This window comes from Jeotgalicoccus sp. FSL K6-3177 (assembly GCF_038050175.1).
Lineage (GTDB): Bacteria > Bacillota > Bacilli > Staphylococcales > Salinicoccaceae > Jeotgalicoccus > Jeotgalicoccus nanhaiensis.
Genome location: NZ_JBBOSK010000001.1, coordinates 1,095,761 through 1,211,103, shown reverse-complemented (window position 1 = coordinate 1,211,103; position 115,343 = coordinate 1,095,761). Strand labels below are relative to the sequence as shown.

Below are 115,343 nucleotides of genomic sequence, written 5' to 3'. Positions count from 1 at the left end.
TATATATCGGTAAAAAAGATCACCCCGAACCGGAAGGCGCTGTCGGTGTCGCACCGGATCACGTTCACTTAATCGAAACTCCAGAAGATGTTGCGGCTCTGCCGGACTATCTTTCAGACAAGAAATTAATCGTGACGAACCAGACGACGATGAGCCAGTGGGATGTCAGCCATCTTATGGATGATCTTAAAGTCAGATATCCGCACATTGAAGTGCACAAGGAAATCTGTCTTGCAACACAGGTCAGACAGGAAGCTGTTGCCGAGCAGGCCGGAGAAGCTGATTTACTCATCGTAGTTGGAGATCCAAAGAGTAATAACTCCAACCGTCTTGCTCAGGTTTCTAAAGAAATTGCGCACACTAACGCCTACCGCATCAGTTCATTAAATGAACTTAAAAACGAATGGCTGGAAGGTGTGGAGAAAGTTGCAATTACAGCAGGCGCCTCTACTCCGACACCGATTGTAAAAGAAGTCATCGACTATATTAAAAATTATAATATTGAAGCTCAGGCTGCACCGCAATCAGCAGTGCCGATGACTAAGATTTTACCAAAAATCAAAAAACCAACACCTGTTAAAGTGATGGAATAAAAGATAAAAAGCTGCGGAATCTGAATATCCAGATTCCGCAGCTTTTTTCATCATTTATTCAAATGGGTTTGTTGATACTTTTGAAGCCTGTACCGGCACATCAATCTGCTCATCGATCAGCGCAGCAAGATATTTAGTCATTAAAACTTCAATATAATGGCCGGCATCGATAATATTCTGACCGCGGTCTTTTGCATCATAAGCTTCATGATACTTAACGTCGCCGGTGATCAGCACATCTGCCCCGCTGTGAAATACAGCCTCGCTGTAACTCATCCCTGCTCCGCCGATTACAGCGACGGTATTGATAATCCCGTCGTCTGCTTTCACGATATTAACCGGCTTAAGGCCGGTTTTGTTTTCTATCAGCTTGACGAGAGCTTCAAGCGTATCTCCGTACTTAAATTTAACGCCGAGTCCGGTATCGGCCTTTCTGTCGAGACTGTATATATCATACGCAGGTTCTTCATACGGATGATATTTTCTGACTGCATCAATAACAGCTCCCTGTTCCCTGCCGTCAAAAATGCATTCTATAACATACTCATCCACATGTTCCAGTTTCCCTGCTTCCCCGATGGTTGGATTGGCCCGGTCTTCAGGTCTGAACTGGCCGTGAACCCTATATTCATAACTGACTTCCGTATAATCGCCCATATCACCCACCGGTGCATTTTTTAAGAGATTTTCTTTGAATTCTTCTTTATTTTCCGTGTTGATATTCACCCTGAGTTTTTTAAAGTTACCTTTTTGAGGCAGAAGAATTTCTGTTTCAGGATAACCGAGTTCCAACGCTATCATATGACTGACGCCATTTTTCTGATGGTCGAGGTTTGTGTGCATCGCAATCAGATTAATATCATTTTTAATTAATTTACGGATAACAGCACCGGGTCCTTCGTTCACCACTTTTGAAATCTCAGGGAAAATTAAAGGATGGTGGCTGATAATAACATTGGCATTCTGCATAACAGCTTCATCCACAGTACCGGCGCTGCAGTCGAGCGCAGTAATAATACCTGTAACGGTATCGTCCTCGTTACCTACCAGCAACCCAGTATTATCCCAGTCTTCACTATCTGAAAATGGGGCAATTTCATCCAGCTTTTTTAAAAGATCACTTATCTTTAACATTCTCCAGCACCTCATCGACATATTTAAGATTAGATTCAAGTCTCACAACTTTATCTATATTCTTTTCCCTATCGTTGATACCATTTAATATTTTTTCTATATGACTCTTTTCACGTTCCAGCTGTGCGATAAACACCGGTTCCCGTTTTTCAATATTTACAGGACCAAAACGCAGTTCCGCTTCACTGTATTCAACAGTTTTTTTGGCATAATCAAAGACAATAATATCGTAAAAATGAGGACCGTCTTTTAATTGCAGCTCGTCTGTAATTTTATAATTATGTTCAGCCATTATTTTTCGAATCGGATATGGATAAGTATTTGCTTGCACAATAAAGCGGGGTGTACCCTGGACGAACTTCATCCCTGTTTCAATTATACTCGCTATTAACGGCCCGCCCATGCCGCAAATTGTAATGGTATCTGCATCATCCATGCTGCGGAGTACAGATAAACCATCTCCAAGGCGTATTTTTATTACATCGGATAATTGATTCTGCTGGACATTTTTAACAGAAGAATCATAAGGTCCTCTCGCGATTTCTCCGCATATGGCTGTCTTAATAATCTTTTCGTTTACAGCATATATCGGTAAGTATGCATGATCCGATCCGATATCAACAAGTGCATCTCCAACGATATAATCCGATACTGTCTTAAGTCTTCGATTTAACATATACTCACTCCTGTATTAAAAAAAAGACCCCCAGCATTGAGAGTCTTTTTTATAAAAAATTATTGTTCAGAGAAAAACTGGTATAAAGCTGTAAGTTCTTCATCTGCAATCTGATCAGCTGAGAATGCAGGCATAGAACCTTGACCTTCACGTACAGTTATCGTGAAATCTTCCTCAGCAAGACTAGTTCCAGCTAATGCAGGTCCCATTCCGCCGCTGAAGTCCTGACCGTGACATGAAGCACAGTTATCACGAGCGATACCTTCTGCATCTACGTCACCGCTTGAAGCTTCATCTCCGCCTGATTCCTCAGAACCTTCAGATCCTTCTTCTGTTGCAACGTCTTCCTCGCCATCATCAGTTGAACCTAATCCAGAAAGTAAGAATACAAGTCCGATCCCTAAGAAAATAATCAATAAGAATGGAACTATAGGATTTTTATTCATAATGTTACCCCCTCATCTGTTATTCATGTTATCTCATATATAATTGTATCTCAAATTGTGTCAAAGTCAAAACAATTTTGAGAAAATTTTACACTGTTAATCCATAAAGTCTTTTAATTTCTTGCTTCTCGATGGATGTCTCAGTTTACGAAGGGCTTTCGCTTCAATCTGTCTGATGCGTTCGCGGGTAACACCGAATACTTTCCCAACTTCTTCCAGTGTGCGTGTACGGCCGTCGTCGAGACCAAAACGGAGACGGAGAACATTTTCTTCACGATCCGTTAAAGTATCGAGCACATCTTCAAGCTGTTCTTTTAACAGCTCATAAGCTGCGTGATCCGACGGACTCTGTGCTTCCTGGTCTTCGATAAAGTCCCCGAGGTGGCTGTCATCTTCTTCACCGATAGGTGTTTCAAGTGATACAGGCTCCTGGGCAATTTTAAGAATTTCACGTACTTTTTCAGCAGGCAGATCCATTTCCTCGCCGATTTCTTCCGGAATCGGTTCGCGGCCTAAGTCCTGCAGCAGCTGACGCTGTATGCGAATCAGTTTGTTAATCGTTTCGACCATGTGCACAGGAATACGGATTGTTCTCGCCTGGTCGGCAATAGCGCGTGTAATCGCCTGACGAATCCACCATGTTGCGTAAGTCGAGAATTTAAAACCTTTAGTAAAGTCGAATTTTTCTACCGCTTTAATCAGACCCATATTACCTTCCTGAATTAAATCGAGGAAGAGCATACCGCGCCCGACATAACGTTTTGCAATACTTACAACAAGACGGAGGTTCGCTTCTGCCAGACGGCTTCTCGCGATGTCATCGCCCTGTTCGATGCGTTTAGCCAGTTCGACCTCTTCAGCAGCTGTCAGTAAATCAACGCGCCCAATCTCTTTAAGATACATACGGACAGGGTCGTTAATTTTAACACCCGGAGGTGCACTCATATCTGAGAGGTCGAGTTTTTCATCTGTATCAGCCGAATCTTTTTCATTAATCATCTGAATTTCATTTTCGTTCAATTCTTCGAAAAATTCGTCCATCGCATCAGAATCCAATTCAAAGTTCGCTAATTTATCGGCAACTTCCTCATGGGACAGCTGGCCATCTTTTTTACCTTTTTCAAGCAGGTATGCCTTTGCCTGTTCGACAGTTGTGAAATCAATTTCTTTAGTGTCAGCTGTAATTGCTTTTTTCTTCGCCATACTGTGCCTCCTAGTTATCAAAAAACTACATTTTGTAAATCCGGTTAAGCTCAATCAGTTCTTGAGTCAGCTTAATTTGCAGTTCTATATCGTTTTCCCGTTCCGCAATTTCAAGCCTGCGGTTTAATTCCTGCTTTTCGTTTTCACTATTTCTTATACCACTTAAATCTTCCAGATAATCATTTATTTCACTATGTGAGACATCTTCATGAATCGACATGCCGTCGAGTTCTATCAGTGTGTCCGTCAGTGCAGGATCAAGATAATTAAGGGCAAGAGAAAGATCGAAAACTGTATGCACCTCAAAATAAGCACAAAGTCCTCTTATTATATCATAATAAGGCCCGTAAGTTAAGACATTCTCATCGAGTGTGTCCCTGTATTCCAGCAGGAATTCGCGGTTTGTCATCATAATTCTCGTGACGTAACGCTCTTTTTTCTGGCGCAGCGATAATTGCTGTTCTACAGGTCCGGGTACGGCGTAATCGGACTTTTGCCGGACTGGCGCCGGAATTTGTCCGGACAGCGCATGCTTATCCACACCGAAAATGGAGCTGATTGCTGCAACCAGCCGTTCTGCTGTTAAAGAATCTGTGATATATTTCATATCATTTGCCAGAAGAGTTAAATTCTGCGTAAATTTCATATCGTTTTCTTTCGCTTCATGGCGCAGAACTTCTGCTTTAAAGTGCAGATAATGCTGCTGCTCATCTGCGATAAACTGCTCAAACTTTTCTTTTCCGTACGTTTCTATATATTCATCAGGGTCCATTTTCTTAGGAATTTTCTGTACGTAAACATTCATACCCCGCTTGAGAAGCGTGTCGCCGACTTTCAGAGTGGCGTTCTGTCCCGCAGAATCGCCGTCAAACATAATTGTGACATTCGAGGAGAGCCGTTCCAGCAGATTTAAATTTTCCTGGCTGAGCTCTGTTCCCATAGTCGCAACAATATGCTGCACTTTAGTCATTTTAACTTTCAGAACATCGAGATGGCCTTCCATTAAAATGATATTATCGAGCTTCCTGATATGTTTTCTGGCATCATTTAAGTTAAAGAACAGTTCCCTTTTTTTAAATATTTCAGTTTCAGGCGTATTTAAATATTTTGGCTCACTGCCGTCGATGCTTCTCGCTGTGTAGCCGACACGGTGACCCTGATGGTTCTTTATCGGAATCATAATCCGGCCGACAAAACGGTCGTAATACGAAAAGTTTTCTTCGTTTCTCGACAGCAGGCCTGCCTGATATGCCGTTTCTTCGTTATAGCCCTGTTCAAGGAGGGCATTTTTTGCAAAGTATGACATATTCGGCGCAAACCCTATTTTTTCAGAGCGGATAAGTTCCGTGCTGAAGCCGCGGTCGAGCAAATACTGCAGCGGTTTTTCACCTTCGCTCGTGTTCATAAGCAGGTGATGGTAAAGATCTGTCATATAGTCATGCATACGGATCAGCGTCATGTCACTTTCTTTTACGCTGCTCGTTTCCGTATCTATTTTTATATTCAGCGGTTCTCCGAGTTTTGCAGCCGCTTCAGCGAATGACATATTCTCAATTTCCATCAGAAACTGGAATACGTTCCCTCCTTTTTTACAGCCGAAACAATGTGCAATCTGCTTGTCCGGACTGACGGAAAAGGACGGTGTTTTTTCATCGTGGAACGGACAGAGACCAACATAGTTGCGCCCTCGCCGTTCAAGTTTAATATAACTTGCAACTAACTCGGTAATGTCGGTCTCATCTTTTATTTTCGCTATGGTTTCCTCGGGTATTCTCAAATTATCACCCTCTAATATTACTCTCGCTGTCCACATACTTCATAATGGCATTCGCAGTTTCCTCGATTGCCTTATCCGAAACATCTATAACCGGACAGCCTATTTTGCCAATAATTTCATCAAAATAAACCAGTTCATCCTCAATGCGTGTGCTGTTTGCATACATCGCAGTATCTTTTAAGCCGAGCTGGCTTAAGCGCTCTTTGCGGATTTTATATAAAGTTTCCGGATTAATTCTGAGTGCGACACATTTCTTTGGATCGACATCGAACAATTCAGCCGGCGGCTTTACTTCCGGTACCAGCGGCACATTCATTACTTTGTATTTTTTCAATGCTAAAAATTGCGACAGCGGTGTTTTTGATGTTCTCGAAACACCAAGCAGAACGATATCCGCCTTGTCAAGACCGCTTGTGTCTTTGCCGTCATCGTATTTTACAGCAAATTCTATCGCTTCGATTTTTTTGAAATAATCTTCGTCGAGGCGGTGCACTCTGCCGGGCTCATTGTACGGCTCGAGTCCTGTAGCCTTCGCTATTTCATCCATCAGCGGGCCCATCACATCGATATAGGAAATATTTTCTTTATCGAGTTCCGCGGCCATGTATTTTCTTAAGTCAGGTGTAATTAAAGTATAGACGACTAAAGCATTTTTGCTTTTTGCTAAATCTATTACATCGTCGACGTCGTCCGGGCTGTCTACGTACGGATAACGGTCGATAACATTATCGGGCGCGTCGATTTTAAATTGTGACAGGGATGCTTTCGTAACGAGTTCGCCTGTTTCTCCGACCGAGTCTGATGCAACAATTATTTTAAAATTCGACATTGATTATTCACTCCATTAAATTTACAAATACTTTTGTAATATTGGTTTTTGTAATTCTGCCTATCACTTCAATTCTGCCGTTAACTTCTTTAACAACGGGCAGAGAATCAATCTGTCTGTCGATAATTTGTTTGGCCACATATAAAAGAAGATCATCCGGATAACACATCGTAATGTTGGGTCTCCGGGTCATCACTGCACTGACCGGCGTGTTTTCTGTATCTTTGAAACTCATCGTCCCTTTTAACAGATCTTTTCTTGAAATAACACCGGCAAGCGATTGTTCATCATCGATCACGTACAGCGTGCCCACATCTTCCAGGAACATCTTGACGATGGCATCATAAATACTGGTTCCGGTCGTAATTAAAATCGGCAGACTCTGAACATCGCGGACTAATATATTATTTACTTTAAGCGCGATAACATCATTCGTTTCTTTGCCGGTATAAAAATATCCGACACGGGGTCTTGCATCGAGAAAGCCGGACATCGTCAATATAGCCAGATCCGGACGTAAAGTTGCACGGGTCAGGGAGAGCTGTGCTGCAATTTTACTGCCCGTAATCGGCCCGTGCTGTTTAACTATGCTTAATATTTTTTCTTGGCGTTCATTCAGTTCCACGTTCTCACTCCCAACATATAATATTATATAATATTTGCCGGGATAAAGAAATATCATCGTACTTGCATTCATTCTGTTCTGATTATATAATAGCCGTAAGCGAGTTAAGGACGGTGTGAGCTTAACAATTTAAATGGCGCAATCATTAACTGACAAAAACAATTAATTTTATATATAAAAGCGAGTTTTCTTACTAAATTGGGTGGAACCGCGGGCAACGCTCGTCCCTGGATAGCATATTTCTGCTGTCCAGGGACTTTTTATATATAAATTAATAATAAAAAAGGAGCTGCATTAATAATGAACATGGACACAATTGTAAACCTGGCAAAAACAAGAGGTTTTGTTTTTCCGGGCAGTGAAATTTACGGCGGTCTTGCCAACACTTGGGATTACGGTCCGCTTGGTATTGAGCTGAAGAACAACGTTAAAGCGGCATGGTGGAAAAAATTCATCCAGGAGTCACCTTACAACGTGGGACTTGATGCTGCAATCTTAATGAACCCGAAAACCTGGGAAGCTTCAGGTCACTTAAATAACTTTAACGACCCGATGATTGACTGCAAACAGTGTAAATCGCGTCACCGTGCCGACAAACTGATTGAAGATGTTATGCAGAAAGAAGATGACACTTTCGTTGCGGACGGTTTATCATTTGAAGCAATGAAAGAAATCATCGATGATAAAAACATCGACTGCCCGACTTGCGGCGCTCACGACTATACTGATATCCGTCAGTTCAACTTAATGTTTAAAACATTCCAGGGTGTAACAGAAGGTTCGACTAACGAATTATTCCTTCGTCCTGAAACTGCACAGGGTATTTTTGTTAACTACAAAAATGTTCAGCGCACAATGCGTAAAAAACTGCCATTTGGTATCGGCCAGATTGGTAAATCATTCCGTAACGAAATCACACCGGGTAACTTTACCTTCAGAACACGTGAATTCGACCAGATGGAACTCGAGTTCTTCTGCAAACCGGGAACTGAAATGGAATGGCAGAGCTACTGGAAAGATTTCGCTGTTAACTGGCTGAAAGATTTAAACTTAAGCGAAGAAAGAACGCGTCTTAGAGAGCATGATGAAGATGAATTATCACACTACTCTAATGCAACAACTGATATTGAGTATAAATTCCCGTTCGGCTGGGGTGAACTCTGGGGTATTGCAAGCCGGACAGATTATGATCTCCGTCAGCACATGGAACATTCGAACGAAGATTTCAGATATCACGACCCTGAAACTAACGAGAAATATATTCCATACTGCATTGAGCCGTCACTCGGTCTTGACCGTATGACACTTGCCTTCCTTACAGATGCTTATGATGAAGAAGAACTTGAATCAGGCGACTCACGCACAGTACTGCGTCTACACCCTGCTCTTGCACCGTTTAAAGCGGCTGTCCTGCCTTTATCGAAAAAATTAAGCGCTGATGCTATGGAAGTCTACAGTCTTCTGGCAGCAGACTTTAATATTGAATTTGACGAGTCGCAGTCAATCGGTAAACGCTACCGCCGTCAGGATGAAATCGGTACGCCGTACTGTATTACATTCGACTTTGACTCAGCTGAAGATAATAAAGTAACTGTAAGAGACCGCGATACGATGGAGCAGTCGCGTATTGCAATTGACGAACTTCACGATTTCCTGTCATCAAGAATCAAGTTTTAACTGTTGCGGTGCCTCAATTTATTGGGGCACCCTTTTATACATATATTAAATTTTAAAGGAGAATCCTTATGTTCAGAACTACTCTGCTGCTTTCACTGGTGCTGATACTTGCTGCATGCGGCAGCGATGAAGTTGAGCCGATGTCCTACTATGGCAATACGCTCGAGGATTTTGAAGCTGTGAACCAGAATAATGAAACATTTACATCTGAAGATATGGACGGGAAAATCTGGCTCGCCAACCTTATTTTTACCGAGTGCGTCACAGTGTGCCCGCCGATGACACAAAATATGACCGAACTGACACAGGAACTTGCTGAAGAAAATATTGAAGATGTCGGCATCATCAGTTTTTCCGTAGACCCTGACACGGATACACCGGAAGTGCTGAGCGAATATATGAGCTGGTATAATCCTGCTGACAATATCGAGTGGCAGCTGCTTACAGGATATGACTTTGAATACCTGCGGGATTATGCCCTTAACAATTTCAAATCGATTGTAAAACTGCCTCAGGATGGCTCCAATCAGGTATTACACGGGACAGCAATATATTTAGTCGATGAAACCGGCAAGCTGATTAAAGACTACACAGGCGTTGATGCAGGAGATAATACATTCGAGACAGAAGAAATTGTCGAAGATGTTAAAACGTTGACTGGTAATTTAGATTAATAGTTTATTTTAAAAAGCACTTGATTTTGTAGTGCTTTTTATTTTGCGTATACATGAGACCTCGTCATGACTATGCAAGTTGCTATTCGTATACATGATACCTCGTCATGACTACGCAAATTGCTATTCGTATACATGAGTCAATCTCATGTATACGTATTTATCTTTACTGCGGATCTATTAATTTCCTGCTTCTGAAATATACACCGCTGTATTCATCGTACAGCATTTCTATAAACTTAAGCAGCTGTCTGCCGATGTCTTTAGATATTTGAATGCTGTTAACATCATCGAGTTTCACCGATTTCAAATACAGGGCAAAATACAACACTCTGTTGCTGACAGGTATGGCGCGTTCCAGCGTTTCTTCGGTCAGACAGTCATGACAGATAACATTGTGATATTTAAAAGAATAGTGGCTGTATTTTTTATAATCACTTCTGCCGCATACTGCACAGCTGTCTAAATTCAGCTGGCCGCCGTAGGCAGGCAGCATTTTTATCAGCACAAGAGACGTTACTCCAAAGCTTTCATTGTCGTCATCCAGCAGTTTGAACCCTTTTTTCAGCAGCCTGTAAAAACCGGGTTCTGCTCTGTCGTCTTCCAGCGCTCTCGTAATTACTTCCAGTATATAACTTGCGTGTGTATATAGATCAAAATTACCGTTCACATTCTTATACCGCTCGGTCACATCGACATCGTTCAGTGTGCCCATGCCCTTAAAGCGGTTATAGGTAAAGAGCGCTTCAAGGTAGCCCTGCCGCAGCGTAATAAACTGATTCTTAGGTTTGTTAAAGCCCCGTGCCATCAGCGGAACCTGTTCTCCGCTTTCAGTCAGTATAGTAATAATCCGGCTGGACTCGCTGTAGCTTGTCTGCCGGATCATCATACCAGTCTGTTGATAGATCATTATCTCACCCAGTTTTAATATTCTTCGTCTTTATACCCGAGAGATCTTATAAAGGTCGGTTTATTGCGCCAATCTTTCTGTACTTTTACCCAAAGCTCGAGATACACTTTGCTGCCGAGCAGATTTTCGATATCCATACGCGCTTCGCGTCCGATTTCTTTCAGCATCTTGCCGCCTTTACCGATAACCATTCCTTTTTGCGACTCGCGTTCAACGTAAATGAGCGCTTCGACTTTTACTTTGCCGCCTTCATCGTCGCCTTTCATTTTCAACACTTCAACCCCAATTGCGTGAGGCAGTTCCTGGCTCAGCTTATGCAGAGCCTTTTCACGAATCAGTTCGCTCACGATAAAATGCTCGGGATGGTCAGTGATCCGGTCTTCCGGATAATACATCGGTCCTTCAGGAAGATGCGATTCGATAACCGACAAGAGACGGTCAATATTATTGCCCTGCAGCGCTGAAATCGGCACAACATCACTGAAGTCCAGCTTGTCTTTGTAGACCTCAATCTGTTTGATTAAATCATCCGGATGAATTAAATCGATTTTATTTAGCACTAAGATAATCGGTGTCTTCGTGTTTTTAAGCATATCGATAATAAATTCATCGCCGCGTCCGATTTCTTCAGCAGCGTTAATTATAAACAGGATAACTTCTGTTTCACGAAGTGTATTCCGCGCGACTTTCATCATATGCTCCCCGAGCTGGTGTTTCGGCTTGTGTATCCCCGGTGTATCGATAAAAATCATCTGGGCATTGTCTTTCGTATATACCCCTTGTATTTTATTTCTTGTTGTCTGCGGTTTATCCGACATAATTGCGACCTTCTGACCAAGAACCTTGTTCATAAATGTAGATTTACCTACATTCGGCCGTCCAATGATGCTGACGAAACCTGATTTAAAACCGTTAAAATCCATTAATCCATATCCTTCCCGCTAAAACCGAGCGGCAGCAGATCATCTACCGTCCGTTTTATTACTTCACCGGATTTGCTCGTTAAGTAAACCGGCATCTCATCATGGCATAATTCTTTCATTACCTGCCTGCAGACACCGCAAGGGCTCGCAGGTTCAGGTGCGTCTGTAACGATTACAATCGCTTTGAACTTTCTCTTATTATTAGCATATGCGCTGACAAGCGCAGTGCGTTCTGCACAGATCGAGGCAGGATACGCAGCATTTTCAATATTCGCTCCATAAATGTACTCATCATCTTCAGTAATCAAAAGAGCACCTACGTTAAACTCAGAATAAGGTGTGTATGCCCGCGATTGCGCTTTTTGCACTTCAGCCAGCCATTCTTCTTTAAATAATCTGTCATTCATCTGACGTCCTCCTTATTAATAAAAATACGGTATGAGGATAACCATACCGACGATTACAGCATATACACTTGCAAGCAGCACTGCCGCTGCTGCAATATCTTTCGCATAGCGGGCAAGTATATGGTAATCGCCGGTAACTAAATCCACCGTGTATTCAATTGCACTGTTTATTGTTTCTGTAATCAATACTAAAAAAACAGCAGTTATTATAAACAGCCATTCCACTGCAGTGATATTGACTGCAGCACAAATACAAATGGCCGCAGCTGCAAAAATCAGATGCAGTAAAAACTTTCTATCCTTTTTAAACAGCTGAAAAAGTCCCTGGAGAGGATGCTTAAACCGGTCCGGATTAATCGCGTGTCACACCGAATGCATTTAGTATTTCTTCTTGTTTACCGTTCATTACAGCTTCGTCATCGCTCTCCATATGATCGTAGCCTAAAAGGTGCAGGAACCCGTGTAGTGCGAGGAAAAGAAGTTCACGGCGATAGCTGTGACCGTAATCTTCCGCTTGTTCTTTTGCACGGTCTGTACTGATTACAATATCTCCGAGAGTACGAGGCGCCTCGGCATGAATAATATTCATGTCATCTTCCTCAAGAGCAAAAGAAATTACATCTGTTACGCTGTCTTTATCCCGGTAATCCCTGTTGATATTTTGAATTTCTTCATTTGAAACGAAAGAAACAGATACTTCTGCATCGCCTTCTTCTTCAAGATGGCCGTAGGCGAAGGTTAACAATTCCGATACTTCTTTAAGCTCAGCATCATTGACAAAATTATCATCGTTAATAAAATCTATATTAATCATAGCTGTGTATCCTTTTCATACGCAAGAATTATTTTAGAAACAAGCGGATGTCTGACAACATCTGTTTCATCCATGCGTTTAATAGCGATTCCTTTAATATTCTCAAGCCGTTTTACAGATTCAACCAGCCCGCTTTTCGTGGAGCCCGGCAGATCAATCTGTGTTTCATCGCCGGTAACAATCATCTTCGAGCCGAAACCGAGACGGGTTAAAAACATTTTCATCTGCATTTCAGTCGTGTTCTGCGCTTCATCGAGAATAACAAAAGCTTCATTCAGCGTACGTCCACGCATATAGGCGAGCGGAGCAACTTCTATTACGCCGCGCTCAATTAAGCGGTCAGTCGTTTCGACACCGAGAACTGCGTGAAGACCATCGTACAGCGGTCTCAGATAAGGATCCACTTTTTCTTTTAAATCACCCGGCAGAAACCCGAGATTCTCGCCTGCTTCTACTGCAGGACGCGTCAGCACGATGCGCTTAACCTGGTTTTCACGAAGCATCTGACAGGCGATTACAACAGCTAAAAAAGTTTTCCCTGTACCTGCGGGCCCGATACCGAAAGTTAAGTCATGCTTTCTTATACTGTCGACATACTGGCGCTGTCCTGTTGTTTTAGCTTTAATGCTTTTACCTTTAACATCTTTAGCAATTTCCTCGTTATAAAGATCTTGTAAATATTCGATGGTATCATTCTTCGCCATCATCGCAGCAGACTGTACATCTCTTAAAGAAATCGACATACCCCGCTGGATTATTTTTAATAAATGAAGCAGCACATCTTCAGCGAGTTCGACATTCTCTTCATCATCGCCGCTGACAGTAATTTCATTGCCGAGCGTATGAATTTTAACATCGAATTCCTCCTCCAGGTAGGTGATGTGTGCATCATTTGCACCTATTAAAGCCTGAGCTTCGTCAAGGCTGTCTATATTAATAATATTAGGCATTTACAAACCCCTTTATAATAAACTTGTCTATTTAAATTTACCACTATCAATAGCGGACTGCAATTATTTCAGACACATATGAGTGACGGGAGCTGGGATACATATGAAACTCTGTCATGCCAATCCTAGAGCGCTTGGACACACATGAAATCCTGTCATACTAACCCAAAAGAGCCCGGGTACATATGAAATCCTGTCATATCAACCCCAGAGCGCTGGGATACACATGAAACTCTGTCATGCCAACCCCAGAGCGCTTGGATACATATGAAACTCTATCATGCCAACCCCAAAGATCCCGGATACACATGAAAACCTGTCATACCAATCCCAGAGCGCCCGGATACGCATGACACCCAATCATGCCAACCCGCAGTCTCAAAATACAAAACAGTTCCTGCCGCCAAGAAAATCAGCTGTAAAAATTAAAAACCGGACGGGGAATCCCCATCCGGTCAGCGCTGTGTTTATAATCATCAGCCAAGCTTCTTGTTCGTTTTCTGTTTAGATTTCGGTTTTCCGAGAATCTCCGACATAATAATACCGTTAACAAATGATTTTGAATCAAAGGATAGATCATCAGATGTTATTGAAGTATCGGAGGCACTCTGCCTGCCGCGTTTATGCATCTGAGTGGCGTCATCATCATATGAATAGCGTACTTCATCTGCAATATCACGTCCGAGGCCTGCTGTTTTTTCAGCACGCTTGTCGTAACCTTTAGTATACACACTTTCTTTTGCTTCCGAAGCACGTTTTGCATGCTTCGAACGGTCTGTAATACGTTTTTCAATGTCAGAAATATTCTGCGATGAATTCGCGCGTTCGCGCGCGGTCTGAATTGTTTCTCGCACCGGCCGTTCTGAAGCCTGTCTTTCCGGACGACTGTTTGGAGCCGTTTCGCGGCTTCTGGACGGTTCTCTCGGCGAGGGTTTAGATTCTGTGCGTGTCTGTTGTTCCGAGTTGTTGAATTCTTCATCAAATGCCTCTTGCAGCGTCTGGAAGAATCCTTTTTGTTCATTTGTTGTCGTCTCACGGTCAGGCTGCCTGCTGCGCGGCGCAGTGTTTTGTCTTCTATCCAGTTTAGAAGTATCAATATTGCGGTCGCCTTCTTTGTCTTTGTTGTTTTTACTGCCGATGATTGAAGAGACTATACCGAGGACGATAATTAGTAGTGGAATAAGTTCCATACTATATCACACCCTATTCTTCTTCGTTAAATTGTGTAGGGTTTGTCATTTTATTTATTGAATCTCTCATGCTGGTATCTGCTTCAACATTCTTCAGATCGTAATAATCAGTTGCTGAAATATTTCCGTCTTCTAATGCTTTAGCAAATGCAAGAGGTACTCTGGATTCTGCTTCTACTACTTTCGCTCTCATTTCCTGTACGCGGGCTTTCATTTCCTGTTCCTGCGCTACAGCCATTGCACGGCGTTCTTCCGCTTTAGCTTGTGCAATATTTTTATCTGCAACAGCCTGTTCAGTCTGAAGATCCGCACCAATGTTTTTACCGATATCCACATCTGCAATATCGATTGAAAGAATTTCAAATGCAGTACCTGCATCTAAACCTTTCGATAAAACAGTTTGTGAAATACGTTCCGGATTTTCCAGCACTTCCGCGTGCTTGTTGGAAGAACCGATAGTTGAGATTACCCCTTCACCGACCCGGGCGATGATCGTTTCTTCACCGGCACCACCGACAAGGCGTTCGATGTTTGCTCTCACTGTAATTCTTGCCTTAGCTTTAACTTCGATACCATCAACAGCAACACCTGCGATGAATGGTGTTTCGATAACTTTCGGGTTTACACTCATCTGTACTGCTTCAAGCACGTCACGGCCTGCAAGGTCGATTGCAGCACAGCGTTCAAATGTTAAGTTAATATCCGCACGCTGAGCAGCGATTAAGGCATCGACAACGCGGTCGACGTTACCACCGGCTAAAAAGTGAGATTCAAGCTGGTTCGTCGACAGCTGAATACCCGCTTTGTGCGCTTTAATCATCGGCTCGATAACACGTTTAGGCTTAACACGTCTTAAACGCATACCCACCAATGTAAAGATTCCTACTTTAACACCTGCAGCAACTGCTGAAATCCATAAACCGATTGGAACAAATGACAGGATAAATGCAGCAACGATAATAATTACTACGAAAATCAGTAATGTTACGAGTGCACCGCCTGTAATAAATGCTAAATTCATTCTCCACTCTCCTTGTTTTTAATCTTCCGTTGGTCTGACAACAATTCTCGTACCTTCCACAAAAATAATTTTAACCTTTACATCACTCGGAATATACGATCCTTCGGCAACAGCATCGATTCTTTCATCACCGAGACGGATTGTCCCGGAGGGTCTTAAAACCGTATGTGTCACCGCGATTTCACCGACTAAATGCGAGCGGTCATCAAATGATGTATATCCCGATTCCTTGTCCGTTGCATCATTTAAAATCAAACGATTCAGGAAAGGAATTTTACGTTTCTTATGTTTCACAAATATCACCCACTCTATTATCACCATAATTAAAATTACGGCTAAGAAAATACTGTATAGAACTGCATTGCCGCTGACTGTTAATATACTTACTCCAAATACGATAATTCCGATAAGCCCGAGCAGTGTTCCAATAACAAAAAATTCAATTAGAATAAGAAAACCGCTGAGCAGAATCAGGATTAATGTCAGCATATTGCCGCCGCCAGTAAGAAGGTGACCCGAGAAAAAGATAAATATCGACAGAACAGCAAGAATGCCGATAATATTCACTCTCTGCGAGAAGAGCTGATAGACCACACCAAGGAAGAATATTGATAATAATAGAAATGCAACAACGGGTGAAGTTACAACATCTATATAAAATTGAATTGAGTCTTTAATCATATATAAATACGAACCGCCCATGTACATCCCTCCTGATTCCGATTATACATTAACTGCGGGTAAATGAGAAATGGAGATACAAAAAAACAGCGTACAAAATGTACGCTGTTTTTATAATATATCACTTATCAGAGGGAAGAGTGATATTACTTGAACTTACGCTTACGCGCAGCTTCAGATTTCTTCTTGCGTTTTACGCTTGGTTTTTCGTAAAACTCTCTTTTACGTGCTTCTTGAATCGTACCGTTTTTAGATACTGTACGTTTGAAACGACGAAGAGCATCTTCAATTGGTTCGTTTTGCTTAACAACTGTTTTTGACATTTGTTTTCCCTCCCTCCGATAATGCAAAAGGCTAATTCACATAGACTATACTATGTACTTTAATATTATAATATACTACATTTGTTTCAGTCAACTGTAATTTAATAATCGCTCTCTGAAACTTCTCCATTAACAATTGCGATTCCGCTTGAAGCGCCGATTCTTGTAGCTCCGACTTCAATCATCTTTTTGGCATCCTCATAAGAGCGTACGCCGCCGCTTGCTTTAACGCCCATGTCTTCGCCTACTGTCAGGCGCATAAGCGCAACAGCTTCCACACTGGCTCCGCCGCCATTAAAGCCGGTAGATGTTTTAACGAAATCCGCACCTGCTTCTTGTGCTAATCTTGAAGCAGTCACAACCTCATCTTCTGTAAGCAGTGACGATTCAATAATAACTTTAACAAGCGCTTCTTTATTAGCAGCATCTACGACGCTTTTAATGTCTTCTTTTACGTAATCGAGATTGCCTGCTTTAAGCTGGCCGATATTAATTACCATATCCACTTCATCTGCACCGTTTGAAATAGCATCTTTAGTTTCAAATGCTTTAACTTCTGATGTAGTTGCACCGTGAGGAAAACCGATTACTGTGCATACTTTAACTTCGCTCTCAGCAAGCTTTTCTGCGGCAGTTTTAACCCAAGACGGCTGGATGCAGACGCTGAAGAAACCATGTTCATGCGCCTCGTCACACAGTACTGAAATCTCTTTATCAGTAACTTCCGGTTTTAATAATGTATGGTCGATATACTTTGCTGCGTTCATTTTAATGACACTCCCAATAATTTATATTCCTCGTAATGATACCACAAACGAGTTATTCATAGTAGCTTCCAATTACAGAAAGTGCATAGAGCGGCGCTGTTTCCGCTCTTAAAATTCTGCGTCCGAGTGCGATATTCTCATAAGTTTTAAAAATATCAGCTTCTGTTTCGGTAAAACCGCCTTCGGGCCCAAAAACAACAGCAATCGTCTTTACACTGGTGCGCGCGAGAATATCTTTTATTGAACTGCCGGTAAGATTGTTATCCTCATAAGCAAATAAAACAAGATCATATTGCGTGAAATCAATAGTTTTCAGTGCTCCGGCAAATGAAATGCTCGGTATTTTAGTGCGTCTGCTTTGTTCGGAAGCTTCTCTCGCAATCTTTTCATAGCGCAAAAGCCTGCTCTTTTCTTTTTTAGCATCCAGTTTAACGACGCTGCGTTCAGCTTTATACAAGATAAAGTCATGAACCCCGAGCTCGGTCGACTTCTGAATCACAAGATCCATCTTGTCTCCCTTTAAGAAGGGTGAATACAGTGTAATATCTACCGGAAGCTCAACTTCACTCTCTATTTTTTCTATCGCTTCATATGATACCGGTTCAAGATCAGTCAGCCGAACGAGATAAGCATTGCCCTCCCCGTCGACTACATTAAACTTATCTCCGGCCTTGGCGCGCATTACATTTCTAATATGATGCACATGCTCATCGTCCATAACAAACGTTTCATTAAGCGAGACTGTTCCTTTGATAAAATACCGCTGCATTATGCCACCTTCAGAGCCGATATTGCGACCCAGCCTTCTTCTTCAAGAACATCAGTAATTGAGAAACCTGCCTGTTTCATATGCGCGATAATATCATCTCGTTTTTCAACGATAATGCCAGACGCGAGAAAACGTCCGTTATTATTCAGCAGTTTGTAAGCATCATCAATCATATCATCTATAATATGAGCAAGAATATTTGCTACGATAACATCATAATTTTCGGTTTCATCTTTTAACAAATCGGCAGGCATGACCGCAATGTCTTCACCGCAGTCATTTAAAGCAAAGTTCTCTTTTGAAACCTGCAGTGACAATTCATCTATATCGGTCGCTTTAATATTTCTTGCACCGAGCAAATAAGCACCGATTGATAAAATCCCGGAACCCGTACCGACATCGATTACTTTGTCCGCTGGATTTATTACATCTTCAAGAAAAGTCAGACACATGCTCGTCGTGGCATGATCGCCAGTTCCGAATGCCATGCCGGGATCAATTTTAATCACTTTATCGCTGTCGGCAATTTCAACATCAGCATACTCCCATGAAGGAACGATTAAGAAGTTTCTGCCGACTTTGAAATTATGAAAATATTTCTTCCACTCATTTTCCCAGTCCATCTCATCTATGATGCCGGTATTAATTTCAATTTCTTCTTTTTCTGCTAAAGGAGTTTCCTCGATAAATTTTTTGATTTTATCCAGCTGCTCATCGATATTATATGTTTCATCAAAATAAACGAGTATACGTATGTCGCTGTCCGGATAGTCTTTCGGATTCAGCCGGAATTTCTCATCAAAATCCTCAGTTTTAGCTTTTAATATATCAACGGAATGTTCGATTGAAACACCTTTTGCGATTGTATTTAAGAATATTGAAAACTGTTCTTCGTTCTCTTCTTTAGTGCTGATACTGACTTCATGCCATTTCATAGTTTACTCACCTTTAAAGAATCGTTTTGTTTTATCAAAAATATTTTCTTGCTGCTCGCTGATATTCTCACCGTTTATATCTGCAAGTTTCTTAAATACTTCCCGTTCCTGTTCAGACAGTCGTGTAGGCGTAACAACAGTCACTGTTACATACTGGTCGCCGTAGCCGAAGCCCTGGACGTTTTTCACACCTTTTTCTTTCAGTCTGAAGCGTCTTCCGGACTGCGTGCCGGCAGGTATGGTCAGCATGACTGACGAATTGATTGTCGGAACTTTCAATTCATCACCGAGAGCGGCCTGGGCGAATGAAATTTTAAGCTCATAATGGATATCATCGCCGTCACGAGTAAATTTAGCATCCTGCTTAACTCTGAATACGATATACAGATCTCCTGCAGGTCCGCCGTTAATACCAGGTTCACCTTGACCCGACAGACGTATCTGCTGGCCGTTGTCAATACCTTCAGGCACTTTCACTTCGATATCAACATTTTTCTGAACTGTGCCGTGACCTTTACACTTATCACACGGGTGTTCGATTTCCTGGCCTGTGCCTCCGCATGTAGGACATGTGCGCTGTGTCTGTACACGGCCGAATGGTGTATTTTGTTCTACTGAGACGTTACCTGCACCTGAACATGTTTTACATGTAGATTTTGACGTGCCGGGTTTAGTACCTTCACCGTCACAGACGTCGCAGACTACATCTTTTTTAATCGTGACTGTTTTAGTCGCGCCGAAGACAGCCTCATCAAAAGTAACCGTCATCGTATACTGGAGATCGTCACCTTTTCTAGGAGCATTCGGATCTCTCTGGCCGCCGCCGCCGAAAAACGAACTGAAGATATCTTCAAAACCGCCAAAGCCGCCGGCACCGCCAAATCCTCCACCGCCGCCGAAGCCGCCCTGGGAATTCATACCCTCATGTCCGAAACGGTCGTACTGCGCACGCTTATTGTCGTCAGACAGCACTTCATACGCTTCAGCTACTTCTTTAAATTTTTCATCAGACCCGTCTTTCATGTCCGGGTGATATTTCTTTGATAATTTACGATATGCTTTCTTTATTTCATCTTGTGTTGCGTTTTTATCTAAACCGAGTATTTCATAAAAGTCTCTTTTAGCCACAATTTTTCCCTCCAACAGTCAATATAATACCATTTAAAAAAGTCAAAGCCAATGCGTTTGGCTTTGACTTAAGTGTTGAAGATTTTATTTTTTATCTTCTTCGTCATCTACTTCTTTATAATCCGCATCGATTACATCGTCATCAGCATTATCTGCTTCTGCACCTGCATCCGCTGCGCCTTGCTGCTCTTCGGCCATTTGTTCATAAAGTTTAGTTGTAACTCCTTGAACTGCCTGCTCAAGCGCTTCTTTTTTCGCTTTGATTTCATCTAAGTCAGTACCTTCAAGAGCTGTTTTCAGTTCTTCTTTAGCACTGTCGATTTGTTCTTTTTCTGATGCTTCAACTTTGTCGCCGAGATCTTCGACAGCTTTGTCAGCAGAGAAGATTAACTGGTCAGCTTCGTTACGGAGCTCAGCTTCTTCTTTTTTCGCTTTGTCAGCATCGGCATTTTCTTCAGCTTCCTTAACCATTCTGTCGATATCATCATCAGTCAGGTTAGAGCTTGATTCGATAGTAATCTTCTGTTCTTTGCCTGTACCTTTATCAGTAGCAGTAACGTTTACAATACCGTTTTTGTCGATGTCAAAAGTAACTTCGATTTGCGGTACACCTTTTGGTGCTGGCGGAAGATCTGTTAATTGGAAGCGTCCTAAAGTTTTGTTGTCGCTTGCCATCGGTCTTTCACCTTGTACAACGTGAATGTCTACTGCCGGCTGGTTATCAGCTGCCGTAGAGAACACTTGTGACTTGCTTGTAGGAATTGTCGTATTTCTTTCGATAAGAACTGTAGATACATTCCCCATCGTTTCAATACCTAGTGATAATGGTGTAACGTCTAGAAGAACTACGTCCTGAACATCTCCAGTAAGCACACCGCCCTGAACTGCTGCACCCATCGCTACTACTTCGTCAGGGTTCACACTGCGGTTAGGTTCTTTGCTCAGTTCTTTCGTAATTGCATCCTGAACTGCAGGAATACGAGTTGAACCGCCGACTAAAATAATTTCATCAATGTCAGATTTGCTGACACCAGCATCTTTAAGCGCCTGGCGTACAGGTCCCATAGTTCTTTCAACAAGTCCGTGAGTCAGTTCTTCGAACTTCGCACGTGACAGAGTAGTTTCAAGGTGCAATGGTCCTGCTTCACCCGCTGAGATGAATGGTAATGAGATTTGTGTAGATGATACACCTGATAAATCTTTTTTAGCTTTTTCAGCTGCATCTTTCAGACGCTGCATTGCCATTTTGTCTTTGGATAAGTCAATGCCGTTTTCAGCTTTGAAAGTGTCGACCAGGAAATCGATAACTAAATCATCAAAGTCGTCACCGCCGAGACGGTTGTCACCTGCAGTTGCAAGTACATCGAATACGCCGTCGCCAAGTTCCAAAATAGAAACGTCAAACGTACCGCCGCCAAGGTCAAATACTAAAATGTTTTCTTCTTTATCCTGTTTATCGAGACCGTATGCAAGTGCTGCTGCAGTCGGCTCGTTAATAATACGTTCCACTTCAAGTCCTGCAATACGGCCAGCGTCTTTTGTCGCCTGGCGTTCTGAGTCATTGAAGTATGCCGGAACTGTAACGACAGCTTTCGTTACTTTTTCGCCTAAATAGCTTTCAGCAGTTTCTTTTAAGTTTTGTAAAATCATCGCTGAAATTTCCTGCGGTGTATACTCTTTATCTTCCACTTTTTCAACGTGGTCTGTACCCATATGTCTTTTAACTGACATAATCGTGTTCGGGTTTGTAATTGCCTGGCGTTTAGCTACTTCGCCGACCTGGCGCTCACCGTTTTTAAATGATACTACAGAAGGCGTTGTACGGTTACCTTCAGCATTTTGAATTACTTTAGGTTCTCCGCCTTCTAAAATTGATACTACTGAGTTAGTTGTTCCTAAGTCTATACCGATTACTTTACTCATTTATATATTCCTCCAATTAATTTAATATTATTCGCTTACTTTGACCATTGTCGGTCTGATGACACGGTCTTTTAATATATAACCTTTTTGGAATTCTTCAATCACAATATCGCTCTCTGTATCAGATTCTTCGGTCATCACTGCCTGATGGAAGTTCGGATCGAATGGCTGATCGAGGGCTTCAATTGCTTTAATCTCATGTTTTTCAAGTGTTTCAACAAGATTGTTGTACACCATTTCAACACCTTTGTGGAGGGCGTTGAAACTTTCATCTGTTCCTTTAATAGCGAGCGCACGTTCCAGGTTATCGATTACCGGCAGCAAGTCTTCTGCAAACTTCTGGTCTTTGTACTTATTGTTCAGTTCAGTTTCCTGGCGGTTGCGGCGTTTAAAGTTTTCAAACTCAGCATAGAGTTTCAAATACTTGTTCTCGCTTTCTTCAAGCTGCTCTTTCATAGAAAGAAGCTCGTCTTCTGCTGATGGTTCAGAGTTTTCTTCAGAAGTTTCTTCTGCTGATGTTTCTTTTGCAGTATCCTCTGTTTTTGTGTTCTCTGTTTCAGATTCTTCCTGCTTTTTTGTTTCTTCAGCAGCAGTTTCAGCAGTTTCGTCAACTTTTTCTTTTTCTTCTTCGTTAGTCAATGCCTACACTCCTTTTTTAAATGAGTGAAGTAATTTAATAACATGTTTGTAGCCCATCAGTTCCGGGCCAACAACAATTAAATTACCACTCAGTCCAGCGTGGTCAAAATTAGTTGTAATGACTGAAAGTGATTTATAACTTTCATCCAGTTCATCACCGAAGTAAATATTCACATCGTTTGATGCAAGCTGTTCAACAGATTTATACAGCGCTTCCGATTCGATATCGCCGTATAAATGCTCGAGCGTTTCTACTTCGTTTCTCATGTCCTGCAGTAAATAATTAAAACCCGCATGACCAATCGTTCGTTTCTGCACTTCAACTGATGCCATAATCTGTGCAGTCACCTGGTCGTACAGATCTTTTATACCCGGCGGGACGTGAGGATTGTTCTTTAAGATGACACGGGTGTCGCCGAGATTTTTATCGAGCAGCAGCTCGTTAAAAATATTGCTCAGTTTCTGGAAATCATCTATCGTTACATCACGGCTCGTTTTAACAGGCATCTGCCTGACGGTTCCGCTGTTTAAAACGATAATGGCAATGCTTGCAGTATCGGTGAGCGGTGTTATATAAAGCCCTTTAACAGTTTCATTATCTGCTGTGAGCGACACCTGAGTTAAATACTTCGTCCTGTCGCTGATTGTCAGTGCAAGTTCATCGGTTAAATTCTCCAGATTGTCCGTGTCAGAAAAAAGCTCAAAGGACTTTGCCGGTGATTGTTCAATATTCAGTTTAAGTTCTTCGATGTAGAATTTCAGTGCTTTTCTCGACGGCACACGTCCGGATGACGTATGCGTCTTAATTAAAAAGCCTTCTTTTTCAAGTGCAGCCATTTCATTTCTGATCGTCGCGCTTGAAACATCGAAATTATATTTGTCCAGTAAATATTTAGAACTGATAGGTGTCATTACATTTAAGAAATCATCTACGATAAATGTAAGTATGATTTCCTGCCTTTCTGTCAGCAAAGAATCACCTCTTTAGCACTCTTTCGTCCCAAGTGCTAATTCTAATTTATCAAATAGGTCAAAGAATGTCAACAATTAAACCCGCTTTCTTTTTTACAGTAAAAATTCTGCGAAAACATCGTTGCCAATCATACGTCCCGCTTCGGTTAAGGATATATAACCGCTTCGTCTGTCCAGCAGTTTGCGTTCTAATAGATTCTCAAGTACTTTGCCGTATACCGCATCGACCGGGAGGCCGTATTTTTCTTTAAAGCGGGCTTCCGAGACACCCTTGTTCAAACGCAGTCCCAAAAACATTTCCTCTTCAAACTTATCATTTTGAGTCAGTTTTAACTGTTCTTTAATGACAGAACCGTGCTCGTTCATATTATTAATATAATGATTCACCGGTTTTATATTGTAGTATCTGGATTCCCCTGTGTAGCCGTGACTGCCGGCGCCGGCACCGATATAGGGCTCGTTCAGCCAGTAAGTTTTATTATGCATCGACTCGAATTCATTCTTTGAAAAGTTCGATATTTCATACTGAGGATAGCCGAGTGCATCAAGACCTCCGATGACTTTATCGTACTTCTCACCTTCTTCAAGACTTCCTGCAATACTCATCTTTCCCTGGTTAATCTTGTTGTAGAAAACAGTATGGGGCTCGATAATCAGCGAGTACCATGAAATATGTTTCGGCTTCAGCTCGCTGATATATTTCAGACTCATATCTATATCATCAAACGTTTCTCCCGGGAGATTATACATCAGATCGAGCGAGTAATTTGTCAGACCGATTTTCTCCAAGTGATTAATACTGTTAAAGATATCATCGAAATTATGAGTCCTGCCGAGAACTTTTAAGAGATCGTTATTAAATGTCTGCACGCCTAAGCTTACCCGGTTCACTCCGTAGTTATGCAGGACATCGAGTTTTTCTGATGTCAGTTCGTCGGGATTCGCCTCAAAAGTAAATTCATCCGTTACAGTAAAATGTTCAGTCATAAATTTTAAGAGACGGTCAAGCTGGCTGACAGTCAGCGCAGTCGGTGTCCCGCCGCCGACGTATATCGTTTTAAGCGTCTGTTTCTCGTAAGAACCGAGCTCAGTGATGAGTGCCGTAATATATTCATCTACCGGCTGGTTTTTAATCAGCACCTTATTGAAGTCGCAATAAGTGCAGATTCGGTTGCAGAATGGGATATGGACATACATACTATCCATTAAATTCCTCCTAAAATTAGAGGAGAAATCAAATGATTTCTCCTCTTGGTGTTGTTAATCTTCATCCATTTTTAAGACGGCGAGGAAAGCTTCCTGCGGTATTTCAACGTTCCCTACCGCTTTCATCTTCTTCTTACCTTCTTTTTGTTTCTCTAATAATTTCTTCTTACGCGATATATCTCCGCCGTAACATTTCGACAGTACGTTTTTACCCATCGATTTAATGTTTGTTCTCGACACAATTTTTTGTCCGATTGCTGCCTGAATAGGTACTTCGAACTGCTGTCTCGGGATGATATTTTTCAGTTTTTCAACGATTGCTTTGCCGCGCTCATAAGCAAAATCCCTGTGCACGATAAAGCTCAGTGCATCCACTTTTTCTGCGTTCAAGAGAATATCCATCTTCACCAGTTTCGATTCCTTGTAGCCGATAAAGTCGTAATCTAAGGATGCGTAACCTTTTGTGTGAGATTTAAGCTGATCGAAGAAATCGAAGACAATTTCCGATAAAGGAATTTCATAGATGATATTCACACGCACATCATCGAGGTAATCCATTGTTAAAAAGTTGCCGCGTTTTTTCTGGCACAATTCCATAACAGCACCGACGTAATCGTTCGGCACCATAATCTGCGCTTTAACGTAAGGTTCCTGGATGCGTTCAGTCTTTTGCGGATCCGGCATCTGCGCCGGGTTGTCAACACTGACCGTTGTGCCGTCGGTTAACTCGACGCTGTATATCACGGAAGGTGCTGTCGCAATCAGATCAATACCGAATTCTCTTTCGATACGCTCCTGGACAATTTCCATATGAAGCAGTCCGAGGAAACCTGTACGGAAACCGAAGCCTAGTGCCTGGGATGTCTCCGGTTCATACTGCAGCGAAGAGTCATTCAGTTCAAGCTTTTCAAGTGCTTCGCGCAAATCGTTATATTTTGAAGAGTCGATCGGATACATTCCGCAGAAAACCATCGGATTCATTTTCTTATAACCCTGCAGCGGTTCTGACGCCGGATTTTCCGCTCCGGTAATTGTATCTCCGACCATTGAATCTCCAACTTTTTTTATCGATGCAGATATGTAGCCTACATCTCCGACTGTCAGTTCATCCACCGAGAGCTGTTTCGGCGTGTTGATGCCGACTTCGTTTACTTCGAATTCTTTGCCGGAAGACATCATGCGGATTTTGTCGCCCGCCTTAACAGTGCCGTCAACAATTCTTATTGACGAAATAACACCGCGGTAGGGATCAAAGACAGAGTCAAAAATCAAAGCTTTCAGAGGTGCTTCCGGATCGCCGTCGGGTGCCGGAACGTCTTTTACTATACGTTCAAGAATTTCTTCAATACCGATATTTGCTTTTGCAGAAGCATAAATTGAATCTTCCGCGGGAAGTCCTACTACATCTTCTATTTCTGCTGCGACTCTGTCCGGATCTGCAGCAGGCAAATCGATTTTATTAACGACCGGAATCAATTCCAAATCATTGTCCAGGGCAAGGTAAACGTTTGCCAGCGTCTGAGCTTCAATACCCTGGGCTGCATCGACAACTAGTATTGCCCCTTCACAGGCTGCAAGCGAGCGCGATACTTCATAAGTGAAGTCGACGTGCCCCGGTGTGTCTATCAGGTGGAAGGTATACTCTTCCCCGTCTTCAGCTGTGTACTTTAAACGGACAGCATTCAGCTTTATCGTAATACCGCGTTCTCTTTCAAGATCCATCGAATCTAAAAGCTGCGCTTTCATATCGCGGCCTTCTACCGAGCGCGTGTTTTCCAGTAACCTATCAGCCAAAGATGACTTGCCGTGATCTATATGAGCAATGATAGAGAAGTTCCTTATATTTTCCTGCCTTTTCAAACGTTCCATATTGTTCATTTAAAATCCAACTCTCTTCATGTTTACAATGTTATAATTATATCAATGCAGAGCACTAACTTCAATTCATTTCGGATTGATTATTGCATAATAAGCTTATATTTGATAAAATATCTGTTGTTGCAATAAAAGTTGTACAACTTTATGTCGGAGGTGACATTATGCCTAATATTAAATCATCGATTAAACGTGTTAGAACTAACAAATCTGCTCAGAATCTTAATATTGCTCAGAAAAACGCTATGCGTACAGCAGTTAAACAAGCTGAAACTGCTAAGAGTGAAAATGCTGAGAACCAAGCTGAGTTAGTTTCTAAAGCTGTCAAACTTGTTGACAAAGCTTCTAAACGCAATCAAATTCATGCTAACAAAGCAAGCCGTCTTAAATCAAAATTAATGGCTAACTAATAAAAAAACCTTCTTTACGAAGGTTTTTTTATTTTTGTTTTTTTAACTTTATATTTCCAGTATAAATAACTCAAACAGTGCATTCCGATCCAAATAACTCGATTTAAACTTGTAATCAATATCGCGGCAGACAATCATTTTTTTTAAGAGTGCATCTAGCGGATACTTTCTAGTATGTCTGAGTGCGAGTTTAACACGGTAGGGGTGGACTTTCAGCGCTCTTGCTATATTATCTTCCTGATACCCTTCCCCGTTTAAAATTTTCACCTGATACAACAACCTGAACTGTCCGATGACAAGATGGAGCAGTTTCATAGGTTCTTCCTTTTGCAGAATCAGCTCCCGGGCAAGTTGGACAGCTTTCTGTTTTTCATTTTTTAAAATAAAATCCGTGAGCAGAAAAACGTTCTGTTCCAGTGAAACACTAACAACTTCTTCAACATCCTCAGCAGTAATATTCCCTTCTGCATACAGCACCAGTTTCGTCACTTCATTATGTACAGCTTCATATTTATAACTTGTTTTTTCAAGCAGCATATTCAAGGCTTCCGTGGATATCTCGAGACCGTTCTGGTCGAAAACCGAGCGGACATAGTTCGTAAGCTCACTCTCATTCATTTCGTTAATTTCAATCAGTTTGCCGCGCTCAGTGATTAATTTCGTCACCTTTTTTCTTTTATCCAGCTTTTCTGAAAGCACTGTAAATATAATGAGCGTGTCATCACTTTTATTTTTAAGGTAATCAATCAAAAGATCGATATTGTGGCTCACTGAGGTGCCTGATTTCTGAGCGGTAAAAAGAATCGCCTCTTCGACGACAATCACTTTTCTGTCAGCGAGAAAAGGAAGTGTCTGGGCCTCCTCTATAATTTGTTCAACCGGTGTTTCTTTAAAATTAAGTTTTGTATAGTTAAAATCGTCGAGAGCTCCGACATACTCTTTAGCAATACTTTTGATTTTATCTTCTATGCGGATAATATTAGTGCCATACAGAAGTTGCAGCAATTCCATAAATGATGCTCCTTAAAGTTTATAAATCTATTATAGCTTTTTAATTAAATTTAGCCTATACTGTAAGTAAGTGTTTAGGGGGTAATTACATGAATAAGTTTGAGAAAAATGTTCAGTCAAAAAATAATGACGTTATCGATGCTGGTCTTGCTTTTATAGTTGGATTTGTGGCACTTACTGTAATTTATGTTATTCCACAAGTATTCGCTATCGTTGCAGGATAATCGATCGTTTCATTCGGGCCGGCCTTCCGGCTCTTTTTTTGTGTCTTTTTTCAGGCACTGTTCGCTGTCCCCAAATTTTGCACGGATACATATTGTATCATGATTTATACTAAACTCCACCATTCCCTTATCTTTCGTACTGATAATTCTGCTCGCGGCTAAATTTTCTATCACGCTCGCATGCGGATGTCCGTAACGGTTATTTACCCCCGCTGAAATCAAAGCAATTTCCGGTTCTACAGCATTGATAAATTCCTCTCCGCTCGATGTATCACTGCCGTGGTGACCCACTTTTAAAATATCACTTTCCAGATTATAGAGAGCTGTAAGTTCTGCTTCAGTCACAAGACCGATGTCACCTGTAAACAAAATGCTGAAGCTGTTCAAGTGCGCTTTTAAGACGACGGACTGTTCATTGGAGTCAGGGGCAGCACCTGGCACAATCAGGTGGTCAAAATGAATATTCCCGACAGAAAAGCCCTCCATATCCCCGCTGTTTCTAATTAGCCCCCGGTGTTCATAACTTACTGTTTTCAGCCAGTCATCGAATTTAACATCTCCTGTATTCATTATTATATTCCCCACATTCTTTTTACTGAGTATATTCAGAACTTCCCCGCTGTGATCGAGATCCAGATGGCTGATGATAATTACATCGATAAAATCGACACCCTGTTCTTTTAAATAAGGCAGGAGTGTTTTATCGCTTAAATTAATCCGGTTCTCATCATGCTGGTATGTTCCGCCCGTATCGAGCAGCACCGTTTTCTTATTTTTGTGGTCCTGAATCACAAAGGCATCTCCCTGGCCGACATCGACCATGGTCAGCGTAAAACCCCTGTTTAAATGCTGCTGGCTCAAAAAGAGAACGAGCAGAAATACCAAAATACAGCTGATAATTTTTTTGAGTTTGAATGCAAGAACATGTACAGACAGACGATATGTCAGAAACAGCATTATAATAATACTCACATCCGGCAGATTTTTTACCGGAAACCGGTGTTTAAACGCTCCGGCAAGATAATATATACTGTCTTTCATCAAGGTGTAAAGAAAGTGGTACAGCATATCGATTGCAGGAGGTACATGGAAAAACAAAAGAATGTTATAAACTATCACACTCGGAAAAATTATAAATGAAAACAAGGGCACGAAAAATATGTTCAATATAAGGCCGCTGATGCTTATTTCATTAAAATTTATAAGAACGATAACTAAAGTCGACAGCTCGCTGATTACTGTAATAAGAATCAGCTGAACCAGATTGGCACAGTTCATAAATAAGGGACGGGCCAGCAGAATAAAATAGGTAGTGACATACGACAGCTGAAAACCGGCATGGTAAATGACATAGGGATTAATTATAAGCTGAATCAGAGCACTTAATGAAATGATAGCAAGATAAGGTTTTTGTTTGAAAAATGAACAGATAAGAAGCAACACTCCCATAAATACAGCACGGAGCACGCTCGGCGAGAAGAAATTCAAAAATAGAAAAAAGATCAGAGAAATTATAATAATGACTTTAATAATATTTACAGGCAGCCGGAAAAACTTTAGAATCCCAAATATTACAGCACTTAAAAAAGCGACATGCGTTCCGGAAATGATATACAGATGATAAATCCCGAGCTTCTGCAGTGCATCAAAAAATTCCGGGCTGATATAGTTTTTATTGCCGACTGAAAGTGTCAGTATGTCGAATTTATAATCGTGTAAAGAAGAATCCAGCACTTTTGACATATACTTGTAGCGGATTAAAGAAAATTTTTGCGAGAAAGTCAGACTGCCGGATTCGCACTTTAAAATAGCTGCATCATTCAAATATATCCTGCCGGAGAGTTCATTAATTCTCAATGTCTGCTGTCCGTCATTTTTAATAAAGTTACGCTGTTCCTGAGGCAGTGATACGGGCAGACTGCCTGTGCAGATGTCCCCTATTCGAAGCGCAACACTTCCCGCTTCGTCATACATCTCGTAAGTCCTGTCATCACTGGTTACGATGTAATGCAGACTGTCAGTGTAATATTTATAATCTTCTATCACAATATGAGACAGCGTACTCGGAGAAAAGTCCGGAGCTTCTCCTGAATAAATAAACGCAGCAGCTGCCGCGCTAAGAGATAAACTGATTTTAAACCACAGACTCCGCCCTTTTAAATAACTACTGTACAGTAAAATCGCATAAAAAAATAAGCCCGTCAAGGGGCTTATAATTATCGTGCATCCAGTAATAATCGATATCAAAAAATAAAATAAAGTCATTATATTGACTCGAAATACATATTCACTTTTTTACTGTCGAGTTCGACCAGTTCATAGTGTACATTATTTTTATCCAACAATTCAAGCGCATACGGATGATTTTTATAATCGGCCCGATAATATATATTTTTAATACCTGCCTGAATCAGTGATTTTGTACAATGCACACACGGAAAGTGAGTGACATAGACCGAAGCGCCTTCTGTCGACACACCGAACTTCGAGCATTGGAGCAGTCCGTTAATCTCTGCGTGGATAGTTCTGATGCAGTGACCGTCCTCTACGTAGCATCCTTCATCCACACAATGCACCTCGCCGGATACAGAGCCGTTGTAGCCTCCTGCGATAATCCGGTTATCTTTAACGATGGTCGCGCCGACGCTGAGACGTTCACATGTCGACCGGAGCGACAGCAGCATTGCTTGCGCCATAAAATATTCATGCCAGTTGATTCGCATAGTGCCACCTCAGTTTATAGTAATATACGGTTTTAGATTTTCGAACGTTTTGTCGCCGATGCCGGGTATATTTTTTAAGTCCTCAAGAGTACTGAACAGCCCCTGTTCTTCCCGGTAAGTAATAATCGCCTGGGCTTTTTTCTCGCCGATGCCGTTTAAGGTTGTCAGTTCTGCAATGCCCGCAGTATTAATATTAACGAGTTCACTCCCGGTGTCTGATACTCCGCTTCCTGAAAATAAATCTGCCGTCGTCTCATCTGTTTCCCCTTCAAAGGGAACGTAGATTACCATTTCATCGGCAAGTTTGGCAGACTGATTTACCGTCGCAAGATCTGCCTTATCAGCAAGACCGGTAATATCAAGAACATTTTTAACCCTCGCATCGATAGGCAGTTCGTACACGCCTGGAAGTTTAACTGCACCTTTTACTTCAACAAACAGCGTCGAAGAAAGTACTGCTGTTTCTTCTTTAGACTCTTCTGCCGTCGGTTCTTCGTCAGCTGAGTGCTCAAAACTAAAAGTTTCCTCGGGTGCTGCAAAGCTCGTGACTGCAAAGTAAACAATAATTGCGAGTCCTATAAGTATACCCGCTGCGTAAAACTTGTACTGTTCAAAAAAGGATTTGATATCCATCATTTTCCCCTCCATATAAATAACCTCTCATACTATATATAGGGAAAAACGGCGCTTTATTTTTTTTTCGTACAAGTTAATTTATAAACCTGTAAAACTTTAAAAGTTATTTCTTCAGTATATAAAAATTTCTTTCAGCCACTTCAGTAATAACATTAGTAATATCAAAGTCGCTGAATGATTTATCGATTATAAAGCCTGCTTCATTAATCATTTTTAAAATTTCACTGTGTTTATAAGTCTGCTGATAATGAGTTTCTTCGTACTTTTTATATAAGTCTCCGGAATTCCGAATGAAAAATGTCAATTCATGCCAAACACTGAGCTCTTCTTCACCGGGTACTGTCTGCCATGTGTAAAAAATATCATCCGTACTGTCGGAATATAATTCATAATTAAAATCATTCTGCATTTTATGTTCAGTATGGACATCAAAAATAAAGACGCCGCCCGCTGATAAATGATTATATACATTTTTTAAAACTGCAGCAAAAGATTCTCTGGAAGGTGCATAATTCAGCACATCGGCTGTAGCTGTAATGAGCTCAAATGTTTCATCCAGCTCCATCGTAACCATATCCTGCACCCTGTATTCGCTCACCGGATCATTTTCTCTCGCAATTTTAATCATTTCCTCCGAGTTATCAATGCCGAGCTTTCTTTTTGCCCGCAGCATTTTTAAAATCTCTCCGGTGCCTGCGCCGATATCAAGTATGGAGGCGGCATCACCTTTAACTTCATTAATTATGTCAAGCCACAAATTATACGGCATATCATAATTCAGGATATCGTATACTTCGGCGAATGTTTTGTATTCGCTAGCCTCCAATAGTATCACCGGAATCTTTAAATAAACGCTCTAAATTATAATATTCGCGTTCTGTTTTTAAGAATATATGAACGATAACATCACCGACGTCACAGAGAATCCATTTGCCGGCTTTCTGTCCTTCAATACTAATATCGAGGCCGTTTTTATGAGCGACTTCCCGCACTTCGTCGCTGATTGCCTGCGCTTGGCGTTCTGAATTCCCGTGACATATAACAAAGTAGTCTGTCACCGGGCTCGTTTCTTTTACATCATATACTTTTATATCTGCAGCACGTTTATCGTCACATGCCTGCACCATTAATTCCAATACTTCTTTACTTTGCATCCTGTCACTCCCTGGCCATATTATAATAATTAAGACATTCTAATGTCTTGTGGTAAATCGTAGAATCTTTATTCAGCAGATGTCTGATATTCGCTTTCGTAATCGAATATACCGCGAGATCCAGATTATTCTTCCCGAAGACAATATCGCGTATATCATCGACGCCTGGCTGGCTGCGCTTAGGTTCGATGTAGTCTGCGACAAAAATAATCTTTTCGATAATCCCCATCTGCTTTCTTCCTGACGTGTGATGCGCAATCGCGTTTAATATTTCTTCGTCAGTAATATCAAACTTATTTTTCATCTTAACTGCTGCGATTGGTCCGTGCAGCACTTCAGTTTTATACTGAAGCAGTTCCGGATCAAGTTTTTCAGTCGTCACTGTCTGGTACATTTTACTTAATTCATCGTATTTCGAATAATCATGCAGTATACCGGCGAGAAAACATTTTTCCTTATCTGCGTTAAATATTTCCGCCATTTTTACTGCTGTTTCCGCCACCCGTTCGGAGTGTTTAAATCTTTTCTTCGGCAATTTCTCCGCTGCAACTTTCAATGCTTTTTTACGTTTCATATAATCGCTGCTCCTTAATATATCCGTACACCTCTTCAGGCATTAAATGCCTGACTTCAGTATTTGTTTTTAATCTCTCTCTGATAAGGGTCGATGAAACTTCAACGATGTTCGTATTTAATTTTATAAACGGAGGTTTAATATTATACAGCTCGTCATTTCGATCGAGCACAGTAAATTTCGCAAGTTTGTGCAACTTGTCAGCATTCTTCCATTTATCAAATGAAATAAAATGATCTGTTCCGATTATAAAATACAAGTCATCGTCAGGATATTTGTTCCGCAAATACTTCAATGTGTCAAAAGTATACGTTACCTCTTGCTGATCGATTTCAAAAGTATCTATTTCTGCAAAATCATAATTTTCAACTGCAAGTTTCAGCATATTTAAACGATGACTGTCACTGGAACCTGCCTGTTTTTTTAAGGGAGAGATAAAGGTCGGCACGATAATCACCTGATCCAGTTCCAAGCCGATATAAGTTTCCGCGAAAGCATTAATATGTCCGTTATGCACCGGATCAAATGTCCCGCCGAATACACCTATTTTCATGGCAGTTTAATTTCTTTGTTTTCCTTTGATTCTCTGTACAGTACAATCGTATTGCCCATTACCTGTACCAGTTCCGCACCTGTGCCATGGACAAGTGATTCAACGATGCTGTCTTTATCTTCCATACAATTTTGCAGTACTGATACCTTAACCAGTTCTCTTTTTTCCAGAACATCTTCGAACTGATCAACAAAACTTTCTGTAACACCATTTTTACCTACTTGAAACAGCGGCTTCTCATGGTGTGCCAGTGAACGCAAATAGCGTTTTTGTTTACCTGTTAATGTCATTTTCTTTCCTCCATATATTGTTGCAGTGCAGTCTGCACCGTTTTATTGCTTCCCTGTTTCCCAGTCCATATTTCAAAGGCATCGAGCGCCTGGTTAACCAGCATGCCGAGACCATTCGCGTTATTATTAAAGTAATTCATAAAAGGTGTCACCGCCGGATTGTAAATTAAATCCATTCCTGCAGTATCATCTGTAATAAATGAAGTGTCCAGCTGGAAGGCTTCAAATACATCTTCACCCTTCAGGCCGAGCGGGGTTGCGTTGATTACCGCATCATAAGATCCTCCTGTGAATTCGGTATTCAGCACGCCGTTAAAGTCCGCAGTTTTAAACGATTCAAAACTTTCTCTTCTTCGCGCAATCACTGTCACTTCATCACCGTTATCGGCATGTGCACGGTAGACAGCTTTCGCCGCACCGCCTGCACCGAGAATAAGCACACGGCGGCACCCCGTTCCAAAGGCATCGTTAAATGCCTTCATATAACCTGTAATATCGGTGTTATAACCGCAGTATCGCCCATCTTTTACATGGACTGTATTTACTGCGCCAATTTTTTCTGCTGCAGGCGCAATCCAGTCTAAATGCTTCATAATTTTCTCTTTATGAGGCACCGTAACGTTGAAGCCGGACAAGTTATATTCATTAACGAGCGCTTTAATGTCCCCCAGTTCTTCAGGTGTGACTTCCAGCGCCATGTAATCCGACTCAACATTCAGCGCTTTAAAGTTTGCATCGTGGATAACAGGTGACAAAGTATGTTTAATAGGATAGCCGATTACAGCATAATTCATCTTTACTGCACTCCTTTAAAAATAGTCGAACGTACAGACACATTAACGCCTTTCGGTACAGTCACTGTGACGGACGCTGATTTTGCCACCGATACAAAAGTCAGTCCGCTGATTAAAATGTCGCTCGTCTGATCAAGTTCCAGCTCATGAATGTCGAAGTTTGTGCTTAAGTAAGCTTCTTCAAGTTCAGGAGGTGCCAGAAGACCATTGTAATGCTTATCGTAAAACTCTCCTGCATTGACAGTTTTCGTACGGTGCACATTTAAGTGATGATTGCAGTAGACAGAAAAGCTGTTGGCATCTCCTGATGTGTAATCCACTCTCGCAAGGTTGCCGATAAAGAGTGTCTGGCCGCTTTTTAACTGAAAAGTTTTCGCTTTGATTTCTTTAGCCGGTGAAACGTATTTTAAATCGTTTACTTTCACATAATGTGAAATCTGTGAATCGACGACAATTCCCGGAGTATCGTAGAGGGTCTGGGTATCACCGAGCGGAATATCGATCATCCCGAGTGTCGTACCCGGAATGTTGCTCGTCGTAATAACATTCTTTAAGCCGGTATTGTCTTCAAGCAGTTTATTAATTAATGTCGACTTGCCGACATTTGTCGTGCCGACAATGTATACATCTTTTCCATCTGCCATATCACTGATTTTTTTCATCAGTACATCCAGGTTCTGTCCTTTTAAGGCGCTGATTGCAACTGTATCGTTTGCAGTTATACCTGCGTCTTTCAGCATTTTCTTAGCCCGCTCTACAAGGCGGCTTGTATTTGTGGATTTAGGGAACAAATCTATTTTATTCACTACAGCAAGTACTTTTTTGTCTCCGACAATACGGTTGAATGACGGGATAATACTGCCTTCAAAATCGAACACATCAATTACTTTGACAATCAGGCTGTCCGTTTCATAAAGCGAATTCAGCATTGTTAAAAAGTCGCCTGAATCCACATTTAATTCCTGTACTTCATTATAATGTCTTAAACGGTAGCAGCGCTGGCAGATCGGCTCTTCTTTATGAAGTCCGCTTGCCGGAATATACCCCTCTTCATTCTTATCTTCTGTCTGCAAAATGCTTCCGCATCCGACACATTTTATATCAGTCACATTATTCCTCCCATGTAATCATGTTTTTTCTTTTAAAGTATTTCATTATAACACGTTCTATTCTGCGGTTTAAGTAGGTCGCCCAGCCATCTTTTTCTTTGACGGGTACGACGAGAATACTATTGATGTTTACCCGGTTTGCCCCAAGTATATCCGTCATCAGCTGGTCGCCGACCATGACGGTATTCGCTTTTTTAGTGCCGAGTATTTTTAATCCTTTGTGGAAATTGGCAAGCATCGGTTTTTTTGCTGCAGAAATATATTCAATACCGTGCGGTTCTGCAAATTCCGCCACTCTTTGCTTATTGCCGTTCGACAAAATGAGCAGTTTAATGTTCGACTCTTCAAGCGTTTTTATCCATTTTAAAACATTATCATCAGCATCAGCCGCGTCAAAGGCAACCAGTGTATTATCAAGATCTGTCATTACAGCTTTAATATTATGCGCTTTTAAAAATTCCGGCGTAATATCTTCATACCGGCTGACAAAATGACTTGGCAGAAACTTATCTTCTATAATTTTCATAATATCTCTCCGGAAATTAAATTCATATTAACACAAAAAAAGCACCTTAAAATTAAGGTGCGCTTCGCTTACTCGATTATTTCAGGATCTTCTGTGTCAGTTTCAGTAAATACAACGAAACCGATAATAACCGTTATTACAATTGCAAGGATCATTAAAAATAACATAGTAACCTCCACATCACAGTTCTCTTAATAATGATTTTACAACTTCGGACGAGTGAACACAAGCTTTCGCGAGAAATTCTTCATAATTCATATCCGCTGCATCATTTGCAGAGTCGCTCATGGAGCGGATAATGACGAATGGCGTGTTAAACTGCCAGCAGGTCTGCGCAATACTTGAAGACTCCATGTCTACACACATTGCCTCTGGAAAATGCTTAAAAATATGTTCTTTTTCAGCATTGCTGTCGATAAAGGAATCCCCGCTCACAACGAGACCGCTCGCGCCATTAATCTCATCATTTAAAGATAGAGCATCGAGAGCTTGTCTGATCAGATTTTCATCGCTTGTATATACTTCCGGCATGCCGGGAACCTGGCCGTAGCTGTAGCCGAAATTAGTTGCATCGACGTCATGGTGGGCAACCGAAGTTGATACCACCATATCAGTCACTTTAAGATTTTCTCCCATGGCGCCTGCGACTCCGGTGTTAATTACATAATCTATATCGTAACGCTCAAGCATAAGCGCCGTAATAATACTCGCGTTGACCTTGCCGATACCGGACTGGACGAGCACTATACTTTTACCGTTTAATGTGCCTGTATAAGCTGTTGTATGTGCAAGCTTGTCTTCTTTTTCTATGAGCATCGCATTTTTTAACAGTTCAACTTCCGGCTCCATAGCACCGATAATTCCAATTGTATAATTAGTCAATTTTAACAATCTTAACTTTCATTTCATTGCCGTTCGGTAAAGCAACGTTAACTTCTTCTTTCAGTTTTGCTCCAAGAAGTGACTGCGCCATCGGAGACTCGTTGGAGATTTTACCTTCAAACGGATCAGCTTCCGCGCTTCCGACAATCTGATAAGACTCTTCATCACCGTCTGGAACTTCTTTAAATGTTACTGTTTTGCCGAGAGATACAGTATTATTATCTCCTGTATCTTCAATAATTACAGCATGTCTGATCATTTCTTCAATTTTAGTAATTTCTTTTTCAACAAACCCCTGCTCATCTTTCGCCGCATCGTACTCGGAGTTCTCTGACAAGTCTCCGAAACTGCGGGCAACTTTTATTTTCTCTACAACTTCAGGTCTTTTAACCGTTTTCAATTCTTCTAAATCTACATGAAGCTGGTCATATCCAGCCTGTGTCATTGGGTATTCTTTTTTGTTTTCCATCGTAAATCCTCCGTTATTTAAATTACTTCTAATATTTTATTCGTTTACCAGCGTGCGGATCTTAGTTGTAATAATATCTATCGCAACCATGTTCTCGCCGCCTTCCGGAATTATTATATCACTGAAGCGTTTTGTCGGTTCGATAAACTGCAGGTGCATCGGCCGCACAACTGATAAATACTGTTCAATGACTGAATCCATCGAACGTCCGCGTTCTTTAATATCCCTGCTCAAGCGGCGTAAAATACGAATATCAGAATCAGTATCGACGTATAATTTCACATCCATAAGATTGCGCAGTTCTTCATTTTCAAGAGCGAAAATACCTTCGATGATAATGACTTCTTTCGGCTCCACTCTTATCGTTTCGCTGCTTCTCGTATGATTGGTATAATCGTACGTCGGAATATCTACTGTTTCGCGGTTGATCAGCTGCTTGATATGTTCAATCAGCAGATCATTATCAAAGGCAAAGGGATGGTCGTAATTCGTCTGCAGACGTTCTTCCATCGTCTTGTCACTCTGATCCTTATAATAATAGTCCTGTTCGATTAAAACAATGCTGTGCCCCTGCAGGGATTCCATAATTTTTCTTGTTACTGATGTTTTCCCTGAACCGGAACCTCCGGCTATACCGATTATTGTCGGTTTGTCCATTCTGTTACACACCCTTAGTAAATTACAAGCAAGCCGTCGCCGACATTTAAAAATGAAGTCGTATACTCGCTGTCTTTCATTGACTGATTAAACGCTCTGACTTTGTCCCTCAGTTTGCGCTTATTTTTATTTTCTACATTATCATCTGCAATAAGACCGCGGACAAAAATATTATCGACGATAATTAAAGCATCCTCAGTTAAATATTTTTTATATTTATCAAAGAACAGCTGATTATTCCCTTTAGACGCATCGATAAAAAGAAAGTCAAATTGAGCATTGCCGAGATCAGCTTCTTTAGCATCAGCTAAAATCGTTTTAATATTACTGCTGTAGTCACTTTCACTGATATTCTCTCTGGCTGTTTCATGGCTCGCTTCATCTTTTTCAATCGTAGTAACATGAACACCTTGCCCCGCGCTTGCAAAATGCAGAGCACTGTAGCCGATCGCCGTACCGATTTCCAGAATATTTTTAGCACCTTTAATTGCGATGTACTGTTTTACAACATTCAGTGCATCGCTGTCTATAATCGGCACGCGGTTTTCCACTGCGTACCGGTGAACAGCAGGGAACAGTTCTTCATTCGTATTTAAATCTTTTACATAATTTATAAGTTCCATCTGATCACCATATACAAAAAATACAACTGATAACATAAGTTATCAGTTGTTAATCCATTACAAAAGATAGTACCATAATTCACTCTTTTTGAAAAGAGCTGATTACTGGTTATCTATATATTGTTCTCTGTTAGCCAGATGCTCATCATAAGTTTCCGCAAAGTGATTATTACCTTCACTGTCAGCAAGGAAATAGAAATAATCAGTATCGGACGGATTCATCGTGCTCTGCAGAGACTCCTGGCCCGGTGACGCAATCGGCCCCGGTGTTAATCCTGTATTTATATAAGTATTATATGGATCATCCACTTCGAGATCTTCATACAAGACAACTTCCTGATGCTCTCCGAGAGCATAGAGCACTGTCGGATCAGTCTGCAGCGGCATAGCCGGATTGACAGACATACGGTTTAAAAAGACGCTCGCAATGCGTGAACGGTCAGCAAGAGACGTCGCCTCTTCTTCGATAAGAGAAGAGAATGTCAGGAACTGATGGAAAGTGAGTTCCATAGGCTCGCCTTCATATTCTATAGTATAATCCGGTACGGACGTAAACAGACTGTAGCTGTTCTGCTCAGTAGCATCGAGCATATTTCTCACAAGCTGTTTTAAATCAGGTTCTTCAGTTGTAATATCGTAGGTTGCAGGATATAAGTAGCCTTCAAGAGGATACTTAATATCTTCAGCTAAAATTTCATCAGTCAGCATGTCAGGGTATTCTGCTATCAGTTCCTGAATGAATTCTTCATCTTCCATCAGTGCCATAAAATCGTCGCCCGACACCGGCAGATTATTTTCCAGCTGCGTGCTGATTTCATCCAGAGTGTATCCTTCAGGCACTGTTACACGGTACAGCACTTCCTGATATACCGTGCCGGATTCAAGCGTCCTTGCTATCTGCTCAAAATCCATGGCCGGAGACATCTGATATGTTCCTGCCTGATAGCTCGAAATACTGTTTAAACGCAAATATAATTCAAACATCGTACCATTTTTAACGATGCCCTGTTCTTCCAGAATATCTCCAATATCACCGGCGGAATATCCTTCGTCAATTGAGAGTTCTACCGTTTCCGTGGAATTCTCGTCTACTGGCTGCAGGCCTCCGCGTATGTATAAAAATGCGGATATGATACCGATAATAATAACAATAAGCAGTGCCAGCACGATGAACAGAGTCAGGTACGATGAAACATTTTTAGAAAATTTAACATCATCGTATTTACTCATGTGTATCTCCTATCTGAAAAAATAGCTTCCAATAAATTATTGGAAGCTGAAAGCATTTTACTCGTCATAGTCGTCCATCTGAGTGTTAACTACTTCTTCGATCATATCCCATTCGTCGTCAGTTTCAACCGGCAGGAATTTACCGCCGTCACCGTCTTCGTCCGGTACATTAATCATCGGAATAAGTTCTATGTCTTCTTCTTCGTCGCTGAAATTACCTTCTTCAGCTAAGATTACGTAGTTTTTATCGAAATCAGGGTGATAAAATTCCAGCATCTTGCGGTAAAGTACTTCCGAACCGTCCTCATCATAAAGTGTAAGCAGTTCTTCTTCTTTGTTAAATTCAGTGTTTTCTTCGCTCATAATTATGCTCCTTTGTGCGGGTTATCCAAGTACCCCTGTAATATAAATACTGCCGCCATCTTATCGATAACCGCTTTTCTTTTCTTGCGTGATAAATCTGCTTCAAGCAGGGATCTTTCGGCCGCTACTGTACTCAGCCGCTCGTCCCACAGAGTTATTTTAACATCTGTGAGTTCAAGCGCAAGTAATTTGGCAAAGTGCTGCGATCTTTCACCGCTTTCACCGATTGTATTGTTCATATTTTTCGGCAGGCCGACAACGATGGTATCCACTTCGTTGGTCTTTGCAATTTCAACGACCTGAGCTATGCCGTAATCGCCGGCCGGTGTATTAATTTTAAGCGTGGTAAGTCCTTGAGCTGTCCAACCCAGTGCATCGCTTAAAGCTACACCGATTGTTTTTGTGCCTACATCAAGGCCAAGAATTCTAACCATTTATCTCTTTGGAAACATAGTTTTTAACTAAAACTTCCATTATTTCATCGCGTTCAACGTGGCGAATCTGATTACGGGCTTCATTATGGCGCGGAATATAGGCTGGATCTCCGCTTTGAAGGTAACCGACAATTTGGTTAATAGGATTATAGCCGCGTTCTTCCAATGTGTTATAAACGTTAGTAAGTACCGCCTTTACGTTTTCTTCTTTACGTTCATCAACACTGAATTTCATTGTTTTATCGAACTGGTCCACAAAAAAGCACTCCTATTCTTACTTCTATATTTAATGTTGATTATATCATCTTAGAGGTGCTAAATAAAATCTTTAATATACTCGTCAACAAACTGTAATGCTGCTGTTATACTTGCAACATCTGTACCGCCGCCCTGAGCCATGTCCGGTCTGCCGCCGCCTTTGCCGTCGACAATACCGGCCATGCCTTTCATAATATCACCGGCGCGGACTTTCGATGTTAAATCTTTTGGAACAGTAACAACGAGTGATACTTTACCGTCCGTCACTGCAGCCAGTGCTATAATCGCATCCTGATTCTGCGATTTAATCAGGTCCATTTGAGCGCGGAGATCTTTCGCATCGGCTGCTTCAACTTCTTTTCTGATAACTGAAACGCCGTTTACTTCCGATGTTGCATCACCTAAATCATTTAATTTAGACTGCTGCAGTTCCGCTTTCAGTTTGTCATATGCATCCTGCTGCTCTTTTTTCTCTTCAAGCAGCTGTTCAAGTCTGTGTTCAACATTGCCTGTTTTTGTTTTAAGTGTGCCGGCTACATTTTCGACTGTTTGCTCATATTCTTTGTAAAGCTCGACAGCGTATTTGCTGGTCACTGCTTCAATGCGTCTGATGCCTGCCCCGATTCCGCTTTCTGAGACAATTTTAAATACTCCGATATCTGCAGTATTTCTGACATGAATACCGCCGCACAGTTCGACTGAGTATTCGTCAATATCCACAACACGCACTACATCGCCGTATTTCTCTCCAAACAGGGCCATCGCGCCTTTTTCTTTCGCTTCTGAAATCGGCATCTCTTCGATTGAAACATTTAAGCCGGCATAGATTTTTTCGTTAACGATATTTTCAATTTCTGCCAGCTGTTCTTTGTTTAAGGACTCCAAGTGAGAGAAGTCGAAACGGAGACGTTCGGCCTGAACGAGTGAACCTGCCTGATTTGCATGTTCTCCGATGACATCTTTTAAAGCTTGGTGCATTAAGTGAGTCGCCGTATGGTTTTTCATAACAAAGCTGCGCTTTTCTCTGTTTACGGCAAGTTTATACGTTTCGCATGTTGTTAACTTACCTTCAGTGACACGGATAACATGAACATTTTGCCCGTTAGGCGCTTTGTACACGTAATCCACTTCAGCTGTGCCGCCTTCATTTGAAATAATCCCTGTGTCAGCAATCTGGCCGCCACTCTCAGCATAGAATGGTGTTTCAGCGAAAATGACTTCAACCTGGTCTTCTCCGCTGTAATCATTAACGATTTTGTCCTCTGCCACTATATAAAGCAGGCTGCTTTCTGAGCTTGTAGTCTCGTAGCCTGTAAACACACTCGGTTCTGTAATACTGTGGAAGGTCTCCGACTGAACCTGCATTGAGTCCCCGCTTTTACGCGCCTCTCTTGCGCGCTGTTTCTGAGCAGTCATCTCTTCGGTAAAGCCTGCTTCATCAACTTCGAGACCGTCGAGTGCTGCATATTCCACTGTCAGCTCATACGGGAAACCGTAGGTATCGTAAAGTTTAAATGCATCTTTACCTGCAATGACTTTATCTTCGGCGAGTGCACGGTCACGGAGACCCTGGTAAATCTGCATGCCCTCGTCAAGCGTTGTAAGGAAGCGTTCTTCCTCGCCCTTCACAACATCTTTAATGAATGACGCTTTCTCTTTTACATTCGGGTAGAATTCGCCCATAACATCTCCGACGACATCGACCAGATTGTACATAAATGCTTTGTCGATGTTCAAATCTTTACTGAAACGTACTGCCCGGCGGATCAATCTGCGGAGCACGTATCCGCGCCCTTCGTTTGAAGGCAGTGCACCATCGGCAATGGCAAATGTAACAGTTCTGATATGGTCTGAAATCACCTTAAAAGCTGTATCCAGTTCTTCCGATTCACCGTATTTCTGTCCGCTGACTTTTTCAATTTCTTGAATAATTGGTGTGAACAGGTCTGTATCGAAGTTTGTTTTTGCATCCTGAATAACACTTGCGATACGTTCAAGACCCATCCCTGTATCAATATTCTGCTTAGGCAGCGGCGTATAGCTGCCGTCTTTATTATGATTGAATTCACTGAAGACAAGATTCCAAATTTCAAGATAACGTTCATTTTCTCCGCCGGGGTACATTTCTTCAGGCGGTGTTAACGTATCATAGTGTTCTCCCCGGTCGTAGAAGATTTCACTGTTTGGTCCGCACGGGCCTTCGCCGATATCCCAGAAATTTCCTTCAATACGAATAATCCGCGATTCGTCGAGACCGATAACATCTTTCCAGATATTTAAAGCATCAGTATCTTCCGGATGCACTGTAACGTACAAGAGGTCCGGATCAAAGCCGATCCAGTCGCTGTGCGTTAAAAACTCCCAGGCACGGACAATCGCTTCTTCTTTAAAATAGTCGCCGATGGAAAAGTTTCCGAGCATTTCAAAGAATGTATGGTGACGCGCAGTGAAGCCGACATTTTCAATATCGTTAGTGCGTATTGCTTTCTGCGCGTTAACGATGCGCGGATTTTCAGGCACGACACGGCCGTCAAAATACTTCTTTAAAGTTGCAACTCCCGAGTTAATCCATAAAAGAGAATCATCATCGATCGGCACGAGCGGTGCGCTCGGTTCCACCATATGATTATGTGCTTTAAAGTAATCTAAAAACATTTGGCGTATTTCATTGCCTGTTAAATTTTTCATAGTTATCACTCCTGTAATTTTATAAAAGAATACAAAAAAACCGCCCCTTAATAAAGGGACGATTGTTACCGCGGTACCACCCAAATTATGACATAGTCATCACTTTAGTTTTTCTTAAACTGACTGAAAGGCAGCACATATACGGATTATCATTGTTTTCACCAGCCACAATGTCTCTAAAAGTAATACCCGCATATTCGGAAATTCAGCTTTTATTAATACCAATTATAATTTTATAATCATTTAGTGTCAAACAAATTCGTACGGTGTGACACTTTCCATGCCGATCATCGGATCAATCGTCATGTTTTCAATCATTTCTTCTGTTAAATATTCGGGCAGCTCCTCCGGATTTTCTTTATATACTTTACAGTATTTTTGCAGGAACTGCTGCAGCATCGTATTTCTCGGAATACCTTCGCGTTTAATCGCGCTGTAAAAAGCATTGGCGTCGCCGCACAGTATTAATGATTCTTTCGCTCTCGTAATTCCCGTATAAATGATATTTTTCATCAGCATATGGTAATAACTCGAGACGATCGGCATAATGACAATCGGGTATTCACTGCCCTGAGCTTTATGGATACTTGTACAGTAGGCGTGCGACAGTTCCGTCAAGTCACTGCGTTCATATGCAATTTTCGTATTGTCATAATCCACAACGAGCGTATCTTTATCTACATCATCCGTATCTTTAAAGTAGATACCGTCGATAATACCGGAGTCGCCGTTAAAGATATTATCTTCTGTCCGGTTAATCAGCTGAATGACTTTATCGCCCGTCCGGAAAATTTTGTCGCCGAACTCGAGTTCTGTTTTGTCCTCAGACTCAGGATTTAAAATTTTCTGCAGAAGCTGATTTAAAATATTTATTCCTGCCGGCCCTCTGTAGATCGGTGCCAGCACCTGAATATCCCGCATGTCATATCCTTTTTTTACCGCTTTGGATACTACTGTATCGACTACATCGGCAATTTGATTTGTTCCTGCTGGAATAAAAAGTCGGTCTTTAAATTTATCGTTTATATTCATCGGTACGCCTTTGTCGATATCATAGGCCAGTTTGACAATTGATGATCCTTCACCCTGGCGGTAGACAGTATCGAGTACAGTCGTTTTAATTGTCCCGGAACCGATTAAATCTTTAAAGACAGTTCCCGGACCGACCGACGGCAGCTGTGCACTGTCGCCGACAAAGACGAGTTTTGTATGAGGCATAACGTTCTGGATAAACTGATAAAACAGCCAGGTATCCACCATCGACATTTCATCCACGATAATCAATTCCGCTTCAATTTCGTTGTCGATAATATCGTCGACTGCCGTATCCTGACCCCAGCCGATCAGCCTATGAATCGTACTCGCTTCAATACCGGAAGTGTCGGCCATCCGCTTAGACGCCCGTCCGGTGGGGGCGACGAGTTTGACCGGATAGTTTTTCGGTTCATATGAATCGTAATCTTCATATTCAAAGATTTCCTGATACAAGGTAATAATCCCTTTAACTATCGTAGTTTTACCGGTCCCCGGCCCGCCGGTAATAATCGATACTTTTTCTGTCAGCGCATTTAAGATTGCATGGCGCTGCTTGTCGTTATAATCAATCGACAGCGTTTTCTCAATACCGCTGATGACATCTTTAGCAAGTTCTAAATCAAGCTCATCAGGATTATGCGCGAGAATACTGCTTACTTTCTCGGCAGCTTTATGTTCTGAATAATAAATATTCGGCAGCGTGACTCTGTCTTCTGTAATAACAAGCTTTTTATTCAGTGCCAGCTGCTCTGCTGCAACGGCTACATCATCGCCCCTGAAATATATACCGGATGTATTCAGCCGCTCGAGCGTTTTTTCCTTTAGTTCTTCATGCATGATATAAGTGTGGCCGATGCTCGTAATTTCATCATTCAGCGTGTGCATCACACCCGCAACAAGACGTTCCGGATCATCCGGTTCTATACCTGCGTTAAGCGCTATCTGGTCAGCTTTTTTAAAGCCGATACCGAATATATCACTGACGAGCTGATACGGATGGTTCTCGAGAACATTTAAGGTATCTTCCTTGTATGTATCGATAATTTTTGAACGTTTTGACGGTTCGATATTCAATTTAATCATCAGGAGATAAGCTTCATCTGCCACATTTGAACTGCGGACAGTTTCAGTAATCTGCAGTTTTTTAGCTTTTGTCAGCCCTCTGACTTCATTTAATGCATTATCATCTTTTACAATTTTGCTGAGCGCATCGAGGCCCAGTGCATCGACAATTTTTTCAGCCGTCTTCTCGCCGACACCCGGAAATTTATCGCTCGAGAAATACTGCACCAGGCCGTGGCTCGTATTCGGGATTTCTTTTTTAAATTCAGTAGCGCTGAACTGCTCGCCGAAACGGGCATGCTGCGTCACCTTGCCTGTAAATTTATAACTCTCTGTTTCCTGGATATCATGAAAATGGCCGGTAACAATTGCATCATCTTTAAATTGGGTGTTCGTCTTCGAGACATTGACACGCAGAACATGAAACCGCGTATCTGCACTCATAAAGATTACACGATCCACATCACCGATAATATAAAGTTCATCATAGATAGATGTCTGTGCATCAGATGTCATAATAATCTACTCCAATTCTTTAAATTTTTGCAGAGCATGCTGCGCAAGATGATGGTCAGGCTGTATTTCAACAGCACGTCTAAAGTGTTTTTGCGCCGTTTTTGAATCTTCATCTTTCATATAAACGGCGAGACCGAGGTTGTACTCCGCATCTGAGTGATTCTGTACCTCTGTCACGGATGTCAGCAATTTTACAGCCGGTTCGTACTGTTCCAGTTGGCACAATGTTAAGCCGTATTCAAAATTGATATCTGTATCTTCAGGTTTTTTGTTATACGCAGCCTCAAAAAACGGAATACTCATTGCAAAATTATCTGTATTCATATAGGAACGTGCAATCATAAAATTTAAGTCGCCGTCTTCATAATGTTTATCATAGACGCTTAAATACAAGGTGAGTGCTTCTTTATAGCGTTCGGCATTAAAGTACAGATTTCCAAGTGTGTAGCCCGCGCTGAAACTGTCCGGCTTCAGCACCAGCGCCTGCTGCAGGAAGCGTTCCGCTTCCTCTATTTTCCCAATACCGCCGAGAACTACAGCCCCATTAATATAATGGGTTTCGTCTTGCGGATTTTCATCAATCGTTTTAAAAATCAATTCCAGTGCCTTCTCATATTCTCCTGCTTCAATATGTTTTTGATAATCAAACATTACGCAAGGTACTCCAGTGCTTCACCATTGCGGAATACTTTATCGATTGTCGCACCGCCAATAACTGTGTCTCCGTCGTATAAAACAACAGCCTGACCCGGAGTTACTGCACTTGCGCTCTCGTATGACACTTCAATCTGATCATCGCCCGTTACTTTAACAGTGACCGGCACATCTTTTTGACGGTATCTGAATTTCGCAGTACATTCGAAAGTATCTGCTACAGGGTTGATAAAGTTCACATCGCTTGCCAGAAGACTTGTGGAAATCAAAGCTTCATGATTATCTCCCTGCACTACATATAATTCGTTAGTTTCAAGATTTTTTCCTGCTACGAAATACGGTCCGCCGTCTCCACCGATACCGAGTCCCTGACGCTGACCGATTGTGTAATACATAAGGCCGTCGTGCTTGCCTTTGTCCTCACCGGTATCCATGTTAATCATGCGTCCCGGGTTCGCCGGCAGGTAATTGCTTAAAAACTCCTTAAAGTCTCTTTCGCCGATAAAACAGATTCCTGTCGAATCTTTTTTATCTTTTGTTGCCAAATCGTATTTATGTGCGAGCTCACGTACTTCCGGTTTTTCCAGATGGCCGAGCGGGAACAGAACTTTCGACAGCTGTTCTGTTGTCAGCTGATTTAAAAAGTAGGTCTGATCCTTGTTGTTATCGACACCGCGGAGCATTGTTACCCCGTTATCATCGTGAATCACACGCGCATAGTGGCCTGTTGCAACATAATCCGCCCCGAGCTTCATCGCATGATCTAAAAATGCTTTAAATTTAATTTCTTTGTTGCACATAACGTCCGGGTTCGGTGTGCGGCCTTTTTTGTATTCATCAAGAAAATACTGGAATACGCGGTCATGATACTCCTTCTCAAAGTTAACTGAGTAATACGGAATGCCGATTTCCTCTGCAACGAGCCTTACATCTTCATAATCATCCGTCGCAGTACATACTCCAAACTCATCCGTATCATCCCAGTTTTTCATAAAAATTCCGACAACGTTGTAGCCTTCCTCTAGGAGCAGTTTTGCCGTTACTGAAGAATCGACGCCTCCGCTCATTCCAACAACAACTGTCGTGTCTTTATTCGTCATTAAAATACTTCCTTTCTTTTCTCTAAATAATTATATAAACCCGTTCTTACCGAGTTTTGTGTATATAGTTTTAAGTTTTTTCGCGATATATTTCATGTCGTCTTCAGTCAGCTGTTCACCGAAGCTGAAACGGATAGATCTTCTCGCACGGTCTTCATCGTACATTGCTTCAATGACATGCGACGGCTGAACAGTTCCTGCATTGCATGCCGATCCGCCAGAAGCGTATATACCCGCCATATCCAGTGCGGTTAACATATATTCGGAAGTAGTCCACGGAAAGTACAAATTAACAATATGGTTTGTCTGTGTAGTAACGTCACCATTCACTTCAAACGGTACTTCCTGCTGCTGCAGTTCCTTAAGCAGTGTTTCTTTTAATGATCGCAGCACTTTTGTATTTTCCTCGCGGTTTTCGTCTGCTTTTTCGACTGCTTTCATCATCGCGTAGGCGTATAAAGTATTTTCTGTTCCTGCACGGCGTTCCCGTTCCTGCGAACCGCCCGTAATCAATCTTTTCAGATGGGTGTTGCGTCTCACATACAGTACACCAATTCCTTTTGGCGCATGCAGTTTATGACCGCTCAGCGTCAGGAAGTCGCAGTTCAGTGTTTCTGCATCGACCGGCAGCTGTTTAAAGGCCTGCACTGCATCGATATGCAGCAGCGCTCCGCTGTCTTTTAGAACCTCTTTGATGTCTGCCATCGGCTGAACAGTACCCGTTTCGTTGTTGACCATAATAATCGAGACGAGTTTCGTTTCTTCAGTCAGTGCATCTTTCAGTTCATCGATATCGATCCGGCCATCTTTGTCGACGCTTAAATAAGTAACATCACACGTATCCTCGAGATCCTGATATGTTTCTTTAACAGAAGCATGTTCTACAGCTGTTGTGATAATATGCGGTCTCTCATAATAATCCGCTGTCCCGCGAATTACCATATTATTGGCTTCGGTGGCACTGCCGGTAAACACTATTTCATCCGGATGTGCATTGAGGCGTTTCGCTATATTTTTACGGGATGCTTCGTAAAACGCTTTGGCTTCCTTGCCGATACGGTGAATACTTGACGGATTGCCGAATTTATCCGCCGAATTGAGCATACTTTTTAAAATTTCTTCATCTATAGGAGTCGTGGCTGCATAATCCACATAAATTGACATGTTATCCCTACCCATCATCTACTTTTAATTCTTATAGATTTTACCATGTTCAGGCAGATATTTATACTTTTCTGTTTGATTATAAGAGAATACTAGATGTTAGATAAATTATCTGGAGGTTTCAAGATGACTAAAAAAATAAATATTTCAGTACTGAATTTAGTACCTGTCCGTGAAGGCTCAAATGCAACCGGTGCATTTGAAGATATGATCACCTTGGCCAAGCACGTGGACGGTTCAAGTTATCAGCGCTACTGGATATCGGAGCATCATAATATGGTATCCATCGCTTCCAGTGCGACACGCCAGCTGATTCAGCACATTCTTCAAAATACTGAACATTTGCGTGTAGGCAGCGGCGGAGTAATGCTGCCTAACCATTCACCGTATATTGTGGCAGAAGAATTCGGGACACTGCATGCAATCTTCGGCGACCGTCTGGATCTCGGACTCGGACGTGCACCGGGTACTGATATGCTGACGGCAAATGCTATCCGCCGCAACAATCACGATGGTGTATTTTCATTTAAAGATGAAATTGAAGAGCTGCAGAGATATTTATCGAATTCCGGCACTTCCCTCGTTGCTTATCCGGGGAATAATACGCATATTCCAATTTATGTACTCGGCTCGTCAACGGACTCAGCACATATCGCAGCAAGTCTTGGACTACCCTATGCCTTTGCTGCACACTTTGCGCCGGCGCAGATGAAAGAAGCATTTTCAATTTATGAAAATAACTTTAAACCGAGCAAGCAGCTGTCTGAACCTTATAAAATGGTCTCAAACAATGTGATTTTAGCTGATACAAAAGCGCAGGCAGACTATTTAGCAACGACACACTATATGAATGTTCTCAGTTTATTCAGAAGTTCGCGCATGCTGCTGCAGCCGCCTGTAGATTCTATGGACGGCATCTGGTCACCGCGTGAAGAACACGCAATTAATACCCAGTTCCCGCTGCAGTTCTTCGGAACTAAAGAAGATGCAGTTCAGCAGCTGAAAGACTTCCAGCAGGAATTCGATGTCGATGAAATTATCGCAGCGGCTTATATTTACGATATGGACGCTTTACTGAAATCTTATGATTTGTTTGAAGAAGCGGTTAAAGAATATAACACAGAAATAGAATAAAGATTGTATTTACCAGCAGAACTGCCTATTGAGGGCATTCTGCTTTTTTTATTTAGTATTTTGAGAGGTGTATGCGGAAGTATGGGAATAGTTTTAACTACATCGCGGATTCACCCTTCTAACGCCGCACCAAGGCCGAAAAAAAGGGCTGATTATCAGCCCTTCATCAAATTAATCCTATTCTTTTTTTCCGTCTTTTGTATACTTCACGACTTTCGAACCTTTGTTATCTGCGATTTCTTCTGCGCGCTCAACTGCTTCATTTTTATATTTGTAAGTGCCAGCCGCACGTTTTGCTTTAACAGATTTAACCGTCCATTCTTCAGCGTCGTCATCGTATTTCACGATAACATCTTCATCAAGCAGATCGGGATTCGCACTGTCGGTATCGTGTGAATCATTTTTCGACGGATTACCTTCTTTTTCAAACTCTTTCAGTTCTTTTTCAGATGCATTTTTATACCATTGTTTACCTTCGGATGTTGCAATCGGCACCGCGCGTTCTTCACTGTAACCGCTGTCTAAGAGCGCATTCGCTATATCGATAATTTTCTTTCGTTCAAGTTTATCGAAGTTCTTCAGTGAATCGGGATAATCCTGCATATTCCAAGCCATGATATCAGTCCTTTTCCATAGAAATTTAACTAATATCACTTTTCCCTGTTAAACAGTTCTTAAACTCCCGCTTTAGTATACACACTCACAATCTCGTGGTGCACATCCTGTACTTCCTGCAGCTTTTTGAGCACTGCTTCAAGCACGTCTTCCTCCGCCAGCGTCAGCACTGTCGGACCTGCACCGCTGATAACAGTTGCAAGTGCACCCGCATCAAGCGCTGCAGTTTTAATATCATCAAATTCTTTTATCAGCGGCTGACGGTAAGGTTCGTGAAAGCTGTCCTTCATCATCAGCTCGCCCATCAATCTGTAATCTTTATTATGCAAAGCGAGAATCATTACATTGGCAAGCGCGTTCTGTGCGACCGCCTCACTTCTCGTATAGGCATTCGGCAGGACGTCACGCGCCTCTTCAGTATTGATTTCATACTCAGGCACACTCACAATCAAACCAATATTATCCAGATTTAAATGATAGTAAAAAAGTTCTCCCTGCTGATAAAAACCAACGAATGCTCCGCCCGTTATGCACGGTCCGACATTATCCGGATGCCCTTCTATTTCACAGCCGAGCAGTACTTTATCATAGTCGGTTAAGTTAAGTTCCAGAAAATAATCAGCAAGTTCAATTCCTGCGACAATAGCACTCGATGACGAGCCGAGCCCGTGGGACAGCGGAATTTCACTCTGCATTTCAATATGCAGGGCCGGCAGTTCTTTATTGTACTTTTCTGCAATGGAGCGCGCTGTTGTGAATAATAAATTCGTTTCATCTGACGGCAGTACAGACAGTGCAAAGTCTTTAAACGACACTTTGAAGGAATCTGCAAGTGTCGCTTCTATATATAAAAACTTGTTAATTGCAACGCCGATTGAGTCAAATCCCAGGCCGAGATTGGCACTGGAGGCTGGTATTTTTAATGATAAATCAGCCATCTTACTGCTCTAAGCTTTCGATGTATTCGACTATTTTTTCTTCATCGAGCGGCAGCTTTTTCGGCTGGTCGAGCGCGACTTCCATCGCTGTGTCAGGGTCTTTCAAACCGTTTCCTGTTAAGACAGTTACGACTGTGGAACCTTTTTGTATGCTGCCGTTTTCAACCGATTTAAGAACACCTGCAAGTGATGCAGCAGATCCCGGTTCACAGAAGACACCTTCAGTTGACGCGACGCGTTTATAAGCAGACAGTATTTCTTCATCAGTGACGGAATCAATTTTACCGTCGGATTCATCGCGGGCAGCCGCTGCCTTATCCCAGCTGGCAGGATTTCCGATACGGATGGCAGTGCCGACCGTTTCCGGATTTTCAATCACTTTATTTTTAACTATGGCCGCTGCGCCTTCAGCTTCGAAGCCGTACATTTTCGGCAGCGACGTTCCTTTTTTCTCGTTATATTCTTTAAAACCTTTCCAGTAGGCTGCGATATTTGCTGCATTGCCGACAGGAATACATAAGTAATCCGGTGCTTTGCCTAAAGCATCAATCACTTCAAAGGATGCTGTTTTCTGGCATTCGATGCGGTAAGGATTCAATGAGTTTACGAGCTCAATGCCGTCGTTGTCTTCGGATATCTTACGTACAATTTTCAGTGCATCATCAAAATTCCCTTCAATTGTCACTGTTTTAGCGCCGGACATCATAGCCTGTGTTACTTTGCCTACTGCCACTTTCCCTTCCGGCAGCACAACGATTGAATTTAAACCGGCGCGAGCAGCGTAGGCAGAAGCCGCAGCGGAAGTATTTCCTGTAGACGCACAAATTACCGTATGCGCTCCCTCTTCCTTCGCTTTTGCAACAGCCAGCACCATGCCGCGGTCTTTAAATGACCCTGTCGGATTTAAGCCTTCAAACTTGGCATGCAGTTCTATGCCGAGCTCTTCAGACAGTTTCTCTAACTTGATTAATGGAGTGTTTCCTTCATACAAAGTCAATTCGGGTGTGTTTTCATTTACTGGTAAATATTCTTTATATTCTTTTAAGACACCTTGCCAAGTCATAATTATTCAGCTCCATTTATTTTATACACCGCAGCCGGGGCGAATGTATCTTGAATTTTTTGCAATGTTTGTGCGCTCATTTTTAAAGTTCTTAACGCTGCATCTTCAGTACTAAGAATTTCAAACTGGATATCCTGAGATGTTAAATACGATTCCGCTTCAGGCAGTGATCCTTTAAATCTTAAATAATAAGCACTGTCCGGCAGCTCTGTTGCCAGTTCGCCCTTTTCTTCAGGTATGTTTTTCGCTTTCGCTGTAATTACCGCACTGTTAATCATATCGCTGACTACAGCTGATGCAGTCTCATAGCCGCCCGCACCCGGGCCGTAAAACATCGCTTCGCCGATCATATTGCCATTGACGAATACTGCATTTTTCTCATAGTGCACGTTCGCCAGCTGATGCTTTGTATCGACAAAAATCGGTTCAATCGAAAGATTGTATTTATCTTCGAGATCTTCTGCAACACCGAGCAGTTTTAATGTTAACCCTGCACTTTCAGCCAGTTTTATATCTTTAATATCCACGTTCGTAATACCGTTTAAATTCACCTGGTCGAGCGTGAACTTTTTATTAAAAGCGAGCCTTGCGAGCAGCAGTGTTTTACGTGCTGCATCAATTCCTTCGACGTCCGCTGTCGGATCTGCTTCGGCGTAGCCGATTGCCTGTGCGTCTTTTAAAGCATCGTTATAGTCCCAGCCGTCAAACGTCATTTTCGATAAAATATAATTTGTCGTGCCGTTTAATATACCCATAACTTTTGAAATCCTGTTGGCATTTAAACTGTGCTGCAGCGTATGAATAATCGGAATCCCGCCGGCGACAGCCGCCTCGTAATATAAGGCTGCAGAGTTCTCTGATGCCGTTTGCTCCAGTTCATCGATATGAACAGCGAGCATATCTTTGTTCGCCGTCACTACCGGAATACCGCGCTTTAAAAATTTATTGATAATATCTTTCGTACTGTCAATTCCGCCCATTACTTCGACAGCAAGATCGATATCTGCATTTTCAATTTCAGTAATATCATCGGTCACCCGAATACCTGACACATCAGCCGTTCTCGTTTTCACCGTGTCTGAAACCAGAATATGGGTAATTGTAAAGCGCACCCCTGACGATGAATGTATCAAATCTTCGTTTTCTCGCAATAAATTAACGACACCGCTGCCGACGGTGCCCATGCCGAGTAAAGCAATCTTCTTATCCATAGTGACCTCCAATATTAAGTAGTATGAATACTCATATTAGAGTGCTTCTGAAAAAATTTCAAGGTATTATTCTGAAAACTCTACACTTTTCTAAACTTTTCATGTATTATAAGACCCTAAAACTAATATAAAAAAAGGTGTTAAATATGAAAGTAGCTAAATTTGGTGGAAGTTCCCTATCTAATGCAACACAAATCAAGAAAGTCGCATCCATTGTACAGAATGATAAAGATATTAAAACCATTGTGGTCAGTGCGCCCGGCAAACGCCGCGATGACGATGTTAAAGTTACCGACATGCTGATTGCACTCTGCACAAACAAAATTGCAGGTCTCGATACTGAAGAGGCTTTGACTGAAATTCTGATGCGTTACAAATCGATTGTCGAGGAATTATCTATTGATTCATCTCTGCTCGATAATTTCGAAAGTATTTTAAGAGATTATTTGAATACGATTGAAGACAACGATTACTTGCTCGACGCTCTGAAATCACGCGGCGAGGATTTTAACGCCCGTCTAATCAGTACATATTTTAACTCGCTCGGCATCAGTGCCAAATACGTTTCTCCCGAAGAAGCCGGCATTAGAGTGACAAACACTCCTGCCAATGCCCGTCTGCTCCCTTCATCGTACGATGAAATTAACAAGTTAAAAGATTATCCCGAAGATGTCCTCGTTATTCCGGGTTTTTACGGAATTGCAGACAACGGTAATATCGTAACGTTCGCGCGCGGAGGTTCCGATATTACCGGAGCAATTATTGCACGCGGCATTCGAGCGGACATTTATGAAAATTACACAGATGAATCACACATCTACGCAGCCCACCCGGGTATTATCGAAGAGCCTTACAAAATTGAAGAAATTACCTACCGCGAAATGCGTGAACTGGCTTATGCCGGCTTCGGTATTTTTCACGATGAGGCGCTCGAACCGCTGTATCAGGAAAAAATTCCTGTGATGATCAGAAATACTAATGAGCCGCATATTGAAGGGACTAAAATTGTACCGGAACGTAAACTTAATCCAGACATACCAGTTATCGGCTTCAGCTGCGATGAAGGATTCACTTCTATTTCACTGCATAAATATTTACTGAATAAAGAAATCGGTTTTACGCGCCGTATTTTGCAAATACTTGAAGACTATCAGATTTCGTATGAACATATGCCGTCCGGTATCGATGATATTTCTATTATTATGCGCTCAAATCAGTTCGAAAATAATAATTCACTGGATAAAATCATCGAGGAAATCGACCTCCAGCTTGAACCTGAATGGATTGAAGTCGAAGAAGATTTAAGCCTGCTCTTTATCGTGGGACTCGGTATGGCCCGTCAAATCGGTATCGTCAGCCGCGTCACCGCTGCCCTTGCTGAAGAAAAAGTGAATATCCGGATGATGAATCAGGGTTCTACAGAGTACAGTATGATGTTCGCAATTCAAACGAAAGATCACGAACCGTCAATCAGAGCATTGTTCAGAGAGTTTTTCTAAGGGATTATCCTTTAACTAAAATACGCGCACATCTATAATGGACATAGTATTTAAATTTTAGGAGTGACCGGCTTATGAGTCTTCAGACACGGGTAAATTATATTAACCGCTACCGGGAAATTGCTATGCAGTTTTCCAAAAGCGGGCTTGGCTTTCTCATAGAAGAAATCGGTCTCGACCGTGTGATTTCGCTGCCTAAGCGTATTTTGCTGCGCCAGCAGAACGATGAAGTTCTCGAAAAGACTTATGCGGAGAGAATCCGTATTTTTATCGAAGAGATGGGAACGACGTTTATTAAACTTGGACAGATTGCCTCAACGAGGGGGGACCTGCTTCCGCCTGACCTGATTAAGGAACTCGAGAAACTCCAGAGTCATGTGGCGCCGTTCCCGGCAGCTGAAGCCCGGAAATTAATTGAAGAATCATTGGAGGCTCCGATTGATGAACTCTTTATGATTTTTGATGATACGCCTGTCGGCTCTGCTTCAATCGGCCAGGTTCACCGGGCCATGCTGCATACCGGTGAAGATGTGGCTGTTAAGGTTCAGCGTGCAAACATAGAAAAGACGGTCCGTACCGATCTTGAAATCCTCCGTCATCTTGCGGTGCTCGCGGAATCCAATCTTGAATGGGCGAGAAACTACCAGGTTACGGATATGATTGAAGAATTCTCCGATGCGCTGATTAATGAGCTCGATTATACGATTGAAGCGCGCAACGTAGAACGCATCGGCAAGACTCACAAAAATGACGATAAAATAAAAATCCCTGAAATCTACTGGGAATATTCGACAAAAAATGTCATGGTAATGGACTTTATTAAAGGCATTCCCGTGAATCATTTTGACGAGCTGGATAAGCTGAATATCAATAGAAGCGATCTTGCCGAGACACTCGCGAGAGCGATTTTCCAGCAGATTTTTGAAGAAGGATACTTCCACGGCGACCCGCATCCCGGTAACGTGAGCGTCCTCACAGACGGCACGCTTGTCTTTTTGGATTTCGGTATGATCGGCCGGCTGACCAGCGACCTGAAAAATAATTTCGGTTCCCTGCTCATTTCTCTGATGCGGAAAGATTCAGACGGCGTCGTTAAAGCAATTGTTAAAATGGGTGTCGTGCCGAGCGATGTATCTATGCGCGACTTAAACCGCGAAACTGAAATTATGCGCGATAAGTATTACGATGTACCGCTCTCAAAACTCAATTTCAGCGATGCAGTAAATGATCTGTTCGGTATTGCCAATAAGTATAAAATCAAACTGCCGCAGGACTTTACTATACTTGCGAAAACGCTTTTGACACTGGAAAGTGTCGTCAGCCAGCTGGATCCGGATTTCAGCATTATGGATGTCGCGGAACCATTCGGCAAAGCTTTGCTTCTCGAACGCTACAATCCAAAAAATCTGCTGAATTTCCAAATAGATGAAATTCAGCAGCTCGGCAGTGAGTTAAGAGAAGTCACGGAAAATGTACATCAGTTCTCGAAGGGGCTGAAGAATCAGAACCTGCCGATTGAAATTGATGTTAAAGGCCGTTCGCAGTTTTCGAAACATCTCGACAGAGTGATTAACCGTCTGTCGTTCAGTATCGTCCTGCTCGCCTTCAGTATTGTCATGGTCGGCTTAATCGTGGGTTCGGCGATACTTGGTGAAGGCAGTATTATATTCAGAATTCCGATTATAGAAATCGCTGCGATATTTGCCATGGGCATGTTTATCTGGCTGCTCTGGTCAATTGTTAAATCCGGGCGGTTTTAAACAAAGAAAATGCACCTGAATCAATCAGACTCAGGTGCATTTTTTATCTTTTAATTTAGTAAGGAATTAAAGTTAAATATAAAACATATAGCCGTCAAATTCATCGGTATCATTGTCAACGATATCGTGCAGTGTTGTGTGGTCCAGCACATCATTTACCGCATCTCTGATACGTTTCCATAAGAAACTTTCATTTTTAGTTTCGTGGCTGTCGGCATCGACAATCATAATATTTTCTTCAACAGCGCTGAATACCTGCCCAACTGTGATTTCATCAGGAGCATAGTTCAGCTCATAGCCGCCGTAGGCACCTCTAGTACTTTTAACGAGACCATCTTTTTTTAAATTCGCAACAATCTGCTCTAAATACAAATCGCTGATATCGCGTTCTGTAGCGACCGATTTTACACTGCGCTTTTTAACGCCGTAGTCTTTCGCAAGCGTCAGCATAAAATATAAACCATATCTTCCGCGAGTGGATATTTTCATTGTTACACCTCAATAATTTTAGTTCATCTAGTTTTTATATTATAATTAAATATAACATATCTTTTAAAATAAGGTGAAATACTATGAATAAACAACCATTAAGCTACCGCATGAGGCCGGAATCAATCGATGAAGTTCTCGGCCAGGAGCATCTTGTCGCGAAAGGCGGTATTATCAGACGCATGGTCGATGCCAAAAGACTGTCTTCAATGATACTTTACGGTCCGCCGGGCATCGGCAAGACCAGTATTGCCAGTGCCATCGCAGGCTCTACTAAATATAAGTTCCGCACCTTGAATGCCGTGACGGATACGAAGAAAGATATGCAGATTGTCGCAGAAGAAGGTAAAATGAGCGGCAGTGTCATCCTCCTCCTGGATGAAATCCACCGTCTCGATAAGGCGAAGCAAGACTTCCTCCTTCCCCACCTTGAAAAAGGAACAATTATTTTAATCGGGGCAACGACATCCAATCCATATCACGCGATTAACCCCGCCATCCGCTCGAGAACCCAGATTTTTGAACTGGAACCGCTTAGTACTGAAGATATTAAAACTGCCTTGCACCGCGCTTTAGAAGATAAAGACCGCGGGCTCGGCGAATATAATATCGAAATCGCTGACGACGCTGTTGAACACTTTGTCACATCGGCACACGGCGATGTCCGAAGCGCTTTAAATGCTCTGGAACTCGCAGCCTTAAGCACTGATGCGGATGAAGACGGCGTCATTAAAATTACTCTGAAGGATGCGCTCGACTGCATGCAGAAATCCGCCTTTCTGCACGATAAGGACGGCGATATGCATTACGACGTGATGAGCGGACTGCAGAAATCCATCCGCGGCAGCGATGTTGACGCTTCCCTCCACTACTTAGCACGTTTGATTGAAGCAGGAGATCTCGTTACAATCGCGCGCCGGCTGCTCGTCATCAGCTATGAAGATGTCTCGCTGGCGAACCCGAACATCGCTTCGCGTACACTCGATGCCATTATCAGCGCAGAACGATTAGGATTCCCGGAAGCGCGAATCCCTTTATCTCAGTCAGTCATAGAACTCGCTCTGTCACCGAAGTCAAATACAGCAATATCGAGTATAGACAGCGCCTTATCCGACGTACGTAAAGGCCGGGGCGGTGCCGTACCGAGACATCTGCGCGACGGTCACTACAAGGGCGCGAAAGAACTCGGCAATGCTGTCGGCTACAAATATCCGCACAATTATCCAAATCATGTCGTCGCCCAGCAGTACCTGCCTGACACGCTGGTTAATCAGCGCTACTATAAAGATGACGGCATCAGCAAATACGAAGCGTCGCTCAACGAGACCTATCATAATTTGAAGAAAATGAACAAAGACGCCGATTACGACAGGAAAAAATAATTTGAGACAGCCACCCATTATGTTATACGGGTGGTTTTTTTGTTATGCGCGAGCTTCCGCGGAGGGACGAAAAAGACGCTCTCTGGCTGAGTAAACGGATTACTCAGTCAAAGAACAGCTCTCTCTGATTCGGTGGCGCGCAAATACCTGACCCGTGCCACCGACAATTCACGGTGGCGCGCAAATACCTGACTTGTGCCACCGAAATTCTACGGTGGCGCGCAAATACCTGACCCGTGCCACCGACAATTCACGGCGGCGCGCAAATACCTGACTCGTGCCACAGAAATCTCACGGTGGCGCGCAAACGCCCGACCCGTGCCACCGACAATCCACGGCGGCGCGCAAGACTCTCATAAGACTAAAAAAAGACAAAAAAATAGCCACCAAGTAAACTTGGTGACTACCGAAATACCCAACGTAAGCCGTGTGTTATAGTTGATTATTTTGGCCTGCTATTTGCAGGTGGGTGCCCTGTTTCCAACTCCAAACGTCCTACTTAGTACATAGGCTTGTTTTTTGAAGGAAAACCAATTAGGCTCCCGATAAAAAAAGTGTTAGGTCAAAATATAAGTCAACACATCACGAACTCTTCAGGAATTTCTATTAATATAATAATACCACATATTTTTGAGATGTAAACCAAAAAGCTTGAAAGCGCTTTAAAATATTTGGCATACGTCTATATGACAGTTTTCACAGTTAATCATATGCCGCAGTTTATCGATGTCGTGAATTGTAATAACTTTGTTTTCCACAGATATAATCCCCTGTTTTTTCAAGTCGCCGAGGAAACGGTTAACAACTTCTCTCGATGTGCCGGACACGAAACCTAGTTCCTGATTGGTTACTTTCACCGTAATCCTTATGCCGTCCGGCACAGTTTCCCCAAACGAATTCGACAGCCGGATTAAATTCGAACACAGTGCGCCGAGTTTACCGTACATCACATTATCACGAATTTTCGTTACCGCGCGCTGCCTGTCTATTTCCATCCAGCGCATCCACTCCATCTTCACATCTTCATTGTCCATAATGATTTTTTCAAACTCTTTTTGAGACAACCGGAAAAGTGCAACATCTGTCTTTGCTCTGGCTGATGTATTATGTGCCTTCGGACCGCAAAATAAGGTCACCGCACCAAATATTCCTTTTTCACTTAGTAGGTTTGTCGCAAGCTCCGCCCCTTCTTCTTGCATTCTGCTGATAAAAACCTGTCCTTTTTGAACCAAATAAATGTAAGCGGTCGGGTCGCCCGGATGATATATGAATTCACCTTTTTTAAAGGTGATCCTGCTCCCGCTTTCTTCGATCAGACTGATGAGATGTTCCGGATAAAAAATGGCTTGATCAATCATTTTCCGCCTCCCTCATTTTATTAAATATTATCACAAAGTGTGATATTTATCACTTTTTTATAAACAAATATATTCTACAATTTATGTATATAAAACTGAGAGAAAAGAAGGTGAAATCATGTCTGAAGAAAAGGATAAAATTAAAAAAGAAGAAAAACGCAATGAAGATAATCATCATAAGCTTGATTTGCGCGGCACTTTTATGATGGTAATGGCGATTGGCGGATTGATGCTTTTAAGCTGGTTCGGCGCATTTATATTATTTATGGAAAGGATGTAAGCTATTAAATGCATAAATACGAAAAAATATGGATTTCACTTGGAACAGCTTCACTTGCAGTATTTTTAATTATTTTAGGTATTTCAGCTGTTCACGGCGGACACACGCCTGCTGCGAGCGGCATCGAGACTATTAATCCCGAACATGTCCGGGAAGATGCCCGCTTCAGTGAACCGGGGCTTAAGAAGGCCACAGACGGCGATCACGATTATGATTTATATTTTCTTGCCAGCGCTTTTATGTACGAACCGAGAGAAGTTGAAATCCCTGCAGGTTCTACTGTAAAAATTCACGTGACGAGTCCGGATGTCGTTCACGGTTTCCAGGTCGTCGGAACGAACGTTAATATGATCGCTGAACCGGGGCTCGTTTCTACATATGAAATGACCTTTGATGAGCCCGGTGAACATCTCATTGTCTGCAATGAGTATTGCGGTGTCGGTCATACCGATATGACATCGACGCTGAAAGTTGTAAATGGAGGTATTGCTAATGAGTAACTATACCGGCTCTGAGATTTTTTCAAGTAAAACAAAAGTAGATAAAAAAGACGGTAAACTTGTGCTCGCGAACATGATCTGGGTTTCATTTGCCCTATTAATCGGAGGGACTGCCGGACTTCTGCAGACTCTCGTCCGGTCGGGGCAGTTCGAACTGCCTTTTGGCATCGGCTATTATCAGCTCCTCACGCTGCACGGTGTAATTCTTGCTCTTGTTATGACATTTTTCTTTATAATGGGTTTCCAGATTGCAGCGTTGTCAAGAACTGCCGGCTCATTCAGCACTTCTGAACTGAGACTCGGCTGGACGGGCTTCTGGGTCATGACAGCCGGGACTTTAATGTCCGCGGCAATGATTGCTTTAAATGAAGCGAGTGTGCTGTATACATTCTATGCACCGCTTCAGGCGCATGCTGTCCACTATATCGGCCTTGCCCTCGTCATCGTCGGTACATGGATTTCAGTTGCTGGCCAGCTGATGAGATACTTCAGATGGCGAAAAGAAAATAAAGGACAGAAAACACCGCTCTTAAGTTATATGACGGCAATTAACAACGTCATGTGGATTGTTTGTACTATCGGAGTCGCTGCAACGGTGCTGTTTCAGTTTATACCTTGGTCGCTCGGTTGGGTTGAAACGATTAACATTTCGCTGAGCCGCACCCTGTTCTGGTATTTCGGTCATCCGCTCGTTTACTTCTGGCTCCTGCCTGCTTATATGGTCTGGTATGCCGTGATACCGAAAGTGCTTGGAACGAAAGGTTTCTCTGATAACCTGGCACGTTTAGCTTTCGTACTGTTTTTATTCTTCAGTATTCCAGTCGGTATTCACCACCAGCTTGTGGATCCCGGGATCGATGCTTTCTGGAAAGGTCTGCAGGTTGTTCTGACCTTTATGGTTATAGTGCCGTCGCTCATGACTGCGTTCAGCATGTTTGCCGTCTTTGAAACATACGGCCGCAAACAGGGCGCCCGCGGCCTGCTCGACTGGTTTAAAAAGCTGCCGTGGACCGACGCACGTTTTGTACTTGTTTTTATCGGCATGCTGTTTTTCATTCCGGGCGGACTCGGCGGTATTATTAATGCTTCCGGTCAAATGAATCAGCTGGTGCATAACACGATATGGATTGTCGGACACTTCCATATTACTGTCGGCGCTCCTGTTATTCTGACTTACTTTGCTGCCATGCTGTTCCTGCTGCCTCATATAACAGGCAGAAAAATTGATAAAATCGCCAATAGACTCGGGCTGTTCCTTGCTTATACATGGGCACTCGGCATGGGTATTATGTCTCTTGCCATGCACTGGGCAGGCCTTCGCGGCGCACCGAGACGTTCTACATTTTCAGAATACGGCGGAGCTGATATTGCTTCTGAATGGATAACTTACCAGGTGATGCAGGCCGTCGGTGGCTCCTTCCTGTTTATCGCTATCATTATTGCAATACTCCTGTTCTTAAAACTGACTACCGGACCAAAAGTAAACGATCCGGAGGAATTTCCTGTCGCAATGTTTATGGACCAGGAGGAGCCGGTTGTTAAATGGGTGGAAAACTGGAGATTGCTGATCATTATTACAATCTTCCTGATTCTCATTGCTTATACAGTTCCTGTTACGCAAATGTTTACTGAAAACATACCGGGAGCCAAAGGTTTTAAACTCTGGTAAATATAAGAAAAAACACTGGACTACACCAGTGTTTTTTCTTTTTCATTTTTAGGTTTTTCTGTCTTATGTTTAACATAATTAATTACCAGATGAATAAGTAAGGCAACGATAACAAAACCGATTCCAATGCCGAACATATTCAGGAAAAAGTAAACAGGCTCGCTTAAGTCGTGCAGAAACGGCCGTTCTTCAGTATAAAAATAATTGCTGCCGATTGCATTATTCAACAGCTGCATGCTGGTTAAATAAACTGCAAATAAAACCGCCGACTGAAGTGCACCTTTTAATGAAGGCACAAATCCCTTCGTAAAATACCTGATAAGCGGATAGACGATTATCAAGCTGTGCAGCATGAAAAATGACAGACCCAGCATATGAAGTGCCGGTGAAATACCGACCGGGTATATAAAAGATGCATATGCAAACAAACCAAAATAGAAAATTATCTGATCCAGCCACTTCTGTTCAGCAAAATATTGAATAATGATTAAATAGCACACTACTCTGCAGATGTGGAGCGGCAGTGAATCTGTCACTGTAAACTCATCAGCTAAAATGTAATAGCTGCCGCTGATGATTCGCTGAACAATAGCAAAAATCAGTATACCGAGCATTGCCCTTTTGGGATTTTCTTTAATCTGATAACGAAACTTAAACAGCATAAACAAAATAACAAAGATGCCGGCCAGATAAATTACATGATTAAGATCGCCGATTTGCACCAATGGTGCTTCAGGATCAAGAAATGACTGCATATGAACCTCCTTGTATATAAAAAAATAAACTGAGATTGTACAATCTCAGTTTAACCAATTCTTCTAGTCTTTTTCAACTTCTACGTCTATATGCAGTTCTTTTAACTGTTCTCTGGATACATCCGAAGGTGCATCCATCATTAAATCACTCGCATTTTGTGTTTTAGGGAACGCGATAACGTCGCGGATATTATCCGAACCTGTCAGGAGCATTACAAAACGGTCAAGACCGTATGCAATCCCGCCATGCGGGGGCGCACCGTACTGGAAGGCTTCAATCAGGAAGCCGAATTGGCTGTCGCGTTCTTCATCTGTGAAACCGAGCGCTCTGAACATTCTCTCCTGCAGCTCGGCATCGCTGATGCGGATTGAACCGCCGCCGAGTTCATAACCATTCAAGACGATATCGTAAGCATTGGCTTTCACTTCATGAGGTGCAGTTTCAAGTTTATCAATATCTTCACGCTTCGGTGATGTGAATGGATGGTGCGCTGCAAAATAGCGGCCGAGGTCTTCATCGTATTCGAATAACGGCCAATCGGTCACCCAGATAAAGTTAAACTGATCTTTGTCGACTAATCCTAAGTCCTTGCCGAGCTTGTTGCGCAGATTGCCGAGAGCAGCATGTACAACTGAATCTTTATCTGCAACAAATAAGACGAGGTCATCAGTATTTAACGATAAAGTCTCCGTTAATTCCTGCTTCTTGCTGTCATCAAAGAACTTCGCAATCGGCCCCTGCATGCCTTCTTCATTTACTTTCATCCAGGCGAGTCCCTTAGCTCCGTAGTTCTTAACGAATGCTTCCAGCTTATCGATATCCTTACGTGAATAATCCGGCGCTGCGCCAGGCACAACGATGGCTTTCACAGAACCGCCGGCCTCAACAGCTGCTTTAAATACTTTAAAATCAGCAGTGCTGCTGAACTCGTTTAAATTCTGCAGTTCAAGGCCAAAGCGCGTGTCCGGCTTATCCACACCGTAGCACGCCATTGCATCCTCATACGTAATACGCGGGAAAGGTGCTGGGATATCAAGTCCTTTTACCGCCTTCATTACATACTGAATCAGGCGCTCGTTCATATCGATAATATCTTCCTGGTCGGTAAATGATTTCTCAATATCTATCTGTGTGAATTCCGGCTGTCTGTCAGCACGGAGGTCTTCATCGCGGAAACATTTAACAATCTGATAGTAACGCTCCATGCCGGAAAGCATTAACAGCTGCTTGTAGATTTGCGGAGACTGCGGCAGCGCGTAAAACTCTCCCGGGTGGACACGCGACGGCACTAAATAGTCGCGCGCGCCTTCCGGTGTCGATTTTGACAGCACAGGTGTTTCAATATCCATAAAGTCTTCTTCCGCTAAAAAGTCTCTGACTGCTTTATTAATTATAGAACGCGTTTTTAATATATTTTGCAGTTTCGGACGGCGCAAATCAATATAGCGGTATTTCAGACGCGTATCTTCATTGATATTATCATCGCTTACTTGGAAAGGCGGTGTTTTTGCTTTAGCCAGAATTTCAATTTCTTCTGCATAAACTTCAATTTCGCCGGATTCTATATTTTTATTTACTTGTTTTTCATCGCGTTTTTTAACTGTACCTTTAATATCCACAACATACTCGGTACGGATTTTATCGGCAATCGTCAGTGCTTCCTTGGAAACGTCCGGATTAAAGACGACCTGAATCAGACCGTTCTTATCTCTTAAGTCGATAAAAATCAGTCCGCCAAGGTCGCGGCGCTTCTGCACCCAGCCTTGCAGATGAACTGTTTCGCCTGCTGTATCAAGTGTAACTTCATTAGAATATATTCTTGTCATCTACAATTCCTCCAGTGTATTAATTATATCGTCGAACGATAATTTTACGGTTTCACCCGTCTCCATATTTTTCAAGTCGGCCTGACGACTGTCAAGCTCATCTTCACCGAGCACAATAGTATACTGGGCGTTCTTTCTGTCAGCATCTTTCATCTGTGCTTTCAGTTTCCGGTTTTCATAATCCATATCCGCACTGATGTTGCGGCTGCGCAGTTTGTGCAGCAGCGTTCCTGCAGCATTCCGTGCTTCATCAGTCATAGTGCAGATATAAAGATCGATGCCTTTGTCTTTCGGAATTTCAATCCCTTCAGCTTCAAGGGCAAGCAGCAGACGCTCGATGCTGAGTGCAAAACCGATTCCGGTTTTATCCGGCCCGTCCATCATCTCGAGCAGTCCGTTGTAGCGTCCGCCGCCGCATAGAGTCGTAATAGCACCGAAACCTTCGGCATCGCTCATCAGCTCAAAAGCTGTGTGCGTATAGTAATCGAGGCCGCGTACCAGATTATAATCCACTTCATAATTAATATTAAGTTCATCCAGTTTCGCTTTAACAGTTTCAAAGTAAGCTTTTGACTCATCGTTTAAATAATCGTACATGCGCGGTGCTGTTTTAACGAGCTCGTGATCTCGGTCTACCTTACAGTCGAGAATGCGCATCGGATTCGTATTAATACGTGTCTGGCAGTCATTGCAGAATTCATCGATGCGCGGTGAAAAGTGTTCAACCAGCGCTTTATTGTATTCGTTGCGGCTCTCGATATCACCGATTGAATTAATTACAAGCTTCAGATTTTTAAGGCCGAAGGACCGGTAAATATTCATAAGCATACTTAAGACTTCCACATCGATCAGCGGGTCTTCAACCCCGATTGCTTCAACACCGAACTGAACGAACTGGCGGTAGCGCCCTTTCTGCTTGCGTTCATAGCGGAACATCGGCGCCAGATAAAAAAGCTTCACCGGCTGCTCAACGTTGTGCTGCATTTTATTTTCAATATAACTGCGCACAACAGGCGCCGTCCCTTCCGGACGCAGCGTCAGACTGCGGTCGCCCTTATCTTTAAATGTATACATTTCCTTATTCACAATATCTGTAGAGCCGCCGACTGCTCGGACAAAAAGGTCTGTTGATTCAAACATCGGTGTACGGATTTCTTCATAATTATAATTCTTTGCAATCTCGTGCAGTTTTTTCTCAATATACTGCCATTTATAAGATTCTTCCGGTAATATATCCTGTGTTCCTCTCGGTACCTGTATCATTATCATCACTCCTGAATTTTTTATAAAAAAATAAAATCCCTTATACCGGGAAACGGTATAAGGGACGAAATGGTCGTGGTGCCACCCTAAGTTCAGCACAAAAGTGCTCTTTCAACAGATAACGGCTGTGACCGCTGTATATACAGCTTCTTTAGCAAAGTGTCGGCAAATATCATTTGGAGCATTCACTTTCAGCCTGGGTGAATTTCTCTGTGCCTCATTATAGATATTCTCTTCGCCATGAAGTAAAGGTATTAAGTTGAATTATTCTCTTTATAATAGTCAGATTTTTTATCTTTGTCAAGCTAACGCTTTAAATAACTGTCGATTCCTTCCATAATAGCTGTGACCATTTCGTCCTGATAATCTTCCTGATTTAATATATAATCATCAAACTCATTACTCAGGTAGCCGAGTTCAATTAAAACTCCGGGATAATCAAGCTGCCAGACGACCTGGTACTGCATGACCTGGTTGCCGCGGTTAAACAGCAGCGAATGCTCATCGAGCGCTGCATTTAAATGTTCACCGAAGTCTTCCTGGTTCGGGTAGGTATAAAAGGTTGTAAAGCCTGAAATCGCAGGGTCATCAAAAGCGTCGCTGTGCAGGCTGATAAATAAATCTGCCTCGACTTTACGGTCATCAAGACTCACGGTTTCATCTGCTCCACGGGTCATAATTACTTCCGCCCCTGCTTCTGTGAGCGATTGCTCAAGCATGGAGGCAATTGAGTAGACAATTGTGTCTTCATTTTCGCCGTATTTACTCGGCGCCCCGGGGTCTTCGCCGCCGTGCCCGGGATCGAGGGCAACTGTCGTGCCGCTGAAGTCGTAGCTCACTTCATCATCAGCTTCTGAAAAGTCCATCGTAATTAATTCTTCCGGTTCATGTATAACATTTTTATATACATAAACCGACAGCAGGACAATACCGAGCGCAATAATGATAAAGAAGAGCGGTTTAATATACAGATGCTTTTTATACTTCAGGAAATAGCCGATTGCATCAGCCGATTTTTTGAAGATTGCTTTAATTGAATCCATCAGATGATTTTACCGTCCTCGGCTTCGTAAATAATAGTGATTGGTCCATCGTTAATCAGCCTTACGTCCATATGTTCCCCGAAAAACCCTTCTTTTACAACAAGGTCGTGTTCGCGCAGCGCTTCATTGAAGACCTTGTAAAGTGCTCTTGCATCTTCACCGGAAGCTGCTTCTGTGAAACTTGGACGATTGCCTTTCAGGGTGGATGCATACAGAGTGAACTGGGACACACTTAAAATTTCGCCGCCGACTTCTTTAATCGATAAATTAATCTTGCCTTCCTGATCATCAAAAATACGGGCATTCGCAATCTTTCTTGCAAGGACGCGTGCATCTTCCTCTGTAGATGTTTTACTGACGCCCACCAGTAAACAGTAGCCGTCGTTAATCTCATTATACATTTCGTTGTTGGCAACCAGCGCGTGGGAAACTTTCTGTAAAATGATTTTCATCTCTTATACCTCACTTAAATACGCGTTCAACGCTGTATATATCTTTTAGTTGTTTAATTCTGTCTACTGCACGATACAATTCGTGCTTATTCGGAACCATAATAGATAAACTCACTCTCGCCTGTTTTGTTTCATCAGCAAGGCCGTTCACACGTGTAATCGGGACTTTCAGGCTGGAAATTAAGTTTAAGATTTCATTTACAAGACCGTTGCGGTCATAGCCTGTAATTTCGAGATCCACCTGATATCTCTTATCTACATTTTTATTGCCGACCCATTCGACATCGATCAGACGCTCGGTTTCATGGATAATATTCGGACAGGTAATGACGTGGACTTTGACCCCGTGTCCTTTCGTTATATAACCGATAATATCGTCCCCTGGAATCGGATTGCAGCATTTAGACAGGTTAATCAGCATATTGTCCATGCCTTCGACATATACGCCGGATTCAGTTGTTATTTCTTTATAATGATGTGTGCGGTCGATTTCCTCAATCTGATTCGATTTTTGTTCAGCTTCTTTAATTTTCTCAAGAAGACGGTTTGTCACCTGGTTTGCTGTAACTCCGCCAAAACCGATCATCGCAAACAGATCATCTTCATCGTGCAGATTATAGCGTGCGAGCACACCTGATACATTATCATCCTGGATTACATTGTCCGGATTATAACCGCGCGCTTTTATTTCAAGCTCAACAGCCTGCCGGCCTTTTTCAATGTTTACTTTGCGATCCTGCTTCTTGAAGAAGGACCGGATTTTATTGCGGGCACTGGATGTTTTGACCATTTTCAGCCAGTCGATGCTCGGTCCGTATGACTGCTTGCTCGTTCTGATTTCGAGAATATCGCCAGTTTCAAGCTCATGGTCAATCGGTACGATTTTACCATTCACTTTGGCACCGACCATCTTATTCCCTACTTCGGAGTGAACCTGGTAGGCAAAATCAATCGGAATCGCTCCCTGAGGGAGTTCAATAACATCGCCATCCGGTGTAAAGACATATACCTTGTCGCTGAGAAGGTCTGTTTTCAGCGCCGCCATAAATTCTTCTGCATCAGGATTATCGGTTTCATTGCCGACGATATCTTTAAACCAGTCAAGCCTTGCATCAAGCGATGCTTTGTTCGCATCGACACCTTCTTTATAGGCCCAGTGCGCAGCTACACCATGTTCTGCAATCTCATGCATTTCATGGGTGCGGATTTGAATTTCCAGCGGATCGCCGTTCGGTCCGACAACAGTCGTGTGCAGCGACTGGTACATATTCGGCTTCGGCATAGCGATATAATCTTTAAATCTGCCAGGCATCGGCCGCCAGATTGTGTGAATAATTCCGAGCGCCGCATAACAATCCCGCACATCATTGACCAGTACGCGGATGGCAAGCAGATCAAATATCTGCTCAAACTGTTTCGACTGCTTCTGCATTTTCTTATAAATACTGTAGATATGTTTCGGGCGGCCGGATAAATTATGCTCCACCGAACTCGAGTCAAGTTCCGAATCTATTTTTTCGATTGCTTCATCAATAACATTTTCCCGTTCACTGCGTTTCTTTTTCATCAGACTGACAATACGGAAATACTGTCCCGGTTCTATGTATCTTAGTGCCGTGTCCTCAAGTTCCCACTTAATGCTTGAAATACCGAGGCGATGGGCAAGCGGCGCATATATTTCCAGCGTCTCCCGCGAGATACGCACCTGTTTTTCTTCAGGCATTGCTTTCAGTGTCCGCATGTTATGCAGGCGGTCGGCCAGTTTTACTAATATTACGCGGATATCTTTCGCTATAGCGATAAACAGCTTGCGGTGATTTTCAGCCTGCTGCTCCTGATGGGAACGGTATTTTACTTTTTCAAGTTTCGTCACACCGTCTACAATAATTGCTACTTCTTCATTAAACATACTGATTAAATCATCATATGTATACTGAGTATCTTCAACGACATCATGCAGAAATCCTGCGACAATAGTCGGTGCATCGAGTTTCAGCTCTGCTAAAATTCCTGCAACCTGTACAGGGTGTGCGATATACGGCAGACCATTTTTACGGAACTGTCCCTCATGTGCTTCACGTGCCAGCTCGTATGCTTTTTTTATCATCTGCAAATCGCTGTCATCGAGATATTCACCACACATATTAAAAACATCTTGTGCTTCATACGGGTATTCCTTATTCATGGTCACGCCACCCTTCCGAAAATTTAGATATAAAATAATAATACTACAAATAAATGTCTAAAGAAACAGAACCTATAGAAAAAAGCCTGTATTTACAGGCTTTTCTTAACTTTCATAAGTGATTAATGAAATTGTATCATAACCATCGAGCAATTCCATTCCATTTAAATATTTAAGCTCAATCAGGAAAGCGATTCCGGCCACAACGCCGCCCATCTCTTCAATCAATTTAATCGTCGCCATAATCGTACCGCCGGTAGCGAGCAGGTCATCTGTAATGAGGACACGCTGTCCCGGTTTGATAGCATCCTTATGCATCGTCAGCACATTTGTACCATACTCGAGATCGTATTCGTACTCCAGTACCTCGCGCGGCAATTTACCTTTTTTACGCACCGGTGCAAAACCGATACCCATACTGTAAGCAACCGGGCAGCCGATAATAAATCCGCGTGCTTCAGGTCCGACAACAATGTCAACATCCTTCGCTGCAGCGTACTCTACAATCTGATCCGTTGCATATTTATATGCGGGGCCGTTATCCATTATCGTAGTGATATCTTTAAAACTGACACCTTCTTTCGGCCAGTTTTCAACTTCTGATACATACTGTTTTAAATCCATAATTTCCTCCAATTTACGCTGTAATTAATGTACGTAAATAATCTTTCATATTTTGGCCGGAAGACATTTTCAGTTTTGCCTCGGCTTCAATTTTAGTAGTTAAGCGTTTTAAATATTGACTGTTTTCTATATTGATCCCGCTCTGTACTTCATCCTTATATACTATACCATTTTCGAGGCGGATTCGTGACAAATCTGCTAAAATATCGGTAATAATTTTTAAGTTTCTCATCGAAGTGCCTATTCTTTTTGCAAGATGCGGCGCATGGATAGTTAAATCTATTGCCCCGTCCTTCGCATTCATAATAATTTCATCTGTCTGTTCAATCAGCTGTTTCGACGGCAGCCCTTCAAAAAACAGTTCATTTTTATCGTTAAAAATTACAATAATTTTAGAAGCCTGCAGCCCTTTCAATGTTGTCTTCAGCTCTTCAAGATCATAAGGAATATCCCGCAGCACTACAGTATCCACTGCAATCGGCAGCGGGTCCCCGTACGTAAAGTAATTTTCTTTGCCGTCATTACCTTCGCTCGTGACGAACAGATCATCGCTTTTAATAAGCGAAAAATCCTGCTCGTTTTTAGCACGCATATCAATAATCTGCAAATCGTCAATGCGCGCATCCATCAGGACCATCTGCAGTGTGCGCTTATGATTAAAGTCGTTAATATTCAGCCTGCCGATTAAACTGATTTTGTCGCCGCTCTGCACTTCGCTGTGAAGAAAACCGAATTTAAAGCCGATAATATCGATATCCAGCTCCTGCAGCGTAATTTTAATATGCGATAAGTCTTTGCCGACCTGACGGATACTCTTAACTGTCTGATTCGCAATCATAAATACCGGGGTATTAAAATCCTTGCCAAAAGGTTTTAATCTTCTGATGCGTTCAAAATCTTTCAGTGTTAAATTGTCACCCGTCACTTTATAATCAATATACTGAACAGGTTTTAAGTTAAGATTCAGCTCATTAAAATATCCGGTTATTGTTTTTTTAAATTCATCAAGAGAGTCTTCGTAGACCGATAAGCCGAGCGCCTGGGAATGACCGCCAAGCGTATTGAAATAATCGGGATAATTTTTCAGAACACCGAGGAGATCAATGCCTTCAATTGACCGTGCCGAACCTTTATACACATCAAAATCACTGCTCATAACAATCGCAGGCTTGCCGAATCTGTCGACGAGTCTCGATGCCACAATGCCGAGCACGCCCTGATGCCAGTCTTCGCCCGCGACAATATTAATTTCATTACTTTCATCGACCTGATCAGCCGCTTCCTTATAAATCGTTTCAACCAGTGCTTTTCTCTCGGTATTCAGTTCTTCAATGCCGGAGGCAATTTCATATGCACGGTTCTCATCATCCGCCAGTAACAGTTCCACACCAATTGACGCTTCGTCCATTCTCCCTGTCGCATTTAATCTTGGTGCAATAGTAAAACCGATTGTCTCTTCGTCAATTGTTCCTGTATGATTGCTCATTTTTAATAATGTTGATAAACCGAGCGGCATCTTCTGATTCAGTTCAGCGAGTCCTCTTGTTACGAGAAATTTATTCTCATCCGTCATCGAGACGATATCTGCGACTGTGCCTATAGCGACAAGTCCGAGATACTCATCTTTAGCGAGACCAAGAGCCTGGATAACCTTGTAAGCAGCACCGACACCCGCAAGTTCCTGGAAAGGATATTTACTTTCCGGATAACCGGCATGAACGATCACTGCATCCGGAATTTCATCTGCAAAAGCGTGGTGATCTATAATCACTGTGTCGATATTATTTTCACGGAGCAGTGCGATTTCCTTTGCTGCTGCGACACCGTTGTCAACCGTAATTACAAGATCTGCATTCCCGACGACTTCGAATTCAAAGAAATCGTAGTTCGGACCGTAGCCGTGTTCCATTCTGTTCGGGATAAAATAAAAAACATTTTCGTTTTCCGCTCTCAGCGCGTCGTATAAAATTGCGGTGCTGGTTATCCCGTCCGCATCATAGTCGCCGTAAATTAAAATTCGGGACTCCGCGTCCAGATGTTTTTTAATCATTGCTGCCGCTTCATTAATATTCGGCATATACTGCCAGTTATACTCTGACGGCGCCAGAATTTCATCCACCTGCTCCTGTGTATTATAACCGCGGTTTTCAAGCAAGGTTACTTCCAGATGATTCAATTTATATTCTTTTTTAATATCCTCGCTTAACTGTTCAGTGCGTTCCCGCACCTGCCATGTATATTTTGATGTAAACATAATTATCACCTTTTTAAAAAACGTCCAGGCGCACCCGGACGTTTTGAATTTACTATTATTATACTACCACTTTATCATCATTTTTAGCTTTCTCAGTATAGACAACAATTTCTCCGCCTGATTTTCTAAGCTGTCTGCGTTTTAAGACACCCCACAGCTGTATTGCAATGAAGAACGATGAATATACACCGCTCATCAGACCGATGAACAAGGCCAGCGAGAAGTTGAATATCGACGATGCACCGAAGAAGACTAAGAAGATAACCACGATTAAAACAGTCAGCACTGTATTGATTGAGCGTGTTGCTGTCTGTCTTAATGACCGGTTAATGACAATATTAATCTCTTCTTCGCTTCTGAACACTTTAATTTTCCGATTGTTTTCACGAATTCTGTCCATGGTCACAATCGTGTCGTTAATCGAATAACCGACAACGGTCAGTACTGCAGCGATTATAGTAATATCCACTTCGATGCGGAAGACAGAAAATACTGCAAGGATAATCAGCACGTCATGCAAGAGAGCCAGCACAGCAGGCAGCGCCATACGCCATTCGAACCGGATTGAAGCATATATAATAATACCGACAGAAGCGATAATCAGTGCAATAATTGCATTCTGTGCAAGTTCCTGGCCGATAACCGGACTGACCGTGCTGATCATAGGTTCATTGCCGTACATTTCATTAAAGTGTGTCTGCATCTCAGTCACTTCCTGCTGCGACAGATCAGTACCGTAGCGGGCAACAATTGTATCCGGTCCCGAGACTGTCAAGTTTTCCGGAGGAATACCGAGACTATCAAGCTCACTTTCGACTTCTTCAACTGCCGCCGTGCCGTCTGTCACAATATCTGCTCTTGTACCGCTTGTAAAGTCGATTCCAAGATTCAGCTTAAATACAAAGAGAATAATTACTCCTGCCGCGACGAGTAAAGCACTGAAGGCAAAAAACTTATTCGCATGCTTAACGAAATTAAAACGGTCCCATGGGGTACTTAAATCTTCAATCTCTTTACCTTCAGAGATATTATGAATACTTTTCGCATTTACCCCGAACCAGCCTTTTTTGTTATAAGCATAATTCGACTGAACAATCAGGGACATAATCACCCGCGTTAAGAATACCGCCGTAACAAAGCTCATTAAAATTGAGAGCATGAGCATAGTTGCAAATCCTTTAACGCTACTCGTACCAAAAATAAACAGGACTACAGCAGCAATTAAAGTTGTCAGGTTAGCATCAATAATGGTCCATAAAGAAGATGATGCCGCTTTTTTATATGCCTGTTTTAAACTGCGGCCGATACGCAGTTCATCTTTTATTCTTTCGTACAGAATTATATTTGCATCCACAGCCATACCGACACCTAATATCAGAGCCGCAATACCCGGCAAGGTCAGTACACCGCTGATCGCATTAAAACCGGCCAGTGTCAGGAATATATACACACTGAGTGTAATTACCGCAATAAAACCTGGTATTCTGTAGAATACAAGCATGAACAGAAATACAAGTCCAACACCAATCAGACCAGCTGTAACAGTTTCATCGAGCGCCTGCTCACCGAACTGCGCTCCGACAGAAGTAGAATATACTTCGTCGAGTTTTACTGGCAGCGAACCTGAGTTAAGAAGCGCCGAAATATTTTGTGCACGTTCGACGCCCTCCTGGCCTTCAAAGCCGCCTGAAATCATTACATCAGTCGAATTAATCGGCTGTGACACCGTCGGTGCAGAGATAAATTTCGGATTTTCTTTTTGCACTTCCTCTAGAAATGAATCTTCACCTTCTGTGAAATCCATCCAGATTACCATCAGGTTTTCACCCGGAGGACGCTGTGAAATTTCTTCAGTCACTTCTTTAAACTTATTGCTGTCACGCAGTTCTAAAGACACCATGGCATTGTTCATCTCATCATAATCCTGAGACGCACCGCCCTGGACTAAGTCTTTGCCGGACAGCAGTACATTATCGTCGACGTCGCGAATTGTCAGTTCAGCCTGGGTGCTTAAAAGCTCCCTTGCTTCCTGCTGGTCATCGACACCGGCAAGCTGCACTCTGATTCTGTTATTATCTTCAATTTGTATATTCGGTTCCGACACACCGAGTACGTTAACTCTTGAATCGAGTGTTGATGCTGTACTCCGGACTGCGCTGTCATCAATCGTATCTCCTTCTTCAAGAGGTTCGACCTGATAAAGAACTTCAAAACCGCCCTGGAGATCCAGACCGAGATTGACGTTATTTAATACATCTTTAAGCGTTAAGGCGATTGTTGTAAACAGTACGACAACAATCATCAGTGCAATAATTAATTTACTGGATTTCTTTTTCACGTTGACACCTCTAGTTTTTACAATGAGTTAATTATAACGTTAAAAATTACAAAGATAAATAAAAAAAGCCGACGAATGCCGACTTAGGTTTTTGTATTTATTTTACAACTTCTTTTAAAGCGACACGGTCAAATTTAAGAACTGCCGACTCATCAGTACGTAAGTACATGTGCTTCTGGTCGAAAGACTCTACAGTACCGTGCAAACCGCCGATTGTAATGACTTCATCGCCTTTTTGCAGTCCAGCCTGCATTTCCTGTACCGCTTTTTGTCTCTTTTGAGCCGGGCGGATCATTAAGAAATACATAACTAAAACTAAAACGATTATCGGTGCAAAAGTTACGAGTAATTCCATTGCGCAATTTCCTCCTGCTTAGAAATTTTTCGGATTTTCAGTATTCAATCCATAAGATTCGAAAAATGCTTCTTTAAAATCCAATAAATTATCATTTAAAATTGCAGTTCGAACATCTTCCATCAAGTTTAACAGAAAATAAAGATTATGATAAGTAGTAAGTCTCAATCCGAGTATCTCATTTGCTTTAAATAAATGTCTGAGGTAGGCACGTGTGTAGTTCTTACAAGTGTAGCAGTCGCAATTCGGATCCAGCGGTGTAAAATCGCGTTCGAATTTTTTATTTTTAACGACAACACGTCCTTCGGAAGTCATCGTTGTTCCGTTTCGTGCAATACGCGTCGGCAGTACACAGTCAAACATGTCGACCCCGCGGATAACACCTTCGATCAGAGCATCCGGCGAACCGATGCCCATTAAGTATCTCGGTTTATCTTCCGGCAGCAGGTGCACGGTTTCTTCGAGCACTCTGTACATTACAGGTTTCGGTTCTCCGACAGATAAGCCGCCGATGGAATAGCCCGGGAAGTCCATTGCTACTAAATCCTTCGCACTCTGTTCGCGGAGGTCTTTATACTCCCCGCCCTGGACGATGCCAAAGAGCGCCTGGTGTTTATCGTGTCCTTTTTTAATATGGTGATTGAGACCGCGGTCAGCCCAGCGTGTCGTGCGTTCAACTGACTGCTTAACGTAATCGTGGGTCGAAGGAATCGCTGCACATTCGTCAAAGCTCATCATAATATCTGAGCCGAGGTCATGCTGAATATCCATCGCGCCTTCCGGACCTAAAAATAATTTAGAGCCGTCGAGATGGCTCCGGAAATGGACGCCTTCTTCGGTAATTTTACGGCGATGGCTCAGGCTGAATACCTGAAAACCGCCCGAGTCTGTCAGAATCGGCTTGTCCCAGTTCATGAACTTATGGAGGCCGCCGGCTTCTTTAACAATGTCATTTCCCGGCCGCAGCCATAAGTGATATGTGTTCGATAAAATAATCTGTGAACCGATATCAGCAAGCTCTTCCGGAGACATCGTCTTGACTGTTGCGAGCGTGCCGACCGGCATGAAAATCGGCGTATCGATAACACCATGCGGTGTATGGAGCTTGCCGAGTCGCGCACCCGTCTGTTTGCACGTTTTAATATGTTCATAGCGAATTGCCAAAGTAGTCACCTCTTTAATATAAAATCATCGCATCGCCGAACGAGAAGAAACGGTATTCCGAGTCGACTGCATGGGCGTATGCATTTAAAATATGTTCTCTCGAACTGAACGCGCTGACCAGCATGACCAGCGAAGATTTAGGCAGATGGAAGTTCGTTATCAAGACGTCCACCGCCTTGTAAATAAAGCCCGGGTAAATAAAAATATCTGTAAATCCGGAGGCTTCTTTAAATTCGCCATGTTCATGCATAATAGTTTCGAGCGTACGGGTACTCGTCGTACCGACACTGATAATTTTACCGCCAGCATCTTTAGCCCGGTTCAGTTTTTCTGCCGCATCAGCTGTCATCATATAGAATTCGCTGTGCATTTTATGGTCTTCAATCGTTTCTGCTGCGACTGGACGGAAAGTTCCGAGGCCGACATGCAGCGTAATATAAACAATTTCAACACCTTTATCCTGAATCTCTTTCAGCAGTGTCTCGGTAAAGTGCAACCCTGCTGTCGGTGCTGCAGCTGAACCGGATTCCCGTGCAAAGACAGTCTGGTAGCGGTCTTTATCATCGAGTTTTTCTTTAATATACGGCGGCAGCGGCATTTCACCGAGTTCATCCAGAACCTGTTCCAGAATGCCGTCGTAAATCAGCTTCATATGATGAATACCTTCTTCGAATTTCGCTGTGCATTCCGCAACGAGCTTGCCTTCTCCGAAAGTAATCCTTGTACCTATACTGATTTTTTTCGCCGGACGGATGAGTACTTCGTATCCGCCGTCAAGCGGTTTTAAGAGCAGCATTTCAATTTTTGCGCCTGTTTCTTCTTTGATGCCAAACAGTCTTGCAGGCAGTACTTTCGTATCATTTAATACGAGTACATCCCCCGGAGTAAAATAATCCGCGACATCGTAAAAATGTTTGTCGGTCAAGTCGCCTGTCGTCTTATTAACAGCAAGCAGCCTTGAATTCGTACGCTCTTTTAACGGTGTCTGCGCAATTAAGTTTTCAGGCAGATGAAAATCAAATTCTTCTAACTTCATGTGTTTCCTCCTAAACCAGCTTAAGTCAAATCAATATTTTTAAAATATTCAAATGATTTCGCTGTGGCTTTACGCCCTCTTGGTGTCCGTTCCAAAAATCCGCGCTGGATTAAATACGGTTCATATACATCATTCAGTGTCACGACTTCTTCGCCGATGGATACCGCAACGGTTTCGAGGCCGACGGGACCGCCTCCGTATGTACCGATAATCGTCCGCATAATTTTATGGTCAACCGGCTCAAGGCCTTCCGGATCGACTTCCAGCACTTTAAGTGCATAATTCGTAGTATCTAGTGTAATTGCTTCTTCACCTTTAACCATTGAAAAGTCTCTGACGCGCCGGAGCAGTCTGTTTGCTATTCTCGGCGTGCCGCGTGATCTTCTCGCGAGCTCTTCCAAACTGTTTTCCGGAATCGCCACTTCAAAAATATCCGCTGTCCGCTCGATAATCAGCTTCAGACTGTCAAGGTCGTAATACTGCAGTCTGAGCTGTACCCCGAAACGGTCTCTGAGCGGTGCTGAAAGACTTCCGAAACGGGTCGTTGCGCCGACTAAAGTAAACGGCGGCAAATCAATTCTGATACTTCTCGCTTCATCGCCCTGACCGATGACCACATCGATAAAGAAATCTTCCATGGCGGAATATAAAATTTCTTCAACGAAACGCGGCAGTCTGTGAATTTCATCGATAAAGAGCACATCACCCGGTTCTAAACTGGATAAAATCGCAGCGAGGTCACCGGCTCGTTCAACCGCCGGCCCGGATGTCGTCTTAATATTAACGTTCATTTCAGCAGCGATAATATTGGCAAGCGTCGTTTTACCGAGCCCCGGCGGGCCATGCAGAATTACATGATCCAGCGCTTCTTCGCGCATTCTTGCCGCCTCGATAAACACGCTTAAATTATTTTTAAGCGCATCCTGTCCGATGTACTGCTGCAATTTTGCCGGCCGGAGCGATAATTCGAGCGACGCTTCATCATCGTGCTCATGCTCATCCAAAATACGTTCATCCATTACTTCACCCCGTTTAATTTAGTAATAGTTTAAGTCCAAGCTTCACTGCTTCATCAACAGAACTGATATTTTCTTTTGCAAGTTTCTTCTCGATGCGTGTCAGCTCACGTTTCGAGTAGCCGAGCACTTCAAGCGCAAGCAGCGCCTCATCGACGTAAACAGAATCCGCAGCAGCAGCCGCTGTTTCAGCAGGATCCGCTGTTTCATCCGGCTTCAGCTTGCCTTTTAAGTCGAGAATAATCTGGCTGGCACTCTTTTTCCCAATGCCCGGGAATTTCTGCATAAAAGCATTATCTTCCCGTTCTATTGCATTGATTATTTCATTCGGCGTTGCTGCAGCAAGTATAGCCAAGGCACTTTTAGGACCAATTCCGGTCACTTTCAGGAGAGATTTAAACATTGATTTTTCACTCTCACTGGTAAAGCCGTACAGCGTATGTGCATCGTCCCTTACAATGAGCTCCGTAAAAATCGTTACATCCGTATTGATATAGCCTTCAAGCCGGAACGGATTCGGTACGAGCAGCAAATACCCGATACCGCCTGTCTCTACAGTCGCTCCGGCTGGTTTGACTTCCGTCAGCTTACCTTTTATATACTGATACATTTATAATCACCTATTCTACAAATTCAAACTCTCCGCCTAAAATACGCACAATATTTCCAGCCTGTATACCCCGGTCGCGAAGTGCATCATCGATGCCCATCGTGCGCATTTGTCTCGCGAATCTGCGTACTGCGGCTTCGCGGTTAAAGTCTGTCATCATGAACAGACGTTCAATTGCTGCACCCGATACAACATAGGCACCGTCATCATCACGTGTAATTTCAAATTTATCAGGATCTTTTTCATGACGGTATACAACGCGGCTTTCCGTCTCAATCTCTTCTTTAACAACCGGCTGTTCTTCAAGCAGATCTGCCACTTTATATAGAAGCGCATCGATATTTTCACCCGTTGCTGCTGAAATTTGTACAATTTCACTCTCGGAGTCAATGCCGTCTATAAAGTTATTAATTATTTCTTCATCGTGATCGATTAACTCCACTTTATTTAAAGCGATAACTTCCGGACGCTCGAGGAGTTCTTCGTTAAACATCGCCATTTCTCTGCGGATAGTCTTATAATCTTCAACCGCATCTCTGCCGTCAGTTTCAGAAATATCCACTACGTGCACGAGCACTTTTGTTCTTTCGATATGACGGAGAAACTGGTGCCCGAGCCCTGTACCGCCTGATGCGCCTTCAATAAGTCCCGGCATATCAGCCATGACGAAGGTTCTTCCGTCTTTTGTTTGTGCTACGCCGAGGTTCGGCTGCAGCGTAGTGAAGTGATAATCTCCGACTTTCGGTTTCGCCTTTGATACAGTGCCGAGCAGGGTTGATTTACCGACACTTGGAAAACCGACAATACCGACATCCGCCATCATTTTAAGTTCCATTGTGACTTCGAGCTCATGACCGGGCTCTCCGTTTTCCGCAAAGTCAGGTGCGGGGTTGCGGCTTGTAGCAAAGCGGGAGTTGCCGCGTCCGCCGCGTCCGCCTTTAGCGATTACCGCCTGCTGGCCGTGTTCAATCAGATCGGCAAGCGTTTCGCCATTCTCCGAGTTTTTCACTATGGTGCCCGGCGGCACTTTTAATACTAATGGCGCACTGTTTTTACCGTGCATATTAGAATTCATTCCATTTTCTCCGTGGGATGCTTTAAAGTGACGCTGGAATCTGAAGTCCATTAAAGTTCTTAATCCTTCATCTACTTCCATAATAATATCTGCACCGTTACCGCCGTCTCCGCCGGATGGCCCGCCCATCGGAATATATTTCTCTCTGCGGTATGCTACCAGACCGTTACCGCCGTTACCTGCTTTCAAGTAGACGGATACGTAATCTATAAACATAACACTCACCTCCATGTAAGATTCTCTATTTTTAATTATAACATTCATAAAAAAAGACATCAGCAGAAGCTGATGCCACAAAATTATTATTTTGCTTCCTGATATACAGAAACACGTTTTTTGTCGCGTCCGACACGTTCGAATTTAACAACACCGTCGATTTTCGCGAATAGAGTGTCATCTCCGCCGCGTCCTACGTTTTCACCCGGGTGAATTTTAGTACCGCGCTGACGGAATAAAATAGATCCGCCTGTTACGAATTGTCCATCTTGTCTTTTGGCACCAAGGCGTTTTGATTCAGAGTCACGACCGTTTCTAGTCGACCCAACCCCTTTTTTCGATGCGAAGAACTGTAAGTTTAATTTTAACATTCAATACACCTCACTCATGTTCAATTTTTATAAATTCGCTATATTCTGATTCAATAGTTTTTAATGACACAATCATTGTTTCCAAAATCAATTGAACTCTGTCATCAGATGTATCTTCAAGCTTAACACTTAAATATCCACCTTCGTCGGCCATATCTATGGCCGGCTCGTAATCAGTCAGCGCAAATACTGCGTTCACACTGCCGAATACAACTGCCGAAGCACCTGCACATACGAGATCTTTTCCGTGAACATCAAAGTCCGCGTGTCCGTCCATCGTAAATCCGGTAATATGTTTCTCACTGTTACGGGCAACGATAACATTAATCATTACGCGTTGATTTTGCCGATTGTTAATTTAGTATAAGGCTGACGATGACCTTGTTTACGGCTGTAGTTTTTTCTGCGTTTGAACTTGATAACGTTAATCTTTTTACCGCGTCCATGCTTTTCAACTGTAGCTGTAACAGTAGCACCTTCAACTGTAGGAACTCCAACTTTAGCGTTGTCGCCTCCAACAAAAAGTACTTTGTCAAACGTGAATTCAGCGCCTTCTTCAACTTCTAATTTTTCAACGAAGATTGATTGACCTTCTTCAACTTTTACCTGTTTACCACCTGTTTCGATGATTGCAAACATACTTACACCTCCTATTATTTAAGACACGCCACTATAGGTGGGCTCTGCCGCTTAAACCTATACATGTGCGGTTGACGTTTACGTTTCATCAACTACTGTATTATATAAAATATAAATGGCTGTGTCAATTGATTCTCCGCAATTCTTTTCTGACCTTCGCCGTCTGAATGGCAAGGACATAAAGGATAACGAAAAACAGCGCACTGACCAGTACGCTCGGAATTGCCCGGAGCGCGATATAGTCGAAAAACGGCATCGCTATGAAATCGAGCACCCGGTAAATCGCGTACTGGTATAAATCGAAAAGAAAGGTGTTCAGCAGCACGACAAAGGCCATGGCTACAAAATCCCTGTAGAACACTCTGAAAGCTGCCTGCATAAAGACTACGAAGGCGATAAAACCAAAGATGTGAACACCGTACAGCGAACCGATGTACACATCGAGCATAATACCGAACACAGCAGCAAAAAACATACTGATTCCCGGCCCCGCGTATATCGTTAAAAGCAGAATATACATAAACAGAAGCTTCGGCACAAAGTAAACTTCAACTCCAAAAACCATCATCGGACTGAAGCCGGTAAAAGCCATATCAGTATACATGAGTAATATTCCTATAATAAAAATTACTATCGTCTGCATATTTGTCAATCCTCCAGTGACTCAGGATCGCGTTTTAAGACAAACACATTATCCACATCATTTAAGTCACTGTTCATCTGTACGTAAGCGTTCTGGCTCAGTCCGTACTCATCGTTTTCAACTTCCACTACTTTACCGATAACAATACCTTCAGGGAAAGCACCTGTCAGCCCCGATGTAAATACTTCGTCGCCTTTTTCAAGTTTTACCTGGCTTTTAATATTTTCCACGACCAGCACATCATTTTCCGTATCGAAGTTGCGGATGTTGCCGTAAACAGCTTCATCATTGTGTCTGACTTCAACCGACAGGTTATTTTGTGATGCATTCGTCGAAATCATCTCGATAAAACTCGATTTACCGTTAACGCGTTTAACAATCCCGACCAGTCCTTCCGATGTCGACACTGCCATGCCTTCTTTAATGCCGTCTTTTTCTCCCTTATCAATCGTAAAGGATTCGAGCCACTGGTCAGGTGCACGTGAAATAACCCGGGCATTGACAGTCTCGTAAGCCATACTGGAACTTACTTCCAGAGACTCTCGCAGCTCTTCGTTTTCAGCCTTGAGACGTTCATTGTCCGCCTGCAGCTGCGGCAGCATATCGAGCTGCTGTTTCAGTTCCTCGTTTTCTTCAAGTGCACTGAAACTTCCTGCAATGTTTGAAAATATATTTCCTATAAAGCTGAACGGCGCATCGACAACCTTTTGAGTCGCGGCTGCCGTATCACCGGTGAACTGCTCCGCTTTCGTTGTGGAATCTCTGTCCGACAAAGAAAAACCGATTAATGCAATTAATACTACTATGCCAAACAGCACGATTAACATGCGGTTTCGATTAAAAAACTTAGTCACTCTCATGCCGCCCCCAAAATTTAATATCTGGGTAAATAATACCACATTTGATGACAGACAATAAACTAATCTTGATAGAGTTCTTTAATCTCACGGAGTCTTTCTGTAAATGTTTTTAAGTCTTCATCTGCAACGGCCAAAGATATGCGGATATAATCTTCGGCTCGGGACCCGAAAGGTTTCCCCGGCGTTGCAAGAATAGACTGTTCTTTCAGCAGGTACTGAACAAAACTTTCGCCGTTAAAACCTGAGGGGACTTTTATCCACCCGAAAATGCCGCCCTGAATCGGCTCTATTGGGATATTTAAATCCAGCAACGCTTTATTAATAAAATTTTTACGCTTTTTGAATATTTCATTCTGTTCAGGAATCAAAGTATCTGCATTGTCGAGCGCCGCTGTTGCCGCGTCCTGAGTAACACCGAAAACCCCTGCATTCGTATGATCCTGAAACTTATTAATACTTTCTATCATCTCTTTATTCCCGGCTGCAAAACCGATTCTGTAGCCGGACATATTAAATCCTTTCGACAGCGAATAAATTTCCATCGATACTTCAAAGTCCGGATCACTTTGTAAAATGCTCGGGTGAAGACCGTCATAGCCGAAAGCAGCATATGCAAAATCATGAACAATCTGTGTTTTTGTGCCTTTGAACCGTTTAATCACATCATCAAAAAATGATTTATCTGCGGCTGCCCCGAGCGGATTGGATGGATAGTTTAAGTAAATAAGGTCCGTTTCTTTAAGTTCTGCTTCGAGCGAATCAAAGTCAGGAAGATAATTGTTTTCTCTAAGGAGCGGCATATCGATCAGCCTTGCCTGCGAGAGTTCCACAGCAGTAATATAATCTGCGTAACCGGGATTCGGCAGCATCACGCCTGCACCGGGATTGATATGAGCGAGCGGAAAGTTAACCAGTGCATTTTTCGTGCCGAACAAGATGGCTATATTTTCATCTTCAAGGTCTACATCGTAAGTTCTTTTATAAAATCGCTTTATGCTGTCTTTTAGTTCCGGCTTGCCGCGAAATGCGCCGTATTTTTGATTTTCTACTTTATCAACAGCTTCTTTAACTGCATCGGTAATGACTTCAGGCGTCTGTCCATCGGGAATACCGACTGCAAGATTTAAGAGCGGCTTATCGCCGACTTCGAGCTCTGCATTCATCATACTGCTGAAATAGCTGGGACTTAATGATTTTAAAAGTTCGCTTGCCATTTATTCATCCTCCTCCGGTTTGTCGAATCCTTTAAAGTCAGCATCAATCACTTCGTTAAATTCCTCCGACCCTACAGCCTTGATTAAATCTTCTTCCAGTTTCGTTCCGGCATCATCGCCGTTAATTACAATTTGATTTCTAAAGTATTCATTCATGTTTTCAAGGGCAAGGGCATCGGAAAGCTTCATATCACTTGCGAGCGCAAAGTTGCCCGGGACAAGCGACAGGCCGATTTGGTCAACGCTTCTCGGCAGCTGGCCGGCGTCCTGATAAATAAACTCGAGATTTTTTTTATTATTTATAATGTCTGCTTCATCGATAGCAAACATATCTGCGTCGTCACTGATGGTAATCAGCCCCGCGTCCTGCAGTGTTAAAAAACCGCGGCTGGAGTTGACTGGATCTAAAGGCAATGCTACTTCACTGCCGGAAGCAATATCTTCCAGCGAACTGAATTCACTGCTGTAAAGCCCCATGGGTGCCGTCGGCACCTGAATGATATTTTTTAAATCAGCATCATTTTCTTCATTATAACTGTCCATGAACAGGACGTTCTGAAAGAGATTGGCATCGAGGTCGCCATTTGAAAGCGCGTTATTCGGCTGAATATAATCGCTGTATTCAACGATTTCGACCGTATAACCGTTCTCTTCCAAGACGGGTTTTAAGGCAAAAGATGCCATATCTGCAAATGGTCCGCTCGATGCACCAATGGTAATCACTTCACCCTCGTCTTCATATAGAAGTATGCTAGTGCCGGCTATAACGGCTAAAGTGCCAATTAAAAATATTATAATTCCGCGCATTATTTCTCCTCCGTTCTGTTAGAGATAAAGTCTCCAGCCCACTGGACAATCTGCACGATAACAACGAGGACGACTACTGTCACAATCATCGTCAGCGTGTCATATCGGTAATAGCCGTAACGGATTGCAAGGTCGCCGACCCCGCCTCCGCCTACAACACCCGCAGTTGCACTGAAGGCGATAATTGAAATTATCGTCAGTGTGATTGCCTGCGCGATGCTTTTCTTCGCTTCCGGCAGCAGCACATCCGTAACGATTAAATAAAGCGGAGCACCGCCTGCAATACTCGCTTCGATTACACCGTCTTTTACACTGTTAAAACTGGATTCAACGAGACGTGCAAACAGCGGCACTGCTGCAATTGACAGAGCAACACTTGCAAAAACCGGGCCGTGTGAAGCATTAACGAGCCAGGTCGCAAACGGCATAATCGCCACAATCAGAATAATAAAAGGAAACGACCTGATAATATTCACAAGCCAGCCGAGCACGCTGTTTAAAGGTTTAATTTTAAACAGCAGCGGATGCTGCGTAATGTAAAGCAGAATACCGAGCGGCAGCCCGATTAACACTGCAAAAAATATTGAAATAGAAACCATCAGCGCTGTCTCGAGCAAAGCACGGTACAGCAACGGCCAAAGCTGGCTGAAATTATCCAATGTAACCCACCCTTTCGATTCCCGTTGTTTTATCGATATGTGTTTTAAGACGTTCTATTTCCTGAGCATCTCCGGATACTTGAAACATTAAAAAGCCGAGCGGTTTTTCTTTAATATATTCAATTCTTCCGTTGAGAATGCTTATATTCAAATCAAAATTCCTGTACAGCTGATTTAAATAATTCTCCTCGGCGTTTTCACTTAAAAACTGAATGGTAATAACTTGATTACCCGGCGTTTCTTTAATTTGCGACGGGATTTCAAAGTTATATATCTCCTGAACGAAATCTTTCGTAATTTCTTCTTTAGGATGACTGAACACGCTGTACGTTTCGCCGCTTTCAATAATTTCACCGCCGGACATTACGCCTACCCGATCTGCAATTTCTTTAATAACTTCCATTTCGTGAGTAATAATCACAATGGTAATACCGAGAGTTTTGTTGATATTTTTCAGCAAGTTTAAAATACTTTTCGTCGTATCCGGATCAAGCGCACTCGTCGCTTCGTCACATAAGAGAATATCCGGGTTATTGGCAAGTGCTCTCGCGATACCGACACGCTGTTTTTGCCCGCCGCTTAAATTTGATGCATTGATAGATGATTTATCGTTTAAACCAACGAGTTTCAGTAACTCTTCAATTCTTGCGGGCACATCTTTTTTACTGTATTTGCTCGCTTTCAGTACAAATTCTATATTCTCATAAACTGTCTTTGACTCGATTAAGTTAAACTGCTGGAAAATCATGCCGATTTTCTGCCGGCGAATCCTGAGAGCCTTTGGTGTCAGTTCGGTAAGATTATCTTCTCCAACGATGACAGAACCTGCCGAAGGTTTCTCAAGCAGATTAATCAGTCTTAAAAGAGTACTTTTCCCGACCCCGGAATAACCGATTAGACCGTAAATTTCACCGGTTTCGACCTTCAGGGATGTCGGCTTTAATGCCTCAACACTTCTGCCTTTTAAATGATACGTTTTTGAAACGTTATTCAGCTGAATGCTCATGAATTCCCTCCTCTATGTAATAAAAAAAACCATTTATCTAAATAGACAAATGGCGATGTGTGATTATCTTCCAAGCCTCTGCCTGCAGGAATTAGCACAGTACTTAAAAGCCTGCTGCTGAGACTTCCCAGGGCCTGATCCCTCCGTCTCTCTGGATAATTTCTTATTTAATTGTATTTCATACTAGTCTAACCAGAATTAATTGTCAAACAATTTTTAATAATTTCTAATCAGCCCGCTGCTACAGTACCTTTATATGTAAACCTGCCGCGGCAGTGTCTGCATATATACCGTTTATCGTAACCTTTAACCCTTTTCGTAAACTCGTAGCTGCATTTTCTGCACTCATATAAATAGGCCTGCCCCTTGTATTTATAGCTCCGGGTTTTGGCAATGCCGAGGCGTTCCAGCGTCTCCGTAAATTCACGATCCGAATCTCTGTAAGGTTTCTTTAGTGTGTACAGTGCATAATGAACACATTCGTGGTAGAGCACATCGAGAATGATTTCCCTGGAGTTATTAACGAGAAAAGTGTGGGACATAACAATTTCTTTCGAAACAACCTGCTTCTTCTGATATTTTATTTGAAACACGCCGAGCTTAGATTTCATTCTTTTTGATATTCTGATTGGAATTTCGAGTGTGAGTCCGAAATTTTCAGCGAGAAATTTACGGGCACAGCTGTGTAATTCATCACTGTTCATAATATGTTCACCTTCTTAGTGTTTAAATAGCCTTAAAAAAGGCAACAAAAAAAGGGAGATCCAAAGTCTCCCTAACAGATAAATAATATAATATGATATCTAGGCCAAAGGCACTATCGAAGAACGACTTAGTTAATGATATGAAGAGTATAGCTTTAACTTTTGTTTGTGCGTTCTGTTATGTATTTCTTAATATATTCTCATTATATTTTAATGTTCAAAACATTTCAAGCCTATCAGCGAATTTCTTTTACTTTGTAACGTGTTTGTAATAAACGTAGTAAAATTTCCATGAAATTATTTCTCTTTAGTGTAATTATTGACTATTACCTTTAAAATAGCAAATTATTAACTGAAATATATGCGGAAATATTTCAACTTAATTTTCGGCAGCTGCAAGGACAATATGCATATCCACCGTAATTTCTTTATTCCCCTTATCCGCAAATCTCTCTATCTGAGCTGTATCTGCATGCCAGCCGAGCGGTGTCATGGAGATTAAATCTTTCAGTGCAGCAGCGTCAAGAAATTTCGTATAAGTTATCCGTTCTTCTTTCACAAGCCTAACATTCTTCTTCATTAATTCAAGTGTATCATTGTTTTCATATTCTTTCCCGTCTGTATCGCTGAACAACTCCCTGCGGAGTTCTTTTAAATACCCGCTGCCCGGGATCACTTTTATAATTATACCGTCTTCAGCTAAAATCCTTTTAAATTCAGAGTAATTTGCAGGCGATAAAAAATTCAGTATGAATTTGCAGGACTTGTCACTAAGCGGCGGGTTCGCAAGATCTCCAACAATCCACAATGGATTTCCGTAATTTTTCGCCGCCATTAAGATACCCTCTTTTGAAATGTCCAGGCCGATACCCGTCAATGTTTCTGTATTTACTTTATCAAGTATCGTCTGCAAATGAGACCCTTCGCCGGAACCCGCGTCAAACAGCAGTGAATCTTCTGCTGAATGTTTTATTATTATATCTGCAATTTTATTGTGTACCGGTTCATATAATTTTTCATCACAGATTATTTTTTGACGCGCATTAAATAATGCATCATCGTACTGGGTACCCACAGACTTTTTAAGAATATTTACATAGCCCTGCTTGGCGAAATCAAAAGTGTGATTATTGACGCAGACCAGACTTTTCAGCTCTCTCACTTCCACAGGTTCATGACAAAGCGGACATCTTAATTTTCTGCTTATATTTTGTGCAGTCATTGCACTCTTTTCTCTTTTTTTCATTTAAAATCCCTGCCTGAACTTATATTAAAATAAAAATATTACCACGCCGACTGTGAAGAAGACCAGACCGATAATCGCGGGAATAAACGCCGCTACTGTCTGTACCTTTGTGCCGCCGATTAAACAGCGCTTTGGTTTTTCCGGGTCGTACAAAACAATCAGTTCATATCCTATCGGGTAACCATTGTTAATCGACCCGTGAGCGGTCACATTTTTCTTTCTTCTGTAAATGACGCCGCCTGCTTCATATTCAATAACCGGATAAAGGTTATTATCGCTGCCCTGCACTTTATCGACAACCTTCCCTGTCGTTTCTGCGGTACATTTTCGTTTTTTTACTGCGACTCCGAAAACATAAATTATCAGTGATATTAAAATCATAAAAAGTCCTACGGACCCGAAAATCACAGTTAAAATCTGCTGGTCTGACATAACGACACTCCTGTTGAATTTCCATTATAGTTTCAAGGAATAATTATATCACAGGATAATGTTAAGGATTGTAAAAATAAATGCAGCTGTTTAAAATACATGTTATCTTTTACATAAGACTACATGCCTAGGAGAAATTAATGAACAAACTCAGAATATTGTTAGAAATATTTTTGGTATCGACAAGACTCGGTTTAACATCCTTCGGCGGCCCGACAGCCCACCTCGGTTATTTCCATGCTGAATATGTTGAAAGAAAAAAGTGGATGAGTGAAAAAAGCTATGCGGATTTAGTCGCACTCTCACAATTTCTGCCGGGACCTGCATCGAGCCAGGTCGGTATCGGTGTCGGTGTAATGCGAGGCGGTGTGCTCGGCGGACTGACATCATTTATCGGTTTTACCCTACCCTCTGTTATAGTATTGATGATTTTTGCTTCCCTGATGACAACTTTTGATATCAGCGAAGCAGGTTGGATACACGGTTTGAAAATTGTTGCCGTTGTTATCGTACTCCACGCGATTATGGGAATGAGTAAAAATCTCACACCGGATATAGAAAGAAAAGTAATCGCACTCTTTGCACTGGTCGCGACTCTGCTCTTTCAATCGGTGTTTACCCAGGTCGGTGTTATTCTGATTGCAGCGGTCATCGGTTTTATTCTTTTTAAAAATCATGAAGCAGATGATAATAAAAAAGCGCCGACTTTCCCTATCAGGAAAAGTTTTTCTGCGGTCTGTTTAGCACTATTTTTCGTACTGTTATTTGCCTTACCTGCTCTTCGTGAATTAACCGGCTCATACTGGATCGCAGTAGTAGACAGTTTCTACCGGTCAGGCTCGCTTGTATTCGGTGGTGGACATGTTGTACTTCCGCTTTTAGAGCAGGAACTCGTTCCAATGGGATGGATTTCTGCAGAAGAATTTCTTGCAGGCTATGGTGCAACGCAGGCTGTACCTGGCCCATTATTCACTTTCGCCGCTTATCTCGGAACAGTAATGAACGGCTGGATTGGCGGACTTGTTGCAACTGCGGCAATCTTCCTTCCCGCTTTCCTCTTAATATTAGGAGCCTTGCCCTTCTGGGATATGCTCCGTAATAACGAAAAAGTTAAAGGCGCAGTTATGGGCGTTAACGCTGCAGTAATTGGAATTTTAATTTCGGCACTTTACACACCAATCTGGACAAGTTCTATACTCGAGCCGGTTCACTTCGCATTGGCAGCAATCCTCTTCGTGATGCTGGTCTACTTCAAACTTCCGCCGTGGGTTATTGTAGTAACCGGCGCTATCGGCGGAATGCTGATCGGATTACTGTAAACATTAATCAAAGCAGCTGCATATTATGCGGCTGCTTTTTATATATGCTGGTTGATTGAAAGAAAGTAGGATTGGAGCAGCCTACGGACGTTGTCAATTCAACAACGTACTTACAAGTCACTTCATGTACTTTGTTAATTCAACAACGTACTTACAAGGTGCTTCATGTACTTTGTCAATTCAACAACGTACTTACAAGTCGCTTCATGTACTTTGTTAATTCAACAACGTACTTACAAGTCACTACATGTACTTTGTCAATTTAACAACGTACTTACAAGTTGCTTCATGTACTTTAAACTGGACCCCATAAACTGGACACGCGAAGTTCTTGTTTAAAAATATATAGACATCTGTCCCTTTGTCCGTTTTACTTGTAGACATCAGTGCCTTCAGTGTTCTGATATCTGGACAGACAGGCTCAGATGATTAATTTAAAAGACAGGAGCTCATCATGATGCAAGAATTGAATCCATCAGAACTTTCGACATTACGCCAGTCCCCTTACGTGGAACATGTCACGCCAAAGAAAATTATTTATGGTGCAGTGTTTGAACGGGAATACCACCGTTTGATTGAAACAGGATACTCAATAGAGGAGAGCTTTGAATTTCTGGGATTAGACCCAAAGATTCTTGGCAAAGACAGAATGAAGGCGTATCACAGACGGTACAACCACCGTCTGGCCAATGATTTAATGCATATTCCTCAAGCAGCCGGTCAACCTTTGACTGTCTCACAGGAATTGGAAGCCAAGACCCACCGGATTAAGTTATTGGAACAGGAGCTCGAATTTCTAAAAAAAAAGATGCAGCTGACACACCAATACAAACAGCTGAAGGACTCAAACAATACTACTTCAGATTAATATATGAGACTGTCAATGCACCGGGGTCAGCGATCGAAGTCAAGGTATTGACCCAGCTCTGCGGCGTGTCCAGAAGTGGCTACTACAATTGGGTGAAACATACCCGGGTCAACCATGATATCCGAGAAGAAAAGGACCGAAAAGACTTCAATCTCATTTTGGATGTGTACAAATACAAAGGCTATGATAAAGGGTATCGTGTCATTCATATGATGCTTTTAAATCGAGGTGTATTAATGAATCCGAAGAAAATCCTTCGGCTCATGCAGAAATATAATCTTCAAGCTAAGATTCGACGGCCCAAACCGCAGAGCATTCATTTGAAAGCGACCCATAACGCCAAAGTCATGCCGAATCATGTCAGACGGGAATTTAGAGCTTATGGACCGAGAAAGATATTACTGACAGATATTTCCTATTTGCCTTACGCTCAAAAACAGACAGCCTATTTAAGCACCATAAAGGATGCATATACTAATGAAATCTTGGCATATACTGTGTCTGAATCTTTGGCCCTGGATTTTGTCGTAGACTGTGTGAATCAACTCGAGTCTGATCACGGAATTAAACACTCCACAGAAACGGTGATTCATTCCGATCAAGGCTCTCATTACACTAGTATTAAATTTCGAGAATTGGCGAATACGGATCGATATATTCAATCCATGTCCAGACGCGGGAACTGTTGGGATAACGCACCGCAAGAATCATTTTTTGGTCATATGAAAGATCATTTAAATTTATCCGAACTGAATACATTTGAACAAGTTAAAACGGCCATTGCTGGAATCATCCACTATTACAACAATGACCGTCCTCAATGGAAATTAGCTAAGCTAACTCCAGTTCAATTTTATCAATATTTTACTACAGGTGTCTATCCACATGAACATCTTGTGACGCCACCGACATTGCCCGAGATTAGAAAGCTTGAGCTTAAAATATAAGTATATTTTAAGCTCAAAGAACCCAAAAGGGACTTCCCGTGTCCTTGACAAGGGGTTCACTTTACTTTGTCATTTTAACAACGTACTTACAAGTCGCTCCATGGACTTTGTCTTTTCAACAACGTACTTACAAGTCGCTCCATGGACTTTGTCATTTCAACAACGTACTTACAAGTCGCTCCATGGACTTTGTCATTTCAACAACGTACTTACCCCAGTATCTTCCTCGCACCATTCACAATTTCTTCTATTATTTCAGCTGCCGGCTGCTCTTTTACAACAGAGCGCAGATTCTGTCCTGTCCACAGCGACATATACTCGCTGTCACTATATACAGCTGCTGCACCCCTGATACTTTTAGTCGCAGCATTCTGATACGGATACGCCAGCGGTTCAATATTAAATTCTTCTATAAATTTATTGAGTATTCCGCGTGCCGGTCTTCCGGAAAACACTTTGGTGACAACCGTCTCATCTTCTTTACTGGCAAAAAGTTTTTGCTTATAAGCTCTATGAATGCCTGCTTCTTCACTCGATAAAAATCGCGTGCCTATCTGAACACCTGCAGCCCCGAGAACAAGTGCAGCTGCGAGGCTTCTGCTGTCATTAACTCCACCTGCTGCAGCTACGGGGATATTCACTTTATCTCTGACCTGAGGGACTAAAGAAAATGTCCCGATATCTGCTCCATTTTCATGACGGGTTAAATCAAAAGTTCCTCTGTGACCGCCTGCATCTGAGCCCTGAGCAACAATAATATCTGCACCGCTCTTTTCGGCAAGTACAGCTTCTTCAACTGTCGTTATCATCGCCGTAATTTTCATGCCTGCGTCTTTAGCTTCTTTTACTTTATCTTCCGAGAGGAGACCGAAAGCTGTACTGATTACCGGTACTTTTTCTTCTATTAATATTCTAAACTGCTCATTAAAATAATCAGTTGTATTAAACTGAATATCCGCTTCGCTCACATCAAGATCCTTGCCAATTTTAAGCAGTTCAGTCATCACTGCTTCTTTCTTTTCAGCATCCAGGTCTGCAGAATTGTCCACACAAAATAAATTCACAGCAAACGGTTTATCTGTTAATTTTCTAATATCGTTAATTGCCTGCCTGATATCTTCCGGCTTCATATATGCAGCTCCCAGTGTGCCGAGACCGCCAGCCTTGCTCACTTCCGCAATCAGTTCCGGCGTTGTTGCTCCCCCAGCCATTCCCGCCTGGATAATTGGATATTTAATATTTAAAACATCACAGATTTCAGTTTTTAAATTAATCATTCTACCGCCCCTATCTGTAAATTGATTTATAACAATCGTAACTTAATACACAGAAGCTCAATGGCAGATATTATTCCGGTGTTTTCGAGGAATTCATGCCTGTCACAATGTCCATAATATTATAATCGACAATCCGCGGATATTTGCCGTCAAGAGCTGCAATTTCTTCCATATCAGCTTTATCAAGTGAAAAATCATGAACATCAAGATTTTCTTCCATGCGTTCTTTGCGAACCGATTTTGGAATAATGATAATCCCCTGCTCAAGATGCCATCTTAAAATAACCTGAGCAACAGTCTTATTATATTTATCCGCGATTTTCTTCAACATTTCATCTTTTAGAATATCATGTTTCGCTTCAGCGAGCGGTCCCCATGATTCAACTTTCACTCCGTACTCTTGCATTACTTTTTGAGCTTCTTTTTGTTGCAGGAAAGGATGAAGCTCAATCTGATTTACTGCCGGAACGACTTCATTATTAATTATTAAATCTACGAGACGTGTTGAATCAAAGTTCGACACACCGATTGCTTTAATTTTACCTTCTTTATAAAGTTCTTCCATAGCACGCCATGAGCCGTAATAATCTCCGAGCGGCTGATGTATTAAATACAAATCAAGGTAGTCTGTTCCTAACTTGTCCAAAGTTTTTGCAAATGCTTTTTTAGCCTTGTCATATCCCTGATCTGCAACCCACAATTTGCTTGTCAGGAAAATTTCTTCACGGGGCACTCCGCTCTTTTTAATTGCATTACCAACGCCTTCTTCATTACCGTAGGTCGCTGCAGTATCTAGACTCCGGTAGCCGGTCTCAAGCGCATCGAGCACACAGCGCTCCGTTTCTTTCGGATCGACTTGGAAAACACCGTAACCTTCAATCGGCATTTCTAAACCATTATTAAATGTTACATGCTGCATATAAATTCCTCCGCTTTAAAATATAATTTAAATCCTCTTTGTTTTTATTATACATATATATTTTTGAACTTAACAGACTGCACTTTTGCTGTTCTGCCAGTTATACTGTTAGTTATCAATTAAATAATGAGAGGTGCATGCAGCAATGAAGGATAATAAAGATATCTTAGATCAAGGTCCATTTTTTCACGGTACAAAAGCAGCATTAAATATTGGGGAGTTTCTGGAACCTGATTACAGGTCTAATTTCCAGAACAAAAAATCTAATTATATTTATTTCACTGCAACATTAGAAGCTGCTAAATGGGGAGCTGAATTGGCGTTATCTGACCATAAAGAAAGAATTTACATCGTAGAACCGACAGGTGAATTTGAAAATGATCCGAATTTGACAGATAAAAGATTTCCCGGCAACCCGACCCGTTCTTACCGGTCACGTTTTCCGCTTAAGATAGTTGCAGAGCTGGGTTCATGGGAGAGGCATACAGAAGAACAGATTAATCATATGCTGTCTTCACTGGAAGAACTGGCTAAGCAGGGCAAAAATATTATATACGATTAATTATTCATTTTCTTCTGATCATGAGTCCGAACATTGCTGACAGGTTTTATCATCTGCTCTACAGGGAAATAAAGAATATTTACACTGATAAAATCTATCAGGAGGGTTTTCATGTCTCATGCGATTTTAACCATTTTCATCTTGTTTTTCCTTTTTCAAATCGGGGTTTTCGCAAAGAAGAAAGGCGAGATGAAAGATACTCATAACTTTGCGCTGCAATGGCCGCTTTACCTTTATATCTTTACCGTTATGATTTCCTTGACTTTAATCTTTGCTGTCATTTACTATATTATGTCATTTTCTTCGCCGATACTAATTGACAGCAATCAGGGGTCTGTGATGAAGGATCATAACTTTGCTGAAATGATTTACTACAGCGGAGTAACTCTCCTGTCTATTGGGTACGGAGACTTGAATCCCATCGGCCCGATTCGTTACATCTCGCTCTTTGAAGGCTTTCTCGGCATCGTTATGCCTACTGTCATATTTATCAGCGAAATTACTAATAAGCATAAGGGAGACTGACTGCCAGTTCCCTTATGCTTATTTATAAAATTATATTTTCACCAGTCCGAGGCATAATATAAGCTGTACTTTTTATAATCGATAAACTTCGCATGATAGAAATCCATAGCTGCCTGATTGATATAAGAATGGTACAGTCTGTCATACTCATAACTGCCGAAAAATGGCCCCGGATATGACGGCAGCAGCAAGTTGGCTTTTTCAGGAGAATAGCGGATTTCATTCAGCCTGAGATATAAATCTGAAATAATATTTTCTTTTAAGAGAATTTTCCCCGGGTTTGAAATATTATAATTTTGTTCAAAGTATCCCTGCAGCGCATTAAATTTTCTGTAGTAGCTGTACTCTATAATTTCTCCTGTCTCAATATCTTCCAGCAGTAAATACATATCCAGTCCCATACTAAGCCCCCATTATATATAATTCATTTCTTTCAGAGAAACATACTTGCCGTCACCGATAATAATATGATCCAGAAAATCCACTCCTATCAAATCACCGCATTCACGCAGTCTTTTTGTGACTTCGATATCTTCTTCTGACGGTGTCGGGTCTCCGCTCGGATGATTATGGACACAGACAAAAGCTGCAGCGCTGCGTTTGACAGCTTCCCGAAATATTTCCCGCGGATGCACAATACTTGTGTTCAGCGAACCGATGAACAAGGTTTTTTCTTCTATGACCATATTTTTGGTCGTTAAATACAGCACGATAAAATGTTCCTGATTGTAATACCTGATTTTCTCCATCAATATATCCGTCACGTCTTTCGGAGACCGGATATACTTATCTTCTTCCCTCGAATGGGTATGCATTCTGACAGCGAGTTCTATAAAAGCAAGTATAGTAACAGCTTTCGCCCTGCCGATGCCGTTAATGGCAGTCAGCTCTTCATAAGTTACATCTCTCAGTTCCCTGATGGATTGTAAATTCTTTAATATTTTACTCGCTAAGCTGATGCTTGATTCATTCCTCTTACCTGTGTTGATTAATATGGCCAGCAGTTCCTGATTCGTTAATTTATCCGGGCCGTAATTAATTAAACGTTCCCGGGGTTTATCGGAATCATGCATTTCTCTTATAAGCAGTTCTCCAGTCATTAAAATCCTCCATAGTATATATCGATAAAATCAGCGTACAGATAAAATGTCGTGATTAAGCTTGCAGCGATGAAGGGGACTAAGGGCACCTTAGTAATACGCGAAGTCTGAAACAAATCCAGAATGATAATCGAAATTCCGCCGATTATATATGTGAATAAAAAGGTGAAGATAAAAAAATCAAAGGGTGTTATTACTGCCAGTACGGAAAACAGCTGAATATCGCCGTAGCCGATTTTTTCCTTAAACAGCATATAGAAAATATGGAGGATCACCACGGTTAAAAGATCAATCCGTACATCCATATATTCAAAACCGGTTAAATATAAGCCGGAAACGAAAAGCAGCATCAGCATATGAACGGGAATAAGGAGCGTATCAAAATCGTAAATTGACAGAGGAATAAGTATGCTGACGAGCAGATAATACAGCAGCATATTATCGTAACTGAGCGGTACGATAAGCGGCATTACAAACAGGAAAATCGTCAGCACTTCCACTATTAAATAATTCAAGGCAACAGGTTTACTGCAATGACTGCAGCGTCCGCGATTTTTTAAATAGCTGATAACCGGAATCAAGTCAGTGACTTTTAAATTTTTTAAACACGAATCACAACGGCTTCTTCTCGTTAAAAAGGAAATACTGTCCGACTGAGTCAATGCGTAAAGGAAAGAGGCGACCAGGCCGCCCGCAATGATAATTAGAGACATATTTAACCTCCAGCTCGTGATAAGCTCAATATAAGCTGCAGCTAAGTTGTTGTAAAATCGCATAAATTTAAAATTTGTATGTATATCTGGACAGTTTTTTCAAGATTGCACCGAAATTAAGTTATTAATGGAAAACTGACTGACAAAAGCATGATTTTCGCAGAAATAGAAAATCTTTTAAAATAGAAAAAATCCGTAATCTAAATGAATAGATTACGGAAATTCCGCTTAACACGCTTTTATATTTTACTCGTAAATACCTTCCGGTACTGTGATACCCTCATCATCATATTCACCATAATCTTCGAGGTCTGATGATACTTCAATATGCAGTTTCTCACCTTCCACTAAGCCTGGTGCAGTTGAAACATAGGCAACATGTGACAGTTCATTCGTTTCTTTATCCACGATACCGACTACAGCATTTTGCTGCTCCGATAATTCAGCATTGGTAAACTCTACGCTGAACAGTCTGCCGAATGTATCATGCAAGACATTTTCAGATCCGATGTTATGAAGATAATAATTCTCATCATCTTCTGAGATATTGATTACATCAGCACTTTCCATAAAGGCGTCATGCAGGTTGGAATACGAACCGTAATAGATTTCTTCTGCTTCAGCCTGTCCTCCGTAATCATTCCACATGCCGTTTTCATACACAAACAGTGAGTCAGGATCAACATAAGCGTAAGGAACAATCGAACTCGTCGCAGGATCGAACATGCCTGAGAATACTTCAAATTCATCCCCTTCATCTATTTCCGCTGTCAGACCTGCCATATCACTATCCGCAGGAAGGTCTGAATTTCCGGCGAAAACGTTAATTACCATAAATGTTTCTGCATAGTAAGTCGCTACATCTTCTTTTGGCATGAGTACTTCTTCAATTGCTGCATCCGATTCGGAAGCGTTCGCCAGCTGTTCTCCGATACCTGAGTTCAATTCAAACATCGAAGTCATTTCAGTACCGTCAAGTCCTGTCAAAGATTCTTCAGAGACATCAAAATTAATATCTCTTGATTCCGATTCAGCACTTTCAGCAGCAGCACTATCTATCGAAGATGAACTTTCAGATGAATCATCTTCCTCCATGCCATCTTCACTGCCGCTCTCTGAATCATCAGTTTCAGTACCTGACTCTTCATCTTCCGCTTCATCATCTCTGTCAGTGTCTTCTCTTGCTCTGTCTTCACCTGTTGTATCTTCTGTTTCATCCGTTGATTCGTCATCTGATGTATCTTCTCCGGAATCTGTGCCCTCGGTATCCGTTTCAGCTTCTTCACCAGAGCCTGTACCTTCTTTGTCTTCTACAGAATTATCCTCGGCATCTTCTTCTGTGCCTTCACTCGGTGCAGTGTTTTCTTCCGCTGGTTCTTCCGTGTCACTGGTTCCGCAGCCCGCTAAAAATAAGAAGCCTGCAAATAACAGCATTAAATATCTGATAAATATCCACTCCTTAAAAGTAAGTATATAATTCATTATAATTTTTACTTTCCCTCAAAATTTCTGAATAAACGGAAAACGGACAAATAAGGACATAAAACCGTCACAACTTATATTTTCTTTAAATTTCAGAATACATAAAATAATTTGTCATTATATTTCCCCAGTGATAAACTATGTTCATATATAAAAAGGGGGATTCACAATGAGTTTAAAAGAAAAGCTTTTCAGTAAACTGGAGTCGAAAGAACAGCAGATGATTGAAACGAGAAGGCATCTTCATGCTAACCCGGAACTTTCATTTAAAGAAGAAAACACAGCGAAGTTTATCGAGGACTTTTATAAAGATAAGGATGTTAAGGTTACTGCAAATGTTGGAAACGGTTACGGAATTATCGTTGAAATCAGCGGCAAGTCACCTGGCAAAACCATCGGTCTCCGCGCCGACTTTGATGCACTGCCGATTCAGGAAGAAGCAGATGTTCCGTTCAAGTCTAAAAATGATGGAGTTATGCACGCCTGCGGACACGACGTACATACCGCTTACCTGCTCCACCTTGGGGAAGCGCTGATTGAATTAAAAGATGAATGGAACGGCACGATAAAACTCATTCATCAGCATGCTGAAGAAGTGCCGCCAGGCGGTGCGAAAAGCATTGTCGAATCAGGCATACTCGATGATCTTGACGAAGTATACGGCATTCATATTTTCCCTATGCTCAATGTTGGAGAGATCGGTCTGATATCCGGCAATTCAATGGCAGGCCGTTCTAATTTTGATTTAACTATCCAAGGTTCCGGCGGACACGGTGCAATGCCGCATACGACACACGATGCTCTAGTTGCGGGAGCTTACTTTGTTGCTGAAGCGCAGACTATCGTTTCCCGCCGCATGGATCCGATGGACTCAGTAGTAGTATCCGTTACTGCATTCGATGCACCGGGCGGCTATAACGTTATCCAGGACAAAGTGACCCTCCGCGGGACTGTTCGTTATCTTAATGAAGAAAATAAGGTGCCTGCATACGAAGCGATGAAGAAAATTGCTGCCGGTATTGAAAGCTCATTTGATGTTGAATGCGACCTGGATTATGTTTACGACTATCCGGTAGCCTACAACCACCCTAAGGAGACACAATATGTGGAAGATATTTTATCAGAAAGTGTCGGTTCTTATATTACTGAGATTACACATCCGAAACCTTCCAGCGGATCTGAAGACTTTGCATATTACACTCAAAAAACACCTGGAACTTTCATCCACGTAGGATCGAAACCTGACGGTGTGGAAAATCCATATCCAAACCATCACCCTAAATTTGAAGTTCATGAAGATTCGCTTTTAATCAGTGCGAAAACTTTAGGAGATGTGGTTTTAGGACGCCTTGAAAGTTAATGTAATTTAAAAACAGAAAGATAAATAAAGGGGTTTGATTACATGTCAGGTATGGATTTTGCCAACTCCCCTGTCGTCTGGATATTTGCTTCCGCGATAGTGGCCTTGGTTATTTTTCAGGCAGTAAAGTTTTTATCATTATCAAAAAAAGCAGCAAGAGATGTGGGCATCAGCGAAACGGATATTAAACGTGCAGTGAAGACCGGAAGTATTACTGCGATCGGTCCTTCAATCGGTATTATCATTGTTGCAGTGTCTTTAATTTCATTAATCGGCAATCCGCTGACTATGATGAGAATCGGTGTTATCGGATCTGCACCGATTGAAAGTATGGGTGCACAGCTGTCGGCACAATCTGCAGGAGCAGCTTTAGCTGGGGATGGTTTTACTCCTGAAATATTTAACCTCGTCGTCTGGACCTTATGTATCGGCGGCGCCGGCTGGATGATTTTCACCTTCTTCGCTACACCGTACTTAAGTAAAATACAGACTAAATTAACAGCTAAACCAAAAGGTGAATACTTAATGGGCATAGTTGCGAGCGGTGCAATGATTGCCGTTTTCGGATCGTTAACCGGCGCTGAAATGATAAAAGGCGCACCTTATATTTTCACGGCAATAGTGGCTGTAATTTCGTCACTTACATTTAACTATATAGCAAATAAAAAAGGAATTAACTGGCTGAAAGAATGGTCATTAGGATTTTCAATACTGATCAGTCTGATCGCAGTTTATTTCTTTATATAAAACGGAGGGGTTTTTATGCAGGAATTTAGAGCAGCCTCTCACAAATGGGGCCGTATTACTTTAGGGTTGGCAATCTTAATATCATTTGCAATGCCTTTATACATTTCGTTTGTTATGGGATTCCATCCCGGATTCTCATTAATTCTTAACAGCTTTCTCGCTTATGCAGCAGTTGTTGCAATCGTCTGGTTTTTAGAACCGATTATGTACTTCCCTGTACTCGGAGTATCCGGTACATATGTTGCATTTTTTACCGGCAACATCTCAAACATGTGCCTACCTGCAGTCGCATCATGCCAGGAAGCAGTCGGTGTTAAAGCGGGTACAGATGAAGGTGAAATTATCGGCACACTTGGAATCAGTGCCGCTTCACTCGTTAACAAAATAATACTGATACCTGTTATACTTGCGGGACTATGGCTCTTAACGGTGATTCCTGAAAGTGTACAGGAAGTATTTCCGTTCGTTCTGCCGGCAATCTTCGGAGCAGTACTCGCACAATTTGCAGGTAAATTCCCGCTTTACGGAGTGCTCGCACTCGGTGTCGGAATACTCGTAAATATGTCGCCGCTGCCGCTGTTCACAAAAAATGTTTTATGTATCATCATCTTAGTTGCGATTATGCTGACTGTAAATAAAATGAAAAATAAAGAAGCATAGTATTATTAAAAACCATCCGGAATCTCTGTGATTCCGGATTTTTCATGTGATAAATTTGTCCGGGTAGGACGGCGATCTCGTGTTGTACTTGTACATACCATAATGCACCATTCCCAGCAGTCCCTCCCCTCATCCCAATCCCAAAAAAGCGGCACCCTAAAAAGAGTACCGCTTACTTCAAAATATATTATTGCAATCTGTTAATTACTGCTTCTGCAACCCCTTCAGCTGATGCCGGGTTCTGTCCGGTAATAAAGCTGCCGCTTGAAACGACATTTTCTTCGCCCGCTTCGCCTTTTACGAAACCTGCGCCGTTTTCTTCAAGTTTTGTCTGCAGCATAAACGGCATATCTTCTGATAAATTCACTGCGTCTTCTTCAGCATTTGTAAATGCAGTCAGTTTAACACCGTCTACTAAATATTTGCCGTCCTTAGTTTTTGCATCGGCAAAAGCTGCCGGTCCGTGACATACAGCACTGATAATTCTGCCGTTGTCTTTAAAGTAGGCCATAATATTTTGAATATCTGGATCTCCCGGGAAGTCAAACATTGCCCCGTGTCCGCCTGCTAAGAATATCGCATCATACCCTTCATATACCAGGTCTCCGATACGCGGCGTTTTCTGAAGGAGTTTCGTCACTTCAGTGAATTTCTCATCATCATTCCCATTCTCGACAGAGTTCGGGTCAATCGGAACATCTCCGCCTTTCGGTGATGCTATATCAACTTTAAAACCTGCACCTTGAAATGCGATATAAGGTTCTGCTGCTTCAGACAGCCACAGACCTGTCGGCTTATCTTTGTTGCCTGCGATTGTGTCAGCATTTGTTACCATAATTAATACAGATTTAGTCATATTAATATCCACTCTCCTTTTAAATTGTTTACCCTAAAGATCAAGATATTAATCTCAGTTTAATTAAAAAGAAGCACCAAACTGATATTTCAGCCGGCGCTCATAAAAATTTTATTTATTCTTCATTATTCTGTTCAACCAGTTTTTCTACATCAGATACAATTTCCGCCTGAGGGAATTTAGTATCGCCTGAATCTACACCGGAATAGTCTTTAATGATTGTACCGTCTGCATCAATCAGATAGAAAGCAGTACCGTGGGTGACCTGGTTGCTGCCTTTTGGCGGCGGTGCGACAATGGTTTTAAAGTTATCTTCTGCGAATCCTCTAATAAACTCATAGTCATATCCTGTAAGAAATTGCCATTCTGTATTTTCCGGTATATCATACCAGCCTGCGTATTCCGTTAATACTTCAGGTGTATCGACTTCAGGGTCAACAGAGAAGCTCATTACTCCATAGTTCTCGAGGCCCTTTTCATCCAGTTCCTGTGTGACCTGAGTCATATTTTGAGTCATCGGCGGGCAGACAGTCGCACAGTTCGTAAAGATAAAGCTGAGGAGCCATACTTTACCATCCATATCTTCTCTAGTGAACGTTTCATCATTCTGATTCGTCACTTCGAAGTCCTGTACTTCATCACCGTACCGGCTCATCGGCTCTACTGCGCCTGCACTGCATGCTGATAAAAACATCAGTGAAGCCAAAACCGCGATTAACCACTTTTTCAAGTGTGTCCCCTCCTATATTTCATCTTACTACCAATGTTATCAAAAATTAAAAATTCTGTGCGTGAAAATTATGCACTTTTTATGACTAATCATTGTCTAGAGGGTCACAATTTTCGTCGTGCTCCGCTCATTATCCGGTTTCACATACAAGATATGCTCCATACGTTCTTTCAATTCTTCGACGTGGGAGATGATGCCGATTGTTTTTCCTGTTGTCTGCAGGTCAATCAAAGTAGATATCGCAACTTCCAGTGTTTCGTGGTCGAGTGTGCCGAATCCTTCATCGATCAGCATGGTATCCAGTGTAATTCCGCCGGATTCCTGCTGCAGTGTTTCATTTAAAGCAAGTGCCAGCACGAGTGAAGCCTGGAAAGTTTCTCCGCCGGACAGTGAATTAATATTGCGCGCCTGGTTATTGTAGTAATCAAAAACTTCTATATCAAGGCCGCTGTAACGGTTCACTTTTTTCATGCTCCGCTGCAGTTTATACCGGTGGTTCGTCATCGCAGTCAGTCTCACGTTGGCAAGTTCCAAAATACGCTCCAGATAATACGTGAGCACATACCGCTCAAGCGAAACCTTCTGTCCCTTTTTGCCCTGCACCGCTTCGACCAGTTCATTCAGCTGGCTGAATTCTTCATAGGATGCATTGAAAGTGCTGATTAGCTCTGCCAGATACTCTTTTGAATTGATGTTCTGATTTTTTCTTTCATTGACCGCCGCATAATATTCTCTCGCGGACTCGAGTGACTTTTCAGCTTCATTTATGGCCTTAATATCTTCCTCAGTACTGACTTTTTCTGTAGATTCCAATGTTTTCTTTAATTCTTCCAGACTCTTGTCAAGCGATAAATTTTCATCATCAAAAGTTTTTACTTTTTCTTTTTTCTCATCAATAGACTCATCGTTAATAATGCGGTGCAGTGTCTCTGTATCCGCATAACCATGCTGAGTCATAAATTTTTCAATTTTACTGTTAAACTTGGCTTCTGACAGAGCGGTCTTGTCAGCATCAGCTTCCAGGGATTTTACCTTTTGAGCAGTTAAATCACGCTGTTTAGTTAAATCATTAACAGTTTCTTTCAGCTGATTCAGATTTTCCTGAAACTCTTTTATATCTTCGCCTTCCTTGTTCATATAAGTTTTAAAAGCGCTGAAGTCCTTATAACCGGTCACTTCTTTAAATTCCTGCAGTTTTGCTGTCAGCTGATTGAGTGCGTTTTTCACTTCCTGGCTTCTCATCATCAAGGCATGCATATTTTCATTTTCACGAGCCAGTTCGTTATTCAGCTGTTCTTTCTGTTCAAGTTCGCTGTTTGTCTCAGCCAGCATTGATGCCGTTTTCTCTGTTTCTTCTTCTGCAGATTTCAGCTGCACTTCAAGCATATCCGCATCTTTTTGTTCTTTATCTTTTAATATTTCATCGATTACATCAATCCGCATAACGTGCTTTTGATTAATTTCTTCATACTCAGTGATTTTTTCTGTTAAAGTATTCAGCTCCCGGCGGTCCTCTTTTGAAAACCCGCCTGATTCCGGCAGTTCAAGCACAGTCTGTTCACAGACTGGACATGCTTCGCCGAGCTCAAGGTGATTGATAAGATGATTGAGTGTCTGGACTGTTTCTTCGTCATAGTCGGCAAGACGGGTGTTAAAGACGCTTAAGTCTTTCTTCAGCCGGCTGATATCTCCATTATTTTCTTCGATATTTCTCTTTATCTGTGTGCGCTCGTCAATGAGTTTCCGGTCACTATGCGCTTCCTGCACCTCATTTTCAAGCTGCCTGCTTTTGCTGCGGAGTTCACTGTGCTGTTCCTGCAGTTCTGAAGCTTTTTTGTGTGTTGCTGTCAGCTTTCCAAGTTTCTTTTTAATATCTTCAATATAAGCTGAAAGATTTTTAAGATCCTTTTCTTTCTGTTCTGATTCTGCCGTCAGCGATGCGATTTCACCATCGAGTGTTTCATATGAAGATGATAAAAAGGATTCGCGCTTATAATACTGCTGCTGTCTTTTATTCATATCCGGTATATTTTTTTCTGTCTCTTCAAGCTGGGCTGCACTGTTATTCAGTTTCTCTGACAGATGCGTTTCCTGTTTTGTTTCCGCAGCCAGGCTTTCTTTAATTTCTCGGCCTGCCGTTTTAAGTTCCTGGTGACGCAGCAGTTCGTATTTAATTGATGAGACCGATTCAAAATCAGCGATTTCAGAACGCCACATATCGATTGATTCCGTCTGGCTCTGTAAAGTCTCCTTCGACTTGATTAACTCGTTCAGCTTAACAATTTGTTCATTGTGCTTCTCTTTTTTAAGTAATGTCTCCTGCTTTTGATCAAGCTCACTTTTAAACTTCTTGCCTTCTTCAGCCAGAGACTCAAGTTTTTTCTTATAACTGAAGATAACCCCGTCTGCATATTCCAAAGCTATATTATAATTCGGAAATTCCTCCTGCTTTGTAATATCAATATCGTCAGTATGGATGTGTTTAACGCATTCGTTAATTCTCATATCGAGCTTCGCCGCTTCAGCAGACTGTTCTTTCAGTTTTTCTTTTAAATTCAGTTCAAAGTTTAAAAAACGTCCTGTCTGGAACAGCGTGCGCAGAATTTCCTGTTTGTCTGTACTCGATGACACGAGCAGCTCCTTAAATTCTCCCTGCGGCAGTATTAAAATTTTTCTGAACTGTGCCCGGTTCAGTTTCACTATTTCCTCTACTGCGTCTCTCACTTCATTCAGTTTACCTGCGAGAATATTCCCTTCTCCGTCGTACAGCACCGCTTTTGGCGGAGTCGCACTCTTATTACCCGGTTTATGATATTTAAGCGTCCGTTCCACTGTATATTCCTTGCCGCGCACATCGAAGGTAAGTTTAACCTCTGCCTGCTTATCGATGGGCGCAAATTGGCTGCGGAGGGACTCTTCATCCCGGCCGGCAGTCGATGCACTGCCGTACAAGGCGTATACAATCGCATCAAAGATCATCGTTTTACCGGAGCCGGTCCGCCCGCTGATTAAAAACAATTTATTGTTCAGGCTGCGAAAATTAATTTCTTCTGATTCAAATGGGCCGAAATATTCTACTTTTAAATTAATCAGTTTCATTATATTCACCTGCAAAATATGACTTAAACATCGTTTTATCAAAAGCTGTTACAGTTCTGTCGAGAGTCGTTTCGATAAACGACTTATATATTTCCTCGTCGCTCGTCGTCGTCATATCAACGGTCTGAAGGTCTTTTGACCGGTCTTCGATTAACGGTTTTAATTCGAGTGTATTCGGATAAAGCATTTTAATTTTACTCATCGGTTCCGTTACATAGCTCATATTCGATAATTCAAACTTAAAATACGCATTGTTATCTTTAAAGGAAATCTCCCCGTTGACAACTGCTTCATAGTCTCCTGTATACACAACGACATCATGCCGGGGTTCCAGCGGAATAAAAGATACCTTTTCTTTGTCAGTATCAATAATTCTGCAGCCTTTCGGCTGCTTGTGTTCGGAAAATGAATATTTTAATAAAGATCCGCTGTAAAATGATTTTTCGCTGTCTACCGCAAAAGGATGATGCAGATGACCGAACAGTGCGTAATCGAACGCGCTGAATGTTTCTTCGCTGACCGCTTCACTCAACCCCATCGACAGCGGTCGTTCTGAATCACTGGCAACACTGTCCGATAAATACAGATGTCCGACAAGTATATTTATTTTTTCCTGGTCCAGCTGCCCGTTAATTTTTTCAAGAATTTTATCGTAGGCATGCTGGTGAGAAACAATGTCCTCATCCTCAAAATAATTCCGTGCCTCAAGCACTTCGATATGCGGCAGCAGGTAAAAGTCGGTATTGCCGATTGTTACAGGTATGTGCGCCTGGTCAAGTGATGTATTAATATGAAAATTCGTCGCCTTAAACCATTCGCTGCCGTAATTCAGCCGCTCGCGGCTGTCGTGATTGCCGCTGATGACAAGGAGCGGTTTTCCAAGTGTAATGTTGATACGGTACAGTGTATCATTCGCCAGTTTCAGCGCCTGCCGCGAAGGGTTCGCGCGGTCAAATATATCTCCTGCAACGACGACAAGGTCAATGTCGCTGTTTTCTATCTCATTCATTAACTGTTCTAATATGTAGGACTGATCTTCTATCAGATCGAGACCGTTCATTTTACGGCCGATATGCCAGTCGCCTGTATGTAAAATCCGCATTAAAGTCACCTCTTAAAGTCGTTACATTGATTTTATCATATTTCTTAAACACAAAAGACTCTCACCGGTCAAAGTCCGGGAGAGTCAGTTCTTATTTGAGCTGCTGGATTGTAATGATTAAATCATCTAACTTAGTTTCCATGCGGTGCAGCAGGAAAAATGTTATTACAGCCGGAAATCCAACATCGCTCACAAAGGGTATCCAGTCCATCTTACTTAAGCACTGTTGTTGCTGTGTTTACGACTTTCGCAGAGTACAGAGAAACCGGGATTCCCTGTGACGGACGCAGAATATTTTCAGCGATCAGACGCGCTGCTTCCGCTTCGACTTCCTGAGATGTAATACCTGCTTTCGGGTTGTTGACAGTCAGAGTAAATCTTTTGTCCTGATTAGTAGTAAAAACCATTACTAATTTTTCATCCATGACTATTCCTCCTTTCTATTAGTGGTGAGAGTTGAACTTAATCGACGATGTGAGTGACCACTTTCTCAACGATAGAATACTGTTCTCCTGTCAGATTTTCGTAAATAGAAGCCAGGGCGTTTACACCTGCATCACTGGCATCGCTTGCCAGACGGTTAAGCGTACGCGATTTTGTAATCTCCTTGCCTTCCTCATTCATCACAAAGAAGTAAAACTTGGCACTTAATCCTTTTATCATGTCCTCACCTCCTCTCACCCTATATATCGTCACAAATTATTAAATGGACAAACAAGTTTCAAAATATGTATAATATGAGTTAAGTAGAGGTGATTACAGTGTCATTTGATATATTTATGATTTTGATTGCGATATGGACGTTCATCATGCTTGGAGCGATGACAATCGGCGGATTTTTTATGTTCAGAAAGTTTTTGCGGCGCATGCCTAAAGGCGATGGTTATTCAGAACTCGACTGGCAGGATTACTACATAGACAAAGCATTGCCGCTCTGGAATACTGATGCACGTACACTCCTAAACGAACTGGTCAGCCCCGTTCCGGAATTATTCAGAGATGTGGCAAAAGAAAGAATTGCCGGCAGAATTTCGAAGATTGCGCTCGATGAAGGTGTTAAAACGATTGAACTCGATCAGATAATGAAAGGCTACATTATTGCGACACCAAAGAAAGACCATAAATTCATGAAGAAAAAATTAAAGCAGCTCGAGATAGATTACACACCATATTTGGAACTGTTCGAACTGGCAGACGATGAGAAACAGAAATTCTCCATCTTTGAACAGACAGAAAAAGTAAGCGGCAGACCGTCTTAGGACGGTTTGCTGTTTTTTTGTTGGAGTCGGGAGATTATTGAGGGTGCTTGTGGCAGTGTCGCGCCAAGCGTGCCATTGTGGATGTGACAATGACGGGACAGGACGTTTACCCCGTCACTGTGGTTTCGACAATGACGGGACAGAGCGTCTACTCCGTCACTGTGGTTTCGACAATGACGGGACAGGACGTTTACCCCGTCACTGTGGTTTCGACAATGACAAGACAGAGCGTCTACCCCGTCACTGTGGTTTCGACAATGACAGGACAGAGCGTCTACTCCGTCACTGTGGTTTCAACAATGACGGAGCAGAAGCCACTCTCCCCCCATAACAAAAAAACAGCAAGCCATCACACCGCGGCTTGCTGTTTTTTAAATTCATTATGTTTGATAAGCATTGATAAACGCCAGATTCCAATCATGACGAAGGCGAGCAGGAAAAACATGCCGCCGATTTCGCCCGGTGTTGTGGTCAGAGAGAATATATACTTAAGCGCAATTCTCGCAAGCAGCAGTCCCATTAAAATTATAGGGAAAGCTTTTGTCTGTCTGACGTACAACTCGGAATTTTTAACTTCATATTTCGTAGTTATAATCAGCACTACCGAGAATACAGCACCAATCAGTACCGTTTCGGCAATGTGTGTCCAGGACAATCTGAAGTACGGGAATATATACATCAGTGCTCCCGTTGACATCATCACCGGCGGGATGATTATTTTCTTTAATGTCAGCGGCGTCTTACTCGCATGTTTGCGGACAAAAATGACAATAATCCCCATTATTACTGCGCCGATTGATGCAAGCAGGAAGAGCAGTTCTTCGATTGATTCAAGAAATTCTATCATATTAGAACCCCTGGAAATCTCCGAAGAGCGGCTGCAGCCAAATAATGATCTGCGTTAAGCCGTCAAAGTATAATAATATTCCCATCAGTATCATGATGACTCCGCCGGTTTTCATAATTACGTTTGAATATTTCAGCATCCAGCGCGTCTTCGACACGAAGAAACTGAGGACGAAGAACGGAACACCAAATCCGATACAATATACCACCATCAGCATTAAAGCATTGCTCGGTTCTGATGCACTCATTGCAAATATCGCACCGATAATCGGTCCATTACACGGCGTCCAGCCGGCTGCGAATGCCATACCGATTAAGATTGAACCGAAGAAACCGGATGGTCTGTTTTTAAACTCTATTTTATGGTTTTTCATCAGAAAATCAAATTTCAGGACACCTGTAATAACGAGTCCAAAAATAACGATTAAGATTGCACCAATCTGACGGATTAAGTTACTGTATTCTATCAGGAACCCTCCGAAAAATGCCGTTCCAAAGCCGAGAGCAATATAGATAATGCTAAATCCTATTAAGAAAAACAAGGTATGTAAAATGGCACGGCCATTAAAATTCTGTTTTTCAACCTCGTTGTAGCTCATTCCGGTAATATACGATACGAATGCAGGGAAAACCGGCAGTACACAAGGGGACACAAAACTCAGCACACCTGCTCCGAAGGCGAGGAGAAATGTTACTTCTGATCCCATGAAAATACCCCCATTCAGATTTAGTATATCAAATCTGACAGGGGCAATGAATATATTAATCTGTTTAATTATGACAAATTATTGTTCGCTATTTTGCAAACGGTACATTTTATAGTAAATTCCCTTTATTTGTACCAATTCGCCGTGTGTTCCCCGCTCAACAATCTCTCCTTTATTAAGGACGAGTATTTCATCAGCATCCTGTATTGTCGACAGGCGGTGTGCAATGGCGAGTGTTGTTCTGCCGCTTCTCATTTTCTGTAATGAGGCCTGGATTTTCTCTTCCGTCGATGAATCGATGTTTGCGGTTGCTTCATCGAGTATCAGGATTTTAGGGTTTGATGCCATCGTTCTTGCAAAAGCGAGCAGCTGGCGTTCCCCGCTCGAGAAGTCCGCACCTTTTTCGACTACTTTTTGTTCATAGCTGTGCGGCAGCTTATTAATGAATGAGTCCGCGCCGACGAATCTTGCTGCCTCCTGCACCATCTCAAAAGTCATCGTGCTGTGATACAGTTTAATATTTGAAGTTACCGTGCCGTAAAAGATAAAAGGATCTTGGAGCACGAGTCCGATATTTTTCTTCATTTCTTCTTTCGGCAGTTTTTTAATAGAATGGTCGTCGATTAAAATATCACCGTGCTCATATTCATAAAACCGCAGCATCAGATTGATAATGGAACTCTTGCCTGAACCTGTATGACCGACGAGTGCCGTCGTTGTCCCCGGCGGCACTTCAAAGCTGATATTCTTCAATACATCAACCTCACCGTCGTAGCTGAATGTAACGTTTTTAAACTCCACCCGGCCTTCTGTAATTTCATGCTGGTTTTTTGTCTGCTGCACCGGTTCATGACGACTGTCATCAAGCAGCGTAAATACTCTGCTTGCTGCAACGAGCGCCTGCTGGAAAATATTCAGGTTCTGGCTGACCTGGTTTATCGGTTCAAAAAACCGCTCCATATACTGAATAAAGGCAAAGATAACTCCTGCAGTAACACTTGTTTCAAAACTTAAGAATCCGAAGTAGCTTAAAATCACGACTATAGACAGGATATAAATCATATCAATTGCGGGTCTCAGCAACAAGCCATCGAGTTTTATCGTGCGGAGATTATACTGATAATGTTCTTCATTAATCGTTTCAAATTCACGCTGCAGTCTTTTCTCCTGATTGAAGACCTGGATAATTTTCATGCCTTCAATCGATTCTGCGAGTTTAGCGTTCATATCGCTTAACAGCCCGCGGGCACGCGAGAAATAACGCGCTGAGTATTTCCGGTATACGAGCAGTATAAAGACGATTACCGGCATAAAAATCAGCGCGATAAACGCCAGTTTTACATCCAGGATAAACATCATCACAAAGCTCGATATTACCATAAATATCGCCATTAAAAATGTGCCGAGCACCGAAGTAAACATGTCGACAATCGCCTGCGTATCATTGGTCAGGCGCGAGACGACACTGCCTGAGGGAACTTTATCGAAATAAGTCATCCCAAGATGGCCGATTTTTTTAAAAGCATCGATTCGGAGCTCTTGAATCACTTTAAAAGCGAGCAGCTGCAAGAGATATATCTGCCAGTAGGTCGTCATGACCGCGAGCACATTCACGGTAATAAAGGCGATAATCAGCCACATGATATCTTCTTCCGGGAAGACCGACGGCGTTAAATAATTATCGATAAAAATCATGACCAGGTACGGTGTCATGACACCCATCACGGTAGAGATAATCAGCATGCTGAAAGCGAGCGCGAGAACACCTTTAAATGGCAATGTGTACTTAAGCAGCCTTCCGAGTACGCGGAGCTGATCTTTTAAAGTTAAGTTAATGACATCAGTCGTCATGTTTACCACCCCCTTCCAGCGTCTCATCGAGCTCTTTCGTTAAATCCCTGCGCAGCGACTGCGCTTTAAATGTTTCATAATACCAGCCGCGCGCTTTGGTCAGAGATGAATGTGTGCCTTGCTCGATAATACGTCCGTCTTCCATAACGATTATTAAATCAGCATTCCTTACCGCACTCATTCTGTGGGCAGTAATAATATTTGTTTTCCCGGCCCTATTTTGTTCAATATTGCTTAGAATTGCTGTTTCCGTTTCAGCATCGACTGCCGACAGGGAATCATCCAGTATGAGAATCTCCGGATTATTCATTAAAGCACGGGCAATTGAAATTCTCTGTTTCTGCCCGCCGGACAGCGACACGCCGCGTTCACCGACCACTGTGTCATAACCTTCAGGAAAGGCGGTAATATCCTGATGAATATAACTTAAATCCGCAGCCTCCTGCACTTGTTCAAGACTCGCATCAGGATTGATAAAGGCAATATTATTTCTGATTGTCGTCGAGAACAGGAAATTATCCTGAGGCACATAACCAAATAGCCCGCGCAGTTTTTTAATATCATACTGCTTAATATCAATTCCGTTAATACTGACAGAATTACCCGGGTCCGTATCGAACTCCCGGAGCAGCAGTCTGATAATAGAACTTTTCCCTGAACCTGTGCGTCCGACAATACCAAGTGTCTTTCCTTCTTTTAAAGTGAAATGTATATTCCGAAGCGACACTTCATCTTCTCCCGGGAAGGAGAAGTCAGAGACATTAAACGTAATATCACCAGAGGGAATACTGTTGGTTGAAATTTTAGTGCTGATTTCGCTTCTCGTGTTCATAATTTCTTCAATCCGGTCGTACGATGCTTTGCCCCTTTCCACTAAATTAAAGAACCAGCCGAGAGCAAGAAGCGGCCAGACCATCATACCGAGATATGTAGTAAATGTAACGAGCTGGCCGAGGGAAATTTCATCGGCTACGACCATGCGTGCACCGAAAAATATCGACAGAAAATAACTGATGGCAATAATTGCCGTAATTGTCGGATCAAACAGCGCATCGATCTTTGCCACTTTTAAGTTTTTCTTAACAACATCATCCGATAAATTGGTGAAGTCCTTTAAATCTTCATCTTCATAGCCGAATGTTTTGGTTACCTTGATGCCCGCAACGGACTCCTGGGTTTTATCATTTAAAGAACTGAAAGCCGCCTGCGCCACGCGGAACAGCCTGCTTAAAATCGACCCGTACCAGCTGGTTAAAATAACCATGAAAGGCAGCGGAATCATCGCAATCAGTGTCAGCTTCGGACTTACAGTCAGCGCCATTGTAATCAGCACGGCGCCTCCTGTAATTACCGAGTCGGCGATAGTTAAAATACCGGCGCCCGCCGTCATCTGCACCGCATTAATATCATTCGTCGCGTGCGCCATTAAATCCCCCGTGCGGCGCTTGCCGAAAAATGACGGTGACATTTTAGAATACTTTTCAAACAGCTGTTCACGGAGCGTCCGCCCCAGTCT

At 42.2% G+C, this 115,343-nt stretch carries 122 protein-coding genes, 1 other RNA gene, 1 riboswitch and 1 other annotated feature (2 of these 125 running past the window's edge); of the genes, 21 read left to right on the top strand and 102 right to left on the bottom strand.

The window, feature by feature from the left end; translation table 11 throughout:
* Positions 1 to 593, top strand: partial view of a 4-hydroxy-3-methylbut-2-enyl diphosphate reductase gene (locus MHH58_RS05985; protein WP_115884390.1) — the 3' portion only. Its footprint begins 370 nt before the window's first position; 593 of the gene's 963 nt are visible here — the last part of the coding sequence; its start codon lies beyond the left edge, outside the window; the stop codon is at positions 591 to 593.
* Between the two features lie 54 nt (positions 594 to 647).
* On the opposite strand, the gene MHH58_RS05980 is transcribed toward MHH58_RS05985, so the two are convergent.
* The 7 genes from MHH58_RS05980 to MHH58_RS05950 form a co-directional block, all read right to left on the bottom strand.
* A complete protein-coding gene (locus tag MHH58_RS05980; protein ID WP_341345332.1) occupies positions 648 to 1,727 on the bottom strand; it encodes a Nif3-like dinuclear metal center hexameric protein in 1,080 nt (359 codons plus the stop codon).
* The gene (locus MHH58_RS05975; RefSeq protein WP_341345331.1) at positions 1,711 to 2,403 is read right to left on the bottom strand and encodes a tRNA (adenine(22)-N(1))-methyltransferase; all 693 of its coding nucleotides are present in this window, start codon (positions 2,401 to 2,403) and stop codon (positions 1,711 to 1,713) included. Before MHH58_RS05975 ends, MHH58_RS05980 begins: the two co-directional genes overlap by 17 nt.
* A gap of 59 nt (positions 2,404 to 2,462) precedes the next feature.
* Positions 2,463 to 2,849: a c-type cytochrome gene (locus MHH58_RS05970; RefSeq protein ID WP_341345330.1), complete on the bottom strand. Its 387-nt coding sequence runs from the start codon at positions 2,847 to 2,849 to the stop codon at positions 2,463 to 2,465.
* Between the two features lie 96 nt (positions 2,850 to 2,945).
* Positions 2,946 to 4,052 carry an RNA polymerase sigma factor RpoD gene (gene rpoD, locus MHH58_RS05965; RefSeq protein WP_341345329.1) on the bottom strand — a complete coding sequence of 369 codons (1,107 nt, stop codon included), beginning with the start codon at positions 4,050 to 4,052 and terminating at the stop codon, positions 2,946 to 2,948.
* A gap of 25 nt (positions 4,053 to 4,077) precedes the next feature.
* Positions 4,078 to 5,829, bottom strand: a complete 1,752-nt coding sequence (dnaG, locus tag MHH58_RS05960; protein ID WP_341345328.1) for a DNA primase — start codon at positions 5,827 to 5,829, stop codon at positions 4,078 to 4,080.
* A 4-nt stretch (positions 5,830 to 5,833) separates the two neighbouring features.
* Positions 5,834 to 6,658: a pyruvate, water dikinase regulatory protein gene (locus MHH58_RS05955; RefSeq protein WP_115884396.1), complete on the bottom strand. Its 825-nt coding sequence runs from the start codon at positions 6,656 to 6,658 to the stop codon at positions 5,834 to 5,836.
* Between the two features lie 7 nt (positions 6,659 to 6,665).
* A complete protein-coding gene (locus MHH58_RS05950; RefSeq protein WP_135096683.1) occupies positions 6,666 to 7,283 on the bottom strand; it encodes a helix-turn-helix transcriptional regulator in 618 nt (205 codons plus the stop codon).
* Between the two features lie 300 nt (positions 7,284 to 7,583).
* Here MHH58_RS05950 and MHH58_RS05945 point away from each other — a divergent pair, with 300 nt between their 5' ends.
* Positions 7,584 to 8,960, top strand: coding sequence for a glycine--tRNA ligase (locus MHH58_RS05945; protein WP_341345327.1), 1,377 nt, complete (start codon positions 7,584 to 7,586; stop codon positions 8,958 to 8,960).
* 68 nt (positions 8,961 to 9,028) lie between these two features.
* On the top strand, positions 9,029 to 9,634 hold the full coding sequence (locus MHH58_RS05940; RefSeq protein WP_135096679.1) for an SCO family protein: 606 nt from the start codon (positions 9,029 to 9,031) through the stop codon (positions 9,632 to 9,634).
* A gap of 166 nt (positions 9,635 to 9,800) precedes the next feature.
* Here the strand turns inward: MHH58_RS05940 and recO are convergent, their stop codons facing one another.
* The 19 genes from recO to lepA form a co-directional block, all read right to left on the bottom strand.
* A complete protein-coding gene (gene recO / locus MHH58_RS05935) occupies positions 9,801 to 10,544 on the bottom strand; it encodes a DNA repair protein RecO (protein WP_341345326.1) in 744 nt (247 codons plus the stop codon).
* 14 nt (positions 10,545 to 10,558) lie between these two features.
* Complete coding sequence (gene era, locus MHH58_RS05930) at positions 10,559 to 11,467, bottom strand: GTPase Era (RefSeq protein ID WP_135096675.1); 909 nt, start codon at positions 11,465 to 11,467, stop codon at positions 10,559 to 10,561.
* A complete protein-coding gene (gene cdd, locus MHH58_RS05925) occupies positions 11,467 to 11,874 on the bottom strand; it encodes a cytidine deaminase (RefSeq protein ID WP_341345325.1) in 408 nt (135 codons plus the stop codon). Before cdd ends, era begins: the two co-directional genes overlap by 1 nt.
* A gap of 15 nt (positions 11,875 to 11,889) precedes the next feature.
* On the bottom strand, positions 11,890 to 12,231 hold the full coding sequence (locus tag MHH58_RS05920) for a diacylglycerol kinase family protein (RefSeq protein ID WP_135096671.1): 342 nt from the start codon (positions 12,229 to 12,231) through the stop codon (positions 11,890 to 11,892).
* Entirely contained in the window at positions 12,227 to 12,688 is a 462-nt protein-coding gene (ybeY, locus tag MHH58_RS05915) for an rRNA maturation RNase YbeY (protein WP_115884404.1), read from the bottom strand. The genes MHH58_RS05920 and ybeY overlap by 5 nt, the downstream gene beginning before the upstream one ends.
* The gene (locus MHH58_RS05910) at positions 12,685 to 13,638 is read right to left on the bottom strand and encodes a PhoH family protein (RefSeq protein WP_135096669.1); all 954 of its coding nucleotides are present in this window, start codon (positions 13,636 to 13,638) and stop codon (positions 12,685 to 12,687) included. The genes ybeY and MHH58_RS05910 overlap by 4 nt, the downstream gene beginning before the upstream one ends.
* A gap of 476 nt (positions 13,639 to 14,114) precedes the next feature.
* Positions 14,115 to 14,828, bottom strand: coding sequence for a hypothetical protein (locus tag MHH58_RS05905; protein WP_135096667.1), 714 nt, complete (start codon positions 14,826 to 14,828; stop codon positions 14,115 to 14,117).
* Between the two features lie 13 nt (positions 14,829 to 14,841).
* Positions 14,842 to 15,849: a flotillin-like protein FloA gene (gene floA / locus MHH58_RS05900; RefSeq protein ID WP_115884407.1), complete on the bottom strand. Its 1,008-nt coding sequence runs from the start codon at positions 15,847 to 15,849 to the stop codon at positions 14,842 to 14,844.
* Between the two features lie 18 nt (positions 15,850 to 15,867).
* Positions 15,868 to 16,551 (bottom strand): NfeD family protein, encoded by a 684-nt coding sequence (locus MHH58_RS05895; RefSeq protein WP_341345324.1) that lies wholly within the window; start codon positions 16,549 to 16,551, stop codon positions 15,868 to 15,870.
* Between the two features lie 125 nt (positions 16,552 to 16,676).
* Entirely contained in the window at positions 16,677 to 16,853 is a 177-nt protein-coding gene (gene rpsU / locus MHH58_RS05890) for a 30S ribosomal protein S21 (protein ID WP_026858185.1), read from the bottom strand.
* Positions 16,854 to 16,954: 101 nt separating this feature from the next.
* Positions 16,955 to 17,626, bottom strand: a complete 672-nt coding sequence (gene deoC, locus MHH58_RS05885) for a deoxyribose-phosphate aldolase (RefSeq protein WP_209307405.1) — start codon at positions 17,624 to 17,626, stop codon at positions 16,955 to 16,957.
* Positions 17,627 to 17,672: 46 nt separating this feature from the next.
* On the bottom strand, positions 17,673 to 18,389 hold the full coding sequence (locus tag MHH58_RS05880; protein ID WP_341345323.1) for an RsmE family RNA methyltransferase: 717 nt from the start codon (positions 18,387 to 18,389) through the stop codon (positions 17,673 to 17,675).
* Positions 18,389 to 19,324 carry a 50S ribosomal protein L11 methyltransferase gene (gene prmA, locus MHH58_RS05875; protein ID WP_341345322.1) on the bottom strand — a complete coding sequence of 312 codons (936 nt, stop codon included), beginning with the start codon at positions 19,322 to 19,324 and terminating at the stop codon, positions 18,389 to 18,391. Before prmA ends, MHH58_RS05880 begins: the two co-directional genes overlap by 1 nt.
* A 3-nt stretch (positions 19,325 to 19,327) precedes the next feature.
* Complete coding sequence (dnaJ, locus tag MHH58_RS05870; protein ID WP_341345321.1) at positions 19,328 to 20,452, bottom strand: molecular chaperone DnaJ; 1,125 nt, start codon at positions 20,450 to 20,452, stop codon at positions 19,328 to 19,330.
* 84 nt (positions 20,453 to 20,536) lie between these two features.
* Positions 20,537 to 22,375, bottom strand: a complete 1,839-nt coding sequence (gene dnaK / locus MHH58_RS05865) for a molecular chaperone DnaK (protein WP_341345320.1) — start codon at positions 22,373 to 22,375, stop codon at positions 20,537 to 20,539.
* Positions 22,376 to 22,402: 27 nt separating this feature from the next.
* A complete protein-coding gene (grpE, locus tag MHH58_RS05860; protein ID WP_341345319.1) occupies positions 22,403 to 23,014 on the bottom strand; it encodes a nucleotide exchange factor GrpE in 612 nt (203 codons plus the stop codon).
* Between the two features lie 3 nt (positions 23,015 to 23,017).
* Positions 23,018 to 23,986 carry a heat-inducible transcriptional repressor HrcA gene (hrcA, locus tag MHH58_RS05855; RefSeq protein WP_341345318.1) on the bottom strand — a complete coding sequence of 323 codons (969 nt, stop codon included), beginning with the start codon at positions 23,984 to 23,986 and terminating at the stop codon, positions 23,018 to 23,020.
* A 93-nt stretch (positions 23,987 to 24,079) separates the two neighbouring features.
* Entirely contained in the window at positions 24,080 to 25,192 is a 1,113-nt protein-coding gene (gene hemW / locus MHH58_RS05850) for a radical SAM family heme chaperone HemW (protein WP_341345317.1), read from the bottom strand.
* 54 nt (positions 25,193 to 25,246) lie between these two features.
* On the bottom strand, positions 25,247 to 27,070 hold the full coding sequence (gene lepA, locus MHH58_RS05845) for a translation elongation factor 4 (protein WP_341345316.1): 1,824 nt from the start codon (positions 27,068 to 27,070) through the stop codon (positions 25,247 to 25,249).
* Between the two features lie 161 nt (positions 27,071 to 27,231).
* Between lepA and rpsT the strand changes: the two genes are divergently transcribed.
* Positions 27,232 to 27,477, top strand: coding sequence for a 30S ribosomal protein S20 (gene rpsT / locus MHH58_RS05840; protein WP_341345315.1), 246 nt, complete (start codon positions 27,232 to 27,234; stop codon positions 27,475 to 27,477).
* Positions 27,478 to 27,525: 48 nt separating this feature from the next.
* Here rpsT and holA read toward each other — a convergent pair whose 3' ends face one another.
* Positions 27,526 to 28,488, bottom strand: a complete 963-nt coding sequence (holA, locus tag MHH58_RS05835) for a DNA polymerase III subunit delta (RefSeq protein WP_341345314.1) — start codon at positions 28,486 to 28,488, stop codon at positions 27,526 to 27,528.
* A gap of 89 nt (positions 28,489 to 28,577) precedes the next feature.
* Between holA and MHH58_RS05830 the strand changes: the two genes are divergently transcribed.
* Entirely contained in the window at positions 28,578 to 28,712 is a 135-nt protein-coding gene (locus MHH58_RS05830; protein ID WP_135096644.1) for a YqzM family protein, read from the top strand.
* A gap of 9 nt (positions 28,713 to 28,721) precedes the next feature.
* Here the strand turns inward: MHH58_RS05830 and MHH58_RS05825 are convergent, their stop codons facing one another.
* The 24 genes from MHH58_RS05825 to MHH58_RS05710 all read right to left on the bottom strand — a co-directional run bounded on the left by MHH58_RS05825 (position 28,722) and on the right by MHH58_RS05710 (position 50,206).
* On the bottom strand, positions 28,722 to 30,917 hold the full coding sequence (locus MHH58_RS05825; RefSeq protein ID WP_341345313.1) for a DNA internalization-related competence protein ComEC/Rec2: 2,196 nt from the start codon (positions 30,915 to 30,917) through the stop codon (positions 28,722 to 28,724).
* Positions 30,918 to 30,976: 59 nt separating this feature from the next.
* Complete coding sequence (locus tag MHH58_RS05820) at positions 30,977 to 31,435, bottom strand: ComE operon protein 2 (RefSeq protein ID WP_115884422.1); 459 nt, start codon at positions 31,433 to 31,435, stop codon at positions 30,977 to 30,979.
* 9 nt (positions 31,436 to 31,444) lie between these two features.
* A complete protein-coding gene (locus MHH58_RS05815; protein ID WP_341345312.1) occupies positions 31,445 to 32,071 on the bottom strand; it encodes a ComEA family DNA-binding protein in 627 nt (208 codons plus the stop codon).
* A 103-nt stretch (positions 32,072 to 32,174) separates the two neighbouring features.
* A complete protein-coding gene (locus tag MHH58_RS05810; protein WP_341345311.1) occupies positions 32,175 to 32,897 on the bottom strand; it encodes a class I SAM-dependent DNA methyltransferase in 723 nt (240 codons plus the stop codon).
* Complete coding sequence (rsfS, locus tag MHH58_RS05805; protein WP_135096634.1) at positions 32,887 to 33,225, bottom strand: ribosome silencing factor; 339 nt, start codon at positions 33,223 to 33,225, stop codon at positions 32,887 to 32,889. The genes MHH58_RS05810 and rsfS overlap by 11 nt, the downstream gene beginning before the upstream one ends.
* Before the next feature lie 4 nt (positions 33,226 to 33,229).
* Positions 33,230 to 33,799, bottom strand: coding sequence for a bis(5'-nucleosyl)-tetraphosphatase (symmetrical) YqeK (gene yqeK, locus MHH58_RS05800; protein ID WP_135096632.1), 570 nt, complete (start codon positions 33,797 to 33,799; stop codon positions 33,230 to 33,232).
* On the bottom strand, positions 33,789 to 34,352 hold the full coding sequence (gene nadD, locus MHH58_RS05795; RefSeq protein WP_341345310.1) for a nicotinate (nicotinamide) nucleotide adenylyltransferase: 564 nt from the start codon (positions 34,350 to 34,352) through the stop codon (positions 33,789 to 33,791). The genes yqeK and nadD overlap by 11 nt, the downstream gene beginning before the upstream one ends.
* Positions 34,349 to 34,642 (bottom strand): ribosome assembly RNA-binding protein YhbY, encoded by a 294-nt coding sequence (gene yhbY, locus MHH58_RS05790; RefSeq protein WP_341345309.1) that lies wholly within the window; start codon positions 34,640 to 34,642, stop codon positions 34,349 to 34,351. The genes nadD and yhbY overlap by 4 nt, the downstream gene beginning before the upstream one ends.
* Positions 34,639 to 35,436, bottom strand: coding sequence for a shikimate dehydrogenase (aroE, locus tag MHH58_RS05785; protein ID WP_341345308.1), 798 nt, complete (start codon positions 35,434 to 35,436; stop codon positions 34,639 to 34,641). Before aroE ends, yhbY begins: the two co-directional genes overlap by 4 nt.
* A gap of 2 nt (positions 35,437 to 35,438) precedes the next feature.
* Complete coding sequence (yqeH, locus tag MHH58_RS05780; RefSeq protein WP_341345307.1) at positions 35,439 to 36,545, bottom strand: ribosome biogenesis GTPase YqeH; 1,107 nt, start codon at positions 36,543 to 36,545, stop codon at positions 35,439 to 35,441.
* Between the two features lies 1 nt (position 36,546).
* The gene (locus tag MHH58_RS05775; RefSeq protein WP_341345306.1) at positions 36,547 to 37,071 is read right to left on the bottom strand and encodes a YqeG family HAD IIIA-type phosphatase; all 525 of its coding nucleotides are present in this window, start codon (positions 37,069 to 37,071) and stop codon (positions 36,547 to 36,549) included.
* A gap of 180 nt (positions 37,072 to 37,251) precedes the next feature.
* Positions 37,252 to 37,953 carry a 5'-methylthioadenosine/adenosylhomocysteine nucleosidase gene (locus tag MHH58_RS05770; RefSeq protein ID WP_341345305.1) on the bottom strand — a complete coding sequence of 234 codons (702 nt, stop codon included), beginning with the start codon at positions 37,951 to 37,953 and terminating at the stop codon, positions 37,252 to 37,254.
* Complete coding sequence (greA, locus tag MHH58_RS05765) at positions 37,946 to 38,422, bottom strand: transcription elongation factor GreA (RefSeq protein ID WP_115884433.1); 477 nt, start codon at positions 38,420 to 38,422, stop codon at positions 37,946 to 37,948. The genes MHH58_RS05770 and greA overlap by 8 nt, the downstream gene beginning before the upstream one ends.
* Before the next feature lie 36 nt (positions 38,423 to 38,458).
* Positions 38,459 to 39,079, bottom strand: a complete 621-nt coding sequence (gene udk / locus MHH58_RS05760) for a uridine kinase (RefSeq protein ID WP_135096620.1) — start codon at positions 39,077 to 39,079, stop codon at positions 38,459 to 38,461.
* Between the two features lie 14 nt (positions 39,080 to 39,093).
* On the bottom strand, positions 39,094 to 39,738 hold the full coding sequence (locus MHH58_RS05755; RefSeq protein WP_341345304.1) for an O-methyltransferase: 645 nt from the start codon (positions 39,736 to 39,738) through the stop codon (positions 39,094 to 39,096).
* Positions 39,739 to 39,804: 66 nt separating this feature from the next.
* Entirely contained in the window at positions 39,805 to 40,932 is a 1,128-nt protein-coding gene (mltG, locus tag MHH58_RS05750) for an endolytic transglycosylase MltG (RefSeq protein ID WP_341345303.1), read from the bottom strand.
* Positions 40,933 to 40,989: 57 nt separating this feature from the next.
* The gene (locus tag MHH58_RS05745) at positions 40,990 to 41,295 is read right to left on the bottom strand and encodes a DUF1292 domain-containing protein (RefSeq protein WP_115884436.1); all 306 of its coding nucleotides are present in this window, start codon (positions 41,293 to 41,295) and stop codon (positions 40,990 to 40,992) included.
* Positions 41,296 to 41,297: 2 nt separating this feature from the next.
* Positions 41,298 to 41,729 carry a Holliday junction resolvase RuvX gene (ruvX, locus tag MHH58_RS05740; protein WP_115884437.1) on the bottom strand — a complete coding sequence of 144 codons (432 nt, stop codon included), beginning with the start codon at positions 41,727 to 41,729 and terminating at the stop codon, positions 41,298 to 41,300.
* On the bottom strand, positions 41,722 to 41,985 hold the full coding sequence (locus MHH58_RS05735) for an IreB family regulatory phosphoprotein (RefSeq protein ID WP_035808527.1): 264 nt from the start codon (positions 41,983 to 41,985) through the stop codon (positions 41,722 to 41,724). Before MHH58_RS05735 ends, ruvX begins: the two co-directional genes overlap by 8 nt.
* 59 nt (positions 41,986 to 42,044) lie before the next feature.
* Entirely contained in the window at positions 42,045 to 44,675 is a 2,631-nt protein-coding gene (alaS, locus tag MHH58_RS05730; protein ID WP_341345302.1) for an alanine--tRNA ligase, read from the bottom strand.
* Between the two features lie 249 nt (positions 44,676 to 44,924).
* Positions 44,925 to 47,288, bottom strand: a complete 2,364-nt coding sequence (gene recD2, locus MHH58_RS05725; RefSeq protein ID WP_341345301.1) for an SF1B family DNA helicase RecD2 — start codon at positions 47,286 to 47,288, stop codon at positions 44,925 to 44,927.
* Between the two features lie 6 nt (positions 47,289 to 47,294).
* A complete protein-coding gene (locus MHH58_RS05720) occupies positions 47,295 to 47,939 on the bottom strand; it encodes a tetratricopeptide repeat protein (protein WP_341345300.1) in 645 nt (214 codons plus the stop codon).
* Complete coding sequence (mnmA, locus tag MHH58_RS05715) at positions 47,939 to 49,042, bottom strand: tRNA 2-thiouridine(34) synthase MnmA (protein WP_341345299.1); 1,104 nt, start codon at positions 49,040 to 49,042, stop codon at positions 47,939 to 47,941. Before mnmA ends, MHH58_RS05720 begins: the two co-directional genes overlap by 1 nt.
* Before the next feature lie 30 nt (positions 49,043 to 49,072).
* The gene (locus MHH58_RS05710; RefSeq protein ID WP_341345298.1) at positions 49,073 to 50,206 is read right to left on the bottom strand and encodes a cysteine desulfurase family protein; all 1,134 of its coding nucleotides are present in this window, start codon (positions 50,204 to 50,206) and stop codon (positions 49,073 to 49,075) included.
* A gap of 126 nt (positions 50,207 to 50,332) precedes the next feature.
* Between MHH58_RS05710 and MHH58_RS05705 the strand changes: the two genes are divergently transcribed.
* The gene (locus MHH58_RS05705; RefSeq protein ID WP_341345297.1) at positions 50,333 to 51,340 is read left to right on the top strand and encodes an LLM class flavin-dependent oxidoreductase; all 1,008 of its coding nucleotides are present in this window, start codon (positions 50,333 to 50,335) and stop codon (positions 51,338 to 51,340) included.
* A 177-nt stretch (positions 51,341 to 51,517) separates the two neighbouring features.
* Here the strand turns inward: MHH58_RS05705 and MHH58_RS05700 are convergent, their stop codons facing one another.
* From MHH58_RS05700 to MHH58_RS05685, 4 genes are read right to left on the bottom strand one after another with little or no spacing between them, the layout of a single operon-like run.
* Positions 51,518 to 51,955, bottom strand: a complete 438-nt coding sequence (locus MHH58_RS05700) for a DUF2188 domain-containing protein (protein WP_135096602.1) — start codon at positions 51,953 to 51,955, stop codon at positions 51,518 to 51,520.
* 59 nt (positions 51,956 to 52,014) lie between these two features.
* Positions 52,015 to 52,893, bottom strand: coding sequence for a homoserine kinase (gene thrB, locus MHH58_RS05695; protein WP_341345296.1), 879 nt, complete (start codon positions 52,891 to 52,893; stop codon positions 52,015 to 52,017).
* 1 nt (position 52,894) lies between these two features.
* The gene (gene thrC, locus MHH58_RS05690) at positions 52,895 to 53,956 is read right to left on the bottom strand and encodes a threonine synthase (RefSeq protein ID WP_341345295.1); all 1,062 of its coding nucleotides are present in this window, start codon (positions 53,954 to 53,956) and stop codon (positions 52,895 to 52,897) included.
* 2 nt (positions 53,957 to 53,958) lie between these two features.
* Positions 53,959 to 55,167, bottom strand: a complete 1,209-nt coding sequence (locus MHH58_RS05685) for a homoserine dehydrogenase (RefSeq protein ID WP_341345294.1) — start codon at positions 55,165 to 55,167, stop codon at positions 53,959 to 53,961.
* A gap of 146 nt (positions 55,168 to 55,313) precedes the next feature.
* Here MHH58_RS05685 and MHH58_RS05680 point away from each other — a divergent pair, with 146 nt between their 5' ends.
* Together MHH58_RS05680 and MHH58_RS05675 are read left to right on the top strand one after the other, a co-directional pair.
* Positions 55,314 to 56,666 carry an aspartate kinase gene (locus MHH58_RS05680; protein WP_341345293.1) on the top strand — a complete coding sequence of 451 codons (1,353 nt, stop codon included), beginning with the start codon at positions 55,314 to 55,316 and terminating at the stop codon, positions 56,664 to 56,666.
* Between the two features lie 74 nt (positions 56,667 to 56,740).
* Complete coding sequence (locus MHH58_RS05675; protein ID WP_341345292.1) at positions 56,741 to 58,426, top strand: ABC1 kinase family protein; 1,686 nt, start codon at positions 56,741 to 56,743, stop codon at positions 58,424 to 58,426.
* A gap of 72 nt (positions 58,427 to 58,498) precedes the next feature.
* On the opposite strand, the gene MHH58_RS05670 is transcribed toward MHH58_RS05675, so the two are convergent.
* Positions 58,499 to 58,915, bottom strand: a complete 417-nt coding sequence (locus MHH58_RS05670) for an RrF2 family transcriptional regulator (protein WP_115884451.1) — start codon at positions 58,913 to 58,915, stop codon at positions 58,499 to 58,501.
* A gap of 83 nt (positions 58,916 to 58,998) precedes the next feature.
* Between MHH58_RS05670 and MHH58_RS05665 the strand changes: the two genes are divergently transcribed.
* Positions 58,999 to 60,297 carry a replication-associated recombination protein A gene (locus tag MHH58_RS05665; RefSeq protein WP_341345291.1) on the top strand — a complete coding sequence of 433 codons (1,299 nt, stop codon included), beginning with the start codon at positions 58,999 to 59,001 and terminating at the stop codon, positions 60,295 to 60,297.
* 408 nt (positions 60,298 to 60,705) lie between these two features.
* Here MHH58_RS05665 and ssrS read toward each other — a convergent pair.
* Positions 60,706 to 60,900, bottom strand: a non-coding RNA gene (gene ssrS, locus MHH58_RS05660) — 6S RNA.
* A 59-nt stretch (positions 60,901 to 60,959) separates the two neighbouring features.
* Positions 60,960 to 61,655: a Crp/Fnr family transcriptional regulator gene (locus MHH58_RS05655; RefSeq protein WP_341345290.1), complete on the bottom strand. Its 696-nt coding sequence runs from the start codon at positions 61,653 to 61,655 to the stop codon at positions 60,960 to 60,962.
* A 118-nt stretch (positions 61,656 to 61,773) separates the two neighbouring features.
* Between MHH58_RS05655 and MHH58_RS05650 the strand changes: the two genes are divergently transcribed.
* From MHH58_RS05650 to MHH58_RS05640, 3 genes are read left to right on the top strand one after another with little or no spacing between them, the layout of a single operon-like run.
* Positions 61,774 to 61,935: a cytochrome c oxidase subunit 2A gene (locus MHH58_RS05650; protein ID WP_341345289.1), complete on the top strand. Its 162-nt coding sequence runs from the start codon at positions 61,774 to 61,776 to the stop codon at positions 61,933 to 61,935.
* Between the two features lie 8 nt (positions 61,936 to 61,943).
* Positions 61,944 to 62,435 carry a cytochrome c oxidase subunit II gene (locus MHH58_RS05645; protein WP_341345288.1) on the top strand — a complete coding sequence of 164 codons (492 nt, stop codon included), beginning with the start codon at positions 61,944 to 61,946 and terminating at the stop codon, positions 62,433 to 62,435.
* Positions 62,428 to 64,104, top strand: coding sequence for a b(o/a)3-type cytochrome-c oxidase subunit 1 (locus MHH58_RS05640; RefSeq protein WP_341345287.1), 1,677 nt, complete (start codon positions 62,428 to 62,430; stop codon positions 64,102 to 64,104). The genes MHH58_RS05645 and MHH58_RS05640 overlap by 8 nt, the downstream gene beginning before the upstream one ends.
* A 20-nt stretch (positions 64,105 to 64,124) precedes the next feature.
* On the opposite strand, the gene MHH58_RS05635 is transcribed toward MHH58_RS05640, so the two are convergent.
* The 27 genes from MHH58_RS05635 to MHH58_RS05505 all read right to left on the bottom strand — a co-directional run bounded on the left by MHH58_RS05635 (position 64,125) and on the right by MHH58_RS05505 (position 90,898).
* Positions 64,125 to 64,859 carry a YwaF family protein gene (locus MHH58_RS05635; protein ID WP_341345286.1) on the bottom strand — a complete coding sequence of 245 codons (735 nt, stop codon included), beginning with the start codon at positions 64,857 to 64,859 and terminating at the stop codon, positions 64,125 to 64,127.
* A 63-nt stretch (positions 64,860 to 64,922) separates the two neighbouring features.
* Complete coding sequence (gene aspS / locus MHH58_RS05630) at positions 64,923 to 66,686, bottom strand: aspartate--tRNA ligase (RefSeq protein ID WP_341345285.1); 1,764 nt, start codon at positions 66,684 to 66,686, stop codon at positions 64,923 to 64,925.
* Positions 66,687 to 67,949 (bottom strand): histidine--tRNA ligase, encoded by a 1,263-nt coding sequence (hisS, locus tag MHH58_RS05625; RefSeq protein WP_341345284.1) that lies wholly within the window; start codon positions 67,947 to 67,949, stop codon positions 66,687 to 66,689.
* A gap of 305 nt (positions 67,950 to 68,254) precedes the next feature.
* Positions 68,255 to 68,992: an N-acetylmuramoyl-L-alanine amidase family protein gene (locus tag MHH58_RS05620; RefSeq protein WP_341345283.1), complete on the bottom strand. Its 738-nt coding sequence runs from the start codon at positions 68,990 to 68,992 to the stop codon at positions 68,255 to 68,257.
* On the bottom strand, positions 68,992 to 69,444 hold the full coding sequence (gene dtd / locus MHH58_RS05615) for a D-aminoacyl-tRNA deacylase (protein WP_341345282.1): 453 nt from the start codon (positions 69,442 to 69,444) through the stop codon (positions 68,992 to 68,994). Before dtd ends, MHH58_RS05620 begins: the two co-directional genes overlap by 1 nt.
* 10 nt (positions 69,445 to 69,454) lie before the next feature.
* The gene (locus MHH58_RS05610) at positions 69,455 to 71,629 is read right to left on the bottom strand and encodes a RelA/SpoT family protein (protein WP_341345281.1); all 2,175 of its coding nucleotides are present in this window, start codon (positions 71,627 to 71,629) and stop codon (positions 69,455 to 69,457) included.
* 105 nt (positions 71,630 to 71,734) lie between these two features.
* Positions 71,735 to 72,253 (bottom strand): adenine phosphoribosyltransferase, encoded by a 519-nt coding sequence (locus MHH58_RS05605; RefSeq protein ID WP_341345280.1) that lies wholly within the window; start codon positions 72,251 to 72,253, stop codon positions 71,735 to 71,737.
* Between the two features lie 13 nt (positions 72,254 to 72,266).
* On the bottom strand, positions 72,267 to 74,507 hold the full coding sequence (gene recJ, locus MHH58_RS05600) for a single-stranded-DNA-specific exonuclease RecJ (protein WP_341345279.1): 2,241 nt from the start codon (positions 74,505 to 74,507) through the stop codon (positions 72,267 to 72,269).
* A gap of 58 nt (positions 74,508 to 74,565) precedes the next feature.
* Positions 74,566 to 76,845 (bottom strand): protein translocase subunit SecDF, encoded by a 2,280-nt coding sequence (gene secDF / locus MHH58_RS05595; protein WP_341345278.1) that lies wholly within the window; start codon positions 76,843 to 76,845, stop codon positions 74,566 to 74,568.
* A 97-nt stretch (positions 76,846 to 76,942) separates the two neighbouring features.
* Entirely contained in the window at positions 76,943 to 77,200 is a 258-nt protein-coding gene (yajC, locus tag MHH58_RS05590) for a preprotein translocase subunit YajC (protein WP_115884466.1), read from the bottom strand.
* 18 nt (positions 77,201 to 77,218) lie between these two features.
* A complete protein-coding gene (gene tgt / locus MHH58_RS05585; protein ID WP_135096561.1) occupies positions 77,219 to 78,364 on the bottom strand; it encodes a tRNA guanosine(34) transglycosylase Tgt in 1,146 nt (381 codons plus the stop codon).
* Positions 78,365 to 78,377: 13 nt separating this feature from the next.
* Complete coding sequence (gene queA, locus MHH58_RS05580; RefSeq protein ID WP_135096559.1) at positions 78,378 to 79,400, bottom strand: tRNA preQ1(34) S-adenosylmethionine ribosyltransferase-isomerase QueA; 1,023 nt, start codon at positions 79,398 to 79,400, stop codon at positions 78,378 to 78,380.
* 20 nt (positions 79,401 to 79,420) lie between these two features.
* On the bottom strand, positions 79,421 to 80,419 hold the full coding sequence (gene ruvB, locus MHH58_RS05575; RefSeq protein ID WP_135096557.1) for a Holliday junction branch migration DNA helicase RuvB: 999 nt from the start codon (positions 80,417 to 80,419) through the stop codon (positions 79,421 to 79,423).
* A 13-nt stretch (positions 80,420 to 80,432) separates the two neighbouring features.
* Positions 80,433 to 81,026: a Holliday junction branch migration protein RuvA gene (gene ruvA, locus MHH58_RS05570; protein ID WP_135096555.1), complete on the bottom strand. Its 594-nt coding sequence runs from the start codon at positions 81,024 to 81,026 to the stop codon at positions 80,433 to 80,435.
* A gap of 10 nt (positions 81,027 to 81,036) precedes the next feature.
* The gene (gene obgE / locus MHH58_RS05565; RefSeq protein WP_135096553.1) at positions 81,037 to 82,317 is read right to left on the bottom strand and encodes a GTPase ObgE; all 1,281 of its coding nucleotides are present in this window, start codon (positions 82,315 to 82,317) and stop codon (positions 81,037 to 81,039) included.
* A gap of 86 nt (positions 82,318 to 82,403) precedes the next feature.
* Complete coding sequence (gene rpmA, locus MHH58_RS05560; RefSeq protein WP_115884471.1) at positions 82,404 to 82,688, bottom strand: 50S ribosomal protein L27; 285 nt, start codon at positions 82,686 to 82,688, stop codon at positions 82,404 to 82,406.
* A 10-nt stretch (positions 82,689 to 82,698) separates the two neighbouring features.
* The gene (locus MHH58_RS05555) at positions 82,699 to 83,019 is read right to left on the bottom strand and encodes a ribosomal-processing cysteine protease Prp (RefSeq protein ID WP_135096551.1); all 321 of its coding nucleotides are present in this window, start codon (positions 83,017 to 83,019) and stop codon (positions 82,699 to 82,701) included.
* Positions 83,019 to 83,327 carry a 50S ribosomal protein L21 gene (rplU, locus tag MHH58_RS05550; protein WP_135096549.1) on the bottom strand — a complete coding sequence of 103 codons (309 nt, stop codon included), beginning with the start codon at positions 83,325 to 83,327 and terminating at the stop codon, positions 83,019 to 83,021. The genes MHH58_RS05555 and rplU overlap by 1 nt, the downstream gene beginning before the upstream one ends.
* A gap of 11 nt (positions 83,328 to 83,338) precedes the next feature.
* Positions 83,339 to 83,410, bottom strand: a sequence feature (ribosomal protein L21 leader region).
* Between the two features lie 41 nt (positions 83,411 to 83,451).
* Positions 83,452 to 83,970, bottom strand: a complete 519-nt coding sequence (gene mreD / locus MHH58_RS05545; RefSeq protein ID WP_115884474.1) for a rod shape-determining protein MreD — start codon at positions 83,968 to 83,970, stop codon at positions 83,452 to 83,454.
* A gap of 5 nt (positions 83,971 to 83,975) precedes the next feature.
* Entirely contained in the window at positions 83,976 to 84,830 is an 855-nt protein-coding gene (mreC, locus tag MHH58_RS05540) for a rod shape-determining protein MreC (protein WP_228063398.1), read from the bottom strand.
* Between the two features lie 59 nt (positions 84,831 to 84,889).
* Positions 84,890 to 86,044: an aminotransferase class I/II-fold pyridoxal phosphate-dependent enzyme gene (locus tag MHH58_RS05535; RefSeq protein ID WP_135096545.1), complete on the bottom strand. Its 1,155-nt coding sequence runs from the start codon at positions 86,042 to 86,044 to the stop codon at positions 84,890 to 84,892.
* Positions 86,045 to 86,851 (bottom strand): MetQ/NlpA family ABC transporter substrate-binding protein, encoded by an 807-nt coding sequence (locus MHH58_RS05530; protein ID WP_341345277.1) that lies wholly within the window; start codon positions 86,849 to 86,851, stop codon positions 86,045 to 86,047.
* Positions 86,851 to 87,510 (bottom strand): methionine ABC transporter permease, encoded by a 660-nt coding sequence (locus tag MHH58_RS05525; RefSeq protein WP_341345276.1) that lies wholly within the window; start codon positions 87,508 to 87,510, stop codon positions 86,851 to 86,853. The genes MHH58_RS05530 and MHH58_RS05525 overlap by 1 nt, the downstream gene beginning before the upstream one ends.
* The gene (locus MHH58_RS05520; protein ID WP_341345275.1) at positions 87,503 to 88,516 is read right to left on the bottom strand and encodes a methionine ABC transporter ATP-binding protein; all 1,014 of its coding nucleotides are present in this window, start codon (positions 88,514 to 88,516) and stop codon (positions 87,503 to 87,505) included. The genes MHH58_RS05525 and MHH58_RS05520 overlap by 8 nt, the downstream gene beginning before the upstream one ends.
* A 60-nt stretch (positions 88,517 to 88,576) precedes the next feature.
* A riboswitch (SAM riboswitch) is annotated at positions 88,577 to 88,678 on the bottom strand.
* 68 nt (positions 88,679 to 88,746) lie between these two features.
* On the bottom strand, positions 88,747 to 89,220 hold the full coding sequence (locus MHH58_RS05515) for a SprT family zinc-dependent metalloprotease (RefSeq protein ID WP_341345274.1): 474 nt from the start codon (positions 89,218 to 89,220) through the stop codon (positions 88,747 to 88,749).
* A gap of 379 nt (positions 89,221 to 89,599) precedes the next feature.
* Entirely contained in the window at positions 89,600 to 90,466 is an 867-nt protein-coding gene (locus MHH58_RS05510; protein ID WP_341345273.1) for a putative RNA methyltransferase, read from the bottom strand.
* A gap of 24 nt (positions 90,467 to 90,490) precedes the next feature.
* Positions 90,491 to 90,898, bottom strand: a complete 408-nt coding sequence (locus tag MHH58_RS05505; RefSeq protein WP_341345272.1) for a DUF3592 domain-containing protein — start codon at positions 90,896 to 90,898, stop codon at positions 90,491 to 90,493.
* A 140-nt stretch (positions 90,899 to 91,038) separates the two neighbouring features.
* On the opposite strand from MHH58_RS05505, the gene MHH58_RS05500 reads away from it, so the two are divergent.
* From MHH58_RS05500 to MHH58_RS05490, 3 genes are all read left to right on the top strand, one after another.
* The gene (locus MHH58_RS05500) at positions 91,039 to 92,217 is read left to right on the top strand and encodes a chromate transporter (RefSeq protein WP_341345271.1); all 1,179 of its coding nucleotides are present in this window, start codon (positions 91,039 to 91,041) and stop codon (positions 92,215 to 92,217) included.
* Between the two features lie 454 nt (positions 92,218 to 92,671).
* Positions 92,672 to 93,085, top strand: coding sequence for an HTH domain-containing protein (locus MHH58_RS05495; RefSeq protein WP_341345270.1), 414 nt, complete (start codon positions 92,672 to 92,674; stop codon positions 93,083 to 93,085).
* Positions 92,992 to 94,032 carry an IS3 family transposase gene (locus MHH58_RS05490; protein ID WP_341346092.1) on the top strand — a complete coding sequence of 347 codons (1,041 nt, stop codon included), beginning with the start codon at positions 92,992 to 92,994 and terminating at the stop codon, positions 94,030 to 94,032. The genes MHH58_RS05495 and MHH58_RS05490 overlap by 94 nt, the downstream gene beginning before the upstream one ends.
* Positions 94,033 to 94,241: 209 nt before the next feature.
* Here MHH58_RS05490 and MHH58_RS05485 read toward each other — a convergent pair whose 3' ends face one another.
* Positions 94,242 to 95,339 (bottom strand): NAD(P)H-dependent flavin oxidoreductase, encoded by a 1,098-nt coding sequence (locus tag MHH58_RS05485; RefSeq protein WP_341346091.1) that lies wholly within the window; start codon positions 95,337 to 95,339, stop codon positions 94,242 to 94,244.
* 40 nt (positions 95,340 to 95,379) lie between these two features.
* Positions 95,380 to 96,228, bottom strand: a complete 849-nt coding sequence (locus MHH58_RS05480; RefSeq protein ID WP_341345269.1) for an aldo/keto reductase — start codon at positions 96,226 to 96,228, stop codon at positions 95,380 to 95,382.
* Positions 96,229 to 96,373: 145 nt separating this feature from the next.
* Here MHH58_RS05480 and arr point away from each other — a divergent pair, with 145 nt between their 5' ends.
* On the top strand, positions 96,374 to 96,790 hold the full coding sequence (gene arr, locus MHH58_RS05475) for an NAD(+)--rifampin ADP-ribosyltransferase (RefSeq protein WP_135096527.1): 417 nt from the start codon (positions 96,374 to 96,376) through the stop codon (positions 96,788 to 96,790).
* Positions 96,791 to 96,901: 111 nt separating this feature from the next.
* Entirely contained in the window at positions 96,902 to 97,315 is a 414-nt protein-coding gene (locus MHH58_RS05470; RefSeq protein WP_135096525.1) for an ion channel, read from the top strand.
* Positions 97,316 to 97,353: 38 nt separating this feature from the next.
* On the opposite strand, the gene MHH58_RS05465 is transcribed toward MHH58_RS05470, so the two are convergent.
* The 4 genes from MHH58_RS05465 to MHH58_RS05450 form a co-directional block, all read right to left on the bottom strand.
* Positions 97,354 to 97,716: a hypothetical protein gene (locus tag MHH58_RS05465; RefSeq protein ID WP_135096523.1), complete on the bottom strand. Its 363-nt coding sequence runs from the start codon at positions 97,714 to 97,716 to the stop codon at positions 97,354 to 97,356.
* Between the two features lie 12 nt (positions 97,717 to 97,728).
* Positions 97,729 to 98,415 (bottom strand): RadC family protein, encoded by a 687-nt coding sequence (gene radC, locus MHH58_RS05460; RefSeq protein ID WP_341345268.1) that lies wholly within the window; start codon positions 98,413 to 98,415, stop codon positions 97,729 to 97,731.
* On the bottom strand, positions 98,415 to 99,128 hold the full coding sequence (locus MHH58_RS05455) for a prepilin peptidase (protein ID WP_341345267.1): 714 nt from the start codon (positions 99,126 to 99,128) through the stop codon (positions 98,415 to 98,417). The genes radC and MHH58_RS05455 overlap by 1 nt, the downstream gene beginning before the upstream one ends.
* A gap of 246 nt (positions 99,129 to 99,374) precedes the next feature.
* On the bottom strand, positions 99,375 to 100,610 hold the full coding sequence (locus tag MHH58_RS05450) for a hypothetical protein (protein ID WP_341345266.1): 1,236 nt from the start codon (positions 100,608 to 100,610) through the stop codon (positions 99,375 to 99,377).
* A gap of 169 nt (positions 100,611 to 100,779) precedes the next feature.
* Here MHH58_RS05450 and MHH58_RS05445 point away from each other — a divergent pair, with 169 nt between their 5' ends.
* Genes MHH58_RS05445 through MHH58_RS05435 form a run of 3 tightly spaced genes read left to right on the top strand, consistent with a single transcriptional unit; the run spans position 100,780 to position 103,377 of the window.
* Positions 100,780 to 101,970 carry an amidohydrolase gene (locus MHH58_RS05445; protein ID WP_341345265.1) on the top strand — a complete coding sequence of 397 codons (1,191 nt, stop codon included), beginning with the start codon at positions 100,780 to 100,782 and terminating at the stop codon, positions 101,968 to 101,970.
* A 42-nt stretch (positions 101,971 to 102,012) separates the two neighbouring features.
* The gene (locus tag MHH58_RS05440; RefSeq protein ID WP_135096513.1) at positions 102,013 to 102,717 is read left to right on the top strand and encodes a DUF5058 family protein; all 705 of its coding nucleotides are present in this window, start codon (positions 102,013 to 102,015) and stop codon (positions 102,715 to 102,717) included.
* Between the two features lie 15 nt (positions 102,718 to 102,732).
* Complete coding sequence (locus tag MHH58_RS05435) at positions 102,733 to 103,377, top strand: small-conductance mechanosensitive channel (RefSeq protein ID WP_341345264.1); 645 nt, start codon at positions 102,733 to 102,735, stop codon at positions 103,375 to 103,377.
* Between the two features lie 187 nt (positions 103,378 to 103,564).
* On the opposite strand, the gene MHH58_RS05430 is transcribed toward MHH58_RS05435, so the two are convergent.
* From MHH58_RS05430 to MHH58_RS05400, 7 genes are all read right to left on the bottom strand, one after another.
* Positions 103,565 to 104,233, bottom strand: a complete 669-nt coding sequence (locus MHH58_RS05430; protein ID WP_341345263.1) for a type 1 glutamine amidotransferase domain-containing protein — start codon at positions 104,231 to 104,233, stop codon at positions 103,565 to 103,567.
* A 115-nt stretch (positions 104,234 to 104,348) separates the two neighbouring features.
* Positions 104,349 to 104,963: an SCO family protein gene (locus MHH58_RS05425; protein ID WP_341345262.1), complete on the bottom strand. Its 615-nt coding sequence runs from the start codon at positions 104,961 to 104,963 to the stop codon at positions 104,349 to 104,351.
* 96 nt (positions 104,964 to 105,059) lie between these two features.
* Positions 105,060 to 108,062, bottom strand: coding sequence for an SMC family ATPase (locus MHH58_RS05420; RefSeq protein WP_341345261.1), 3,003 nt, complete (start codon positions 108,060 to 108,062; stop codon positions 105,060 to 105,062).
* Positions 108,049 to 109,164 (bottom strand): metallophosphoesterase family protein, encoded by a 1,116-nt coding sequence (locus MHH58_RS05415; RefSeq protein WP_341345260.1) that lies wholly within the window; start codon positions 109,162 to 109,164, stop codon positions 108,049 to 108,051. The genes MHH58_RS05420 and MHH58_RS05415 overlap by 14 nt, the downstream gene beginning before the upstream one ends.
* Positions 109,165 to 109,255: 91 nt before the next feature.
* Positions 109,256 to 109,375, bottom strand: coding sequence for a YvrJ family protein (locus MHH58_RS05410; protein ID WP_074431610.1), 120 nt, complete (start codon positions 109,373 to 109,375; stop codon positions 109,256 to 109,258).
* Position 109,376: 1 nt separating this feature from the next.
* On the bottom strand, positions 109,377 to 109,589 hold the full coding sequence (locus MHH58_RS05405) for a DUF2922 domain-containing protein (protein WP_115884500.1): 213 nt from the start codon (positions 109,587 to 109,589) through the stop codon (positions 109,377 to 109,379).
* 37 nt (positions 109,590 to 109,626) lie between these two features.
* On the bottom strand, positions 109,627 to 109,827 hold the full coding sequence (locus tag MHH58_RS05400) for a DUF1659 domain-containing protein (protein ID WP_115884503.1): 201 nt from the start codon (positions 109,825 to 109,827) through the stop codon (positions 109,627 to 109,629).
* Between the two features lie 116 nt (positions 109,828 to 109,943).
* Between MHH58_RS05400 and MHH58_RS05395 the strand changes: the two genes are divergently transcribed.
* A complete protein-coding gene (locus MHH58_RS05395) occupies positions 109,944 to 110,423 on the top strand; it encodes a DUF2621 family protein (RefSeq protein ID WP_115884769.1) in 480 nt (159 codons plus the stop codon).
* A gap of 349 nt (positions 110,424 to 110,772) precedes the next feature.
* Here the strand turns inward: MHH58_RS05395 and MHH58_RS05390 are convergent, their stop codons facing one another.
* The 4 genes from MHH58_RS05390 to MHH58_RS05375 form a co-directional block, all read right to left on the bottom strand.
* The gene (locus MHH58_RS05390; protein ID WP_228063395.1) at positions 110,773 to 111,270 is read right to left on the bottom strand and encodes a CcdC family protein; all 498 of its coding nucleotides are present in this window, start codon (positions 111,268 to 111,270) and stop codon (positions 110,773 to 110,775) included.
* A gap of 1 nt (position 111,271) precedes the next feature.
* Positions 111,272 to 111,976: a cytochrome c biogenesis CcdA family protein gene (locus MHH58_RS05385; RefSeq protein WP_115884506.1), complete on the bottom strand. Its 705-nt coding sequence runs from the start codon at positions 111,974 to 111,976 to the stop codon at positions 111,272 to 111,274.
* A 78-nt stretch (positions 111,977 to 112,054) separates the two neighbouring features.
* Complete coding sequence (locus tag MHH58_RS05380; RefSeq protein ID WP_341345259.1) at positions 112,055 to 113,827, bottom strand: ABC transporter ATP-binding protein; 1,773 nt, start codon at positions 113,825 to 113,827, stop codon at positions 112,055 to 112,057.
* Positions 113,817 to 115,343 carry the 3' portion of an ABC transporter ATP-binding protein gene (locus MHH58_RS05375; protein WP_341345258.1) on the bottom strand. It continues 258 nt past the right edge of the window, so only the last 1,527 of its 1,785 coding nucleotides appear in the window; its start codon lies off the right edge, out of view; it ends in the stop codon at positions 113,817 to 113,819. Before MHH58_RS05375 ends, MHH58_RS05380 begins: the two co-directional genes overlap by 11 nt.

What these genes read in the sequence shown, in the direction of transcription:
- MHH58_RS05980 (WP_341345332.1), bottom strand. Translation starts at nt 1,727, where the DNA reads ATGTTAAAGATAAGTGATCTTTTAAAAAAGCTGGATGAAATTGCCCCA.
- MHH58_RS05975 (WP_341345331.1), bottom strand. Translation starts at nt 2,403, where the DNA reads ATGTTAAATCGAAGACTTAAGACAGTATCGGATTATATCGTTGGAGAT.
- MHH58_RS05970 (WP_341345330.1), bottom strand. Translation starts at nt 2,849, where the DNA reads ATGAATAAAAATCCTATAGTTCCATTCTTATTGATTATTTTCTTAGGG.
- rpoD (WP_341345329.1), bottom strand. Translation starts at nt 4,052, where the DNA reads ATGGCGAAGAAAAAAGCAATTACAGCTGACACTAAAGAAATTGATTTC.
- MHH58_RS05955 (WP_115884396.1), bottom strand. Translation starts at nt 6,658, where the DNA reads ATGTCGAATTTTAAAATAATTGTTGCATCAGACTCGGTCGGAGAAACA.
- MHH58_RS05945 (WP_341345327.1), top strand. Translation starts at nt 7,584, where the DNA reads ATGAACATGGACACAATTGTAAACCTGGCAAAAACAAGAGGTTTTGTT.
- MHH58_RS05940 (WP_135096679.1), top strand. Translation starts at nt 9,029, where the DNA reads ATGTTCAGAACTACTCTGCTGCTTTCACTGGTGCTGATACTTGCTGCA.
- recO (WP_341345326.1), bottom strand. Translation starts at nt 10,544, where the DNA reads ATGATCTATCAACAGACTGGTATGATGATCCGGCAGACAAGCTACAGC.
- era (WP_135096675.1), bottom strand. Translation starts at nt 11,467, where the DNA reads ATGGATTTTAACGGTTTTAAATCAGGTTTCGTCAGCATCATTGGACGG.
- cdd (WP_341345325.1), bottom strand. Translation starts at nt 11,874, where the DNA reads ATGAATGACAGATTATTTAAAGAAGAATGGCTGGCTGAAGTGCAAAAA.
- ybeY (WP_115884404.1), bottom strand. Translation starts at nt 12,688, where the DNA reads ATGATTAATATAGATTTTATTAACGATGATAATTTTGTCAATGATGCT.
- MHH58_RS05910 (WP_135096669.1), bottom strand. Translation starts at nt 13,638, where the DNA reads ATGCCTAATATTATTAATATAGACAGCCTTGACGAAGCTCAGGCTTTA.
- MHH58_RS05905 (WP_135096667.1), bottom strand. Translation starts at nt 14,828, where the DNA reads ATGGAACTTATTCCACTACTAATTATCGTCCTCGGTATAGTCTCTTCA.
- floA (WP_115884407.1), bottom strand. Translation starts at nt 15,849, where the DNA reads ATGAATTTAGCATTTATTACAGGCGGTGCACTCGTAACATTACTGATT.
- MHH58_RS05895 (WP_341345324.1), bottom strand. Translation starts at nt 16,551, where the DNA reads ATGGGCGGTTCGTATTTATATATGATTAAAGACTCAATTCAATTTTAT.
- rpsU (WP_026858185.1), bottom strand. Translation starts at nt 16,853, where the DNA reads ATGTCAAAAACAGTTGTTAAGCAAAACGAACCAATTGAAGATGCTCTT.
- MHH58_RS05880 (WP_341345323.1), bottom strand. Translation starts at nt 18,389, where the DNA reads ATGCAGCGGTATTTTATCAAAGGAACAGTCTCGCTTAATGAAACGTTT.
- prmA (WP_341345322.1), bottom strand. Translation starts at nt 19,324, where the DNA reads ATGAAATGGCATGAAGTCAGTATCAGCACTAAAGAAGAGAACGAAGAA.
- dnaK (WP_341345320.1), bottom strand. Translation starts at nt 22,375, where the DNA reads ATGAGTAAAGTAATCGGTATAGACTTAGGAACAACTAACTCAGTAGTA.
- hemW (WP_341345317.1), bottom strand. Translation starts at nt 25,192, where the DNA reads ATGGATAGTATGTATGTCCATATCCCATTCTGCAACCGAATCTGCACT.
- lepA (WP_341345316.1), bottom strand. Translation starts at nt 27,070, where the DNA reads ATGAACAATATGGAACGTTTGAAAAGGCAGGAAAATATAAGGAACTTC.
- rpsT (WP_341345315.1), top strand. Translation starts at nt 27,232, where the DNA reads ATGCCTAATATTAAATCATCGATTAAACGTGTTAGAACTAACAAATCT.
- holA (WP_341345314.1), bottom strand. Translation starts at nt 28,488, where the DNA reads ATGGAATTGCTGCAACTTCTGTATGGCACTAATATTATCCGCATAGAA.
- MHH58_RS05830 (WP_135096644.1), top strand. Translation starts at nt 28,578, where the DNA reads ATGAATAAGTTTGAGAAAAATGTTCAGTCAAAAAATAATGACGTTATC.
- MHH58_RS05820 (WP_115884422.1), bottom strand. Translation starts at nt 31,435, where the DNA reads ATGCGAATCAACTGGCATGAATATTTTATGGCGCAAGCAATGCTGCTG.
- MHH58_RS05815 (WP_341345312.1), bottom strand. Translation starts at nt 32,071, where the DNA reads ATGATGGATATCAAATCCTTTTTTGAACAGTACAAGTTTTACGCAGCG.
- rsfS (WP_135096634.1), bottom strand. Translation starts at nt 33,225, where the DNA reads ATGCAAAGTAAAGAAGTATTGGAATTAATGGTGCAGGCATGTGACGAT.
- yqeK (WP_135096632.1), bottom strand. Translation starts at nt 33,799, where the DNA reads ATGAAACGTAAAAAAGCATTGAAAGTTGCAGCGGAGAAATTGCCGAAG.
- nadD (WP_341345310.1), bottom strand. Translation starts at nt 34,352, where the DNA reads ATGAAAATAGGTGTATTCGGCGGGACATTTGATCCGGTGCATAACGGA.
- yhbY (WP_341345309.1), bottom strand. Translation starts at nt 34,642, where the DNA reads ATGACATTAACAGGTAAACAAAAACGCTATTTGCGTTCACTGGCACAC.
- aroE (WP_341345308.1), bottom strand. Translation starts at nt 35,436, where the DNA reads ATGAATTATGCTGTAATCGGCTATCCTATTAAACATACTTTGTCACCT.
- MHH58_RS05775 (WP_341345306.1), bottom strand. Translation starts at nt 37,071, where the DNA reads ATGAAAATTATAGAAGATAAGTTTCTGCCAAGTCATTTTGTCAGCCGG.
- greA (WP_115884433.1), bottom strand. Translation starts at nt 38,422, where the DNA reads ATGGAAAACAAAAAAGAATACCCAATGACACAGGCTGGATATGACCAG.
- udk (WP_135096620.1), bottom strand. Translation starts at nt 39,079, where the DNA reads ATGGACAAACCGACAATAATCGGTATAGCCGGAGGTTCCGGTTCAGGG.
- MHH58_RS05755 (WP_341345304.1), bottom strand. Translation starts at nt 39,738, where the DNA reads ATGTTATCAGTTGTATTTTTTGTATATGGTGATCAGATGGAACTTATA.
- mltG (WP_341345303.1), bottom strand. Translation starts at nt 40,932, where the DNA reads ATGAGTAAATACGATGATGTTAAATTTTCTAAAAATGTTTCATCGTAC.
- MHH58_RS05745 (WP_115884436.1), bottom strand. Translation starts at nt 41,295, where the DNA reads ATGAGCGAAGAAAACACTGAATTTAACAAAGAAGAAGAACTGCTTACA.
- ruvX (WP_115884437.1), bottom strand. Translation starts at nt 41,729, where the DNA reads ATGGTTAGAATTCTTGGCCTTGATGTAGGCACAAAAACAATCGGTGTA.
- alaS (WP_341345302.1), bottom strand. Translation starts at nt 44,675, where the DNA reads ATGAAAAATTTAACAGGCAATGAAATACGCCAAATGTTTTTAGATTAC.
- recD2 (WP_341345301.1), bottom strand. Translation starts at nt 47,288, where the DNA reads ATGACATCTGATGCACAGACATCTATCTATGATGAACTTTATATTATC.
- MHH58_RS05720 (WP_341345300.1), bottom strand. Translation starts at nt 47,939, where the DNA reads ATGTTTGATTATCAAAAACATATTGAAGCAGGAGAATATGAGAAGGCA.
- mnmA (WP_341345299.1), bottom strand. Translation starts at nt 49,042, where the DNA reads ATGACGAATAAAGACACGACAGTTGTTGTTGGAATGAGCGGAGGCGTC.
- MHH58_RS05710 (WP_341345298.1), bottom strand. Translation starts at nt 50,206, where the DNA reads ATGTCAATTTATGTGGATTATGCAGCCACGACTCCTATAGATGAAGAA.
- MHH58_RS05705 (WP_341345297.1), top strand. Translation starts at nt 50,333, where the DNA reads ATGACTAAAAAAATAAATATTTCAGTACTGAATTTAGTACCTGTCCGT.
- MHH58_RS05700 (WP_135096602.1), bottom strand. Translation starts at nt 51,955, where the DNA reads ATGGCTTGGAATATGCAGGATTATCCCGATTCACTGAAGAACTTCGAT.
- thrB (WP_341345296.1), bottom strand. Translation starts at nt 52,893, where the DNA reads ATGGCTGATTTATCATTAAAAATACCAGCCTCCAGTGCCAATCTCGGC.
- thrC (WP_341345295.1), bottom strand. Translation starts at nt 53,956, where the DNA reads ATGACTTGGCAAGGTGTCTTAAAAGAATATAAAGAATATTTACCAGTA.
- MHH58_RS05685 (WP_341345294.1), bottom strand. Translation starts at nt 55,167, where the DNA reads ATGGATAAGAAGATTGCTTTACTCGGCATGGGCACCGTCGGCAGCGGT.
- MHH58_RS05680 (WP_341345293.1), top strand. Translation starts at nt 55,314, where the DNA reads ATGAAAGTAGCTAAATTTGGTGGAAGTTCCCTATCTAATGCAACACAA.
- MHH58_RS05675 (WP_341345292.1), top strand. Translation starts at nt 56,741, where the DNA reads ATGAGTCTTCAGACACGGGTAAATTATATTAACCGCTACCGGGAAATT.
- MHH58_RS05670 (WP_115884451.1), bottom strand. Translation starts at nt 58,915, where the DNA reads ATGAAAATATCCACTCGCGGAAGATATGGTTTATATTTTATGCTGACG.
- MHH58_RS05665 (WP_341345291.1), top strand. Translation starts at nt 58,999, where the DNA reads ATGAATAAACAACCATTAAGCTACCGCATGAGGCCGGAATCAATCGAT.
- MHH58_RS05655 (WP_341345290.1), bottom strand. Translation starts at nt 61,655, where the DNA reads ATGATTGATCAAGCCATTTTTTATCCGGAACATCTCATCAGTCTGATC.
- MHH58_RS05650 (WP_341345289.1), top strand. Translation starts at nt 61,774, where the DNA reads ATGTCTGAAGAAAAGGATAAAATTAAAAAAGAAGAAAAACGCAATGAA.
- MHH58_RS05645 (WP_341345288.1), top strand. Translation starts at nt 61,944, where the DNA reads ATGCATAAATACGAAAAAATATGGATTTCACTTGGAACAGCTTCACTT.
- MHH58_RS05640 (WP_341345287.1), top strand. Translation starts at nt 62,428, where the DNA reads ATGAGTAACTATACCGGCTCTGAGATTTTTTCAAGTAAAACAAAAGTA.
- MHH58_RS05635 (WP_341345286.1), bottom strand. Translation starts at nt 64,859, where the DNA reads ATGCAGTCATTTCTTGATCCTGAAGCACCATTGGTGCAAATCGGCGAT.
- aspS (WP_341345285.1), bottom strand. Translation starts at nt 66,686, where the DNA reads ATGACAAGAATATATTCTAATGAAGTTACACTTGATACAGCAGGCGAA.
- hisS (WP_341345284.1), bottom strand. Translation starts at nt 67,949, where the DNA reads ATGATACAGGTACCGAGAGGAACACAGGATATATTACCGGAAGAATCT.
- MHH58_RS05620 (WP_341345283.1), bottom strand. Translation starts at nt 68,992, where the DNA reads ATGGATTCAATTAAAGCAATCTTCAAAAAATCGGCTGATGCAATCGGC.
- dtd (WP_341345282.1), bottom strand. Translation starts at nt 69,444, where the DNA reads ATGAAAATCATTTTACAGAAAGTTTCCCACGCGCTGGTTGCCAACAAC.
- MHH58_RS05610 (WP_341345281.1), bottom strand. Translation starts at nt 71,629, where the DNA reads ATGAATAAGGAATACCCGTATGAAGCACAAGATGTTTTTAATATGTGT.
- MHH58_RS05605 (WP_341345280.1), bottom strand. Translation starts at nt 72,253, where the DNA reads ATGGATTTAAAACAGTATGTATCAGAAGTTGAAAACTGGCCGAAAGAA.
- recJ (WP_341345279.1), bottom strand. Translation starts at nt 74,507, where the DNA reads ATGTTTACATCAAAATATACATGGCAGGTGCGGGAACGCACTGAACAG.
- yajC (WP_115884466.1), bottom strand. Translation starts at nt 77,200, where the DNA reads ATGGAATTACTCGTAACTTTTGCACCGATAATCGTTTTAGTTTTAGTT.
- queA (WP_135096559.1), bottom strand. Translation starts at nt 79,400, where the DNA reads ATGAAGTTAGAAGAATTTGATTTTCATCTGCCTGAAAACTTAATTGCG.
- ruvB (WP_135096557.1), bottom strand. Translation starts at nt 80,419, where the DNA reads ATGGATGAACGTATTTTGGATGAGCATGAGCACGATGATGAAGCGTCG.
- ruvA (WP_135096555.1), bottom strand. Translation starts at nt 81,026, where the DNA reads ATGTATCAGTATATAAAAGGTAAGCTGACGGAAGTCAAACCAGCCGGA.
- obgE (WP_135096553.1), bottom strand. Translation starts at nt 82,317, where the DNA reads ATGTTTATAGATTACGTATCCGTCTACTTGAAAGCAGGTAACGGCGGT.
- rpmA (WP_115884471.1), bottom strand. Translation starts at nt 82,688, where the DNA reads ATGTTAAAATTAAACTTACAGTTCTTCGCATCGAAAAAAGGGGTTGGG.
- MHH58_RS05555 (WP_135096551.1), bottom strand. Translation starts at nt 83,019, where the DNA reads ATGATTAATGTTATCGTTGCCCGTAACAGTGAGAAACATATTACCGGA.
- rplU (WP_135096549.1), bottom strand. Translation starts at nt 83,327, where the DNA reads ATGTTTGCAATCATCGAAACAGGTGGTAAACAGGTAAAAGTTGAAGAA.
- mreD (WP_115884474.1), bottom strand. Translation starts at nt 83,970, where the DNA reads ATGCAGACGATAGTAATTTTTATTATAGGAATATTACTCATGTATACT.
- mreC (WP_228063398.1), bottom strand. Translation starts at nt 84,830, where the DNA reads ATGAGAGTGACTAAGTTTTTTAATCGAAACCGCATGTTAATCGTGCTG.
- MHH58_RS05535 (WP_135096545.1), bottom strand. Translation starts at nt 86,044, where the DNA reads ATGGCAAGCGAACTTTTAAAATCATTAAGTCCCAGCTATTTCAGCAGT.
- MHH58_RS05530 (WP_341345277.1), bottom strand. Translation starts at nt 86,851, where the DNA reads ATGCGCGGAATTATAATATTTTTAATTGGCACTTTAGCCGTTATAGCC.
- MHH58_RS05520 (WP_341345275.1), bottom strand. Translation starts at nt 88,516, where the DNA reads ATGAGCATTCAGCTGAATAACGTTTCAAAAACGTATCATTTAAAAGGC.
- MHH58_RS05515 (WP_341345274.1), bottom strand. Translation starts at nt 89,220, where the DNA reads ATGAACAGTGATGAATTACACAGCTGTGCCCGTAAATTTCTCGCTGAA.
- MHH58_RS05510 (WP_341345273.1), bottom strand. Translation starts at nt 90,466, where the DNA reads ATGAAAAAAAGAGAAAAGAGTGCAATGACTGCACAAAATATAAGCAGA.
- MHH58_RS05505 (WP_341345272.1), bottom strand. Translation starts at nt 90,898, where the DNA reads ATGTCAGACCAGCAGATTTTAACTGTGATTTTCGGGTCCGTAGGACTT.
- MHH58_RS05500 (WP_341345271.1), top strand. Translation starts at nt 91,039, where the DNA reads ATGAACAAACTCAGAATATTGTTAGAAATATTTTTGGTATCGACAAGA.
- MHH58_RS05495 (WP_341345270.1), top strand. Translation starts at nt 92,672, where the DNA reads ATGATGCAAGAATTGAATCCATCAGAACTTTCGACATTACGCCAGTCC.
- MHH58_RS05480 (WP_341345269.1), bottom strand. Translation starts at nt 96,228, where the DNA reads ATGCAGCATGTAACATTTAATAATGGTTTAGAAATGCCGATTGAAGGT.
- arr (WP_135096527.1), top strand. Translation starts at nt 96,374, where the DNA reads ATGAAGGATAATAAAGATATCTTAGATCAAGGTCCATTTTTTCACGGT.
- MHH58_RS05470 (WP_135096525.1), top strand. Translation starts at nt 96,902, where the DNA reads ATGTCTCATGCGATTTTAACCATTTTCATCTTGTTTTTCCTTTTTCAA.
- MHH58_RS05465 (WP_135096523.1), bottom strand. Translation starts at nt 97,716, where the DNA reads ATGGGACTGGATATGTATTTACTGCTGGAAGATATTGAGACAGGAGAA.
- radC (WP_341345268.1), bottom strand. Translation starts at nt 98,415, where the DNA reads ATGACTGGAGAACTGCTTATAAGAGAAATGCATGATTCCGATAAACCC.
- MHH58_RS05455 (WP_341345267.1), bottom strand. Translation starts at nt 99,128, where the DNA reads ATGTCTCTAATTATCATTGCGGGCGGCCTGGTCGCCTCTTTCCTTTAC.
- MHH58_RS05450 (WP_341345266.1), bottom strand. Translation starts at nt 100,610, where the DNA reads ATGAATTATATACTTACTTTTAAGGAGTGGATATTTATCAGATATTTA.
- MHH58_RS05445 (WP_341345265.1), top strand. Translation starts at nt 100,780, where the DNA reads ATGAGTTTAAAAGAAAAGCTTTTCAGTAAACTGGAGTCGAAAGAACAG.
- MHH58_RS05440 (WP_135096513.1), top strand. Translation starts at nt 102,013, where the DNA reads ATGTCAGGTATGGATTTTGCCAACTCCCCTGTCGTCTGGATATTTGCT.
- MHH58_RS05435 (WP_341345264.1), top strand. Translation starts at nt 102,733, where the DNA reads ATGCAGGAATTTAGAGCAGCCTCTCACAAATGGGGCCGTATTACTTTA.
- MHH58_RS05430 (WP_341345263.1), bottom strand. Translation starts at nt 104,233, where the DNA reads ATGACTAAATCTGTATTAATTATGGTAACAAATGCTGACACAATCGCA.
- MHH58_RS05420 (WP_341345261.1), bottom strand. Translation starts at nt 108,062, where the DNA reads ATGAAACTGATTAATTTAAAAGTAGAATATTTCGGCCCATTTGAATCA.
- MHH58_RS05415 (WP_341345260.1), bottom strand. Translation starts at nt 109,164, where the DNA reads ATGCGGATTTTACATACAGGCGACTGGCATATCGGCCGTAAAATGAAC.
- MHH58_RS05410 (WP_074431610.1), bottom strand. Translation starts at nt 109,375, where the DNA reads ATGGACTGGATACCCTTTGTGAGCGATGTTGGATTTCCGGCTGTAATA.
- MHH58_RS05405 (WP_115884500.1), bottom strand. Translation starts at nt 109,589, where the DNA reads ATGGATGAAAAATTAGTAATGGTTTTTACTACTAATCAGGACAAAAGA.
- MHH58_RS05400 (WP_115884503.1), bottom strand. Translation starts at nt 109,827, where the DNA reads ATGATAAAAGGATTAAGTGCCAAGTTTTACTTCTTTGTGATGAATGAG.
- MHH58_RS05395 (WP_115884769.1), top strand. Translation starts at nt 109,944, where the DNA reads ATGATTTTGATTGCGATATGGACGTTCATCATGCTTGGAGCGATGACA.
- MHH58_RS05390 (WP_228063395.1), bottom strand. Translation starts at nt 111,270, where the DNA reads ATGATAGAATTTCTTGAATCAATCGAAGAACTGCTCTTCCTGCTTGCA.
- MHH58_RS05385 (WP_115884506.1), bottom strand. Translation starts at nt 111,976, where the DNA reads ATGGGATCAGAAGTAACATTTCTCCTCGCCTTCGGAGCAGGTGTGCTG.
- MHH58_RS05380 (WP_341345259.1), bottom strand. Translation starts at nt 113,827, where the DNA reads ATGACGACTGATGTCATTAACTTAACTTTAAAAGATCAGCTCCGCGTA.